Consider the following 110,869-nt stretch of genomic DNA (forward strand, 5'->3'; position numbering starts at 1 on the left):
GCGGCCGCGGCTACAAAGAGCGCTGGATGCGCCCGGCGCTGGTGCTGGAGCCCACTGGCCGGCCCTGCTGCTCCATGGCTTTGAAATACTGCAGCATCGCGTCGAGGTCGCTGAGCCCGAGGTCGCTGCGGTTGCGGCCGCTCTTGAACAGGCTGAAGCGGTCGCCGCCATCGGCCAGGAAGCCGTTCATCACCAGCCGGTAGTTGCCGTCGGCCTGCAGCGGTTTGCCATTGAGGCGCACGCTGCCGGGCACTACGCGGCTGTCCAGCGGGCGCGTGGCGTCCCAGCGGTAGCTGAAGCCCTCGGACACTTGCAGGATGTTGGCATCGTCCGCGCCCTTCCATTGCTGGTTGAGCACCTGCTCGATCTGCCGACCGCTCAGGTCGAAGGCGATCAGGTTGTTGTTGAACGGCTGCAGGGTTGCCAGTTGCCCGTAGTTCACCTGGGTTTGCCCGGGCTCCAGGGCCAGGTCGCTGCGAATGCCACCGGTGTTCATGAAGGCGATCTGTGCACCGTTGGCCCGGCCGCCGGCCAGATGCGCGTCGGCGATCAGGTCGCCGATGGGCATTTCCCCGGCGACATCGGCGCGCCGGGCAATCGGCGAGGCGGCCATCGCGCCCACCGGTTTGAGCAGCACCTGGTTGCTGCGCGCTTCAACCTGTTGTTGCAGCTGCGCCAGGGCCGGGTCCTGTGGATAACGGGTCGGATCGGCCAGCAGGTTGGCCGCCTGGATGCTCGCCACCCGGTGCTGGCCCGGGGTCACTTGCAGGGTCAGGTGGGTCAGCAGGTGGCCATATGAATTGCCCTGGGTCACCAGCAGCGGCCCGACCTTGCACAGGTAGCCCTGGTGCGAGTGGGCGCTGATCAGCACGTCCACCGCAGGGTCCAGGCGCTTGGCCACCTCGACGATGTCGCCGCCCAGTTGCGAGCAGTCCGGCTTGTCGAACGGCTCCGGGGTCGAGCCGCCCTGGTGCACCACCGCGACGATGGCGTTGACCCCCTTGGCGTTGAGCTCGGGAATCAGCCGGTTGATGGCGTCGGCCTCATCGGCCACCTGCAGGCCACGCATGCCCTTGGCGCTGACCACCGAGGCCACGTCCCGCAGCACCGCGCCGACGAAGGCCACCTTGACCCCGCGCACCTCCTCGATGCGGTAGGCCGGCAACAGCGGCTGGCCGGTGTCGCTGTCCAGCAGGTTGGCCGCCAGGTAGGGGAAACCGCTGCCCGGGTAGTTCGGGCGGAACTGGCAGGCCTTGTCCGGACGCGACGACTGGCAGCCGCCGTTGAGCTGGCGCAGGAACTCGGCCTTGCCGTTGTCCAGTTCGTGGTTGCCGATGGCGCTGAGTTTCATGTCCATGTGGCGCAGGGCTTCCAGGGTCGGCTCATCGGCCCACATGGCCGACAGCGGCGGGCTGCCGCCCACCAGGTCGCCGGCGCCGATGAACAGCAGCTGCGGGTCCTGCTGGCGCAACTGGGTGAGCATGCCGCCCAGGGTGGCGATGCCGCCGGCCTGCAATTTGCGCACCCCGCCCGGGGCCTGCGGGTCCTTGTAGCTGAAGGGGTTGGCTTGCAGGTAGCCGTGCAAATCGTTGATGGCGACGATGTTCACCGCCACCGGTTGCGGCTCGCGCGGCAGCGAGCTGCAACCGGCCAGGGTGACCAGGGCCAGGGTCAGTGCACTCAGCAGCCGGGGCATGGGACGAAGACGGGACATGAAAGAAATCCTTGGAAAGTCGACGAAAAAAAAGCCGCTGGCGAAAGCTGTGAGCGGTCGACGCAGGGGGCTGGACAACAGCACCGGCCTGGTCGTCGATCACAGCCTGCGCCAGCGGCTACAGGCTAGGCCATCAGGCCGGTTGCAGGCTGCCGTGGAGCACTTGCGGTGCGGGCGGCGCCTTCAGCGCGGTGCCCATGCCGGCGCGCAGCAGCAGGATCTTCAGGTGGTCGGTGATGCGCTCGACCCGGTCCTGGAAGTGGTTGTGGAAGATCATGCTGCCCAGGGCGATGGCGATCCCCAGGGCGGTGGCGTACAGCGCGGTGCCGATGCCCTTGGACACTTCGCCCGGGTCGCTGACGCCGGTCTCGGCCAGGGCCTTGAAGGTGTCGATGATCCCCAGGATGGTCCCCAGAAGCCCCAGCAAGGGTGCGGCGGTGACCACGGTTTCCAGCAGCCACAGACCATGCATCAGCTTGCTGCGGGTGGCGATGTAGATCGACTCGCTGAGGTCTTCCAGGTCCTTGTGGCTGGCCAGCCCCTGCTTGTGGGCAAACAGCTCGGCGACCATCTCCAGGGGCAGGCTGTTGCGCTGGCGCAGCTCGGCGGGCAAGTCGTCGACGCTGTGCATTTTCGGGTTGAGCACGCTCTCCAGTTTCTTCGCCTGGCGCAGGCTGAAACTGAAGTAGATGCCCCGCTCCACGGCGATAAAGGCGGCAATCGCGGCGGCGCCGTACATGGTGTAGAAGGTGATGTCGTGCAGCAGATTCATGTCCATCGTCATTTCCTCTTGGGCCCGAAGGGCATCAGAACCCGGCTTCCAGGGAGACCATCGCGGTGCGTTCTTCACCCACGTTGTAATAGGCGGTGCTTGGCGCCAGGCCATTGGTCTTCACCGAGTTGAAGGACACGGTGCGGGTCGAGGCCAGGTATTCCTTGTCGAACACGTTGAGCATGGAGAAGCGCAGGGTCGCGGACTTCAGCACCTTCTTGTCCACCGGCAGGTGGATACCGGCGTTGAGGTCGACCACGGTGCGGCCGGCGATCTTCTCGTCGTTGGTCAGGTCGCCGTAGAAGGCGCCGACGTACTTGCCGACGACGTTGCCGTAGTAGCGCGAGTCGTCGTAGCCCAGGCTCAGGTTGAACATGTTTTCCGGCACGTTGGCCAGTTGCTTGCCGGAGGTCGGCAGCAGCACGTTCTTGTTGGTCAGGTCGTCCATCTGCTCGGACTTGGTGTAGGTGTACGAGGCGTAGTAGTTGAAGTCGTGGGGCAGCTTGCCGCTCCACTCCAGCTCCAGGCCGCGGTTCTTCACTTCGCCGACGTTGGCCACGACATAGTCGCCGTTGATGTCGGTGGTGGAAATCTGCCGGTCCTTGAAGCTGATGTAGAACAGGGTCGCGCTCAGGGCCATGTTCTCTTCGCTGTAGCGCCAGCCCAGTTCCTGGTTCCAGCTCAGCTCGGGTTTCAGGCTGATCGAGTCGCCCTTGTTGTAAAGCACGTAGTTGGGCGGCGTGCGCATGTTGCGGGTGACGTTGTAGAACGCCTGGTTGTTCGGGTCCACCTGGTACTTGGCGTTGAAGCTGGGCAGGAACTGGTGGTACTTGGCGTCGCGTTTTTCCGGCTTGTCGGTGAGGCTGCCGAGGTTGTTGCCGTCGCGTTCCACGTACTGGTAGGCCAGGGCCCCGGTCAGGGTCAGGTCTTGAGTGGCCTGCCAGGTGTCCTGGATCCACAGCTTCTGCGCCGGGGTCACGGTGTACTGATGGCGGCCCTGCACCGTGGCGCCATTGCGGTCCACCAACTGGTCGGAACCGTTGTAGTCGCCCCAGACGTTTTCCGGTGCGCCATTGCCCTTGATGCCGATGAAGGGCTGGGTCTGGCGGTTGCGGGCGCGCTCGTACCAGTAGCCGACGTCCAGGCTGTGGGCTTCGTTGAGGTCCCACTTGAGCTTGGTGGTCATGCCGGGGCGCCAGGTTTCGGTCCACGACGGCCGGTAGTAGGTGCCGCTGGGCAGCCCGGAAAGGTCATAGTTGCCGGCCTTGTTCGACGAGGCAGACAGGCTGGTGGCGGTCTGGCCGCTGAAGCTGCCACCGTTGGACCACACGTAGTACGGGTTGAAGGTCAGGCTCAGGTCGTCACGCAGCTGGAAGCGCTGGGTCACCGAAGCGGTCACGCTTTCGAAGGGGTTGCGGTTGAGCTTGTAGGACTGGGATACGCTGCCGTTCTTGAACACGGTGCTTTCCGAGTAGTCCAGGCGCCGGCCCTGGTTCTGGAACTGGGCCTTGCTCAGGCTGTTGTAGTTGTAGTTTTCCTGTTTGTTGTACTTGACGATGGCGTTGGTGGAGTTGCCGTTGCCGTCTTCGAACAGGGTGCTCCACTCGATCTTGTCGGCGCGCAGGGTGCCCTTGCCGCGCCATTTGTCACCCTCGGTATGGGAGGCCGAAACCCAGGTCTTGAAGCCGCCCAGGTCGCCGGTGTTCAAGCGGGCGAAGGTCTTGCGCACATTGTTCGAGCCGACGGACTGCTTGGCGAACACGCCGAAATCCTTGGTCGGGCGGATGGTCACCAGGCCGATATTGCCGCCGCTGGAGCCGATGTGCGGGCCATCGGCCTCGGAGGAACCCTGGGTGACGAAGACTTCGCTGAAGTTCTCCGGGTCGCCCATCAGGTTCGGATAGATGGCGTAGTCACCGGAGTCGTTGATTGGGAAACCGTCGGCGGACAGCCCGACCTGGTCGGAGTTCATCCCGCGCATGGTGAAGTTGGTGCCGCTCAGGCCCGTGGCGTCGGTGCTGGAGACGTTGATCCCCGGGGTGTACTTGAGCTTGTCCACGGCGTTGGCGGTGGGGGCCATCTGGTCCATGGCTTCCTTGGTCACGGTGGAGCGCCCCTTGGCGCTTTCTTCCTTGATCATGTGGCCGTTGCCCAGGGTCTGTTTACCGGCAACGTTCACCGCACCGACGTCAACTGTATCGTCGGCCAGAACCAATGGCGCAAAACTGCCCAGGCCCGATGCCAGAAGCAGGGCATAAAGTTTATTGATCTTCACGGGTCAATCCCTTGCTTACAACTTTCGTTAATAGGTGATGGGTTTATTCCACGTTGTAACTAAAGGTCGCAGTAAAACGTTGCTTGTTCTTGCCGGAGAAGGCGTCCGAGGGAAACGGTGAAACTTTCTCCACACGGCGCAAACTGGTTTGCGCGGCGCGATTGAGCAACATGTTCGGCGCCTTGTTTTCGATGCCACTGTCGAGCACGTTGCCGGCCCGATCGACTTCCAGCCAGATCACTACATCGCCCTGGGGACGTTGCAGCGAGGCCTCGCGGCCGCTGGGGTATTGCTTGTGCTTTTCCAGTTCCTTGCGCAAAGCGGCGGTGTACAGGCTTTCCTTGATGGCACTGCTGGGCGCCGCGGGTGCGGAGGCCGGAGCAGGTACGGCGGCCGGTGGCGCCACCGGTTTGGGGGCGGCGGCCACCGCGGGCTGCGGCGCCACCGGAGTGCTCTGGGCCACGGCGGCCGGGGCCGGCTTGGGTGGCTGCGGCTTGGCCACCAGAGGCTTGGGCGCCGCCGGTTTGGGCTTGACCACCGGCTTGGGCTTGGGTGGCTCGATCACCAGCGGTTCTTCCTCCGGGACCACCTGCGGCGGCTCGGGCTCGACCGGCAGCGGCTCGGGTTCCGGCGGCGGTGGCTCGGCGACCGCCAGCAGTTCGGCGGCATCGACCAGGGCAATTTCCACCGTGCTTTCGTCGTACACCGGCTTGATCTGCAACTGTTGCAACTGGCTGGTATAGATCACCAGCAGCAACAGGCCAGCCGGCAGCAGGCACGCCAGCCATTTGCGAGTTCTATATAAACTGAACATGGCGTCAGGACTTGCGTGTAGCAATGGAGACGGAAGAGAAGCCATTGCCCTTGAGCAAGTCCATCACCGACACCAGGCGCTTAACTTCCACGCCTTGATCGCTATTGATAATGATCACCAACTTTTCACTGCCGTTGTTCAGCACTTTAAGTTGAGCCAACAGCGCCCCTTCATCCAGGTCCTGGCCGTCAAGTTGCAGGCGCTCTTGCAGGCCCAGGGTAATCACTGCCTTGTTTTGCGGTTTCAACTGTTGCGCGGTACTGGCGACCGGCAACTGTGTCTTGATCCCTACGGCCGGGATCACGTTGAGGCTGATGAGTACGAAGAACACCAGCAAAAACATCATCACGTCGATCATCGGAATGATCTCGATGTGTGCTTTTTTCTTTTTGGCTACATCCCAGCTGCGCATCGTCTTGCTCCCGCTTCAGCTTTCCCTCCCTTGTGAGAGCTGAATCACAACCCTCGCCGATCCTGACCATGTGCTCAGGAATGCGCAGATCATCTCCGCCTCATGTAACGTTTTGGTGACAGAACGGGGTGATATCGATGAATGTTCGGGAGCTCTGGGACGCGCTTCTCAGCGCAGGACGATGAATCTTCCAAGCACCTGGTGCTGCTGGAAACCGAGCACCGCCTGCAGCGAGTCGAGGACCGCTTGCGGGTCCTGGCTGGAGAAACTGCCGCTGATCCGGCGTGCCGCCAGCTGGTCGTTGAGCAGCAGGATGCGCCCGGGGAAATAGCGCCGCAGGTCGGCCACCACCTCGCCCAGCGGCGCCTGGTAGTAGTTCAGCCAACCTTGGCGCCAGGCCAGTTGCGCCTCGCTGTCGACGCCATGCAGCGGGGTCGCCGCGCCGTGCCCGTAGCCCACTTGCTGGCCCGCGCCGAGTACCTGCTGCGCCGCGCCCTGGGCCGCCGTGACCCCGACCCGCCCGGACAGCACCGTGACCTGGGCCCCTTGCGGTTGCAGGCGCACTTCGAACTGGGTGCCCAGGACCCGCGCCTCGCCCTCCCCGGCCGCCACTACAAAAGGCGCGTCGGTATGGCTGACGCTGAAGAATCCGGCGCCGCGGCGCAGTTGCACATGCCGCTCGCCGCCACTGAAATCCACGGCAATCGCGCTGTCGGCATCCAGGGTCACCTGGCTCTGGTCGGCCAGGGTCACGGTGCGCACCTGGCCCGGCGCGGAAACGTAGTCGGCCCCCAGGTCATCGACCCAACGCCCGGGCTGCCAACCGGCGCCCAGGGCCACCGCCAGCAACAGGCTGGCGGCCATGGCCAGGCCCGCCGACCAGCGTCGCCGAGCCCGGCCCTGGGCGGCCTCCATGGAGCGCAGCAGGCCTTGCAGGGCAAAGGCGTCTTCATCGGCCAGGGTGCGCGCCGGCTGTTCGCTCAACTCCCACAGCACCTGGGCCTGGGCATAGGCCTCGATGTGCGCGGGGTCGGCCTGCAGCCACTGGCTGAAGGTCGCCTGGTCACCGCTGCTGGGCTGATCGTGGAGCAGGCTCAGCCAGGCCAGCGCGGCCTGTTCCTGGGCGGGCGTCGGGCTGACACGGGGGCGGTGGTTCACGGTGCATTCCTTGGCGTGCGCGGGGTCACGGGTTCCCGCAGGCTGGCCTTGCAGGCTTCGAGGGCGCGCATCATATGTTTTTCCACGGCGCTTTGGGACAGGCCCATGGCCTTGGCGATCTCGGCGTACTTGCGCCCGTGGATGCGGTTGAGCAGGAAGATCTGCCGGGTGCGCTGCGGCAGGCTGCGCAGGGCGGCCTCGACGTGGCGCAGGTCGTTGCCGGCTTCCAGCGCCGCCTGGGGCTCGCTGCCCTGGTTGTCCTGCTGCTCCGGCAGCCAGCCTTCGCTGACCCGCACCCGCGCGCCTTCACTGCGCAGATGATCGATGGCGATGTTGCCGGCGCAGCGCAGCAGGTAGGTGCTGAGTTCCTCGACCTGCACCAGCGGCCGGCGCCAGAAGCGCAGGAACAGGTCCTGCACCAGGTCGGCGGCGGTGGCCCGGCAACCGACCCGGCGGCTGACCAGGGCTTCCATCTGCGAACGCTGGGACAGGAACACCTGAAGGAAATGCGCGCGGCCGCCCTGTGGGTCGGCGTGATCCCGATCAGAAGGCTCCGGTGGCAGGGTGCTCATCATCGTCCGCTCGCTCAGCAACGGGCCAGGGCGACGAGCGGGCTGGCCAGCAGGCTGGCCCCTGCCATCGACAGCACCCAACGCGGTCGATACGGCAACAGCAGCACCAGCAGCAAGGCGCTGCACATCAGCAACGCGCACCACTGCACCAGCCCCAGGCTCCAGCCGGTATCGAGCACCGCCGCCGCCAGCGACAGGCCCAGCAGCAACCAGCCGCCCAGGCGCAGGCCGTGACGGCGCACGGTCGAAGGCTTGTGCCCGAGCAGTTCCGCATGATGCCGGTCCAGTGACAGGCACAAGCCGGTGAAACCGGCATAACACAGCAGCAGCGCCAGGAGCATTCAATTCACCTCGTTTTCAGCGGCCAACGGGCGTTGCCGGGGCGTACGCGGCTTGGCGCCGGCCGGCACAGCCGCGGCACGCTGCAGCTTGCGCGCCGCCCAGGCGAGGAACAGGCCGCTGCACAGGCACGCCAGATCGAAGCCGGCCATGCTCCAGTCGCCGCGGACCATGAAGCCATCCGTCAAGCTCGGGCTGGTGAGGACACTCAGCACCGGCACACCGGCGAACAGCACGGCCGCCAGGCCCAGCTGTTCGATCCAGGCGCGACGGCCGGGGCGGATGCAGGCGTGCAACAGGCTCAAGCCCCAGGCCCAGAAGAAGCTGTTGACCTCCCAGTCGGCGCGCTCGGCGAAAGCCGCCGGCAACAAGCGGTTGCTCCAGAAGAATGCCGCCACTGCCAGCACCAGCCCGGCCATGCTGGCGATGTTCAAGACTTCCACCAGGCGCAGCTCGAAGGGCTGCACGGCAGATTTGGCATGCTTGAGCTGGCGCTTGCCGAGCCAGATCACCAGCCCGGTGCCAATCATCGCGGTGCTCGCCAGCCCGCAGATGAAGTACAGCCAGCGCAGCACCGGACCGGCGAACAGCCCCATGTGCAAACCATAGAAACTGCCGCTGATGGCCATCGGCAGGGATTGCTCCGGGCTGGCCTGCAACAGCTGGCCGCTGACCCCGTTGAACGACAGCGTGCTGCCCGCATCGCGCGCCACCCGGTCAGCGCTGTGGCGCATGACGTGCACCGAGGCATTGGCATCCCCCGGGTGGTTGACCACCAGCCGCTGCACCCGGCCGCCCGGCCACTGCTCCAGGGCCTGTTTGAGCAGCGGGTCGAGGGCGGTCAGCGGCGCCGCCTGACCGGCCGCCGGGGTGCTGTTGCTGGCCGGTCGCAGGTCCTTGAAGTAGGCGTTGCTGTCACCCTTGTAGGCCACCTGGATGCTCGCCGGCATGACCATGGACATGAAGATCACCAGGCTGCTGTAGGTGATCATCAAGTGGAACGGCAGCACCAGCACGCCCACCGCGTTGTGCCCGTCGAGCCAGGTACGCTGGCCCTTGCGCGGGCGGAAGGTGAAGAAGTCCTTGAAGATTTTCTTGTGGGTGATGATGCCGCTGATCAGCGCCACGAACATCACCATGGCCGCCATCGTCGACAGCCAGCGGCCCCAGGGATAGGGCATTTGCAGTTGGAAGTGGAAGCGGTAGAAGAACTCGCCGCCGCGAGTGTCGCGCACCTGCAGTTCGCTGCCGGTGGTCGGGTCCAGCAGCTTCTCGGTGAAGGCGCCGCGCTCACCGGGCTTGCCCGGCACCTGCCAGCCCACCGACAGCAGCGGCTGGCGGGCATCGGGCAGGTTGATGAACCAGCGTTGCGCGCCCTGGGCATGGCGTTCCAGGTAGCGCTGGGCCAAGCCCAGGCTGGCATCGGTGTCCAAGGCCCGGGCCGGCGCTTCCGGTTGCATCCAGTGGCTGATCTCATCCTTGAAGTAGGACAGGGTTCCGGTGAGGAAAATCGCAAACAGCAACCAGCCGAACAGTAGCCCGCTCCAGGTATGCAGCCAGGCCATGGACTGACGCAAGCCCTCCTTCATGGCTGGGCCGCCCAATAGGCGCCACCGGCCAGCAGCGCCAGCCCCAGGCTCGGCAGCAAAAGGCCCAACCAGGCCCGCCAGGCGCTGCGACAAGCGAAGCACCAGAGCACCGCCAGCAGATAGAACAGGAACGAGGCCATCATCCCGCTGACCACCGCATCGGCCTTGGGCAAGGGCAGCAGCAAGGTCAGGCAGACACTGGCCAGTGCCGCCAGCAGATAGCCCCCCAGCACTGCGGCGAGAGCCCGCGACGCCACCGCCAGACGATAGGAAGCGGGAAGCCCGCCGACCTTGCTTTTCATGTTTCGACCTTGCCGCGAGGGGGAAGCCCGGCACCGCCCACAGGCGCCCGGAGGAAATAGGCGGCAAGTCTAATGATAAATATTCTCATATGCAAAAAGACTGCGACAACAAGGGCAAGTACGTGGGCGAACCACGCACGCTCTACGTGCAGACCTGCGTGGCGTTCTGATTCTTTTTCGCCACAAAACAAAACGGGCCTGCAATGCAGGCCCGTCCGTTTGGGGGTGAAACTCAGCCGTCAGCTATTGAGCGCGGCTTGTTGGTTCTCCAGGAATTCTTCTTCGAGCAGGGCATCCGCCTCACTGCCGTCGGTACTGGGAACGGCCGTCGCACGTTTGCCGCGCAGTTTGCCGAACATGTGTTCCAGGGCACTTTCCAGCTTGATGGTGGCACCGTCGAGGGCTTGCTCCAGCGTATCGGCCTTGTGGGTCACGGAAATTGGCTGGTGACCTTTCGGACGGGCTTCCAGCTGGCAGCGCATATCGTCCGGACCCGACTTGCCACCGTTCTCGTCCCGCAGGTGGACCACGACCCGGGTCAAATCTTCTTCGTAGCGTTCGAGCGTGCTTTCAACGGTGCTGCGCACCCACTCCTCCATCCGAAGGCTGCTTTGAATATGGTTATCGCTATGGACTTGGATTTGCATAGTTCTTCCCTTATTTCAGCTTGCTCGTAAGAGGGTCAAGGCAGGGTGTTTGGACCTGCATTTCGTGACCTCTTGGTTACACAATTAGGCACGACGACGAACATTTCAACCCCTTAAAAAAGATAAATATTCATACGCAAATAAACCCGGACAAACTGCAAAAGCGCTGTTAATGTCGGGAGTTACCCCGGTTCGCGCCTCAGCCACAACCGCTCACAATTGCCCCTCGCCCAGAGGGTGCAGGCCGCGAAAAATCTCCGCTTCTTCCACCAGCCAGTCATGCACCGCGCGTACGCCCGGATGGCTCAGCGCGCCCGGTGCATAAAGCAGCACGTAGCGCTTGTGATTGGGCACCGCCAGGCCGAAAGGCACGATCAGGGTGCCGCGCTCCAGTTCATCGTTGAGCAAAGTACGCCGGGCAATCGCCACGCCCATGCCGGCAATCGCCGCCTCGATGGTCAGGTGGTTACGGTTGAACGTGTGGCCTCGGCGCACGTCCGCGCCCTCAAAACCGATGGCATTCAGGTAGAACTCCCACTCGGCGTATTCGTAGCTGCCGCGCCACGCGGTGATGTCGTGCAACAGCGGAAAATGCGCCAGGTCCGCCGGGCCGTGCAGCGGCGGGCGGCCGCGCAAGAGGCTCGGGGCACACACAGGAAAGATCTGCTCATCCAGCAGCGCGGTGGATTGCAAACCGGGGTAGCTGCCGTCGTTCAGGTCGATGGCCAGGTCGAAGTCACCTTCGTGCAGGGCCACGCTGCTGTCTTCGGCCACCAGGCGCAACTGGATTTCCGGGTAACGCTGTTGCAAGCGTGGCAGGCGCGGAGTCAGCCACTTGCCGAGGAACGACGGGATCGAGCGCAGGCGCAAGGTGCCGCCGATCATTCCCGCATCCAGGCGCCGCAGTTCGGCATCGATGCTGCCGTAAGCCTCACTCACCGTCAGGGCCAGCCGCTGGCCTTCGGCACTCAGCTCGACGCCCCGGGGCCGGCGGTGAAACAGGCGAAAGCCCAGGCGTTCTTCCAACTGGCGAATCTGTTGGCTGACCGCCCCCGGCGTGATGTGCAGTTCTTCGGCGCACCGGGTGAAGGACAGGTGCCGCGCAGCACAGGAAAACACATGCAGCCAGACATAAGTCTGGGCATGAAATTGTCGGCTCATCGTTTAGTCCTGCTAAAGGATCTCTTAGGAAGTTTCGTTGGTCAGCACTGACCGAGGCGGGCAGTATCGCCGACATTGCGCTCGGCCTACAAAAAATGGCAGCGATCCACCTTCCATTGCTTGTAAGGCTTTAGCATGGCTATCAGTGTTTTCGATCTTTTCAAAGTCGGTATCGGCCCTTCCAGCTCCCACACCGTGGGCCCGATGCGCGCCGCCGCGACCTTCGCCCAGGCGCTGTTCGAGCAAGGCCTGCAGGAGCAGGTGCAGCGGGTACGAATCCGCCTGTACGGCTCGCTGTCGGCCACCGGCGTCGGCCATGCCACCGACCGCGCCAGCGTCATGGGCCTGATGGGCGAATGGCCAGACAGCATCGACCCCAGCAGCATCAACCCTCGCATCCAGCAACTGCGCGAAAGCGGCCAGTTGCTGCTGGGCGGACGCACGCCCATCGCCTTTGACTGGCAGCAGGATTTGCTGCTGCTGGACGAAAGCCTGCCCTACCATCCCAACGCCATGTCGCTGACCGCCTTCGGCGAGCAGGGCACGCTGCTGGAACAGACCTACTACTCGGTCGGCGGCGGCTTCATCATCGAGGCGGCCCAGGTCGAGGCCGGCGCCGAAACCACGGCCGGCGTGCAACTGCCCTACGACTTCAACAGCGCCGCCGAACTGCTGGCCCTGTGCAAGACCCACAAGCTGCGGGTCGGCGAGCTGATGCTGGCCAACGAACGGGCCTGGCGCAGCGACGCCGAGATTCGCAGCGGCCTGCTGCACATCTGGTCGGTGATGCGCGAGTGCGTGGCACAGGGCTTGCGTCACGAAGGCATCCTGCCTGGCGGCCTCGACGTCCCACGGCGCGCCGCCAAGCTGCACCACAGCCTGCTGGAGATCGGCAAGCCGAATGTCATCACCTCGACCCTCTCGGCCATGGAGTGGGTCAACCTCTACGCCCTGGCGGTGAACGAGGAAAACGCCGCCGGCGGACGCATGGTCACCGCGCCCACCAACGGTGCGGCGGGGATCATCCCGGCGGTGCTGCACTACTACATGAAGTTCAACCCCCAGGCCTGTGACGACGACGTGCTGAACTTTTTCCTCGGTGCCGCGGCCGTGGGCATCCTGTGCAAGAAGAACGCGTCCATTTCCGGTGCCGAAGTGGGCTGCCAGGGCGAAGTGGGCTCGGCCTGCGCCATGGCGGCGGCCGGGCTGGCGGAAATTCTCGGGGCGACCCCGGAACAACTGTGCAACGCCGCGGAAATCGGCCTGGAACACAACCTCGGCCTGACCTGCGACCCCGTGGGCGGGCTGGTGCAGGTGCCCTGCATCGAACGCAACGCGATTGCCGCGGTGAAGGCGATCAACGCCACCCAGATGGCCCTGCGCGGCGACGGCCAGCACTTCATTTCCCTGGACCGGGTGATCCGCACCATGCGCGATACCGGCGCCGACATGCACGACAAATACAAAGAGACTTCACGGGGCGGCCTGGCGGTGAGCTGGGTGGAATGCTGAGGAGCCTTCCCTGACCGTCCGTAACACGTGAGCCCGAGCAAGAATAATAACGAGGCGATAACGATGACCGATGTACCGACACCTGCTGCCGAAAACCCTGCTGTAGAAACACTCCGCGACACCGCCAGCGCCCACCAGGGCTGGAGCAAGCACGACACCACCTGGATGCTCGGCCTGTATGGCACCGCCATCGGCGCCGGCACCCTGTTCCTGCCGATCAACGCCGGGGTCGGGGGCTTCTGGCCGCTGATCGTGCTGGCGCTGCTGGCCTTCCCCATGACCTTCTTCGCCCACCGCGGCCTGACCCGCTTCGTCCTTTCCGGACGCTCCGGAGACATCACCGAAGTAGTGGAAGAACATTTCGGGGTCGGCGCCGGCAAGCTGATCACCCTGCTCTACTTCTTCGCCATTTTCCCGATCCTGCTGGTGTACAGCGTGGCCCTGACCAACACCCTGGGCAGCTTCATGGAGCACCAGTTGCACATGACGCCGCCGCCTCGGGCGCTGCTGTCGCTGCTGCTGATCCTCGGCCTGATGGCCATCGTGCGTTGCGGCCAGGGCGTGATCGTGCGGGCCATGAGCCTGCTGGTCTATCCGTTCGTCGCCGCCTTGCTGCTACTGGCCCTGAGCCTGATCCCCAACTGGAACGGCGCGTTCTTCGCTTCGGCCAGCGAGGGCATGCCCCTGCCGCTGTTCTTCAAGACCCTGTGGCTGGCGATTCCGGTGATGGTGTTTTCCTTCAACCACTCGCCGATCATCTCGGCCTTTGCCCTGGACCAGAAGCGCCAGTACGGTGCCCAGGCCGAGGCCAAGAGCAGCGGCATCCTGGCCACCGCCCACGGCATGATGGTGCTGACGGTGATGTTCTTCTGCTTCAGCTGTGTGCTGGCCCTGTCGCCGGCGGACCTGGTGGCGGCCAAGGAACAGAACATCTCGATCCTGTCCTACCTGGCCAACCACTTCCAGACCCCGGTGATTGCCTACGCCGCGCCGCTGATTGCCCTGGTGGCCATTACCAAGTCGTTCCTGGGCCACTACATCGGCGCCAGCGAAGGCTTCCAGGGGCTGATCGTGAAAAGCCTGCGTGGCCGCGGTCGCGCGCTGTCGGCCGGCAAGCTGGAGAAGCTCACCGCGCTGTTCATGGTCCTCAGCTGCTGGGCCGTGGCCACTTTCAACCCGAGCATTCTCGGCATGATCGAGACCCTAGGCGGCCCGGTAATCGCCTGCCTGCTGTTCCTGATGCCGATGTACGCGATCCAGCGGGTGCCTTCACTGCGCCAGTATTCGGGCCAGCTGTCGAACCTGTTCGTAGTGCTGATCGGCCTGATCGCACTGTCTGCGATCATTTACTCGTTCCTGCCCTGAAACGGGCCGGGATAAAAAAAGCGGACCTGATGGTCCGCTTTTTTGTCCCCGTATTCATTGCCCGGCGCGTTTCCCGGCATGTCCCTTGCTTTGTCCCGCAGGAGCAATACGGACGTTGGCCCCCTCGGCGAACGGCTGGCCAGTGGTCTGGAATCGCGAACTCATTCCGCGCCCTGCCGGTCAATGACTGCACGATCCAATCAGGCGGTGACACATCATGGACAACCCATTTCAACTGATTACCGACACCTTCACCCCGCAATACCAGGTCAACCTGAGCATTCAGGGGCTGGACGGCAGCATCATGCTGACCCTGTCCGAAGGTGGCCGGGTGGTGGCCAAGCGCATGATCAGCGCGACCCAGCGCAATGACCCGCAGCGCATCAAGCGCCTGGTGCAAAGCATTCAGTTCGGAATCGCCATCGAGCAAGGCCACAGTGCCATGGCCATCCTCGAAGCCATGACCAACGGCGACAGCCTGGCGCTGCCGCCGCCCCCGGGCCAGACGCTCGCGCCTCCGGCCCTGCGCTTCTAGAGCTCGCCCTTCTCCACTTCCGGGTGTTCGCCGGAACCGGCGCCGAGCTTGCGCTGCGGATGCTCGATCTTCACCGAAGGAAACTGCGACGAGGCGTAACGCACCACGAGGATGGCGAAGGCCAGCAGCAGGATGCCGCCGCACAGGTAGATGATGCCCAGGTCTGGCGGGTTGTGATGCGAGACGTTGGAGATCAGCAGCCGGGTCAACGCGGTGATCGCCACGTAGATCAGGAAGCGCACCGGCATGTGGTTGGTCTTGAAGTAGATGCCGACCATCGCCCCCAATTCCAGGTAGATGAACAGCAGCAGGATGTCATCGATCTTGATGTGGCCCGCCTCGATCATCTGCAGGAACTCCATCACCGCCGCCCAGGCGGTCACCGCACCGATGGCAAACAGCGCCAGGTAATGGAATGTCTCGACGAACAGGTTGCCCAGGGACTCGGCCAGCTGGTGAACGTTCTGCCGCAGGTTCTCGGCCCAATTGATTTTCACGATGGTTCTTCCTTAGGTCGGTTCGACCGGATGATGCGGATTGGACGTGACGGTTGTTCTGCATGCAGAAAAAAGGCCAGGAGCCGTCAATGAGATGGTGGCCGCCCGCAACGAGGCACGGCCCCGTCACAATCGGCCCGGGAAAAAAATTGCGTCTACATTAAAAAGCCACTATCCAAGGGAAAAGGATTCGCCTATTCTCTCGACCTGTATATAGATACAGTATTTATACAGACCCATTATCGTGAAGGCATGTGAGGTGGTGAATGGCCGTCGAAGTGGTATACCGCAGCAGCCGAGATCTGGAGCGCTTGTTCATGGATAAAGCCGAAGCTGACCGTCATGACAAAATGCTCGAACTGGCTGAATTGCTGGCTGAAGTGTTGCAGAAAGCCGTGCCGTCCTTGAGCGAGCAGCAAGTGGAAGAAGCCGGGATCTACATGGCGAAAAATCGCGATGTGTTCGCCAAGGCATTCAAGAGCCAGCCGGACGCATTGTCCGAGTTGCTCAGCGCCCCCGCTCCCGTGGTGGAGGCCGTCGAAGCGCAGCAACCTGCCGAAGCCGAGGCGCCAGCCAAACCGGCGAAAGCGGCCAAGACGGCGAAATAGGTTTCACCTGAATTGAATAAGCCCTGGCTCCATGACCCAGGGCTTTTTTCATGCCTGTGGATAACCAAAAGCGGCTTGCACAACGGCCGGTCAAATGGCCCTTGGTCCCGGCAACTCGGGCAGATCGAGAGACTGGCCACGCAGTATGGAAATGATCTTGCGCACAAAGATCACCGGCAAATCAGTCGATTCGCCAAACAGGTCGACAAGGCCAACCTCCACCGCGCTGTCGACGAGGCTGGAGAACACCTCGGTCTCCGAGGGCGGTATCAGTGCGACAAGGTCCTGTGGCCAGTCATCCCCGCGACCATTCAACGCCAGCAAGGCCCCGGCCCTCTCCCAGGCCAGTACAGAGCCCCTGTCCGGATAACCCTTGAGGTGCCGGATCAGCTCATCGACAGCGGGATGGCGAATGCCCTTCCCCTGGCAGTACGCCTCCAGGCAGGCCGCAGCGTATCGCTGCAAATCCCTGACCGAACACCCGGCAAACGTTTTGTCCGCATCTGCCACGGTCATTGCCCAACGCCCCATACCCTGCAACCTGCCGAGCAATGGCCGGACGCGATATCCAGGGCTTCCAGGGCTCGGTCCTCGACCGCATCGGATGCATCCAGCCTGAGCAATGCCAGGTAGTTGTACACGGCCGCCGCCGAAAAGCCCCGGTCCCGGTACAGCACAAGCATCTTGCGCACCGACGCTATATCCGCCCCTGCCCGCAACAGGCAAGACAGCTGCTCATCCAGCCCACTATCCAGTGCTTCACGCATCGTCGAATACATTCCTTGTCCATTGGGCCTGTCAGGGGGCGGGCTCACTACCGCCTTCTCGGGGCCAGATACTACAGAGGGCATGGGCAAGGATGAAGACATGCGCCTAGCGATACAGCACCCGCTCCGCCAGTTCATCGGCCACCCGCGCCGGGGAACGTTTTTCCGCCTGGGCATGGGCGAAGATTTCCGTCAGGCGCTGGCTGATCTTCGACAGGTGCGCGGTGATGACCGGCAGCTCGGTGTTGCGATGCTTGAGGGAGACATAGATCAGGCCGCCCGAATTGATCACGTAGTCCGGCGCATAGAGAATTCCGCGCCGTTCCAGTTGGTCGGCGACCTGCAGGTTGGTCAGTTGATTGTTGGCCGAACCGGCCACCGCCGAACAGCGCAGTTGCGCCACGCTGAGGCTGTTGAGCACCGCCCCCAGGCCACAGGGGGCTAGGATGTCGCAGGGGGTGCTGAGCAGTGCATCGTTGGCGATCGGATGCGCGCCCAGTTGCTCCATGGCCAGCTGCACCTTGCCGGCATCGATGTCGCTGACCAGCAATTCGGCACCCGCGGCGTGCAACTGCTCGGCCAGGGCATAACCGACATTGCCCAGGCCCTGGATCGCCACCCGCAGGCCCTCCAGATTATCGCTGCCCAGGCGCGCCATGGCGGTGCTGCGGATGCCGGCGAACACCCCCATGGCCGCGTGCGGGGCCGGGTCCCCGGCGGCGGTGGTACTGGTGACGAAGCGGGTCTGCTGGGCGATGCAGTCCATGTCGGCCACCGAGGTGCCGCTGTCGATGGCAGTGATGTAGCGTCCGTCCAGTTGCTCGACGCAACGGCCAAAGGCTTCGAACAGCGCAGCACGGCTTTCCACATGGGGCGGGCGAATGATCACTGCGGTGCCGCCGCCCTGGGGCAGGCCGGCCAGGGCGGCCTTGTAGCTCATGCCCTGGGCCAGGCGCGCGGCATCCGCCACGGCGCTGGTGTCGTCGGGGTAGGCGAGATAGCGACAACCGCCGAGGGCGGGCCCGAGGCGGCTGTCGTGGATGGCGATCACTGCCTTCAACCCGGTGCTCGGGTCGACGCTGAGGTGCAGCGATTCAAGGCGGGTGCTGTGCATGAGAGCGAACATCGACGGGCTCCCGAATCACTTCTTGTAGTCGCCAGTATAGGCTTGCGCCTGGAATTTGCTGCGCCACGCAGGAATAAGCCCCAGGGATTAGCAGGCTTTGGGAAATAACCTGCTACCACAGGTTTCAACACTGGACGAAGCTTCGTCACGAGGCTAAAACGAGGCATCAGTCGGAGATCGTGATGAACCCGCGCCAAGCTTTTTTCGCCTGCCTGCATCGCTCGCCGCCCGCCCTGCTGGAAGCCGCTCTGTGGATTGCCGCCGAGCATGATCCACGGGTGGTGCCCGGGCACTGGCTGGAAGAGTTCAAGCAACTGCAGCAGCAGGTCGGCAGCAGCCTGCCGACCCTGCCGGTGAACGAACTCGGCCAACCGCTGTTGCGCAAGCTCAACGACCTGGGTTTCCAGCAAGACGAACACCTGCCCCTGCGGCCCCAGGCGGCGCTGCTGGACAAGGTCCTGGAGTCCCGGCGCGGCCAGCCCCTGGCCCTGGCCCTGATTGCCCTGGAGCTGGCGCAACGGCTGCAGATCCCTCTGGTGGGGGTGAATTTCCCTGGGCACTTCCTGTTGCGGGTGCCCGGTGCCGACCACCTGCTGGACCCCTGCGGCGGGCGCCGCCTGTACCCCAACGACTGCCGGGAACTGCTGCAACGCCAGTACGGCGCGCACATCAAGCTCAGCGCCGAGCACCTGGCCAGCGCTGAACCGACGCAGATGTTCCAGCGTCTGTCGCGCAACCTGCGCCAGTTGCACCTGTCCTACGACGACCACCTGGGCGCCCTGATCAACGCCGAACGGGTACTGGAAATGGGCAATGGCAGCGCCGCCGACTACCTGGCCCGAGCCAGCCTGTATCAGCGCCTGGAATGCCCGAACGCCGAGCGCTTCGACCTGGAGCACGCCCTGCTGCTCAGCGACGACCCGATCCAGCGCCTGCGCCTGACCGAACGCCTGGGGCACCTGCCGCCCAACACCATCGTGCACTGAATCGCCCACTGCTCCCGAGCCTGCCGTGCAACAATCCCTGCCGCTTCCTCTCTGCTGCAAGGATGAAAAAGCATGAACAGCGCCGAACGCTTTCTCCAGGATTTCCACCAGCGGCGCCCCGGCACCACTCCGCCAGCCTTTGCCAAACTGAGCCTGACGGGGCGCGGTTCCTCCTACGACATGCTGGCAGCCACCCTGACTGCCCAGCGCCCCGAGGCGCGGCTACTGGACCTGGGTTGTGGCGATGGCTTCCTGCTCGACCTGCTGGCCGGGCACTGCCCCACGGCCCGGTTGCTCGGGGTCGACATGAGCGCGACCGAGCTTGAGGCCGCACACACCCGGCTGGCGGGCCGTGCTCTGCTGCTCAACGAGCGGGCGCAGTCCCTGTCCCTCACCAGCGCCAGCGTCGACGCGGTGCTTTCGCACCTGGCGCTGATGCTCATGAGCGATATCGAGCAGGTGCTGCAGGAGATTCATCGGGTGCTCGTTCCCGGCGGCCAATTGTCAGCAGTGGTCGGGCGGCAATTTCTCCTCGGCGAACTGGGCCCGCATTACCTGCAAGCGTTCCGCGCCGCCGCCCGCCGCGACCAGCTTGCGCCCCTGGCGCTGGTGGACCAGCGGACGCAGTCAGAGGATGGCTGGCGACAACTGCTGGGGCGGCACTTCAGGTCGCTGCACTTCGAACCGCTGGACCTGCCCTGGACACCGACCTTCGAGGAACTCTGGGATGCCCTGGGCGACACCTATGACCTGGATCGCCTGACGCCGGCCAACCAGGCCCTGATGAAAAACCAACTGCACGACAGCACCCGGCACCTGCAACGCGCCGACGGCACCTTGCCAACCGGCTGGGGGCTGTGGCTGATCCAGGCCAGGGCCGCATGACAGCCGCGCCGACGCTCTGGCAGGATGGGCGGCTCACGCCAAGGAACGGAAACAGCATGCTCATCAGAAAAGCTCACAGCGGCGACGCTCAGCGGGTCTTCGACATTCGCAATCAGGCCATCAACCACCAGTGCGCCGGCCACTATCCCGAAGCGGACCTAGCGGTCTGGACCAGCGGCGAACTGTCGGACTACTTCATCGAGGTGGTGGCGAACACCGGCCATGTCGCCGTCGTCGACAACCAGGTGACCGCCAGCGGCCTGCTCGACCTGGAAACCGGACAGGTCGACGCGGTGTTCGTCGACCCGGCCTACATGGGGCGCGGCATCGGCCGCCAGATGATGGACTACCTCGAAGAACGGGCGCTGCAGGCCGAGTTGCCCCACCTGATCCTGGACTCGACCCTCAACGCCGCCGACTTCTATCGCCGCTGTGGCTTTGTCGGCGAGCGCATCGCCCAGTACCAGTCACCCCGGGGCCTGACCCTGGCTTGCGTGCCGATGATCAAGCACCTGGCACGCTGAGCGGCTTCAGGACTTGAACGGCTTCAGGACTTGAGTGGTGCAGACCGTTGCGCGGCAGGCGCCATCTCGCCGGAGGCCGCCGCCAGCGGCGAACGCACCTGAATGATCAGCAACGCCGCGAGCAGGGCCGGAATCGCACAGAAGAAGAAAATCTGCTGCACCGGAACATGCATCGCCAGCAGCATGCTGCCAAACAGCGGACCGAGGATCGAACCGAAACGCCCGACGCCCAAGGCCCAGCCAGTGCCGGTAGCGCGCACCTGGGCCGGGTAGAAGTTGCTGGCGAAGGCGTTCAGGGTCAGCTGGCCACCGATGATGCAAAAGCCCGCGGCAAACACGAACAGCACCAGGTAGCGCGGGTTGTCGTGGTTCAGTCCCAGCAGCACGGTGCACAGCGCAGCCGCCGCGAGCACCACTGCCAGCAGGCGCACCTTGCGTTTCAGGCGGTCGGCGAACCAGGCCATGCAGATCGCGCCGAGGGTGCCGGCGAAGAGGAACATCGAGGTCACCAGGTTGGCCTGCTTCAGCGCCAGGCCACTCTCCAGCAGCAGCGTCGGCAGCCAGCTGATCATGAAATACAGCAGGATCAGGCTGACGAAAAAGGTCGACCAGATCAGCAGGGTCGGCCGTGCATAACCGTGGCGAAACAGTTCCAGCACCGTGAGCTTGCTGTCCGCCTGCGCTTCATCGCGGCCCAACTCGGCAGCCGGCGGCTGCCAACCCGGAAGCATCTGTGCGGTGAGCTTGCGCAGCCGCGCATAGGGCGGCGCGTCCCGCAGCAGCCGCGGCAGGGACTCGGGCAGGCGCCAGAGCAAAAACGGGAACAGCAGCAACGGCGTGATGCCACCGGCGAGGAACACCGCCTCCCAACCAAAGCGATCGATAAACCCGGCGGCCACAAAACCACCGGCCGCACCGCCAAAAGAGAAACCACAGGCCGCCAGGGTCACCATCAAGGTACGCAGGCGCGGCGGCGAGTATTCGGACATCAGCGCCATGGCGCTGGGCATGGCCCCGCCCATGCCGATGCCGCAGATAAAACGCGCCACCATCAGGCTTTCCAGGGAATGGGCGAACACCATCAGCACCGTCAGGCTGGCGTAGATCAGCACACAGCAGAGCAGGATACGGCGCACGCCAAAACGGTCCGCCAGGGGCGTCACCGCCAGGGAGCCGAGGGTCAGGCCCAGCAGGTTGGCGCTGAACACCGGGCCGAAAGCGGCCTTTTCCAGGCCCCAGTCCTGAGCCAGGGCCGGCACCACATACCCCAGGACCTGGGCATCGTAGCCATCGGTGACCAACAGCAAGGCGAGAAGCAACAGGAGCAACCACTGGTAGCGGGACACCGGGCGGGCGTCGAGCGCAGCACGAAAGCTGGCAATCTGATTTTGCATCGCAAGGTACCTGTTCGGTTTTTTATGGTTATGGGCAGCGGTGTTGCACAGGTCACCGACGGTGACCGCTCGGGCCCCCTTGCGGGGCCCGGGTGATGCGGATGCCGCGCGGCCCCGAATGCCGGGGCCGCGCGCAGGCTCAGGCCGGGGTGTCCGGCTGGTTGGCCGGGTGCGCGGCCTGGAACGCCGGGTGTTCGGCCGCCAGGGCCGCGACCCGGAGAATCCGCGGGTAGTCTTCCAGGGACACCTTGAAACGCTCGGCCGCGTACAGCTGGGGAATCAGGAACACATCGGCCAGCCCCGGCTCGGCGCCGAAACAGAACCCCTGATCACCGATCAACTGTTCCAGGGCCGCCAGGCCCTGGCTGATCCAGTGGTCGATCCACACCAGCAACTGCTCTTCCTCATGCCCCCACTCGCGCAGCAGGTTGAGGGTGCTGGAGTTGTGCAGCGGATGGACGTCGCAACCGATGATCGCCGCCACGGCCCGTTCCCGGGCACGGCTGGCCAGGTCCTCGGACAGCAGCGGCACCTGTGGATAACGTTCCTCCAGGTACTCGATGATCGCCAGCGACTGGATCAGCAGGTCGCCGTCATCGGTGCGCAGCGCCGGCACCCGCCCCTGGGGGTTAATCTCCAGGTATTCCGGCTGGCGGTTGGCGCCGCCCTTGGGCACCAGCAGGTTGACCGGGATGGCCTGGAACTCCAGGCCCTTGAGGGCCAGGGCAATCCGCACCCGATAGGACGCGGTGGAACGGTAATAGGTATAGAGCTGCATGGGGCTCTCCCTTAACGCGCCGGTTGGACCGTGCCACGGCATTCGCCGAAGCCGATGGAGGCGAAGCCTTCGCGGCGGCAACGCCCACGCAGGATGATTTCATCGCCGTCTTCAAGGAACTTGCGCACCTCGCCGGAGGCCAGCTCGATGGGTTTCTTGCCGCCTTCGGTGATCTCCAGCAGGCTGCCGAACTGGCCACTTTGCGGACCGGACAGAGTGCCCGAACCAAACAGGTCGCCCGCCTGCAACTGGCAGCCGTTGACGCTGTGGTGCGCCACCATCTGGGCCACGGTCCAGTACATGTACTGGGTGTTGCTCAGGGTCAGGCGGTGCGCCGACAGCCCCTGCTCGCGCATGGCCTGGGTGATCAGCAGCACTTCCAGTTCGATGTCGAAGCCGCCAGCGGCCTGGTCGCGCGGGTCCAGCAGGTACGGCAGCGGTTGCGGATCGCCTTCGGGGCGCTGCGCCTGGGCCTGGCGGAACGGCTCCAGGGCTTCGGCGGTCACCACCCAGGGCGAAATGCTGGTGATGAAGCTCTTCGACAGGAACGGGCCCAGCGGCTGGTATTCCCAGGCCTGGATATCCCGCGCCGACCAGTCGTTGAGCAGGCAGAAGCCGGCGATGTGCTCGGCGGCGTCGCCAATCGCGATCGGCTCGCCCATCTCGTTGCCCTGGCCGATCCAGATTCCCAGCTCCAGCTCGTAGTCCAGCCGCGCGCAGGGGCCGAAGGTCGGCTCGGTCTGCCCGGCCGGCAGGGTCTGGCCCTTGGGCCGGCGCACGTCGGCGCCGGAAGCACGGATGGTCGAGGCACGGCCGTGGTAGCCGATCGGCACGTACTTGTAGTTGGGCAGCAACGGATTGTCGGGGCGGAACAGCTTGCCGACGTTCTGCGCGTGCTCGATGCCCACATAGAAGTCGGTGTAGTCATTGATCTTGGCCGGCAGGTGCATCTGGCAATCGGCGGCCAGGGGCAGCAGTTTCGCGCCCAGGGCCTCGACCTTGCCGCGCAGGCTGCTGCCTTCGCCGAGCAGTTCCAGCAGGCGCTCACGCAGGGCGACCCGGGCCGGGCGGCCGAGCTCGAAGAACGCGTTCAACTGACCACCGCGGGTGGCTTGCGCCGCGGCCTTGGCCGGGCCCTCGAACAGCCCGGCCTCCAGCGCCGCTTCCAGGTCGAAAATCTGTTCGCCGATGGCGACCCCGCTGCGGGGTGCCGAACCCTGGGTGCTGAAGACGCCCAGGGGCAGGTTCTGCAACGGGAAGTCGGGGTGACCGTTGGCGGACTCGACCCAGCTACGGGTGATGGTGGGCAAGGTCATGGGTTATCTCCGATTCGGGTTGAAGGTGACGGGCAGCGAGGCCCAGCAAGCATCGTAGTCGTTCTGCAGCTCCGGGCACTCCAGGGCGAACTGGCTCGGGCGCAGCACCTGGCTGGTTTCGAACATGAAGGCCATGGTGTTATCGATCTTGGCCGGCTGCAGCTCGACGTTGATCGCCTTGGTGCAGGTCTCGCCGTCCGGGCCGTGGGCGCTCATGCAGCTGTGCAGCGACGCCCCGCCGGGCAGGAAGCCTTCGGCCTTGGCATCGTAGGCGCCCTGGATCAGGCCCATGAACTCGTTCATCAGGTTGCGGTGGAACCACGGTGGCCGGAAGGTGTTCTCGGCCACCATCCAGCGTGGCGGGAAGATCACGAAATCCAGGTTGGCCAGGCCCGGCACGCTGGTGGGCGAGGTCAATACGGTGAAGATCGACGGGTCCGGGTGGTCGAAGCTGACGGTGCCGATGGTGTTGAAACGGCGCAGGTCGTATTTGTACGGCACGTTGTTGCCGTGCCAGGCGACGACGTTCAGCGGCGAGTGGTCGAGCTCGCAGCCCCAGAGTTCGCCGAGGTACTTCTGGATGAGCGTGGTGGGCTGGCGCAGGTCTTCGTAATGAGCCACCGGCGCCAGGAAGTCGCGGGGGTTGGCCAGGCCGTTGCTGCCAATGGGCCCGAGGTCCGGCAGGCGCAGTGGCGCACCGTGGTTCTCGGCGACATAGCCACGGGCTTGCGGGTCCAGCAGCTCGACGCGGAATTTCAGGCCGCGAGGCAGCACGGCGATTTCCAGCGGCTCCAGCTCCAGCACGCCCAACTCGGTGACGATGCGCAGACGGCCCAGTTCCGGCACCAGCAGCAGCTCGCCGTCGGCGTTGAAGAACACCCGCTCCATCGAGCGGTTGGCCCGGTAGTGATAGACGCTGATGCCGGCCGGATGCTGCGCCGCCGAGTTAGCCACCATGGCCACCAGGCCGTCGACGAAGTCGGTGGGCTCGCCTGGAATCTGCAGGGGGCTCCAGCGCAGGCGGTTGGGGGTGACCTCACCCAACGGGCCGCCTGCCAGTTGCCGCGCCAGCTTGGCGAAAGCCGGGTGCTTGGCCGAAGGCTGGATGCGGTACATCCAGGTGCGCCGGGCTTCGCTGCGGGTCATGGTGAAGGCGGTGCCGGAAAACAGCTCGGCGTACAGGCCGTAAGGGGCTTTTTGCGGGGAGTTCTGGCCAACGGGCAGTGCGCCCGGCAGGGCTTCGCTGGCGAATTCATTGCCGAAGCCCGATTGGTAGCTGAGGGCCGACGCCGAAGAATCGAGGTTCATGGAGCCTCCTGGAAGTTGCAATAGGCAGGGGCCCACCACTCCTTCACAAGAGTTATCGGCACGCCTGGGTTATTTTTATCGTAATCCAATTACGCATAACGTAATTTGATTGCCCATGAGCGTCAAGCTATAAAGACCGCCACTTGTCACGGGACCCCGACACCTCCATGGAAAAGCCGCGCAGCACCAGCGACAGCACCAGCGACAGCACCGGTAAACAGAAAGTCCGCTCGGCCGAAGTCGGTACCGACATCCTCAAGGCCCTGGCCGAACTGTCGCCAGCCACTTCCCTTTCGCGCCTGGCCGAACATGTGCAGATGCCCGCGAGCAAAGTGCACCGCTACCTGCAAGCGCTGATTGCCAGCGGCTTCGCCGAACAGAACAGCGCCACCAATCACTACGGCCTGGGCCGCGAAGCCCTGCGCGTGGGCCTGGCCGCCCTGGGCAGCATGGATGTATTGAAAGTCGGCGCCCTGCCCCTGGCGGAGCTGCGCGACGAATTGAACGAAACCTGCTTTCTCGCGGTGTGGGGCAACCAGGGCGCGACGGTGGTGCATATCGAGCCGGCGGTGCGCGCGGTGACCGTGGTCACCCAACTGGGCTCGGTGCTGCCGTTGCTCAGCTCATCCACCGGGCTGGTGTTCAACGCCTACCTGCCGCAGCGGGAAACCCTCGACCTGCGCCAGCAGGAACTGGCGGCCGGCAGCCCCCACGCCCTGGCCGACGAGCAGGTGCACGATGCCCTGGCCGAGCAGATTCGCCAGCGCGGCCTGCACCACGTCCACGGCTTGCTGATGCCCGGGGTCGACGCCCTGTCGGCACCGGTGTTCGATGCCACCGGCAAGATCGCGGCCGTGCTGACGGTGGTCGGTCCGACCTCGCTGTTCCATGCCGACGAACACGGCCCGGCGGCACGGCGTCTGCTGGCGGCCAGCAGCGCCGTGAGCTGGCGCATGGGCTATCAGCCGCACTAGCCGGCGCAGCTCAGCTCATCAGGCCCAGGGCCTGGGCCTTGGCCACAGCCTGGGTACGCCGCTCCACCCCCAGCTTGCTGTGAATCCGACGCCCGTGGGTCTTCACGGTATGCAGGGAAATGAACAGCTGCTCGGCGATCTGCTGATTCGAATAGCCCTGAGCGATCAGTTGCAGCACTTGCAGCTCCCGCAGGCTGAGCAGGTTTTCGCGGTTATCCACCGCTTCTGCCGCTGGCGACGCCTCTACCGGCTCGCCAGCCGCCAACCATTGCGGTTGCCGCAAGCGCAACTCATGCACGGCCTGGGGCAGGTTGCAGCGCAGCGCCAGCGCCTGCCCAGCGTGCAACGCCTGTTCTGCCAGCACCTGGCTGCCTTGCAGATAAGCCACCTCGGCCAGGGCCAGTTGCACCTCGACCTCCAGCCCCTGCATGCCGTGGCGCTGAGCCCGGGTGAGCAACCCCTGCAAGCTGGCGATCGGCGCCTGGGCCCGCCCCAGTTGCACTTCGGCCAGCACCAGCAGGTATTCGATGCCCGGGATCAGTTCCAGCGAGGCCGGTGGCGCCTGCAGCGCCTGGGGCCCGCGAAAGTGCCGGAGCAAACGGCTCAGGGCTTCATGGGCCAGTTCCGGGCGGCGCTGCTGCAACCAGAGCTGGCTGCTCACCTGCAACAGCACTCCCCGGTACACCGTTTCGGGAATCTGCCGCTGCTGCATCAGCCGTTCCGCATCCCGCAGGCGCACAAAGGCCTGGGCATAGTCGCCCTGGTTGGCCGCCAACTGGGCCTGGCCGAGAAAGCCATACAGGGCACGCTTGTCATGGCTCAGCAGGCAATCTTCAAGGCCGCTGCGAAAGTACTCGGCCGCTTGCTCTGCCTGCCCCTGGCGCAGCGCCAGGCGCCCCAGCCGCAAGGCGATGCGCCCCAGCAACGGGGTCGCCCGCAGTGCCTGCGCCGACAAGCGCCCGCCAACCTGCTCCAGCAGGCTCTGGGCTCGATGCGGCGCGCCCCGCTGCTCCAGCAACTGCGCATGGTCGAGCTCCAGCAGCCCTTCGAACAGCAACGCATCCTGGGCCCGGGCCAGGCACAGGGCCTCGCGATTGAGGGCCTGGGCCACGTCCAGCTCCGCGCACAGCAGCGCTTGCTGGGTCAGCCCTGACAGGCACAGCAGGCGCGTGGCACAGGCGCTGTCCGCCAGCTCGCCCAGGGCCTCGAGAAAATGTTGCCGCGCCTCCTCCATCCGCCCGCTCAGGTGCAGCAACCACCCCTGCTGCGCCTGCCAGCGGGCGAGCAACTGGCGCTGCTGCGCTGCCGAGGGTTGCGGCGCGAACCGGGCCATCTGCGCCATGCATTGCCCGGCCTGCTCGAAACGCCCGGCAAAGAGCATGGCCGCGGCCAGCAACCCCACCAGTTGCGGCGTCCCCCACAACAGCTCGCCGCCGTGCCGCTCATGCAATTGCAGCAACAGCAGTGCATTGTCCTGCTGGAACAGGAACTCGACACTGAAATGCTCCAGCAGGCTGACCGCAACTTCATACTCTTCAGCCCGCAGCGCCTGTTCAAAGGCCGACTGCCAATCCTCCTGGGCAATGAACCACTGGCAAGCGCGGCGATGCCAGGAGCGCCCGCAGGGCCAGGCTTCGTCACGCATCAGCCGCGCCAGCGGTGGAAACACCTGCAACCAATCGCCGCCGCCGTCCCAGGGTTCGATGAAGCAGGCCATGTCCTGCAAGGTCCGCAGGTACTGGGCGCCCTCGCCGGCGCCAAACAGGTGCTCGCACAGCTCGGGGTTGAAACGCGGCAGGTGCGCCAGCACTTGCCAGACTTCCGCCAGTTCCGCCGGCAACACGCTGAACAGCTCGTGCTCCAGGTACTCCAGCAAGGTATTGGGCCGCCCTGGCTTGCACGGCTGGGCCGCCAGTTCGCTGCCGTCGAGCAAGGCGATCCGCACCCCGGCGCACCAGCCGCCACTGCGTTGCAGGATGCGGTTGGCGGTCTGCGCGCACAACGGTTGCGGCAGGCGTTGCAACAGTTGCTCGATCTCACTCTGGCTGAATGCCAGGGCCGGGCCGTCCAGCTCGTAAAGCTGGTCGTCCAGCAGCAGCCGTGGCCAGTTGCACGAAGGCCGGCGGCGGCACCCCAGCCACCAGCTCAACTGCGGGTTGTCGATGCTCAGCAGGCGGTCCAGCAGCAGGTCCAGGTCCGCGGCCGCAACCCGGCAGTAATCGTCGACGAACACCCAGACGGGGGTCTCCAGGTGCGCCAGCTGTTCCAGCACCGAAGCTTCATCGTCGCGCTCCAGTTCCAGGGCCCGGGCCAGGATGCGGCACAGTGCCTGCGGCGCATGCCGCACGCCCGACAGCGGCAGCCAGGCAACCCGGCACGCTGCCGGCGCCTGCTGCAGGCACTCGGCAAGCAGCGCGCTCTTGCCGCTGCCGGCGGGCGCGCAGAGCAACTTGACCCGCGCGCCCGAGGCCAGCAACGGCAGGCTCAGACGGCTTCGGGAAAAATGATGGGAGGACAAGCGGGGCATGAACCCGGGACGCTCTGGACAACGAGTCATGGCGGTCATTGCAGCGTGCCTTTTTAGAGTTTTAGCCTGCGTGGCCCCACCCTAGCCCCGACCTCACAGGCAGTTGAAGAAGTATTCAGCAGGCTGATCGCCCCCCATAAAAAAAGCGACCCGCCAGTCGAAAAACTGTCAGCCCAGAGCAACCTGGTATTACCGCGAATGTGGCGAGGGAGCTTGCTCCCGTTCGGCTACGCAGTAGCCGTAAAGCCTGCCAACGCAGTCTTTGCGGTAAACCGCGCGCTGCTGATCCGAGGGCGGCTGCGCCACCCAGCGGGAGCAAGCTCCCTCGCCACAACCGGCGTCCCTAAAAAAGCCGCACGCCCTGCAAGGGCGTGCGGCATTGCCTCGGGTCCGCGAGGCACCTAGCGCACCCCGCCGGCACGCAGCGCGGCCGGGGTATAGTCGGCAGCCTTGGCCGCGAAGCCGAATTCCAGGCTGTGCTTCTCTTCGTTTTTCATGCCCAGTGCCAGGTAGCGACCGGCGTTCAGGTCATACAGGGCTTCCAGGGTATAGGCCGGAACCTGGTGATCGTAGTAGTACTGCGCATGGCCTTCGGCGACCCGCCACAGCTGGCCACGGCCGTCATAGTGGTCCACCAGCGCCACCTGCCAGCTGTCCTCGTCGATGTACATGTGCCGGGTGGCATAGATATGCCGCTGGTTCGGCTTGACCGTGCCCACCACTTCCCAGACCCGGTGCAGCTCGTAACGGGTCAGGTCCTGGTTGATATGCCCAGCCTTGACGATGTCGTCGTACTTGAGGCTCGGGGAGTCCAGCTTGTAGCTGTTGTAGGGGATGTACATCTCCTTCTTGCCCACCAGCTTCCAGTCGTAACGGTCGGGAGCGCCGGAGAACATGTCGAAGTTGTCCGAGGTGCGCATCCCATCGGAGGCGGTGCCCGGACCGTCGTAGGCGACTTGCGGGGCCCGGCGCACGCGTCGCTGGCCGGCGTTATAGATCCACGCCGAACGCGGTTCCTTGACCTGGTCCAAAGTCTCGTGGACCAGCAGCACGTTGCCCGCCAGCCGCGCCGGGGCGGTCACCGACTGCTTGAAGAAGTTCAGCACGTTGGCCGCTTTGGCCGGATCCAGATCGGGGATCATCGGCGGCGCCGCTATCTCCTCTTCGAAACGGATCGAGGTGTAGCTGCCGTTGGTCTGCGGGGTGACCTGAGTGATGATGCGTTTCTGGTTACCGCCGTGATAACGGGTCAGGTGGTTCCACAGCACCTCGATGCCGTTCTTCGGAATCGGGAAGGCGTAGTAACGGTTGCCGGTGAAGTTGGCCAGGCCGTTACCGTCGTTGGTGGTGGTCACGTTCAGCGCACTGCGCTTGGCCGACTCGTAGATCTCGGGCGGCAGGCCGACGCTGCGATGGGTCGGATAGACCGGGATCCGATAGCTGTCCGGGTAGCGCTTGAACATTGCTATCTGGCCGTCCGAAAGCTTGTCCTTGTATTTATCCAGCGTCGCCGCGGTGATGATGAACAGCGGCTTTTCATTGGCGAACGGGTCGGCGAGAAAGCCCTTGCTGTCCACCGCGCCGGCATTCTTTGGAATGCCGCCGGTCCAGGCCGGGATCGAGCCGCTGGCATTGCCGGCCTTTTCCGCCCCCAGGGGCGTCAGGCTGGTGCCCAGCTTGGCGGCTTCTTCCGGGCTTACCGCGGCCATCAGGTTGGCCGCCCACAGGCCCAGTGCCAGGGCGCTGCATTGCAGAATCATGTTGCGCATTCAAGTGCTCCTTCTTGTGCCGGTTCAGAAGTTCACGCCAAAGCTCAACGCGAGGAAATCCCGGTCGGTCAGGGTGTTGTAGCGCCCGCCAAAGAAGTCGGTGTAGCTGAGGCTGGCGGTGTAGGTGTTGCGGTAATCGGCATCGACCCCGACGCTCAGGGCCTTGGCGCCCTGGTTGAACAGGCCGTTGGGACCGTAGCCGTTGACGTCATGGGACCAGGACAGGTTGGGCTTGAAGTTGATGCCGGCGATCACGTTGCTGTAGTCGAGGATCGCCCGGGCCCGATAGCCCCAGGAGGTGGCGGTGACAAAACCGCCGGTATCGCCGCCATAACCGTACTGGCCATACACCGAGTCACGGCCGTAGCGCAGCTTGCTCTTGTCTTCCAGGCCGCCGACGTGGACGAGCGCTGCCTCGCCCACCAGGGTCAGGCGGTCGGCCCCCAGCACCTGATCGAAGAACTGGGTCATGGAACTCTGGATCTGGGTGATTTCCTTGCGCCGGTAGCCGGTGTTGTCGGCGCCCATGGCGGTCTTGATCGGCGAAGCCGCGCCCCCGGAAATAGGGTTGAGCAGGGCCAGGGTCAGGTCATTGGTGTTGACCTGCACCGGGGCGTTGGGGCGGTAGCTGATCTCGCCGGTCCAGGCGGTGCCGGTGGGCAGCGTGGTGGAGAAGCTGGCGCCATACAGGCGGATGTCTTCGGGGTATTCCAGGTAGTACTGGCCACGGCCGAGCATCACGCTTTGCACCAGGCTGGCCCCCGCGCCGGGAACCGTGGGTGCGGCCGCGGCTCCCGCGGCACCAATAGCCCCCAGGGTGGCCGGGCTGATGTTGGCCGTGGTGGTACTCACCACCGGGCTGCGCGCGTGGTAGTTCATGAAGTACAGGCCGTACTCGGTGTCGTCGCCGAGCCAGCGCAGGGCCGCGCCCCACTGCCCGGAGTCGCGGGCATCGCGGTCACCACCACGGGGCAGGATCACCCCCTCGCGGGTCACCTGAAAGCCCTGGCCGAAGGCCGCCGCCACCGGTTGCAACGGTGCGATGGCCGGACTGCCGACGGTGTAGCCGCTGGTGCAGCCATCGGCCACCACATCGTTGCCGAAGAAGGTGCCGCAGTTGTCCACCACGGTCTGGTCCCACTCCAGCTGATAGAAACCCTCGACGGTCAGCTGGTTGGTCAGGCCCTGGGAAGCAAACAGCATGTTCACCGGCACCAGGCCTTCCTTGATTTCGGCTCCCGGGCGGCGAAAGGCCGAGACATCCACCGGGTTGATGCTGTTGATGGAGTTGCCGATGAAGGTGCTCTCGCCCCAGCTGACCACCTGCTTGCCGGCGCGCACGGTGCCCGGCAGATCGGCGATGGAGTAGTTGTGGTAGACGAAGGCGTCGAGAATCTGCGCCCCCGAGGACTTGGCGCCTTCCTTGCGGTTGTGGTCGCTGATGGGCTTGAACTCGCGGTCCTCGTCCTTGAGCTCGAAGTCGTACCAGTACTTGCCCCGCACGAAGACGCCGGTGTCGCCGTACTTGAGCTCCAGGTCATGCAGGCCCTTGAAGATCTTCGAGAAGGTCTCGCCCTTCTTGAAGTTCAGGCGGCCATCGTCGCCGGTGGAAGACTGCGCGGTACCGCCGTTGATCGTACCGACGAACGCCCGGTCGGCATCGCGCATGCCCCAGCTGGCACCAACCGATAACGACGAGTCGAACTGCCCTTCGATTTCTCCGATGTTGAACGAGACCGCTTGAGCCTGGGTACTGCAGCCCAGCGCCACCGCGACGGCCAGCGCCTGCGGTTTGAAGATGGCGCGCATTGTTATTCTTGTCATGCGTCTTCCCCGGTGAGTGACAGGAGGCCTCACCCTACTGCCGGGGTAGCACGCTCGATAAGCGCACCAAGGAGGTATTCGAGTTGTCGCTCGAAAGGATTAGTGCCCTTGCCATGGCGGCCGTTCAGGGCGCTATCCAGCGGCTGGATACAGGTTCATCAGGGGCATCGATGCACGCTGCAGGGCGCTGGCGGATAGCGCCAGGCACTGTTGCTCAAGCTGTAACAGTCCTTGTCCTGAATCGCTATTTTTCCGGACCCGGCCAAGGCTTATTCTTCACTCGCAGTCACGGCAGACCACAGGTCGCCACTGCTGCCGAACGTGCCGGGCACGAGGGTTTCCCGGAAAGGTTTTCCAGCCGTTTGAAGTGGTGCAATTCAAGCGGCGATCCCAGGTTCACCGACGTTGATTTTGTAGCTCCTTGATCTAACGTCTTACTTTGGCCGCTGCTTTTGCAGCGGCCTTTTTTATGCCTGGAATACAAGAGGAAAGTTCCAGTTACGCGGCGTCGTCTTCACTCTCGTCGTAATGGAACTTGTGCAACAGGCGGTGCGCAACCGGTGACAGGATCAGGCCCAGGGTCGCGGCGAACACCAGGTTGGTATAAAGCCCGTACGTGGCAAAAAACAGTTTGCCGCCAGGGGTTTGCGGCATGTTGATGGGGCCGATGCCCCCCAGGATCATCGCTGCGTCATACAGCGCATCGTGAAAGGAAATGTCCTGTTCGAAGTACAGCAGGCCGCTGATACCGAACAGTACCGAAAACAGGATCAGCGCCAGAACTACCAGCCCATGCACACATAAACGACGGATAAACAACAACCGCGACAATACCGGTTGGTCCTTTGACTCGTACATGCAGAGCACTCCCTGTTGGTTCGCGGACCGTCGAGCATAGTGACGAACGCTACAGGAGTAAAACCGCCGGGACCAAAGGCCTGGCGCAGTATCGAGGCACGCGCTGCGACCTCCCCTGGAGGCCGCCCGGAATCAGCCAGGTACCGGCTCACGTTGCCGGAATCAAAGACGGCTCAGAGCGCGTACTTTTGCAGATTCTGCATCATCTCCTTCAGCGCCTCGATATTGTCCTTGGGGTGCGCCGCCCCCTCGAAATCGCAAATCTGCTGCCAGTGCGCCGCCACGTCTTCCGGGGAAAAGCCCTGGCGCGGGTCGAAACCGGCGCCCAGGCTGCGCTCCCAGCGCACCTTGCCGATCCAGCCGCCGCCGACCTCGAACAGCCCGGAGGTTTCCTGGCATTGCTCGCTGCCCAGGTACACCACCAGCGGGCTCACCAGTTCGGGTTTCAACTGCTCGAACACCTGGGGCGGAATCAGGCCCTCGGTCATCCGCGTACCACCGGTAGGCGCGATGGCGTTGACCAGGATGTTGTTCTTGCGCCCTTCGATGGCCAGGGTCCGGGTCAGGCCGTACAGGCCCAGCTTGGCCATGCCGTAGTTGGACTGGCCGAAGTTGCCATAGATGCCCGAAGTGGAAGCGGTGAAGATCACCCGGCCATAGCCCTGTTCACGCAGGTGAGGCCAGGCGGCGCGAGTGACCTTGTAGGCCCCCTCGACGTGCACCCGGTACACCAGGTCCCAATCGGCGTCCTCCATCTTGTGGAAGGTCTTGTCCCGCAGGATCCCGGCGTTGTTGACCACGACATCGACCCGGCCAAACACATCCAGGGCGTTCTGCACGATCTTTTCGCCATCGGTGACCGAGTCATGGTTGGCCTCGGCGATACCGCCGGCCTCGCGGATCTGCGCCACCACGCGGTCGGCTGCCGAAGCACTGGCGCCTTCACCCTGGGCCGAACCTCCGAGGTCGTTGACCAGCACCTTGGCGCCGTGCCTGGCGAACAGCAGTGCGTGGGCCCGGCCCAGGCCACCACCGGCTCCGGTGACGATCACGACTTTATCTTCCAAGCGCACAGACTCACTCATACCGAACTCCAGCAGGGCCAATGGACAATGCGTGGAGTGTCAGGCAGCCGGCCTGCGGTCACAATAAAAACGTCCAAGCCTGAATAGTGCGCGATAAGGCAGCGGGATAGTCACTTGCCCGCTCAAGACCGCGGCCCGGCCGCGGCTTTCAGGAACACGCCAGCCGCGGCGATGGCGACAATAGATTGTCGCGAAACTCCAGGTAATGCTGGAGCACCGCCTGGGGCGCCTCGATCTGCGGGTAATGCCCGATGGCCGGCAGCAGCACGGTGTCGGCCTGGACAATCAGCTGCCGGTACCGCTCCACCATGTGCGCGCCGGAAATCGGGTCCTGGGCACCATCGATTACCCGCAGCGGCACCTCGCCACGCTGCATGGCTGCGACCCAGCGTTCGCGCTGGACCCGGCGCTCAGGGATGTAGCCGATCAGCTTGTGCAGGATGCGCGGCCCGTTGTTGCTCTCCACCAGGCTCCAGAAATCATCCAGCACCGATTCGCTGGGGCTGCTCTGCGGGCCGAATATCTGCCGGAAGCTCCTGGCCAGGCCCTGGCGGCTGAACGTGCGCCCGAGCATCCAGCCCAGGGGGCTGAGCAGCAGTTTCTGGGTCAGCACCGGGCGATGGGTTTCCGGAAATAGGCCACCGTTGAGGAACACGCAACTGGCCAGATCGATCCGTTCCTCGTAATGCCGGGCGAGCAGTTCCTGGGCGACGCTGTCACCGTAGTCGTGGGCCAGCAGATGCACAGGTTCTTCGATCCCCAGGTGGGCCAACAGCGCCTGCTGCAGGTCCGCCTGTTGCAGCAGGCTGTAGTCATGTTCCAGGGGCTTGGCCGAATCGCCGAAACCGAGCATGTCGCACGCGATCACCTGATACCGCCGGGCCAGGGGTTGCCACAGGTAATGCCAATCCCAGCTGGCCGTGGGAAAGCCATGGATCAGCAGCAGTGGCTCGCCCTGCCCCGCCACCCAGTAACGAATGCGCTGGCCACGGAAGACCAGGTCATGTCCGCGTTTACGCCATACGCAAAGGGGAATCTCGGCAATAGGCATCAGAGTGTATAACCCGGGTCGAGTTGATCGAGCTTGCGCAGCAGCGCCGGCCAGGCCAGGGCGCCGCCCATGCCTTGAGTGCTGCGGGTGACCCCGGCGATCATCGCCTTGGCCCCGGCCAGGATCGGCGCAGGGATGGCGATCAGTTCGGCGCCACCATTTTGCGCCAGCACCTGGATTTCGCAGGCGCGCTGGAAGGTGAACATCATCAGAAAGGTATCGGCGATGGTCGCGCCGCACGTCAGCAAGCCGTGGTTGTGCAGCATCAGGAAGCTGTTGTCCCCCAGGTCGGCCTGCAGCCGGACTTTCTCCTCGGGGTTGAGCGCCACGCCTTCATAGGGGTGATAACCCAGGCTCGACAACACGAACAGCGACTGCTGGCTGATGGGCAATACGCCTTGTTTCTGCGCCGCGACCGCAACCCCGGCCGCCGTGTGGGTATGCAGCACACAGGCCACATCGTGGCGCACCGCATGCACCGCGCTGTGAATGGTGTAGCCCGCCGGGTTGATCTCGTAGGGGCTGTCCATCAGCTTATTGCCGGCCTGGTCGACCTTCACCAGGCTGGACGCGGTGATTTCGTGGAACATCAGGCCGAACGGGTTGATCAGGAAATCTTCGGTGCCCGGCACCTTGGCGGAAATGTGCGTGAAGATCAGGTCGTCCCAGCCATGCATCGCCACCAGGCGATAGCAGGCGGCGAGGTCTACACGGGTTTGCCACTCGATGGCGCTGACCTGATTTTTTACACTCGGTGTCGATTGAACAGGGGCTAGGCTCACGGCAAGGACCTCGGTGATGGTTCTTATTGGTTGAGAGGACCTCCAGAGTCTAGTCAGCTCACGCCAGCGGCGGAGTTGCATTAGCAGCCAGCTTGATGGCCGAGCGGGTCAGCCGGGAATCAGGCTCTGGCCCGCGGGTTGCGCGTCAAAGCAGCGACGCCAGCAACGGCGCGGCGAACAGGTTCAGCAGCCCGGTCAGGACCATCACCAGGCCCGCCACCGAACCTTCCTCACCGCCCACTTCATGGGCCCGGCTGACCCCGGCGCCATGGGCCCCGACGCCAAACAGCGCACCGCGAGCCAGGGCGCTGCGCAGCGGCAGCCAGCGCAGCAACACGCCGCCGAGCATGGCGCCAAACACCCCGGTGAACATCACGAAGACCGCGGTCAGTTCGGGGACGCCGCCCAGGTCATGGGCCAGCGGCATGGCGAACGGCGTAGTGATCGAGCGCGGCACCAGCGACAGGGTCACCGAGCTGTCCAGGGCCAGGGCCTTGGCCAGGCCGAACGAACTGCCAATCGACGCCGCGCTGCCTGCCAGCATGCCCAGGAGCAAGGCCGACCAGTGGCGCATCAGCAGCTGCCGCTGCTGCCAGATCGGAATCGCGAAGGCCACGGTCACCGGCCCCAGCACCAGCATCAGCCAATGGGTGTTGGCGGCGTATTCGGCATAGGCGGTGTGCAGCGGCACCGCGATCGCCAGCAGCAAGGCCGGCACCAGAATCAGTGGCGACAACAGGTAGCGCCCGGTGCGCCGGTAGATCCAGCGGCTGAACAGGTAGGCGCCCAGGGTCAGGGCCAGCCAGAACAGCGGCATTGCTTCAAGCTTCATGGCGCATCCTCCAGCGGCAGACCAGCTCCACGGTCAATGCGGTCACCAGCATCACCAGCAGCGTGCTGACGCCGATCACCAGCAGGATCCGCCAGCCGTCCTGGCGCAACAGGCCGCCGTAGTCCAGCAGGCTCATCAGCGCCGGAATGAAGAACAGCAGCATCTCGGCCATCAACAACCCCGCCCCCAGTTGCAACGCTGCCGGTTTGACCCAGCCCAGGGCGAAGGCCAGCAGCAACAGCGCCAGGCCAATGACCCCGCCGGGAATCGGCCAGGGCAGCCAGGTGGCCACTTGGCAACCGAGAAAATAGATGGCCAGCAGCACCGCCAGTTCAAGAATCAGGCGGCCCAGGCGTTTGCAGGTGGAAATGTTCATGGTGGTTCGGTCCTCTCAGGGGCTCATTTTATGAAAAGGCCCTGCATTACCGAAGCGAATTGTTAGACTGGAAGCCATTCCAAACTGGAATCATGACCATGGATTTCAAACAACTGCGCAGCTTTGTCGAGGTGATCCGCCAGGGCGGCTTCACCCAGGCGGCAAAGACCCTGCACATCAGCCAGTCGGCGGTCAGCAAACAGATTGCCCAGCTGGAACAGAGCCTGGGCACGCCGTTGCTGGAGCGCCAGGGTTCGCACATTCATCTCACCGCGGCCGGCAATGTGGTGCTGCAACGGGCCGAAGGCATGCTGCGCCTGCGCCACGAACTGCTCAGCGAGCTGGACGACCTGAGCCAGCTGGCCCGCGGCGAACTGCGCCTGGGCCTGCCATTACTGGGCAGCGACGCGCTGTTCGCCAGCCGCTTTGCCGAATACCGGCGGCGCTATCCGAATATCCAGGTGCAGTTGCTCGAAGGCGGCAGCCTGAATGTCGAGCAGGCGGTACGCAACGGCGAACTGGAACTGGGCGGCAGCCTGACCCCCAAGGACCCGGCGTTCGCCTATCAGCCCTTTTGCGATGAACCGCTGGATGCCTTGCTGCCCGCCGACCACCCCCTGGCGATGAACGCCCAGGTGCGCCTGGAAGAACTGGCGGATACGCCATTCCTCTTGTATCAGCGCAGTTTCGTGCTCAACGACCGGCTGCTGCAGGCCTGCCAGCAGGTAGGCTTCACGCCCAGGGAAGGCGGACGCAGCGGCCAGGCGGACTTTCTTGCCGCGTTGGTGGCCGCCGGCCAGGGCGTGGTGCTGCTGCCCAGTGTGGTGGCCCGAGGCCTGGTACGGCCTGGGGTGGTGCGCCTGACGCTGAAGGCGCCGGACTACCTGCGTTGGGATATCGCCTTCATCTGGCGCCAGGGCGCTTATCTGTCCAAGGCCGCGCAAGCCTGGCTGGCGCTGCTAAGGGAACAGCCGGTCAGCCCCGCAGGGCGCTGATCAGCTCGGCCAGCCAGGGTTCGGCGTCGGTTTCCGGGGTCACGCTCTCGCTGGCGTCCAGGCGCAGCATCGGCAGCACTTCGCGCACACCCAGTTCGGCGAACAACTCGCGCATCTGCTCACCGCCACCGCAAAAGGTATCGCCATAGCTGGAGTCGCCGAGGCCGATCACCGCCCCGGGCAGCCCGCGCCAGGCGGCCGGCAACTGATCGCGGATGCTCGAATACAGCGGCAGCAGGTTATCCGGCAGCTCACCCATGCCGGTGGTCGAAGTCACCGCCAGAAACGCCTGCGGGGCGAAGGCCTGGACCTCGGCCAAGGTCGCGCGCGGGTTGTGCCAGGCCTCGAAACCTGCGGCGTTGAGGAGTTTGGCGGCGTGCCGGGCGACTTCTTCAGCCGTGCCGTAGACCGAGCCGGAAAGGATGGCGACTTTCATCAATCTGTTCCTGAAGCTGACTAAAAGGCTGGGATATTACCAGCTACGGAGTAAAATCCCCCTCTTGGCGCGCCACACCCCTGGGTAGCCCCGGTGGACAGGGTGCCAGCATGTCTTAGAATCCAGCACTTGCTGATTGATAGCGGAACTTCGGGATGATCAACGCGCATCTGTTGCAACGGATGATCGACGCCTCCAACGACGGAATTGTGGTCGCGGAACAGGAAGGCGAAGACAACATCGTGATTTACGTGAACCCGGCTTTCGAGCGGCTGACCGGCTACAGCGCCGACGAAGTGCTGTACCAGGACTGCCGCTTCCTGCAATCCGGGGACCGTGACCAACCGGGGCTGGAACGGATTCGCCAGGCACTGGGCAAGGGCCAGCCGTGCCGCGAGGTGCTGCGCAACTACCGCAAGGACGGCAGCCACTTCTGGAACGAGCTGTCGATCACCCCGGTGTTCAACGACAACGATCAACTGACCTATTTCATCGGTGTGCAGAAAGACGTCAGCGTCCAGGTCAAGGCCCAGCAGCGCCTGCTCCAGCTGGAGCAGCAACTGGCCGAAGTGCAAGCTGAACTGGCCGCCCTCAAGGCGACCAACGGCCACTAATAAATCACCGAATGCGTGGTCTGTAGGGATACTCCCCGCCGATTTGTCCTCCACCCTCCGAGCAACATCATGCAGCGTGACGCCCTCCTCACTCAGGATGAACTGGACTTCATCCGGACCATGCAGCACAACCCGCAACTCAATGTGCGCGATGCCACATCGAGCCTGATGGTCAATGGCGGCTCGCAGATCCGTGATCTGCTGACGCGCCTGGCGGCCAATGAGAAGGTCACCATCCAGGCCTGCTTCGACAATCAGCAGATGACCTTCCCGCTGCACCTGGTGGAAGACGAGTTCCATGCCTTGCACCTGCGTCTTGGCGTGCCGAGCATTTTCGAGGACGGACCGATGATCCGTCCCTGGCGCCTGGCCCTGGAAGAACCGGTGGCCCTGGAGAATGCCAAGGGCCAGCCTGGCCGTCTGTGGGTCAGGGAAATATCGTTCAAAGGGCTGTTAGTGGAGATCCGCAACGCTACCCGGCCACCCAAGCAGTTCGCCCAGTGGTTCAGCCCCTCGGGCTACGAACGGATTGCCCTGCACGGGCGCTTCGAGCGCCAGACTGAAGCCGGCTTCTACGCCTATCGCCTGGATCAGAGTGACCAGGAAGAAACCGAGCGCCTGCGCCAGTTCATCCTCCAGCAGCACCGCCACAGCCACCCGGCACTGCACGCCTGAAAGCAGGCCGCGGTCAGCGCGTCAAAGCAGCCCGCGCAGGCGCTGCTGCATCAGGCGCCCCTCGCTACCCAGGCAGGCCACCGGCGAGCCGGCAAGGCTGTCCTGGGCCAGGTCCGCAGCGTCGCCGGCCAACAGCAACGGACAATCCAGGGTCAGCGCCAGGCGCTTGAGGCGCTTGGGCAACTCCGCCGTTGGCGCATGATTGGAAAACACCACCAGGGCCACCGGCGCGAGCTTTTCACAAACCAGGGTCAGCTCATCCAGCGGTACACCCGGGCCAAGCACGCGCACGCCGATCGGGTCCTGTCCGAGCATCAGCGCCGCCACCAACAGCTCCAGTTCGCGGCATTGCTGGTTAAGCGCGGTCAGCAGCAGGTAACGGCTCTGGGTGGCGCGCTGCAAGAGCAGGCGCTGGGTGATCCGCGCGCGCAGGAACCCGTCCAGGAACAACCATTCGCTGGTCTGGCCAAAGGCCTCGCGAGCCTGCAGCAGGTGCTTCCAGAACGGCAGGAAGATGTCCTGGAACACCACTGGCAGGGCATAGCTGGCGAATATCTGCCCGTAGAGACGCTCCAGTTGCACCTCGTCGAAGGCGCTGACCGCCAGCTTCAACTGTTCGCGCCACTGGCCGTACTCGCCCTGCAGGCCATCTTCCACCGGGGCCTTGAGCTGAACCTGGGCAGCCCGGTTCTTGGCCATGATCTTGCCGACCTTGCTCACCGCCACGCCGCGTTCGATCCAACCGAGGATCTCGCGCACCGCCTCAACATCGTGCATGGAATACAGGCGATGCCCACTTTCGGTGCGCGTCGGCTGAATCAGACCGTAGCGCCGTTCCCAGGCCCGCAGGGTCACCGGGTTGATCCCGGTCAGGCGTGCCACTTCACGGATCGGAAACAGCTCGTCCTGACGGACGGCGTCAGGAGTGTGAGGGGCAGGGGCAAGTTCAGTCGTGGCGGGCATCTGGGGAGAAAACACCGATAAACAAAGTGGCGGTCATTCTACTCCCCCCGGGCGCAAATGCTTCAAGCACGAGAAAAACCGACCGGCGCCGTTGGTCCAGCCGAGCCAATCAGGAATAATCCTTGCTTGTTTCAGGCGCGGCCCACTACCCCGGTGCCGCGTCCGGCGACTGCCTTACCCAGGCAGCGCATTGGTTTTACGGAGATACATAATGTCTACCCCACCCGTCACCCTGATGGTTGCCCGGCGCGTTGCCGACGGCCGTTACCAGGACCTGATCGCCTGGCTGCGCGAAGGCGAGCAACTGGCCACCGACTTTCCCGGCTACCTGGGTTCCGGCGTTCTCGCACCGCCCCCCGAGGATGATGAGTTCCAGATCATCTTCCGCTTCGCCGACGAACACACCCTGCACACCTGGGAACACTCGGCCTCGCGTACTGCCTGGCTGGCCCGGGGCAGTGACCTGTTCGCCCACCCTTCGGAACACCGGGTCAGCGGCATCGACGGCTGGTTCGGCGGCGCAGGCCAGCGGCCGCCACGCTGGAAGCAGGCCGTGGCCATCTGGCTGGCGTTCTTCCCGGTGTCGCTGCTGTTCAACTTCGTCCTCGGCCCGCTGCTCAGCGACCTGAGCCTGCTGCCCCGGGTGTTCGTCAGCACCCTGGCGCTGACGCCATTGATGGTCTATTTCTTCATTCCGCTGTCCACCCGCCTGCTGGCCAACTGGCTCAACAGCACACCGGCGCGCGTATTGCCGAGCGCGCCCTCGACGCAGCATCCGTGACTCGCCGGCAAGCCGGCTCCTAGCGCACCTCGCGCGACACTCGCGCCGACCGCAGGAGCTGGCTTGCCAGCGAAGAGGCCCGCAAGGTCACTTTCGCCGGCAAGCCCGTTGCCTGCCGGCACAGGCCCTCCCCTCACTGGTATAGTTTTCCCACTACCCGCGACGCGAGCCCTCCATGAACACCTCCCCCGCCCCGATCCTGATCACTGGCGCCAGCCAGCGTGTCGGCCTGCATTGCGCCCTGCGCTTGCTCGAAGACGGACAGCCGGTGATCGTCACTTACCGCAGCCTGCGCCCGGGCCTTGAAACCCTGCGCGAAAAAGGCGCGGTGCTGCTGTTCGCCGACCTGTCCAGCGAAGCCGGCATACTGGCCTTGATCAGCGAGCTGAAAACCCAAACCGACCGCCTGCGGGCCATTGTCCACAACGCCTCGGAATGGCTGGAGGAAAGCCCCGGCGAGGAAAGCGCCGCCTTTGCCCGGATGTTCAGCGTGCACATGCTCGCGCCCTACCTGATCAACCTGCACTGCGCAGCGTTGCTGCGGCGCTCGAACCCGGCGGACATCATCCACATCAGCGACGACGTGACCCGCAAAGGCAGCAGCAAGCACATTGCCTATTGCGCCAGCAAGGCCGGCCTGGACAGCCTGACCCTGTCCTTTGCGGCGAAATACGCACCGACAATCAAGGTCAACGGCATTGCCCCGGCCCTGCTATTGTTCAATCCCGACGACGACGCGGCGTACCGCACCAAGGCCCTGGCCAAATCCGCACTGGGCATCGAACCCGGCAGCGAAGTGATCTACCAGAGCCTGCGCTATCTGCTGGACAACCCCTATGTCACCGGCACCACCCTGACCGTTAACGGCGGGCGGCACCTCAAGTAAGCCGGCCCCCGTGAGGACCTTGCATGACTCTTTCCCTGCCCCAGCACTACCGCGAAATCCTCAAGGACCTGGGCGAAGACCCCGAGCGCGAAGGCCTGCTCGACACCCCCAAGCGCGCGGCCAAGGCCATGCAGTACCTGTGTCACGGCTACAGCCAGTCGCTGGAGGACATCGTCAATGGCGCACTGTTTGCCTCCGAAAGCGATGAAATGGTCATCGTCGCCGACATCGAGCTGTATTCCCTGTGCGAACATCACCTGCTGCCCTTCATCGGCAAGGCCCATGTGGCTTATATTCCTACCGGCAAGGTGCTGGGGCTGTCGAAGATCGCCCGCATCGTCGATATGTTCGCCAGGCGCCTGCAGATCCAGGAAAATCTCACTCGGGAAATCGCCGACGCGGTACAGAGCGTGACTCAGGCCGCCGGCGTCGCGGTGGTGATCGAAGCCAAGCACATGTGCATGATGATGCGCGGCATCGAGAAACAGAATTCCACCATGCACACCTCAGTGATGCTCGGCGCCTTCCGCGATTCGAGCACCACGCGCCAGGAATTCCTGCAATTGATTGGACGGAGCAAGTAGCAATGCCACAACTTCAGCCAGGAATGGCTCGTATCCGAGTCAAGGACCTGCTCCTGCGGACCTACATCGGAATCAACGAGGAAGAAATCCTCAACAAGCAGGATGTGCTGATCAACCTGACCATCCTCTACGCCGCTCAGGAGGCGGTGCGTGACAACGATATCGACCACGCGTTGAACTACCGCACCATCACCAAGGCGATCATTGCCCACGTCGAAGGCAACCGCTTCGCCCTGCTGGAGCGCCTGACCCAGGAGCTGCTGGACCTGGTGATGAGCAACGGCTCGGTGCAATACGCCGAGGTCGAAGTCGACAAGCCCCACGCCCTGCGCTTCGCCGAGTCGGTATCGATCACGTTAGCGGCAAGTCGCTAGCGCCAAGCGGCCAGTCAAGGCGATTCGGCTTTTACTGGCCGCTGGCAGCTTGTAGCTTGCCGCTGTTCCCATCCTTCTATGTGCAGTGAGTCTTATGTCCCCTCAACAACGCCTGGAACTGGAAGCCGCGGCCTTTCGCCGCCTGGTGGCCCACCTGGACAGCCGCAAGGATGTACAGAACATCGACCTGATGAACCTCGCCGGGTTCTGCCGCAACTGCCTGTCCAAGTGGTACAAGGCCGAGGCCGATGAACGCCAGATCGAAGTCAGCCTCGATGAGGCCCGTGAAGTGGTGTACGGCATGCCCTACGCCGAATGGAAAAATCTCTACCAGAAAGAAGCCAGCGCCGAGCAACAAGCGGCGTTCGCCAAAGGAAAACCCCATGACTGACCTGAACACCCTGCGCGCCAGCCTGAACAGCGGTGAACACGCCTTTGCCGATACCCTGGCCTTTGTTGCCGCCAGCTACCACTACCAGCCCCAGGCGTTCAACAACGGTGGCGTGGAGAACGCCGCCGGGCAGAACGAAGGTTCGTGCAAGACCCTGGGCCTGGCCCTGCTGGAAGGCCTGAGCGACAAAGAGGCCCTGCTGGCCTTTGGCGAACACTACCGCTCGGTACTGGCCACCCCTGAAGGCAGTGATCACGGCAATATCCGCGCCCTGATCGCCCACGGCCTGGCCGGGGTGAAGTTCGCCGCCCAGCCGCTGACCCGCCGCTGATCCGGATCCGGCAGTGCAACACCCATAAAAAAACCGGCTTGCGCCGGTTTTTTTATGCTCGCAGCATCACGCGTTCTGCAGACCGTCCAGGTAACGCTCGGTGTCCAGTGCCGCCATGCAGCCAGCGCCGGCCGAGGTGATGGCCTGACGGTACACGTGGTCAGCCACGTCACCGGCGGCAAAGATGCCTTCGACGCTGGTAGCGGTAGCGTTGCCATCACGGCCGCCCTGCACCACCAGGTAACCGTCCTTGAGGGTCAGTTGGCCTTCGAACAGCGAAGTGTTCGGGGTGTGGCCGATGGCGATGAACACGCCGTCGACTTTCAGTTCGTCGAAGCTGCCGTCGTTGTTTTTCAGACGAGCACCGGTCACGCCCATGTTGTCGCCCAGGACTTCGTCCAGGTTGGCATTGAGCTTGAGGATGATCTTGCCTTCAGCCACACGAGCGTTGAGCTTGTCGATCAGGATCTTCTCGGCGCGGAAGGTTTCGCGACGGTGGATCAGGGTCACGGTGCTGGCGATGTTGGCCAGGTACAGGGCTTCTTCCACGGCAGTGTTGCCGCCGCCAACCACGGCCACCGGCTTGTTGCGATAGAAGAAACCGTCACAGGTGGCGCAAGCGGAAACACCCTTGCCCATGAACGCTTCTTCCGAAGGCAGGCCCAGGTAACGGGCGCTGGCGCCGGTGGCGATGATCAGGGCGTCGCAGGTGTAGGTCGCGCTGTCGCCGGTCAGGGTGTAAGGCTTGGCAGCAAAGTCCACGGCATTGATGTGGTCGAAAACGATCTCGGTTTCGAAACGCTCGGCGTGCTCGCGCATCCGCTCCATCAGCGCCGGGCCGGTCAGGCCGTGCACGTCGCCAGGCCAGTTGTCGACTTCAGTGGTGGTGGTCAGCTGGCCGCCGGCCTGCATGCCGGTGATCAGCAGCGGCTTCAGGTTGGCCCGAGCGGCATAGACGGCGGCGCTGTAACCGGCAGGGCCGGAACCGAGAATAATCACACGCGAATGACGTACTTCAGACATGACTCACTCCTATCGACCGGGCCGGGTAACCTGGCACGGAACGCCGGATTGCCGGCTGGAATAAAAAAGGACGGCGATACCTTGGGGAAGGCTTGAACTCGTCCGTCCAAAAAATAATGGGTGAAGCGTATAGAGGGGGCGAAGATTAAGGAAATACGGTTTAACAATCCAGCTCATAGGCGGTCTCTATCCTCGGAAGGCCTATTTGAAAGGGTCTTTGTTACCGTTGATGTCGACCGCTTCGCCGCTCTTTCGCCCCCTGGGCAAAGCCGGTAAGGTCGGCGCGTTTTCATTCTGCTCGGAGCGCTCTATGCCCGCCCCCGTACTGTCCGGCCCACAATACTTGCGTGAAGGCCTGAAGCTGGTCCTCAGCCCGGGCCTGCGCCTGTTCGTGCTGCTGCCCCTGGTGATCAACCTGGTGCTGTTCGTCGGATTGATCTATTTCGCCGGCCACCAGTTCAGCCTGTGGATCGACAGCCTGATGCCGACCCTGCCCGACTGGCTGAGCTTTCTCAGCTACATCCTCTGGCCACTGTTCATGGTGCTGGTGGCGTTGATGGTGTTTTTCACCTTCACCATGCTGGCCAACATCATCGCCGCGCCCTTCAACGGTTTTCTATCGGAAAAAGTCGAAACCGTGGTGCGGGGCACCGATGATTTCCCGGCCTTCAGCTGGGGCGAACTGATCGCCATGATCCCCCGCACCCTGTCCCGGGAAATGCGCAAGCTCGGCTACTTCCTGCCCCGGGCCATCGGCCTGTTCATCCTCTCGCTGATTCCGGTGGTCAACCTGGTGGCCGCGCCGCTGTGGCTGCTGTTCGGCATCTGGATGATGGCCATCCAGTACATCGACTACCCGGCGGACAACCACAAGATGAGCTGGCAGGACATGCTCGCCTGGCTGCGGCAGAAGCGCTGGCAGAGCCTGGGCTTTGGCGGCATCGTCTACCTGGCGCTGATGATCCCCTTCGTCAACATCCTGATGATGCCCGCCGCCGTGGCCGGGGCCACGCTGTTCTGGGTGCGCGAGCGCGGGGTGGAGAACCTGCCGGCCAAGTAAGGCCGGAGCGTCATAAATCCATCATCCGCACGTCACAATGGCGACATGGCCCCAGCCGACACTGAGGCCATGACGACCGCTCTGCATATCACCCTCATCACTGAAACCTTCCCACCGGAAATCAATGGCGTGGCCAATACCCTTGGCCGCCTGTGCGATGGCCTGCGTGCCCGTGGCCATCAGGTGGAGCTGGTGCGCCCGCGCCAGGGCTGCGATCAGAGCCGGCCCAGCGACGACGCGCTGCTGCTGTGCCGCGGCTGGCCACTGCCGGGATACCCGGGGCTGCAATGGGGCCAGTCGTCGATGCACAAACTGCTGCGACGCTGGAAACGCCAGCGCCCGGACGTTCTCTACATTGCCACTGAAGGACCGTTGGGACTGTCTGCTCTGCGGGCTGCCAAGCGCCTGGGGATCTCGGTGGTCAGCGGCTTTCACACCAACTTCCAGCAGTATTCCAGCCAATACGGCATGGGGTTGCTGACCCGCCTGCTGACCCACTACCTGCGTTGGTTTCACAACCGCTCGCAGCTGACCCTGGTGCCCAGCATCAGCCAGCACCTGGAGCTGGAGCGCCGGCACTTCGAGCGCCTGGCCCTGCTGTCCCGCGGCGTCGACAGCCAGCTGTTCCACCCGGCCAAGCGGGTCGATGCAGTGCGTGCCGCCTGGGGCCTGGGCAACGACGACCTGGCGGTGATCCATGTCGGACGCCTGGCGCAGGAAAAGAACCTCGGCCTGCTCAAGCGCTGCTTCGAACGCCTGCAGGCGACTTATCCACAGCGCAAGATGAAGTTGATCGTGGTGGGTGATGGTCCGCAGCGAGCAGCCCTGGAAAAAAGCCTGCCCGAGGCACTGTTCTGCGGCAGCCAACGGGGCGAGGCACTGGCCACCCATTACGCCTGCGGGGATCTGTTCCTGTTTCCCAGCCTCACCGAAACCTTCGGCAACGTCGTGCTCGAAGCCCTGGCCTCGGGGCTGGCGGTGGTGGCCTATGACCAGGCAGCGGCGGCCCAGCATATCCGTCATGGCTACAACGGCGTGCTGGCCATGCCTGGCGATGAGGGTGCCTTTGGCGACGCCGCCAGCTGGCTGCTGGAAGAACCGGAAACCTTGCGCCGGGTGCGCCTCAATGCCCGCCAGCACGCCAGTCGCCAAGGCTGGGCGGCGGTTATCGAGCAGTTTGAAGAGCGCTTGCGCAGTGCCTGTGCGCACGCGCCAACAGAGGGGTACGCGGGGCTTATCGAAGCCGCCGTCAAGCCACACGGCGCCGTGGAGACGCTCGGCACGGCAAGGGGGCTGCCCCCCTCACCGCCCGGAGCCGGGAGTTAAACCAGGGTCATCAGCGCTTCACGGCTGAACGGCAGAATGTCCTGCTCACGGCCTTCACGGACTTTCTGCGCCCAATCCGGATCCACCAGCAGTGCACGGCCCACGGCCACCAGATCGAACTCGTCGTTGTTCAGCCGCTGCAGCAAGTTTTCCAGGCTGGCCGGTTGCGCCACCTTGTCGGTGTTGACCATGAACTGCAGGAACTCGCCATCCAGGCCAACGCTGCCCACGGTGATCGTCGGCTTGCCGGTAAGCTGGCGGGTCCAGCCGGCCAGGTTCAGCTCCGAACCTTCGAACTCCGGTTCCCAGAAGCGGCGGGTCGAGCAGTGGAAGATATCCACACCGGCATCGGCCAGCGGCTTGAGGAACGCGCCCAGGGCCTCTGGGGTCTGTACCAGGCGAGCGCTGTAGTCCTGCTGCTTCCACTGGGAAAACCGCAGGATGATCGGGAAGTCCGGGCCAACGGCCGCGCGTACGGCCTGGATCAGCTCGATGGCAAAACGCGAGCGCTGGGCCAGATCGCCGCCATATTCATCGGTGCGCTGGTTGCTGCCCTCCCAGAAGAACTGATCCACCAAGTAGCCGTGGGCACCATGGATTTCCACGCCGTCCATGCCGATGCTCTGGGCATCCTTGGCGGCCTGGGCGAAGGCGGCGATCACCTCCCGGATGTCCTCGTGGGTCATGCCATGCACCACCACCTTGCCGTCCATGAGCTTTTCGGTCGGGCCATAGCCCGGCACGCTGGCATCCGGCTCGGTGCCCAGGCGCCGCACATTGCCCACATGCCACAGCTGCGGGACGATCTTGCCGCCCTCGGCATGAACCGCATCCACCACCTTCTTCCAGCCGGCCAGGGCCGCCTCACCATAAAACTGCGGCACGTTGGGATAACCGTTGGCGGCCTTGTGTCCGACCGTGGTGCCTTCGGTGATGATCAGGCCGACGCCGGCAGCGGCGCGGCGACGGTAGTACTCGATGACCTTGGAGTTGGGCACGCCGCCCGGGGAAAACGAGCGGGTCATGGGCGCCATCACCACGCGGGTCGGCAGCTCCAGCGCGCCGAGTTGAAAAGGTTTGAACAAGGCTTGAACAGGCATGCGGCACTCCGACAAAAGGCTTGAGTCGATATTCGACACACAAGACTGCGCCGGGTACCGGCCCCGGCGCACTTATGATGAGGATAATATTCATCACCCGAAGCGCTGCACAGCATTATTGATTTGAGTGATTTAGATGCAAAAACGCCGCATTACAGCGGCGTAGAACAGGTGCCTGGCGGTGATCAGCTCAGGGCCTTTTCGATGGCCTGGACCACGGTCGGATCATCCGGCGCGGTACGCGGCGAAAAGCGCGCCAGTACCCGACCGTCCTTGCCCAGCAGGAATTTCTCGAAATTCCAGGTGATGTCCCCGGGAAACTCGGCGCCCTCGCCCGCCAGCAAGCGGTACAGCTGATGGCGTTCAGGACCGTTCACCTCAAGCTTGCTGCTCAAGGGAAAGGTCACCCCGTAGTTGAGACTGCAGAATTCCTGAATTTCCTGTTCGGTACCCGGTTCCTGCCCGGCGAACTGGTTGCAGGGCAGCCCCAGTACGCTGAATCCCTGGCCCTTGTATTGCTGATAGAGATTTTCCAACGCCGCATATTGTGGTGTCAGACCACATTTGGAGGCGACGTTGACCACCAGCACGACGTGCCCCTTGAAGGGCGCGAGCGGCAGCTCCTGACCATCCAGGGCTTTCAATTTAAGGTCGTGAAAAGCACTCATGACGAACTCCAAATTCCTGTGTTCTTACAGAAAACAGCCTCTCGACAGTACAGCCAAAAGCCACGGACTAAAAAGGCGCCCTCGGGCGCCTCTCCAGTAAGATTGAGCTTAGCGCAGAAAATCAGTGGTGATGGCCACCTTCGCCATGGACGTGACCATGAGCGATTTCTTCCTGGCTGGCCTCACGGATAGCCACGATCTTGACCTGGAAATTCAGGCGTTGGCCGGCCAGCGGGTGGTTGCCGTCAACGGTCACGTCGTCGCCGTCCAGATCACGGATGGTCACGATCTGCATCTGGCCGTCCGGAGCGGAAGCGTGGAACTGCATGCCCACTTCCAGTTCGTCGACGCCTTCGAACATGCTGCGGCTCAGGGTGCTGACCAGTTCGGCAGCGTACTCGCCGTAGGCATCTTCAGGTTCTACGGAAACGTTCAGCTCGTCACCGACTTGCTTGCCTTCCAGGGCCTTTTCCAGACCAGGAATGATGTTACCTGCGCCTTGCAGGTAAACCAGCGGGGCGCCGCCGGCAGAGCTGTCGATGACCTCACCAGCGTCGTTGGTGAGGGTATAGTCGATGGAGACAGCCTTATTGGCGGCGATCAGCATGGGGCGGGACCTTTTGCATAAGAATGAAGAACGTCCAAGTTTAGCGAAGCAATCGCTCGAAAGCGAACGGAACCCGGACCAACGGGACGTGAAAAATCACTCGACAATCCGCGGTTTTCATCAGGACGAAGAGGGCCATTGGGTGGCCGAACTGTCCTGCGGGCATACTCAGCACCTGCGTCATCTACCGCCCTGGCAATCGCGGGCCTGGGTCCTCGACCCACAGCAGCGGGCAGAAAAAATAGGCCAGCCCTTTGCCTGCGGCTGGTGTGCTCAGGCCCCGGGAAGCGATAACCTTAGCGCCTGACGATTCGGCAGACGGCCTTAGACCGTCGCCCTTGCCATGCACCTTCTGAGAATTCGCATGCAAACTTTTTTTATCGCGCCCACCGATTTTGGTGTGGGTCTGACCTCCATCAGCCTCGGGCTGGTGCGTACCCTGGAACGGGCCGGCCTCAAGGTCGGTTTCTTCAAGCCCATCGCCCAACCGCACCCGGGGGATACCGGCCCCGAGCGCTCCACCGAACTGGTGGCGCGCACCCACGGCCTGAAACCGCCGCAACCCCTGGGCCTGGCCCATGTCGAGCGGATGCTCGGCGACGGCCAGCTGGATGAATTGCTGGAAGAAATCATCACCCTCTACCAGCAGGCGGCCATCGGCAAGGACGTGCTGATCGTCGAAGGCATGGTGCCGACCCGCAGCGCCAGCTACGCCGCCCGGGTCAACCTGCACCTGGCGAAAAGCCTGGATGCCGAGGTGATCCTGGTCTCCGCCCCGGAAAACGAAGTGCTCACCGAGCTGTCCGGCCGGGTCGAGTTGCAAGCCCAGTTGTTCGGCGGCCCGCGAGACCCGAAAGTGCTGGGGGTGATCCTCAACAAGGTGCGCACCGACGAAAGCATGGAGGCGTTTTCCGCGCGCTTGAAGGAGCATTCGCCGTTGCTGCGCAGCGGCGATTTCCGCCTGCTGGGGTGCATTCCCTTCCAGCCGGAACTCAACGCCCCGCGCACCCGCGATGTGGCCGACCTGATGGGCGCCCAGGTGCTCAACGCCGGCGACTACGAAAGCCGGCGCATGACCAAGATCATCATTTGCGCCCGCACCATGCGCAACACCGTGGAGCTGCTCAAGCCCGGCGTGTTGGTGGTGACCCCCGGCGACCGCGACGACATCATCCTCGCCGTGAGCCTGGCAGCCATCAACGGCGTGCCCCTGGCCGGCCTGCTGCTGACCAGCGACACCCTGCCCGACCCGCGAATCATGGAGCTCTGCCGTGGCGCCCTGAACGCCGGCCTGCCGGTGCTGTCGGTCAGCACCGGCTCCTACGACACCGCCAACCAGCTCAACGGCCTGAACAAGGAAATCCCCATTGATGACCGCGAGCGCGCGGAAATCATCACCGACTTCGTCGCCAGCCACCTGGACGCCAACTGGCTGCACCAACGTTGCGGCACGCCACGGGAAATGCGCCTGTCGCCGGCGGTGTTCCGCTATCAGCTGATCCAGCGTGCGCAACAGGCCAACAAACGCATCGTCCTGCCCGAAGGCAGAGAGCCGCTGACCGTGCAGGCAGCCGCCATCTGCCAGGCCCGAGGCATCGCTCGCTGCGTGCTGCTGGCCAAGCCCGAGGACGTGCACGCGGTGGCCCGGGCCCAGGGCATCGAACTGCCCGAAGGCCTGGAAATTCTCGACCCGGACCTGATTCGCGAACGCTACGTGGAGCCCATGGTGGCCCTGCGCAAGAGCAAGAGCCTGAACGCGCCCATGGCCGAACAGCAACTGGAGGACCCGGTGGTGATCGGTACGGTGATGCTGGCGCTGGATGAAGTCGATGGCCTGGTATCCGGGGTCATCCACTCCACCGCCAACACCATTCGCCCGGCCCTGCAACTGATCAAGACCGCGCCAGGCTGCACCCTGGTGTCCTCGGTGTTCTTCATGCTGTTTCCCGAGGAAGTGCTGGTCTATGGCGACTGCGTGATGAACCCGCACCCCAGCGCCAGCGAGCTGGCGGAAATCGCCCTGCAGAGCGCCGACTCGGCAGCAGCCTTCGGCATCACCCCACGGGTGGCGATGATCAGCTACTCCAGCGGCGACTCGGCCAGCGGCGAGGAAGTCGAGAAGGTCCGCGAAGCCACGCTGCTGGCCCACGAAGCCCAGCGTTCGCTGCTGATCGATGGCCCGCTGCAATACGACGCCGCAGCCAACGAAAACGTGGCCCGGCAACTGGCGCCCAACAGCCAGGTCGCGGGCAAGGCCACGGTGTTCGTGTTCCCCGACCTGAACACCGGCAACACCACCCACAAGGCGGTGCAGCGCAGCGCCGATTGCGTGAGCCTGGGGCCGATGCTGCAAGGCCTGCGCAAGCCGGTGAACGACCTGCCCCGGGGCGCCCAGGTGGACGACATCGTCTACACCATCGCGCTGACCGCGATTCAAGCCGCCAACCGACCGATGGATGTCTAAATGCTGGAATTTCTACCTGCTGTAGCACGCGGAATCATCGCCTCGATCCTGTTGGCGCTGAACACCATCCTGCTGTGCTCGTTCCTGTTCTGCGTGGCGCTGTTCAAGGCCCTGCCGTTCGCCCTCACCCAACGTTTCAGCCACTGGCTGATGAACCACACCCACGAGGCCTGGATCAGCAACAACAAGGCCTGGATGCGCTTGGTGTGCCGTACCCGCTGGCATGTGCAGGGCCTGGAAGGCCTGGACTACCAGCATTCCTACCTGGTCACCAGCAACCACCAGAGCTGGGTCGACATCATGGTCTTGCAGTACGTGCTCAACCGGCGCATCCGCCCGCTGAAGTTCTTCCTCAAGCAGGAGCTGATCTGGGTGCCGGTGATTGGCCTGGCCTGGTGGGCCCTGGGCTTTCCATTCATGAAGCGCTACTCCAAGGCCTACTTGGAGAAGCACCCGGAAAAGAAAGGCAAGGACCAGGAAACCACGCGCAAGACCTGTGCGAAGTTTCGCAACAACCCGGTGGGCATCTTCAACTTCGTCGAAGGCACCCGCTTTACCGAAGCCAAGCACGCCCAGCAGCAATCGCCGTTCCGCTACCTGCTCAAGCCCAAGGCCGGCGGCATCGCCTTTGTCCTGGATGCCATGGGCGAGCAACTGCAATCGATCATCGATGTGACCATCCACTACCCGGCCGGCCGCCCCGGTTTCTCGGACCTGCTGTGCGGCAGGGTCAAGGATGTGGTGGTGCGTTTCGAGGAAGTGCAGATCCCGCCGCAATTCATTGGCAAGAACTACGAGCAGGACGGCGCTTATCGCCTGGAATTCCAGGGCTGGATCAACCAGCAATGGCTGGACAAGGATGCGCTGCTGGAAAAGCTGCATCGCGAGTATCCGGCCAAACCCTGAGGGCCTCTTCGCTGGCCACAAAGATCCGCGCGAACGCCATCTGAAGCGCACAAAAAAGCCCGCAGCCGATCACTCGACTGCGGGCTTTTTGGCTACGGCTTAGATCGCGCCGCGGCTGCGCAACAGGTCCAGCACCTGCTTGACGCTCTCTTCCACGGACAGCGCCTGGGTGTCGATCACCAGATCGGCATTCAGCGGCACGTCATACGGGAAGGATTCGCCCGGGATGTTGTCCCCGCCCGCCGCGTACAGGCCTTGCGGATCACGCTCGGCGCACACCGCAGGCGATGCCTGGACGTAAACCGTCAGCAGACGCTCCTTGCCGATCAGGTCCTTGGCCTGCTCGCGCCCTTCGGCACTCGGGGCCACGAACGCGGCCAGGGTCAGCAGGCCGGCTTCGTTGAACTGACGGGCCACGTGGGCCGCACGGCGCCAGTTCTCGGTCCGCCCGGCGCGGTCCTGAGGCAGGCCCTTGTTCAGGTCATGACGCAGGTTCTGGCCATCGAGCACATACACCGCACGGCCCATGTCGAACAGCTTGCGCTCCACCGCGTAGGCCAGAGTGCTCTTGCCCGCGCCCGACAGGCCGCTGAACAGCACGGTGGCCGGCTGCTGGCCGAAGCGCTGGGCACGCTCCTCAGTGGCGACGTGAGCCAGCTTGCCATGGTGGGTGGCGCTGCCATGGGCCACCGGCTGGGCGATGATCATGCCGGCGCCGACGGTGCCGTTGGTCAAGCGGTCGATGACGATGAAAGCGCCGGTGGTGCGGTTGCTTTCGTAGCCATCCAGGGCGATCGGTGCGTCGAGGCTGATCTTGACCTTGCCGATCTCGTTCAGTTGCAGCGCGCTGGCCGCGCCCTCTTCCAGGGTGTTCACATCAACTTTGTGATTGATGCTGGCAATCGAGCCCGGCACGTAGCTGGTAGCACGCTTGATGTCGTATTTCTTGCCCGGCAGCATCGGCTCTTCAGCCATCCAGACCAGCATGGCCTCGAAGCTGTCGGTGACCGGCGGCACGTTGTCGGCATGCACCAGCAGGTCGCCGCGGGAGATGTCGATCTCGTCTTCCATGGTCAGGGTCACGGCCTGGCCCGGGCCGGCCTGCTCCAGCTCGCCCTCGAAGGTGACGATGGACTTGACCCGGCTGCTCTTGCCCGACGGCAGCACCACGACTTCGTCACCCTTGTGCACGATGCCGCTGGCCAGGGTGCCGGCAAAACCACGGAAGTTCAGGTTCGGACGGTTGACGTACTGCACCGGGAAACGCAGGTCGGTGAAGTTGCGGTCACCGGCCACTTCCACGGTTTCGAGGATCTCCATCAGCGACTGCCCGGTGTACCAGGGCGAACGCTCGCTCTTGTTCACCACGTTGTCGCCCTTGAGCGCCGACATCGGCACGAAGTGCAGGCTGGTGGGCTGCAGCTTCAGGCCCTGGGCAAACTTCAGGTAGTCGGCCTTGATCGACTCGAACACGCCTTCATCGAAGTCCTTGAGGTCCATCTTGTTGATGGCGACGACGATGTGCTTGATGCCCAGCAGCGAGGCGATGAAGCTGTGGCGACGGGTCTGGGTCTGCACGCCGTAGCGGGCATCCACCAGGATGATCGCCAGGTCACAGGTGGAAGCACCGGTGGCCATGTTGCGGGTGTACTGCTCATGGCCGGGGGTGTCGGCGATGATGAACTTGCGCTTGGCGGTGGAGAAATAGCGGTAGGCGACATCGATGGTGATGCCCTGCTCGCGCTCGGCCTGCAGGCCATCGACCAGCAACGCCAGGTCGATGTCGTCACCGGTGGTGCCGACCTTCTTCGAATCCCGGGTGATGGCTTCCAGGTGGTCTTCGTAGATCATCTTCGAGTCGTGCAGCAGGCGCCCGATCAGGGTGCTCTTGCCGTCGTCGACGTTGCCGCAGGTGAGAAAGCGCAGCAGCTCTTTACGTTCGTGCTGGCCCAGGTACGCGAGGATGTCCTCGCTGATCAAATCAGATTGATGGCTCATAGCGTTCAAGCTCCAAGCTGTAAGCTTCAAGCGGCAAGCTTGTCGGCGTACAGCTAGTCAGAAATTTTTTTGATCAAGCCGCAGAGCATTTTGGAAAGCTCGCGAGTTTCTTTAATCCAATTTTCAGCCAGCGGCTTTGCTATGTAGGCAATCTCACTGCCGACGATGATCTGCGTGCGCAACTCCCCGTTGGAAGCTTTTGCAATCCAGAGAAACCAGCTTTTCTCCCTGGCACTACGTCGCTCCATACCTTCAGCGATATTGGAGGGCACCGAGAGTGCCGAGCGAGTGATTTGATTCTTGAAACCAAAGTCCTCGCATCGTGCCATCTCTCTATAGATATCTACCGCCAGAGCCTTGCTTCTCTGCCAAACAACCAGTTTCTCGAAGTCCATGACGAGTCACTCGATGCTGGCTCACAGCAACCCGCTGTAAGCATCAAGCTGCAAGCTACGCATCACGCTTCTAACTTGCAGCTTGCCGCTTGTAACTTGAAGCTTAAAAGTATCCTTGACGTTTCTTGTCTTCCATCGAGCCGGCGCCATCGTGGTCGATGACCCGGCCCTGGCGCTCGGAAGTTCGTGTCAGGAGCATTTCCTGGATGATGTCCGTCAGGCTCTCGGCCTCGGACTCCACCGCGCCCGTCAACGGGTAGCAGCCAAGGGTACGGAAACGCACTTTCTTCTTGACGATGCGGGCTTTCTCTTCATCGGACAGATGCTCAAGGATGCGTTCGTCATCGATCATGATCAGGGTGCCGTTCTTCTCGATCACTTCACGCTCGGCGGCGAAGTACAGCGGCACGATCGGGATGCCTTCCAGGTAGATGTACTGCCAGATATCCAGCTCGGTCCAGTTGGACAGCGGGAACACGCGGATCGACTCGCCCTTGTTGACCTTGCCGTTGTAGACGTTCCACAGCTCGGGGCGCTGGTTCTTCGGGTCCCAGCGGTGCTTGCTGTCGCGGAACGAGTAGACGCGCTCCTTGGCGCGGGACTTCTCTTCATCGCGGCGGGCACCGCCGAACGCGGCGTCGAAACCGTGCTTGTCCAGGGCCTGCTTGAGGCCCTCGGTCTTCATGATGTCGGTGTGCTTGGCACTGCCGTGGGTGAACGGGTTGATGCCCTGGGCCACGCCATCCGGGTTGACGTGGGTGATCAGGTCCAGGCCCAGTTCTTCGACCATGCGGTCGCGGAACTTGTACATTTCCTGGAATTTCCACTGGGTATCGACGTGCATCACCGGGAACGGCAGCTTGCCGGGGAAGAACGCCTTGCGGGCCAGATGCAACATCACGGCGGAGTCTTTACCGATGGAGTACAGCATCACCGGGTTGTCGAACTCGGCGGCCACCTCGCGGATGATGTGGATGCTTTCCGCCTCCAGCTGTTTCAGATGCGTCAGTTTGTCGACCATGGCTACTCACGAAAGCTTTCTTATGGACGGCCATCGGGCCGTGTTCGAGCGGGGCATGCTAGCACAGCGACCTGCTTCTAATCAGGGAGCTAACTAGAACGAAACGGTATATGAATATGCCGCCCGGTTAGGCAGCTAAATCGCCTGCCCGGGCGGCCCATGCACGGGTTAGATCGGGTTGGGGCAGTCGATGAACAGGTGCTCCAGGGCAAAGCGCCGGGCCAGATAGTCACCCAGGGCCTGGACGCCGTAACGCTCGGTGGCGTGATGACCGGCAGCGATGAAGCTGATGTCGTTTTCCCGGGCACTGTGGAAGGTCTGCTCCGAGGCCTCGCCACTCAAGTACAGGTCGACACCCGCCTGCACCGCCTGGTCGATGTAGCCCTGGCCGCCACCGGTGCACCAGCCAACCCGGCGGATCATCTCGCTGCCTTCGATCAGCAGCGGTTCACGGCCCATTGCCTCTTGCACACGACGGGCAAAATCGCGCGGGGTCATCGGCTCGCTGAGGGAACCCACCAGGCCGACGACCTTGGGGTTCTCCGGGTCCAGCGGGCCTTCCACGGTGATCTCCAGCTGGCGGGCCAGTTGCACGTTGTTGCCGACCTCCGGGTGCAGGTCCAGCGGCAGGTGATAGGCCAACAGGCTGATGTCGTGCTTGAGCAGGGTTTTCAGCCTACGCTGCTTCATGCCAGTGATGCAGGGGTTCTCGCCTTTCCAGAAATAGCCGTGATGCACCAACACCAGGTCGGCCTTGGCCTCCACCGCGGCGTCCAGTAGCGCCTGGCTGGCGGTCACGCCGCTGACGATACGCATCACCTGCGGGCGCCCTTCGACCTGCAGGCCATTGGGGCAGTAATCGGCGATACGTGAACTGCTCAGGTAGCGGTCCGCTTCTTCCACCAGGGTGCTCAGGGCAACGGCCATAAAAGACTCCTAAATATCCCGTTCAGAGGCACGCGCGGCCTCGTATAATGCGCGACATTATGGGCCGTGCGCAGCCCTTCGTAACCACCCAGGACTTGCTCAATGCTCAAGGCTCTGCGTTTTTTTGGCTGGCCGCTTCTGGCCGGTGTGCTTATCGCGTTGTTGATTATTCAGCGTTACCCGCAATGGGTGGGCCTGCCCAGCCTGGACGTCAACCTGCAGCAAGCTCCGCAAACCACCAGCACTCAACAGGGGCCGGTGTCCTATGCCGACGCCGTGGTGATTGCCGCGCCCGCGGTGGTCAACCTGTACACCACCAAGGTCATCAATAAACCGGCTCACCCGCTGTTTGAAGACCCGCAGTTCCGACGTTTCTTCGGCGACAACCTGCCCAAGCAGCAGCGCATGGAGTCGAGCCTGGGCTCGGGGGTGATCATGAGCCCCGAAGGCTACCTGCTGACCAACAACCACGTGACTTCCGGCGCCGAGCAGATCGTGGTGGCGCTCAAGGACGGCCGCGAGACCCTGGCCCGAGTGATCGGCAGCGATCCGGAAACCGACCTGGCGGTGCTCAAGATCGACCTGAAAAACCTGCCGTCGATCACCGTCGGCCGCTCGGAAAACGTCCGCGTCGGCGACGTCGCCCTGGCCATCGGCAACCCGTTCGGGGTCGGCCAGACCGTGACCATGGGCATCATCAGCGCCACCGGGCGCAACCAGCTGGGCCTGAACAACTACGAAGACTTCATCCAGACCGATGCCGCGATCAACCCTGGCAATTCCGGCGGCGCCCTGGTGGACGCCAACGGCAACCTGACCGGGATCAACACCGCGATCTTCTCCAAGTCCGGCGGCTCTCAGGGCATCGGTTTCGCCATCCCGATCAAGCTGGCCATGGAAGTGATGAAGTCGATCATCGAACACGGCCAAGTGATTCGCGGCTGGCTGGGGATCGAAGTGCAACCGCTGACCCAGGAACTGGCAGAGTCCTTCGGCCTGGCCGGACGCCCCGGGATCGTGGTGGCGGGGATCTTCCGCGATGGCCCGGCACAGAAAGCCGGCATGCAACTGGGTGACGTGATCCTCAGCATCGACGGCGAACCCGCCGGTGACGGCCGCCGCTCGATGAACCAGGTGGCGCGGATCAAGCCGACGGACAAAGTCGCGATCCAGGTGATGCGCAACGGCAAAGAACTCAAGCTGACCGCGGAAATCGGCCTGCGACCGCCGCCCGCGCCGGTCAAAGAAGAAGAGTGAAGCTGGGCCCGGCCATGCCGGGCTAACAGCATATATTCTCATTGGTCATGTTATATTGTTTCAATACTGCTATTGGAACAGCCCCATGACGTCCCGAAAAATCCTCCCTCTGGCCGGCCTGGCCCTGGGCCTGCTGGCCGATCCCCTGCTCGCCGAAGAACCGCAAACCCTGGAGCTTGAAACCACCCGTATCAGCACCGAATACGAATCCGCAACGGGGCCGGTCAAGGGCTACCGGGCCACTCGCTCGGCCAGCGCCACCAAGACCGATACGGCAATCAGCGATATCCCGCAGTCCATCAGCGTGATTCCCGCCAGCGTGCTCAAGGACCTGGGCAGCAACAATGTCGAACGCGCCCTGGAGTTTGCCGGCGGAGTCTCCAAGCAGAACAACTTCGGCGGCCTGACGCTGTATGAATACAGCGTGCGCGGCTTCACCACCTCGGAGTTCTACAAGGACGGCTTCAGCGCCAACCGCGGCTACCCCAGCACCCCGGACGCCGCCAACATCGAGCGCATCGAAGTGCTCAAGGGCCCGGCGGCCAGCCTCTACGGCCGTGGTGACCCCGGCGGCACGGTCAACATCGTCACCAAGAAACCCCAGCCTGAAGCCTTCACCACCCTGCAGACCAGCGCCGGCAGTTGGGACCGCTACCGCACCGCCCTGGACCTCAACACCCCGCTGGATGCTCAGGGCGACCTGCTGTCCCGGGTCAATCTGGCGGTGGAGGACAACCACAGCTTCCGCGACCATGTGGACAGTCGCCGGGTGTTCGTTGCCCCTTCTTTCAGCTGGCAGTTGAACCCGGACACCAGCCTGCTGGTGGAAAGCGAATTCGTGCGCCACAGCTCGACCTTCGACCGCGGCATCGTTGCTCCGAACAATCGCCGGAGCGGCGTTTCGCGTTCGACCTTCCTCGGTGAACCCAACGACGGCAACATCGACAACCACAACAACATGCTCCAGGCAGCCCTGGAACATCACCTCAGTGACCGCTGGAAGCTGCGCCTGGCCAGCCACTACAAGGAAGGCAAGTTGTGGGGCTTCGCCTCGGAAACCCGCCCGCTGAATGCCGACCAGCACACGGTCAACCGGCGCTACCGTGAGCGCGACAATAACTGGCACGACAGCATCACCCAGCTGGAACTGCGCGGCCTGTTCGACATCGGCAGCTGGCAGCACGAGCTGCTGATCGGCAGCGAATACGAGAACTACCGCAAGAACGAACGGGTGACCACCCTCGCCGGCGGTGCCTATGCCATCGATATCTACGACCCGATCTACGGCCAGGCCAAGCCCAGCGGCAAACGGTCGGGCACTGACTTCTTCGAGCATGTCCAAAGCCAGGCCCTCAACCTGCAGGACCAGATCATCTTCACCGACCGCCTGCGGGGCATGCTCGGCGCCCGCCTTGAACACTTCGAGCAACGGATCGACGACCACACCACCGGCAAGCGCAGCCGCCAGAGCCACGACGCCCTGACCCAGCGCGCCGGCCTGCTCTACCAGCTGACGCCGCACGTGGGCCTGTTCGCCAATGCCTCCACCTCGTTCAAGCCCAACAACGGGCTGGATGCGGCCGGCAAGACCTTCAAGCCCGAGGAAGGTGTCGGTTATGAAGTGGGGATCAAGAGCGAGCTGTTCGACGAGCGCCTGAGCGCCACCCTCGCCGCCTTCCATATCGACAAGGAAAACGTCCTGGCCCTGGACCCCGGCAGCGACTTCAGCCGCGCGGTGGGCAAGGCCCGCAGCCAGGGCCTGGATGTGCAAGTGAGCGGCCAGTTGACCGATGCGGTACGGGTGATCGGTGCCTATGCGCTGATCGATGCCGAAGTGACCAAAGGCGACCAGGCGATCCCGGCCGGCAGCCGCATCCTCGGCGTAGCCAAGCACAGTGGCAGCCTGTTGGGCGTCTATGAATTCCAGAACGGCCGGTTCAAGGGCTCGGACGTCGGTGCCGCCCTGACCTATGTCGGCGATCGCTCGGGTGAGGCCGGAGGCAGCTTCGAGCTACCCGCCTATCGCACCCTGGATCTGCTGGCCCACTACAAGGCCAGTGAACACCTGACCCTGGGCCTGAACCTGAGCAACCTGTTCGACGAGAAGTACTACGAACGCTCCTACAGCAACTACTGGGTCAACCCCGGCGAGCCGCGCAACTTCGCCGTCAGCCTGACACTCAACCTGTAGCAGGAAATCGCCATGCCCAACCACCAGTCAGCCACACGCTAAAAAGCTTGCGGCTGACTGGCGGCTTAGCGCTTAGAGATCGCCCAGCCCATCGATCAGGGCCTGGTTCTGCTCCGGGGTGCCGATGCTGATCCGCAGGAACTGGGCGATCCGCTGCTGCTTGAAGTGACGCACGATCACCCCCTGCTCCCGCAGCTTGGCCGCCAGCCCTGCCGCGTCGTGCTGCGGGTGGCGGGCAAAAATGAAGTTGGCCGCCGACGGCAACACTTCAAAGCCCTTGGCCCGCAACTGCGCCACCACCCACTCGCGGCTCTCGATCACCCGCTGACAGGTCTTGGCGAAGTACTCGCGGTCCTCGAAGGCCGCCGCCGCGCCGACGATCGCCAGGCGATCCAGCGGGTAGGAGTTGAAGCTGTTCTTGATCCGCTCCAGAGCCTCGATCAGGTCCGGGTGGCCCACCGCCAAGCCCACGCGCAAGCCGGCCAGGGAGCGCGACTTGGACAGGGTCTGGGTCACCAGCAGGTTGGGGTAGCGGTCCACCAGGCTGATGGCGGTCTGACCACCAAAGTCGATATAGGCTTCGTCCACGACCACCACCGAATCCGGGCTGGCCTGGAGGATCTGCTCCACCGCCTCCAGCGCCAGCAGGCAGCCAGTGGGCGCATTCGGGTTGGGGAAGATGATTCCGCCGTTGGGTTGGGCGTAGTCGGCCACGCGGATCTGGAACTGTTCGTCCAGGGGCACCGCCTGGTAATCGATGCCGTACAGGCCGCAGTACACCGGGTAGAAGCTGTAGCTGATGTCCGGGAACAGCAGCGGCTTATCCTGCTGCAACAGGCCGTGAAAAATGTGCGCCAGGACCTCGTCGGAACCGTTGCCGAGGAAGACCTGATTGCCCTGCACCCCGTAATAGCGGGCCACCGCCTGCTTGAGCAGGTCGCTGTTGGGGTCGGGATACAGGCGCAGGTTGTCGTTGAGCTCGGCCTGCATCGCCGCCAGGGCCTTGGGCGACGGGCCATAGGGGTTTTCATTGGTGTTGAGCTTGACCAGCTTGGTCAGCTTGGGTTGTTCACCCGGCACGTAGGGCACCAGGTTCTTGACGAACGGACTCCAGAATTTGCTCATGTTCATTGCCCCTGATCTTGATCGTCGACGATGCGGTACTCGGCGCTGCGGGCATGGGCGATCAGCGACTCGCCACGGGCCAGCACCGAGGCGGTCCGGCCCAGCTCGGACGCCCCCTGCTCGGAGCAGAAGATGATCGACGAGCGTTTCTGGAAGTCATACACCCCCAGTGGCGAAGAGAAACGCGCGGTGCCGGACGTCGGCAGCACGTGGTTCGGCCCGGCGCAGTAATCGCCCAGCGCCTCGGAAGTGTGACGGCCCATGAAGATCGCCCCGGCGTGGCGGATCTGCGGCAGCCAGGCTTGCGGGTCGGCCACCGACAACTCCAGGTGTTCGGGGGCAATGCGGTTGGCCACGTCCATGGCTTGCTGCATGTCGCGAACCTGGATCAGGGCGCCACGGCCATTGATCGAGGTGTTGATGATTTCCGCGCGCTCCATGGTCGGCAGCAGCTTGGCGATGCTCGCCGCCACCTGGTCGAGGAACTCGGCGTCCGGGCTGACCAGGATCGCCTGGGCGTCTTCGTCGTGCTCGGCCTGGGAGAACAGGTCCATGGCGATCCAGTCCGGATCGGTCTGGCCGTCGCAGACCACGAGGATCTCCGACGGGCCGGCGATCATGTCGATGCCGACCTGGCCGAACACATGGCGCTTGGCGGTGGCCACATAGATGTTGCCCGGGCCGACCACCTTGTCCACCTGGGGCACGCTTTCGGTGCCGTAGGCCAGCGCGGCCACGGCCTGGGCGCCGCCGATGGTGAACACTCGGTCGACCCCGGCAATGCAGGCCGCCGCCAGCACCAGCTCATTGACCTCGCCACGCGGGGTCGGCACCACCATCACCACCTCGGTCACGCCCGCCACCTTGGCCGGGATCGCGTTCATCAGCACCGATGACGGGTAAGACGCCTTGCCCCCCGGTACATACAGGCCGGCGCGGTCCAGCGGCGTGACCTTCTGGCCCAGCACCGTGCCGTCGGCCTCGGTGTAGCTCCAGGAGTCCTGCTTCTGTTTCTCGTGATAGCTGCGCACCCGCGCCGCGGCCTTTTCCAGGGCTTCGCGCTGGGCCACGGTGATTCGGGTCAGGGCCAGCTCCAGGCGCTCGCGCGGCAAGATCAGGTCGGCCATGGAAGCCACTTGCAGGCCGTCGAAACGCTGGGTGAACTCCACCAGCGCCGCATCACCGCGCTCACGCACGGCCTTGATGATGTCCAGCACCCGCTGATTGACCGAATCGTCAGAAACACTTTCCCAGCTCAGCAGATGATCCAGATGACGGGCGAAATCCGGGTCGGCAGCGTTGAGTCGGCGAATTGCAGTCGGAGCGGTCATAGCGAAGGCCTCAATGATTGGCGAATGCACAAAAGGGCAAGCTTGGATTTGCAAAGCTCAGGCGCCGCAAGACTACCAAGCCATCCGCGTGGGCACCTGAGCATTCTGGCTATGACGCGGATAGATGGGCGTGGCTCAAGGCCACGCATGTGAATCAGCCGCGGTGTCGCGATTCCACTGCCTTGCGCAGGGTGTCGATCAACGCCTGGATACGGGCGTGCTGCATCTTCATCGATGCCTTGTTGACCACCAGCCGCGAGCTGATGGTGGCGATCAATTCCTGGGGCTCCAGGCCGTTGGCCCGCAGGGTGTTGCCGGTGTCGACCACGTCGATGATCTTGTCCGCCAGGCCGATCAGCGGCGCCAGCTCCATCGAACCGTACAGCTTGATGATGTCCACCTGGCGGCCCTGCTCGGCGTAGTAACGCTTGGCCACGTTGACGAACTTGGTGGCCACGCGCAGGCGCCCCTTGGGTTCGACGGCGCCAATGGCACCGGCGGTCATCAGCTTGCACTGGGCAATCTGCAGGTCCAGTGGTTCGTACAGGCCCTGGCCGGAGTACTCCATCAGGACGTCCTTGCCGGCCACCCCGAGGTCGGCAGCGCCATGTTCGACATAGGTCGGCACATCGGTGGCGCGCACGATCAGCAGGCGAACATCGTCCTGGGTCGTGGGGATGATCAGTTTGCGGCTCTTGTCCGGATTCTCGGTTGGCACGATGCCCGCTTCAGCCAGAAGCGGCAGCGTGTCGTCGAGGATACGGCCCTTGGACAGTGCGATGGTCAACATGAGTAACGTAAGTCCTTATGCGGCGACTGATGCCCGGACGCAAACGGCGCCAGACATGCGTCGAGCCTGAAGACAGGCTCGACGTGGAACAGATTCGGCGGTGGGCACCTCCCTGTGCCCGTCATGCTACTAGCCCGGTACGCGGCGGATCTTGGCGCCGAGCATCTGCAGCTTCTCTTCGATGCACTCGTAACCACGGTCGATGTGGTAGATGCGATCGATCAGGGTATCGCCTTCGGCCATCAGGGCCGAGATCACCAGGCTGGCCGAGGCCCGCAGGTCGGTGGCCATGACCGGCGCACCCTTGAGGATTTCGGTACCGGTCACGATCGCCGTGTTGCCTTCGACCTGGATCTTGGCGCCCATGCGATGCAGTTCGTACACGTGCATGAAGCGGTTTTCGAAGATGGTCTCGATCACCGCGCCGGTGCCTTCGGCAATCGCGTTCAGGGAAATGAACTGCGCCTGCATGTCAGTCGGGAACGCCGGGTACGGAGCGGTACGCACGTTGACCGCCTTGGGGCGCTTGCCGTGCATGTTCAGCTCGATCCAGTCGCTGCCGGTGGTGACTTCAGCGCCAGCTTCCTTGAGTTTTTCCAGAACGGCTTCAAGGATGGTCGGATCGGTGTCCTTGACCTTGACCCGGCCGCCGGTGACCGCAGCGGCCACCAGGTAGGTGCCGGTTTCGATACGGTCAGGCATGACCTTGTAGATCGCCGAATGCAGACGCTCGACGCCATCGATGGTGATGGTGTCGGTGCCAGCGCCGGAAATCTTCGCGCCCATGGCGATCAGGAAGTTTGCCAGGTCGACGACTTCGGGTTCGCGGGCGGCGTTCTGCAGCACGCTGCGGCCCCGGGCGAGGGCCGCGGCCATCATGATGTTCTCGGTACCGGTCACACTCACGGTATCGAAGAAGAAGTTCGCGCCACGCAGGCCGCCTTCAGGCGCCTTGGCCTTGATGTAGCCGCCTTCGACGTCAATCACCGCACCCATGGCTTCCAGGCCGCGGATGTGCAGGTCAACCGGGCGCGAGCCAATGGCGCAACCGCCAGGCAGGGCCACTTCAGCCTCACCGAAGCGGGCAACCATCGGGCCCAGTACCAGGATCGAGGCGCGCATGGTTTTCACCAGCTCGTACGGCGCGACCAGGGTCTTGATGGTGCGCGGGTCGATTTCGACGCTGAGTTTCTCGTCGATCACCGGCTCGATGCCCATGCGACCGAACAGTTCGATCATGGTAGTGATGTCGTGCAGGTGCGGAAGGTTGGCCACGGTGACCGGGCCATCGCACAGCAGGGTTGCCGCCAGAATCGGCAGCGCGGAGTTCTTGGCCCCGGAAATGCGGATCTCGCCATCAAGGCGAACGCCGCCGGTAATAATCAATTTATCCATAACAGTCTCGACGCCCTTGGGCTCAGGTGCGCTCGGCCCAGGCCGCGCGGCTGAAAAATTTCATAGTGATCGCGTGGATGCTGCCATCGGCAATCCATGGATTCAAATGGGCATAGATGCTCTGCTGACGCTTGACCGGGCTCAAGGCCACCAGTTCGTCGCTAATCACGTTCAGCTGAAAGTTGCAGCCTTCGCCCTCAACTTCTACCTGAGCTCCGGGCAGCTTTCCCTCAAGAAAGCTCTTCACTTCGTTGGCCTGCATGCTCAACCTCAATCGGCGCCCTGTGCGCGCGGGTCGGACATCATACAAAAAAGCCCCGCGCCTGCGAACCCCGCATAGCAGGACTCTGACGGGGGGCTTCTATAGAGATGTGGGTTACTGGGGATGACTGAAGATTTCTGTGACCCCGGACACCTCGGCGATTTCGCGCATATCCTCGGGCAGCGCACGAATGCTCACGGCCTTGCCCTGTGCCTGACCATCGCGCATGAAGGCCAGCAACAGCGCGAGGCCGACACTGGAGGACTTCTCTACCGCCGAGCAATCGAGCACCAGCGCTGGCGCCTGGCTCGACTTGATCAGCGCCTGGCCCTGCTTGCGCAGGCCCGGGCCACTGCGGTAGTCCAGCACGCCGCTGATCAACAGTTCCCCGGCATCACCGAGGCGTACGGCCGACTCACTCATTGCGCAGCCTTTTGCGCGGCGCTTTCGGTGACTTCCTTGGCCTTGGCCACTTCGCCGGCCCAGCCGTCGATGGTCTTGTCCAGGTTGTTGCCGTTGCGCTGCATGGCGTCGGCGAACTGATCACGGAACAGCTTGCCGATATTGATGCCGTTGATGATCACGTTACGCACTTTCCACTCGCCGTTGAGCTTTTCCAGGGTGTACGACACTGGGTAGATCGCGCCGTTGTTGCCCTTGACCTGCATATCGACGCTGGTACGGGTGCCGCTTTCGTCCTTGGCCGGCGAAACGGTGATGCCCTGGTTGTTGTACTCCAGCAAGGCGTTGCCATAGAACTGCATCAGGCTGCGCTTGAAGTTTTCCTGGAAGCGGGTCATCTGCTCCGGGGTAGCCTTGCGCGAATACTTCACGGTCATGATGCTGCGGGAAATGCCATCAGCGTCCACCACGGGACCGACAATGCCGTTCAAGGCGTTGTAGAAGTCGTTCGGGCTCTGCTTGTACTTCTCTTTGTTAGCCGCCAGGTCAGCCAGCAAACGCGTGGTGGTGTCCTGCACGATATCGTGTGCGGAAGGCGTACCTGCCGCGCTGGCCAGCAACGGCAGGGCCGCCAACAGCACCAACAGGCCACGTCGCAAGATAGAGATCATCGAAAAACTCCTCATTTGGCGTCTTTGCTAACGGTATTGAGCAGGAATTTACCGATCAGGTCCTCCAGCACCAGCGACGACTGGGTGTCGTGGATGGTTCCACCATCCTTGAGCAAGGCTTCTTCCCCGCCCACGCTGATACCGATGTATTTCTCACCCAACAGGCCAGCAGTCAGGATAGATGCAGTGGAGTCGGTCGGCAGATTATCCACACGCTTTTCCAGTTGCATCGTCACCCGGCCGGTGAAGCTGTCGCGGTCCAGATCGATTGCAGTGACCTTGCCGATGGTCACGCCGGCCATGGTCACCTTAGCTCTGACCGTCAAACCGGCGATATTGTCGAAGTAGGCATACAGTTTATAGGTATCGGTGCTCGCAGTCGGAGACAAGCCACTGACCCGCAGGGCAAGCAACAGCAAAGCCAGGATGCCGGCCAGCAGGAAAAGGCCGACACCGATTTCCAGGGTGCGGTTTTGCATCAGAAATCTCCAAACATCAAGGCGGTCAGAATAAAGTCCAAGCCGAGTACGGCCAACGAGGCATACACCACGGTCTTGGTAGTGGCACGGCTGATCCCCTCTGAAGTGGGCTCACAGTCGTAGCCTTGGAATACGGCGATCCAGGTCACTACAAACGCAAAAACAATACTTTTGATCACACCGTTGAGCACGTCACCACTGAAGGTCACGCTGTTCTGCATGTTCGCCCAGTAGGAGCCTTCATAGACGCCCAGCCAGTCGACAGCGACCCACGAACCGCCCCAGATCCCCACCACGCTGAAAATCATCGCCAGCAATGGCAGGGAAATGAAACCGGCCCACAAGCGCGGCGCAATGATGTACTTGAGCGGATCGACACCGATCATCTCCAGGCTGGAGAGCTGTTCGGTGGATTTCATGTTGCCGATTTCCGCGGTCAAGGCCGACCCGGCACGCCCGGCGAACAACAGCGCGGTGACCACCGGCCCCAACTCCCGCAACAGGGTCAGAGCAACCATCTGCCCGACCGCCTGCTCAGAACCATAGCTGGAAAGAATGTTGAAGCCCTGCAGCGCCAGCACCATGCCGATAAAAATCCCCGACACGACAATGATCACCAGGGACATTACGCCCACGGAGTGCAGCTGCTTGATAAGCAGGCCAAAGCTGCCGCCAATGCCGCCACGGCCCAACAGGGCATGAAACAGGAACAGCGTGGAACGCCCCAGTACCGCCAGGACATCAATGCCTGAGCGACCGAAGAGGCGAACCCTCTCGATTAGCGATATCTTGCGCATCAGCGCTTCCCCAGAAGATCTGCGCGGTAATCCGTCGCTGGAAAGTGAAACGGCACCGGGCCATCGGGATCGCCCTTCATGAATTGACGGATACGCGGATTATCCGAGTCCATCAGCTCTTCGGGAGTTCCCTGGCCCAGCACCTGGCCATCACCCACTACGTAGAGGTAGTCGGCAATGCTCGCGGTTTCCGCCAGGTCATGGGAAACCAGAATGCTGGTGATGCCCAGGGCATCGTTGAGCAGCCGGATCAGGCGCACCAGAACCCCCATGGCAATCGGGTCCTGGCCCACGAACGGCTCGTCGTACATGAGGATCTGCGGATCCAGGGCAATGGCCCGGGCCAGGGCGACCCGGCGCTTCATGCCACCGGACAGCTCGTCGGGCATCAAGTCGACGGCGCCGCGCAAACCCACGGCCTGCAGCTTGAGCAGCACTATGTCGCGAATCATTTCGTCCGGCAGCTGGGTGTGCACCCGCAGCGGAAAGGCCACGTTCTCGAACACGTCCAGGTCGGTGAACAGCGCCCCGCTCTGGAACAGCACGCCCATTTGCTTGCGCGCGTCGAACAGGTCGCTGCGCGAAAGGCTCGGCAGATTCTGGCCATTGACCCACACTTCGCCGCTGCTGGGCCGCAACTGCATGCCCATCAAGCGCAACAGGGTGGTCTTCCCGCAGCCCGAAGGCCCCATGATGCCGGTGACCTTGCCACGCGGAATACGAATATCCACGTTATTGAAAATGCTGCGCGTACCGCGCTTGAAGGACAGTCCCTTCAGCTCGACCGCGTAGGCGTTATCGGCACTCATCTAAACTCCTTGCGATGCAGCCTATCACTCGGACGCTTGGCTCCCTGCCGGGAGTACATGCCCCTGGGCAGGCCGAACTGGCGGCGAACTATATCACTGCTGATACGGAGCCCCCAAGGCCGACGCCAACCCCGTTCAGGTCGACGACAGGCAAAAACCAGGCTTTCCTTGTACCCAGTAGACAAAGGCTGACGAACTTGCGTGAGGGATTTGTTCATTGCCGCTATAATCGCCGCCTTTTCATCGGGCTATACGATTTCAGACATGAGCCAATCCAGCGACCTGATTCAATCAGCACAACGCACCATCCGCCTCGAACTACAGGCAGTAGAAGGCTTGCTGCCCCATATCGACGCAGATTTCGTACGCGCTTGCGAGATGATTCTGGCCAGCAAGGGCCGCGTAGTGGTGGTCGGCATGGGCAAGTCCGGGCACGTCGGCAACAAGATCGCAGCCACCCTGGCCAGTACCGGGACCACCGCGTTCTTTGTCCACCCCGCCGAAGCCAGCCATGGCGACATGGGCATGATCACCCGCGAAGACGTGATCCTGGCCCTCTCCAACTCTGGCTCGACCAACGAAATTGTCACCCTGCTGCCGCTGATCAAGCGCCTGGGCATCCAGTTGATCAGCCTCACCGGCAACCCCGAGTCGCCGCTGGCCAAGGCTGCCGACGTCAACCTCAACGTCCACGTCGAGCACGAAGCCTGCCCGCTGAACCTGGCACCGACCTCCTCGACCACCGCAGCACTGGTCATGGGCGATGCCCTGGCCGTGGCCCTGCTGGAAGCCCGCGGGTTCACCGCCGAAGATTTCGCCTTCTCCCATCCTGGAGGTGCCCTGGGCCGGCGCCTGCTGCTCAAGGTCGAGAACGTGATGCATGAAGGCAGCGACCTGCCACAAGTGCAACGGGGCACCCTGCTCAAGGACGCGCTCATGGAAATGACCCGCAAGGGCCTGGGCATGACCGTGATCCTAGAGGCCGATGGCCGCCTGGCAGGCATTTTCACGGACGGCGACCTGCGTCGCACCCTGGATCGCGCCATTGATATCCACCACGCCACCATCGATTCGGTGATGACCCCTCATGGCAAGACCGCCCGCGCCGACATGCTGGCCGCCGAAGCCCTGAAGATCATGGAAGACCATAAAATCAGCGCCCTGGTGGTGGTGGACAAGGAAGACCGCCCAATCGGCGCCTTGAACATGCACGACTTGCTGCGCGCGGGAGTGATGTAATGAGTGCCGAGCTGCTGCAACGCGGTAAACACATCAAGCTGGCGGTATTCGACGTCGACGGCGTGCTGACCGACGGTCGCCTGTACTTCCTCGAAGACGGCAGCGAATTCAAGACCTTCAACACCCTCGACGGCCAGGGCATCAAGATGCTCATGGCCGCCGGCGTGCAGACGGCGATCATCAGCGGGCGCAAGACCCCGGTGGTGGAGCGTCGGGCCAAGAACCTGGGGATTCCCCACCTGTACCAGGGCCGCGAAGACAAGCTGGTGGTGCTGGACGAACTTCTTGGCCAGCTGGGCCTAAGCTATGAACAGGTCGCCTACCTGGGTGACGACCTGCCCGACCTGCCGGTGATCCGTCGCGTCGGCCTGGGCATGGCAGTGGCCAACGCCGCCAGCTTTGTCCGCGAACACGCCCACGGCATCACCGTGGCCCGCGGCGGCGAAGGTGCCGCCCGGGAGTTCTGCGAGCTGATACTGCGCGCCCAGGATCGCCTTGAAGCAGCCAATGCCGCTTACTTATAGAGCCCTCCCATGCTGAGCAAAAAGATTCGCAACATCCTGATCTTCGGGACCATCGCCCTGCTGTTCGCGGCGGTCGGTTACTGGAACATCAGCCCGGAACGCTTCCTCGACAAGCCAGTGGCGCAGGTCGACGAAAATGCCATCGACTATTACGTGATCAACGCGCGCAGCGTGCAGTACCTGCCCGACGGCAAGCTGCAGTACGAAATGACCTCGGACAAGGTCGAACACATCAAGGCCAGCGAAGTGACCCTGCTGACCAAGCCAGACCTGCAGATGTACCGCGGCACCACGTTCCCCTGGCACGTCCAGAGCGAACGCGGCGAGGTCAATCCGGACGGCACCGAGGTCGAGCTGATTGATTCGGTGCGGGTTTCCCGCACCGACGAACGAAATCGCAACCTGCTGATCACCACCAGCCGCATGACAGTATTCCCGCAGAAGCAATATGCGCAGACCGAGCAAGCCGTTAGAATCGACGGCGCCGGCGGCGTGACTACGGCCAAGGGAATGAAAGCGTATTTGAAAGACGGCAGGATGAACCTGCTATCGAACGTAAGAGGACAGTATGAGGCTCGTTAAAACCCTCCCTATTTTGCTCAGTCTGGGCGCAGCACTGGGAAGCGTGAGCGCCTGGGCTCTGCCGAACGATAGCCAACAGCCCATCCGCATCCAGGCCGACGACGCGCAACTGGACGACAAGAACGGCGTGGCCACCTACAAGGGCGATGTGATCATCACCCAGGGTTCGATGAAGATCACCGGCAACACCGTGACCATCACCCGGTCCAAGACCGGCGAAATCGACGTGGTGACCTCGGTAGGCAACCTGGCCTACTTCGAGCAGTTGCAGAAGCAGACTGACCCGAAACCGGTCCAGGCCTACGCCGTGACCATCCAGTACCATGCCCAGCAGAACCGTATCGTACTGATCGACAAAGCCAAGGTAATCAACGACGGCAACACCACCGAAGGCGAGAAAATCGTCTACGACACCGTCAAGCAGGTTGCCAACGCCGGTCGCGCCAATGGCAGCTCGGTTACCGCGCCACGTCCGCGGATCGACATGGTCATCCAGCCGAAAAAGAAAACCGACGAGCAAAAGGCCCAGTAATGGCAACTCTGAAAGCTCAGCACCTGGCCAAGAGCTACAAGAGCCGCCAGGTCGTGCGTGACGTCAGCCTGTCCATCGACAGCGGCCAGATCGTCGGCCTGCTCGGCCCCAACGGCGCCGGCAAGACCACCTGCTTCTACATGATCGTCGGCCTGGTCCAGGCCGATCAGGGCCGCGTTCTGATCGACGACCTGGATGTCAGCCACCAACCGATGCACGGCCGCGCGCGCGCCGGTATCGGCTACCTACCCCAGGAAGCCTCGATCTTTCGCAAGCTGTCGGTGGCCGACAACATCATGGCCATCCTCGAGACCCGCAAGGAGCTCGACAAGGCCGGGCGTCGCCAGGAACTGGAAAGCCTGCTGCAGGAATTCCACATCAACCACATCCGCGACAACCTCGGCATGAGCCTGTCCGGTGGTGAACGCCGCCGCGTGGAAATCGCCCGGGCCCTGGCCACGGCCCCCAAGTTCATCCTGCTGGACGAACCCTTCGCGGGTGTCGACCCGATCTCGGTTGGCGATATCAAGCAGATCATCCACCACCTCAAGGCCAAGGGCATCGGGGTGCTGATCACCGACCACAACGTCCGGGAAACCCTGGACATCTGTGAGACCGCCTATATCGTCAACGATGGGCAACTGATCGCCGAAGGCGATTCCGCGACCATCCTGGCCAACGAACTGGTCAAGGAAGTCTATCTGGGCCATGAGTTCCGCCTGTAAGGGCTGATGTGTTGGGCTGGACGCCAGGGCGCCGGGAACAATAAACCCCTACAAACTTTATTGTTACAGCGCTCTAGGCAAACACTTCAGTTTCAGGCATATAATTTGCTTATGTTTGGCGCTCCGGCGCCCTGTAGTGGATGGCGCATGTGCGCCGGCAAATAAGGTGTTAAGCCCCTGCCATGAAACCATCGCTAGTCCTTAGAATGGGCCAGCAGCTGACGATGACACCGCAGCTGCAACAGGCCATCCGCCTGCTCCAATTGTCGACCCTGGACCTGCAACAGGAAATCCAGGAAGCCCTGGAGTCCAATCCGATGCTCGAACGCCAGGAAGATGGCGAAGACTTCGACAACAGCGACCCCCTGGCCGACAACACCGAATCCAAACCCAACACCGAGATCCAGGAACCCTCCTACCAGGAAACCGCCCCCACGGTGGATAACCTTGAGGATGGCGAATGGAGCGAACGCATTCCCAATGAATTGCCGGTCGACACCGCCTGGGAAGACGTCTACCAGACCAGCGCCAGCAGCCTGCCCAGCAGCGATGACGATGAGTGGGACTTCACCACCCGGACCTCGGCTGGCGAGAGCCTGCAGAGCCACCTGCTCTGGCAACTGAACCTGGCACCGATGTCGGACACCGACCGCCTGATCGCCGTAACCCTGATCGACTGCATCAACAATCAGGGCTACCTGGACGAAACCCTTGAGGAAATCCTCGAGGCCTTCGATCCTGAACTGGACATCGAGCTCGACGAGATCGAAGCCGTCCTGCACCGCATCCAGCAATTCGAGCCAGCCGGCATCGGCGCGCGCAACCTGGGCGAATGCCTGCTGCTGCAACTGCGCCAACTGCCAGCGAAAACGCCCTGGCTGAGCGAGGCCCAGCGCCTGGTCAGTGACTACATCGACCTCCTGGGCAGCCGCGACTACAGCCAGCTGATGCGCCGCATGAAGCTCAAGGAAGACGAACTGCGCCAGGTCATCGAGCTGGTACAGAGCCTCAACCCTCGTCCTGGATCGCAAATCGAATCCAGCGAAGCCGAGTACGTGGTCCCGGACGTCATCGTGCGCAAGGACAACGAACGCTGGCTGGTGGAACTGAACCAGGAATCGGTTCCACGCCTGCGGGTCAACGCACAGTACGCAGGCTTTGTCCGCCGCGCCGACACCAGCGCCGACAACACCTTCATGCGCAACCAGTTGCAGGAAGCCCGCTGGTTCATCAAGAGCCTGCAGAGCCGCAACGAAACCCTGATGAAGGTTGCCACCCAGATCGTCGAGCACCAGCGCGGCTTTCTCGAATATGGCGACGAAGCCATGAAGCCGCTGGTTCTGCACGACATCGCCGAGGCGGTGGGCATGCACGAATCGACGATTTCCCGAGTGACCACGCAAAAATTCATGCATACCCCACGGGGCATATATGAACTGAAATACTTTTTCTCCAGCCATGTCAGCACCTCGGAAGGCGGTGAATGCTCGTCCACGGCCATCCGCGCGATCATCAAAAAACTGGTGGCCGCGGAAAATCAGAAAAAGCCGTTGAGTGACAGCAAGATCGCTGGTTTACTGGAGGCACAAGGCATTCAGGTAGCCCGTCGTACCGTCGCCAAGTACCGCGAATCCCTTGGGATCGCGCCTTCCAGCGAACGTAAGCGGTTGATGTAACCGCAGGGCTGGCCACAGCGTTCAGAGTGCGTTTGAAACAGGCCGGAAGTCGGCTTCAAACGCGGTCTAGGTGGCAGGCAACCCAGCCTGCCGCGTTATGCACTGGCAACGAAGGAGAAGCTGTATGCAAGTCAACATCAGTGGACACCAACTCGAAGTGACTGAACCTCTGCGTGCTTACATCGGCGAGAAACTCGACCGACTGGAGCGGCACTTCGACAAGATTACCAATGTGCAGGTCACCATGGCTGTCGAGAAGCTGAAGCAGAAAATCGAAGCCACCCTGCACATCCACGGTGGGGAGGTCGTCGCCAATGCAGAACATGACGATATGTATGCCGCAATTGACCTGCTCACGGACAAGCTTGACCGCCAACTGAAAAAGCATAAGGAAAAGCAACTCCACCTTCTCCAAGGCACGGGTCGCTAACACTCCCCTCCCATGATCCGACTTGAAAGTATCCTGACCCCCGGCCGTTCCTTGGTGAACGTGCCGGGCGGCAGTAAAAAACGCGCCCTCGAACAAATTGCCAACCTGATCAGCCGTGAAGTGCCTGATCTGGAGATGCAGGATGTCTTCGAGAGCCTGATTGCCCGTGAAAAACTCGGTTCCACCGGTTTTGGCAACGGCATCGCCATTCCCCACTGCCGCCTCAAAGGCTGCGAGTCGCCCATCAGTGCGCTGATGCACCTGGACGCTCCGATCGATTTCGACGCCATCGACGGCGCTCCGGTCGACTTGCTGTTCGTCCTGCTGGTTCCGGAAGCCGCGACCGATGCACACCTGGAACTGCTTCGGCAGATCGCCAGCATGCTTGATCGCAAGGAAGTCCGTGACCGGCTGCGCAGCGCCACCAGCAACGAAGCCTTGTATCAGGTCGTTCTGGACGAGCAAAACGGTCAGTAATCATGCGTTTGATCATCGTCAGCGGCCGCTCCGGCTCAGGTAAAAGCACCGCCCTCGATGTACTTGAGGACCATGGCTACTACTGCATCGACAACCTGCCAGCCGGCTTGCTGCCGGAACTGGCAGAACGTGCATTGATTCACACCGAATTGGCGCAACCGCTGGTGGCGGTGTCCATCGACGCCCGAAACCTGCCCAGCCACCTGTCGCGCTTCCCCGAATTGCTGGAGGAAGTGCGCAGCCGGCATATCCAGTGCGACGTGCTGTATCTGGATGCCGACGAGGAAACCCTGCTCAAGCGCTTCTCGGAGACTCGCCGCCGCCATCCGCTGAGCAGCGCCAATCGCTCCCTGGCCGAAGCCATCCACGATGAAACCCAGTTGTTGGGGCCAATCGTCGATCTGGCCGACCTCAAGGTCAACACCACCAACCTGAACCTCTATCAACTGCGCGACACCATCAAGCTACGCCTGTTGAACCAGCCGGAACCCGGTACCGCGTTCCTGGTGGAATCCTTCGGCTTCAAGCGTGGCATGCCGGTGGACGCCGACCTGGTGTTCGATGTTCGCTGCCTGCCCAACCCGTACTGGAAGCCCGAGTTGCGCGCCCAATCCGGATTGGACGCCCCTGTGGCCGAATACCTGGCAGCACAACCCGATGTCGAAGAGATGTTCCAGGACATCGAAAGCTATCTGCTCAAGTGGCTGCCGCGCTTCGCCGCCAGCAACCGCGCCTACGTGACCATTGCCATTGGCTGCACCGGCGGGCACCACCGCTCCGTGTATCTGACCGAGCGCCTGGGCAAGGTGTTGCAAAAAACCCTGAAGAACGTCCAGGTTCGCCACCGCGACCTTAGCTGAAAGGATCTACCCCGCGATGCCAGCTCTGGAAATCGAGATCATCAACAAACTGGGCCTGCATGCCCGTGCCTCGGCCAAGTTCGTCGGGGTGGCCGGGCAGTTTCCCTGCCAGATCCGCGCCGGCAGAACCCCGGAATCCATGGTCGACGGCAAAAGCATCATGGCCATGATGATGCTGGCCGCCGGCAAGGGCACCAAGATCCATCTGAAGACTGAAGGCGAGCAGGAACAGGAAGCGCTGGATGCGCTGGTGGCGCTGATCAACAATTTCTTCGACGAAGGCGAGTAAGCCCCAGCGAGCCGCTCGCCAAGCGGCACTCAGGCGAGTGCCGTGTCCATGACCATCATCAAGCAAAAACCGATACACAGGCCGAGGCTGGCAAGCTTGTCATGGCCATTGCGACGCGACTCCGGAATCACTTCATGAGTGACCACCAACAGCATCGCCCCCGCCGCCAGGGCCAGCCCCAGGGGCAGCAGCACCTGCGCCAGGCTCACCAGCCAGGCACAGAGCAAGGCAAAGACCGGCTCCACCAGACCTGAAGCCGCGCCGATCAGGAATGCCTTGACCCGCGACATTCCCGCCCCCGCCAACACCAGGGCTATCACCAGGCCTTCCGGTACATCCTGCAAGGCAATGCCCATGGCCAGGCTGTCCGCATCCGGCATGCCGCCTCCGGCCGACACCCCCACCGCCATCCCTTCAGGAATGTTGTGGGCAATGATCGCGAAGACGAACAACCAGATACGCGGGGCAATCACGGGATGCTCCGGCGTGCCCACCAGCTGCTCCGGGCTGGCGCCGGAAATCTTGCGATCCACCAGGAACAGACCAAAGGCCCCCAGCATGATGCCGGCACAAATCAGGCCACTGGAGCCCCAGGCAGACAAACCCAGATCCTGGGCCGCGGCGATGCCGGGGACGATCAGCGAAAACGCCGTCGCCGCCAGCATCACTCCGGCACCAAAGCCCAGCAGGGTGTCGCTCACTGCCAGCGGCATTTGCCGGATCACCAGCACCGGGACCGCCCCCAGCGCCGTGCCCAGCGCGCAAATGGAACCGCCCTGCAAGGCACGCAGCAGGCGCGGTTCCAGGTTCAGCCAGTTCAGCCCTTGAGCCACCAGCAAAGCGGTCCCCGCCAACAGCAACAGCGAACCGAAGGCATAGCGAAACATTCGTCCACTGCTGATCGCCAGTGTTTCAGTGCCCATAATCGGCCTTAGATCTTGTTCTGAGGGGAAGGGATCAAGCCATCGCGGCCTGGTAGCGCTGAGCAACTTCCGGCCAGTTGATGACGTTGTAAAAGGCGTTGATGTATTCCGGCCGGCGGTTCTGATAACGCAGGTAGTAGGCGTGCTCCCAGACATCGAGGCCGAGGATCGGCGTATTGCCGTTCATCAGCGGGCTGTCCTGGTTGCCACTGCTTTCCACCAGCAGCTTTTTCTCCGGCGTCACACTGAGCCAGGCCCAGCCACTGCCGAATCGAGTCAGTGCAGCTTTGGTAAAGGCTTCCTTGAAGCGCTCGAAACCACCCAATTGTTGCTCGATCGCCTGCCCCAGGGCGCCCTGGGGGCTGCCCCCGCCAGCCGGCGTCATCACCGCCCAGAACAACGAATGGTTGGCATGCCCGCCCCCCTGGTTGATCACCGCCGCGCGGAGTTTTTCCGGCAGTTGCTGAACACTGGCCACCAGTTTCTCCACCTCCCAGCCGGCCCATTCTGTCCCCTCGACGGCAGCATTGAGGTTGTTGATATAGGTCTGGTGGTGCTTGGTGTAGTGAATTTCCATGGTCTGCGCATCGATGTGCGGTTCCAGGGCGTCATAGGCGTAAGGCAGTGCAGGCAAGGTAAAGGACATATCAATGGGCTCCGTAAGAGGGGCTGTCTGGTTGCGGACTGTCGGCTGACAGGCCCGCGACGTTGCTGTCCAGCAAACGATGAGTACGCGGGTATTCGCCGTGATCACCGATGAAATTCAACAGCTCGACGTAGGTCTTGCTGCTTTGGCGCAGGGCCGCTTCTCTCAGGGCCGTGGGCAAGCGGCTGTCCTGCATGGCCTGCAACAGCCGCTGGTGGATGGCGCACAGGTACTCCGCGCTCTCTTCCGGCTGGTTCAGACGCAGGTGCAGGTCCGCCAGGTTGTGATGGGAAATCACGCAGGCCGCCACCGCTTCGTCGGCATCCGACCAGCGCTCGAACAGCACCTGGGCCAGGGCCAGCGCCTGCAGATAGCCCTCGCGGGCATCCACCAATTCGCCCTGCATAAAGAGACGATTGGCCCTTTCGATCGTGCGTTTCCAGTGCTCCATGGAGAACCTCCAAAGCGGTGTCGAGACGTTACACGCCGCCGGCAGTCAGCTTTTCCGGGTCCAGCAGGACCTCCAGCTGGCTGCGCGGCAGATCGGTATGTTCAAGCGCCACGTCGATCACCGGGCGCCCTTGCTTGTAGGCGGTCTTGGCGATTTCCGCGGCCTTCTGGTAGCCGATGATCGGGTTCAGGGCCGTGACCAGGATCGGATTGCGCGACAGGGCCTCCTTGAGCTTGGGTTCGTTGACCTTGAAGCTGGCAATGGCCTTGTCCGCCAGTAGACGGCTGGAGTTGGCCAGCAGCTCGATGCTGCTCAGCAGGTTCTGGGCAATGACCGGCAACATCACGTTGAGTTCGAAGTTGCCGGATTGGCCGGCCACGGTAATGGTGCTGTCGTTGCCGATGACTTGCGCCGCGACCATCGCGGTGGCTTCCGGGATCACCGGGTTGACCTTGCCGGGCATGATCGACGAGCCGGGCTGCAGGCCTTCCAGCTCGATCTCGCCCAACCCGGCCAATGGCCCGGAGTTCATCCAGCGCAGGTCGTTGGCGATCTTCATCAACGACACCGCGGTGGCCTTGAGCTGGCCGGATACCGTGACCGCGGTGTCCTGGGAGCCGATCAGGGCGAACAGGTTCTTGCCCGGAGTGAACTGCACCTGGGTCAGCGTGCTCAACTGCTGGCTGAAACGTGCAGCGAACTCGGGATGGGCATTGATCCCTGTGCCCACGGCGGTGCCGCCCTGGGCCAGGGACTGCAGGCTCGGCAGCAGATCCTGCACATGGCTGATGTTGGCCTTGAGCTGCTGCGCCCAGCCCTCCAGCACCTGGCTCATGCGCACCGGCATCGCGTCCATCAGGTGAGTACGACCGGTCTTGATGAAGGGGTGCACTTGCAGCGCCTTGCGCTCGATGACATCCACCAGATGCACCAGCGCCGGCAACAGCTGTTCATGCAGGGTCAGCGCGGCGCTGACATGAATGGTGGTAGGGATGATGTCGTTGCTGCTCTGGCCGCAGTTGACATGGTCATTGGGGTTGACCGGCTCGCCCAGCAGGCGGCTGGCCAAGGTCGCCAGTACTTCGTTGGCGTTCATGTTGGAACTGGTGCCGGAGCCGGTCTGGAAGATGTCCACCGGGAAGTGCTGCATGAAATCGCCTTCCAGCAAACCCTGGGCGGCGTCGACAATGGCCTTGCCCTGGGCGGCACTGATCTGCCCCAGCTCGACGTTGGCCCTGGCCGCGGCCGCCTTGGCCAGGATCAGGGCACGGATGAAGGCCGCCGGCATGCGTTGGCCGCTGATGGGAAAGTTGTCCACCGCACGCTGGGTCTGCGCACCGTACAGGGCCAGCTCCGGTACCTGCAGTTCGCCCATGCTGTCGCGTTCGATACGGGTATTACTCATCGGGAAATCCTTGCACCAGTTCAATTAGAGGAATGGAAGGCAGCAGCGAGCAGGTCGCCAGTTGCCAGGCGTGGCTTTGCCAGCGCTTGAGCCGGCAATTGCACAAAGACAATCGCTCCATATCGCGCAACGGCCGCCAAGCCTGGTCCAGGCACTGGCTGCGCCAATGCCAGGGCAACGCGGTATCGGTGGCGGTATCGATCAATAAACGGAAGGAGGTTTCAGCGACGGTCCAGGCCGACATCGCGGTGCAGCAGGCCAGGTAGCGGCCCTCGGCGAGGTAATGCTCGATCAGACGCGGTTCGTCCGGTTCCAGTGCGCAACGGATCTGGCGGCTCATCCAACGCCAGCTTTCGAGGTAGGGCTGCTCGTGCAAGGCAGAACTCATGACCTGGGCTCATCGAATAATGATTTTCATTATTAAATGATATTGAGAATCAAATCAATCTAGCTTGTACGATTTTTGCCCAACTCTTGTAGGAGCCGGTTTGCTGGCGAATGGGCTCTAGCGCCTGATGCCGGACGTCAACACGCCTTCGCTGAGGCATAAAAAAACGCGCCACCCGTAGAGGTGGCGCGTCTGGGTGACTCAGGAAGGCGATCAGCTGCCAGCGACGGTCATGCGTTCGATCAGCACCGAACCGGTGCGGATGTTGCTGCGCAGTTCCAGGTCGCTGCCCACGGCAACGATCTGCTTGAACATGTCGCGTAAATTACCGGCGATGGTCACTTCCTGTACCGCGAACTGGATCTCGCCGTTCTCGACCCAGAAACCCGCGGCACCACGAGAGTAATCCCCAGTGACCATGTTCAGGCCATGGCCCATCAATTCGGTCACCAACAGGCCACGCCCCATGCGCCGCAGCAGCGCGGCCTGGTCTTCGTCGCCATGGGTGACGAACAGGTTATGCACGCCACCGGCGTTGGCGGTGCTCGGCATGCCCAGCTTGCGCCCGGAATAGGTGCCCAGCACATAGGACACCAACTCCCCGTCCTTGACGAAAGGCTTGGCGTAAGTGGCCAGGCCATCACCGTCGAACGCCGAACTGCCCATGGCGCGCATCAGGTGCGGGCGCTCATCGATGGTCAGCCATGTGGGGAACAATTGCTGGCCCAGGGCACCTTCCAGGAACGATGACTTGCGGTACAGGTTGCCACCGGAAATCGCGCCGAGAAAACTGCCGAACAGACCACCGGCCAGCTCAGCGGAAAACAGCACCGGCACTTCGCAAGTCGGCACCGGACGGGCACCCAGCCGGCTGGCCGCACGCTGGGCGGCACGCTGACCGATGCTCGCCGGGTCGGCCAGCAACGGGCCCTGACGGTTGACGTCATACCAGTAGTCGCGCTGCATCTGGCCATCGGCCTCGGCGATCATCACGCAGCTCAGGCTGTGACGGGTCGATGCGTAGCCACCGATGAAGCCGTGGCTGTTGCCGTACACCCGGCAACCCTGGTGGGTGCTGAGGGTGGTGCCGTCGGCATTCTTGATCCGGCTGTCGGCGGCAAAGGCCGCCGCCTCACAGGCCAGAGCCTGCTCGATGGCTTGCTCGGGCGTGATGTCCCAGGCATGGAACAGATCGAAGTCCTGCAGGTCCTTGGCCATCAGGGACGCATCGGCCAGGCCCGAAGCTTCATCTTCCGAAGTGTGCTTGGCAATCGCCAGAGCTGCGGCCACCGTTTCACGAATGGCCTCCGGACCGCTGGCAGAAGTGCTGGCCGAACCTTTGCGCTGCCCCACATAAAGAGTGATGCCAAAGCCCTGGTCGCGGTTGAACTCCACGGTTTCCACTTCCCGCTGGCGCACCGACGTCGACAGGCCCTGCTCCAGGGACACGGCCACTTCGCAGGCACTGGCCCCCTGGCGCTTGGCCTCGGCGACAATCTGCTCGACTTGCTCCTGCAGGGCCGGCAAAGCCTGTGGGCCGACGCTTTGTGCTGCACTCATGCTGTTCTCCACTCAAATTCTGCTTTCGATTAAGGCCGGCGAGCGACCGAGCCGGACAAGCGGCCCTCGACTGGTTATCATGGCGGCGTTTCTTTGCGGACTGCCACCATGGTTGATTCTTACGACGACTCCCTCGATGGGGAGAAAAGCAAATCCCAGGTCAAACGCGAGCTGCATGCTCTGGTTGATCTCGGCGAGCGCCTTACCACTCTCAAACCCGACTTGCTGAACAAACTGCCGTTGACCGACGCCTTGCGCCGGGCCCTGGCGGATGCGCCCAAGCACGTCGCCCATATCGCCCGCAAGCGTCACCTGCAATTCATCGGCAAGCTGATGCGCGACCAGGACACCGACGCGATTCTGCAACTGCTCGACCAACTCGATGCCTCCACCCGGCAGTACAACGAACGCTTCCATAACCTGGAGCGTTGGCGTGACCGCCTGATCGGCGGTGGCGATGACGTCCTGGAAAAGTTCGTCAACGAGTATCCGGATGCCGATCGTCAACAGCTGCGTTCCCTGATCCGTCAGGCCCAGCACGAGGTGGCCCATAACAAGGCGCCGGCCTCCAGCCGCAAAATCTTCAAGTACATTCGCGAACTGGACGAAACTCAACGCGGCCTGCGTTGAGCCCTCCACGGGTGAGCTGCCCAGCAGCTCACCCGACGCCCACCTTCCTTACGCTCCAGTGCCGCCCACGGTGATCGCATCGATCTTCAGGGTCGGCTGGCCGACGCCCACCGGCACCGATTGCCCATCCTTGCCACAGGTGCCGACGCCGCTGTCCAGGGACAGATCGTTGCCGACCATCGACACCCGGCTCATGGCTTCAGGACCGTTGCCGATCAGGGTCGCGCCCTTGACCGGTGCGGTGATCTTGCCGTCTTCGATCAGGTAGGCCTCGCTGGTGGAGAACACGAACTTGCCGCTGGTGATGTCCACCTGGCCACCGCCGAGGTTGGCGCAGTAGATGCCCTTCTTCACCGAGGCGATGATTTCCGCCGGATCGCTTTCGCCCGCCAGCATGTAGGTGTTGGTCATGCGGGGCATCGGCAGGTGCGCATAGGACTCGCGACGACCATTGCCGGTGCGGGCCACGCCCATCAGGCGGGCGTTGAGCTTGTCCTGCATGTAGCCCTTGAGCACGCCGTTCTCGATCAGCGTGGTGCATTCGGTCGGGGTGCCTTCATCGTCCACGCTCAGGGAACCGCGGCGCCCGGCCAGGGTGCCGTCGTCGACGATGGTGCACAGCTTGGAAGCCACCCTCTCGCCCATGCGGCCGCTGTAGGCTGAACTGCCCTTGCGGTTGAAGTCCCCCTCCAGGCCATGGCCCACGGCTTCGTGCAGCAGCACCCCGGACCAGCCGGAACCCAGCACCACCGGCAGAGTGCCAGCCGGTGCCGGAATCGCTTCCAGGTTGACCAGAGCCTGGCGCAGGGCTTCACGGGCATAGCCCATGGCCCGGTCCTCGCTGAGGAAATAACGGTAGTCGGTACGCCCGCCACCGCCGTGACCACCGCGCTCGCGGCGACCGTTCTGCTCGACGATGACACTGACGTTGAAGCGCACCAGCGGCCGCACATCCGCTGCCAGACCACCGTCGGTGGAGGCCACCAGGATGCGCTCCCAAACTCCGGCCATGCTTACGCTGACCTGCTGGATACGCGGATCCAGGGCGCGGGTTGCGGCGTCAACGCGCTTGAGCAACTCGACCTTCTCGGCCCGGCTGATGACTTCCAGGGGGTTGTCCGGCGCATACAACTGCGCCACGTCCTGGGTCGAGAACGCCTGCACGGTGCCGTTCTGCCCGGCCCGGGATATCGAACGTGCCGCTCGGGCGGCGAGGCCCAAGGCTTCCAGGGTGATGGCATTGCTGTAGGCAAAGCCGGTCTTCTCACCGGATTGCGCGCGCACCCCAACCCCTTGGTCAAGGTTGAAACTGCCTTCCTTGACGATCCCGTCTTCCAGGGACCAGGACTCGGAAATCTGCCCCTGGAAATACAGGTCGGCGGCATCGATGCCCGGGCCGGCCAGGTCTCCCAGCACACCCTGCAAGCTTTCGATGGTGACGCCGCCCGGGGCTAGTAGATGTTCACTGACTGAGGACAACAACCCGCTCATATGCTTTGGCCTTAAATTCGTCGTACTTATGCAAGCCGTTGAACGCCTTGCGAGAAAATGCGCCGGTGACTGAACACCGGCATCCGCGCCCGGATGGACGCCTGTTCGCTGCTGTCGCGCTCGGCCAGCAGCACGCCCTCACCTTGATCCTGTTCCGCCAGCACCCGCCCCCAGGGGTCGACGATCGCTGCATGGCCGTAGGTTTCCCGCGGGCCTGGGTGCACCCCGCCCTGGGCCGCCGCCAGCACGTAGCACTGGGTCTCGATGGCTCGGGCGCGAATCAGCACCTCCCAATGGGCCGCACCGGTGACTGCGGTAAACGCCGAAGGCGCGGTAATCAACTCGGCACCGGCAGCGCGCAGCTCGCTGTACAACTCGGGAAAGCGCAGGTCATAACAGACCGTCAGCCCTACCCGTCCTACTGGCGTATCCGCCACCACCACGCGGTTTCCATGAGCATAGTCATCGGATTCGCGGTAGCGCCCGCGATTGTCGGCCACATCGACATCGAACAGATGCAGCTTGTCGTAGCGCGCCACATACTGGCCCTGGTCGTCCACCAGCAAGGAACAGGCATTGGACTTGGCCTCGGGCTGATCGATGGGCGGCAACGGCAGGGTACCGGCGACAATCCATAACCTGAGGTCGCGGGCGGCCTGTTTCAACCATGGCAGGATCGGACCTTCGCCAAGCGCTTCGGCGCGACCGATGGCGGCCATGTCGCGACGCCCCATGGCGGCGAAGTTTTCCGGCAGGACAGCCAGCTTGGCACCGCCGGCGGCGGCTTGCTCGAGCAGCCGGCGAGCCTGCTGCAGATTGGCCAGAACGTCGCTCTGGCTGACCATTTGAATCACCGCAAGAGACATGGCGGACTCCGTGTTGGGTAGGCCGCCATGCTACTCCATAGGCGCCAATCGAGGATTCTCAAAACGGCTTGTCGAAGGTGATTTTCGGTTCTTTCCACGGACCTTTGACGTTGTATTTGACGCTGGCAAAACGCGCCACGCGGTCACCGATCAGCTTGTCGATCAGGAACAGCGCCCCACCCACCGCTGGCGCCCCGACGATCAGCGCGGCGATCGGCAGGTTGTTGGTCACCGGCAGGGTCACCAGCAGCTTGGCGTCCACCTGGTCGGCCACCATGTCCAGGGTGCCATTGAGCTCCAGGTTGCTCGACGGCCCGGTCAGGGTGATCGGCTCGCGAGTGACGTACACGCCATTGCTCGCCGCCAGCACGCCCTTGACCCGGTCATAGCTCAGGCCCTTGCCGAACAGGTCGGAAAAATCCAGGCGCAGGCGGCGACCAATGGAGTTGAAGTTGAGCAAGCCAAACACTCGCAACGCCTGGGCTCCGCCTTCAACTTCGACGAACTGACCCTTGCGCAGGGTGGCGTCGAGGCTGCCGGAGTAACGTTTCAGACCGACCCAGGCCGGCGAGCCCGGCCAGCGGCCATCGACGTCCAGGTGAAAATCTTCACTGGTCACGGTCGGGGCGAACCCCCAGCCCTTGAGCACGTCCGCCAGGTTTTTGCCGCCGATGCGGCCACGGTACCAACTGCTGCTGGCGCCGGCCTGGCCTTCCCAGCCGCCCTCGCCTTGCAACTGCATGCCCTTGAGGCCCAGGTCCAGGCCGTTGAAGACCATGCCCTTGGCCGTCGGCCGGACCTTGAGCGCCCAGCGGCCGATCAGATCCTGCCCCTGGAACAGCTGGGCAATCGAGATATCCAATGGCGGAACGTTCTTCGGGTCCACCGAGGCCAGGGGGTCGGGCGCATTGTCATCGGCCTGCGCCGCCGGGTCGGCGGCCGGCAGACGCACGTACGCCATGTCGATGGCCATCGGCGCCGCCTTGGCATCGGGAATCCCGACATTGCCCTTGGCCTGCTGGCTGTCGATCTGCAACTCCCAGGCCGCAGGCTTGCGCGTCAGCAGCAGGTTGACCTGATCCAGCGTGGTGCCAAAGGCGCTGAGCTTGCCGACCTTGAAATCCGCACTGCTGAGCAACTGCTTGGCGCTGCCTCCCGGATCCTGCCCGGCATAGCGATCCACCAGGGCCTTCCACGGCTCGACATCCAACTCGGAAAGAACACCCCGTACCCGCAACCCTTTGCCGGGTGGCAGCAACGCCGCGCCATCGCCCAGGAACAACTCACCCCGGCCCTCGGCGAGCTTGCCGCTGGGCGCCGCGAAGGTGAAGTCCGCCAGCTCGCCGTAATTGAACCAGTAACGCCGCTCGGCTCCTTGCAGGGTCATGCGGAGCACGCTGTTGCGTCCGGTGCTGGCCGCCATGCCAAACGGCGCCGGCAGGTCCACCGCCACGCCCTTGAGGTTGGAGCTGACCATCAATTGGCTGTCGGCTCCGTCGAGGTTCAGTTGCAGCTGATACGGCACGTCGCCCGATACCGGCAACGGCTGGCTGACTTTCAGCCACTCGGTGAGTTTCTTGACCGTCACCTGGCCCTTGGCGACCACCCGGGTATTCGGCTTGCCCGGCTTGCCATCGGCGAAGATCTGCGCCGTGACCGGCCGATCGAAGGCCTGGGCGCTGATGCCCTCGCCACTCAGCCCCTTGGCACTGTCGAAGCGGAAGTCGCCCTTGAGCTGGGTCAGCTCCAGCTCCGGCTCACTGAGCTTGAGGCGCGCCTTGTCGGTCTTGAAATCCACCACGATCTTCGGCTGCTGGCCTTTGACCAGGGGGATATCCAGGTCCAGCTTGCCTTGCAGATCGCCCTCGCCTTGCCAGCCGGCAAAGGTCGAACCGGTGCCGATCGGCGCTTCCTGCAGAATCTTCACCCCATCGCCCAGGCCGCCGGCAAAACTGCCGTCGATGAACATGTGGCTGCCCTGCCCACTGGCCGCATGGGGAATGTTGACGAACACATCGCGCACCTTGGTGTCCAGCAACTGCCCCTGGCTGGCAACAATGCGCACGCCGCTGTCTTCAATGAAGACATCGCCGCTGACCTTGGTCAGGTGTGGCCAGCCCGGCTGGAACGCCAGCTCAGTGTCATGCACCTTGAAGAACAGGCTGATGCTGCGAGCGGCTTCGATGGCGTCGTGGTTCAGTGAGCCCTGGTACTGGAAGAAGCCCTCGTCGACCGCGCCCTTGAGGATCGCCGTGCGCAGCCATTCATCCACTCCCGCGTTGAGCACCTGGGGCAGGTACTTGGCGGTGTAGCGCCCATCCCCCTCCACCAGGCCGACCCGCAGGTCCATGTAGTCTTCCTGGCTATGGTCGAAATGCAGGCGGATCAGGAAGTCACCGGCGATCTTGCCCTCTTCGCCCAGCACCTTCAGGTAGGGCGCAATCAGGGTGAAACCTTCCTTGTCGAGGTTCCAGGTCAGGGTGGCGTTGGCCTGGATGTACTGCCAAGGCTTGGCAAAGATCGGGTACAGGTGCAGGGAGAAATCCTTGCTGTCCATGCGCAGCTCGCCCTTGCCCAGGTCGCCGCTGATGCTGCCGCTGACGTTACGTGCCGCCGGAGCGCCGTGATAGGCATCGAAACCGACCCGATCAAGGTTGGCGGCAAAACTCAGCCGCTGGTCACCGGTGTTCTGCGGGCGATAATCGAGCAGCACATTGCGCAGCCCGCCAGTGACCTTGAGACGGTCGACAGCGGTGGCCAGGCCTTCCGGCAAAGGCGCCAACGCATCAAGCAGCGGCGTGATCGGTGCCAGGTCCAGGCGATCGACTTGCACTCGCCAGATTTCCTCTTGCTGCTCGGTGGCGTTGCGCTGCTGCAACTGCATACGCGATTCCCAGCGCGTCGCGCCGAGGTTCAGCGCCAGGGAATCAAGCTGCACCTGCAGGCCCTGCTCGTCGCGCTGGAAGTAGGCATTCAATGCCAGATTGCTCAGGGTCACCGGCTTGCGCTCCGCGTAGGCGGCCGTCACCTGCGGCGCATTCAGGCGCAGCGTGGCGTTTTGCACGCCGCCCTTGGCCCAGTTCAGCCACAGCTCGCCACCGGCCTTGAGCTCGGAGAGTTTCCATTGCCGGGTCAGCCGCTCCGGCACCCAGCGCGACCAATCGCTTTGCGGCAGGCTCAGGTACAGATCAGCCTGGGCATCGCGCCAGGCCTCGGCACGCATCCAGGTCCGCACGTTCAGCGCCAGGGGCTGGCCGTCCGGCAGGGTCAGGCGCAGGTCAAGGCGCTGCCGGCTGGGGCCGGTGCGCAGGTTGAGCCCGACGTAGGTCAGGGCCAGCGGCTGGTGATCGAGGGGTTGCAAGGTGATCTGGCTGTCCAGCAGCGACAGCTCGGCGATCTGTTGCAGGCGGCTCAGCAACTGCTCAGGATCCATCGGCTGGTCCTGCTGCACCGGCAGGCCTTCAAGCTGCCACCGGCCATCCGCGCTCTCTTTCAGGCTCAGGCTCAAGCCACTGAGCTCCAGGCGGCCGATCCGCAGATCGCGGGCCAGCAGGCTGGCGACCATATCCGGCGCCACACTGACCTGATCCAGGTGCAAGGCATTGGCGCCCTCGCCCACCAGCACATCGTGAGCCAGCAGGACCGGCGACAAGCCGCTCCAACGCCCCTCCAGGCTACCGATGTGCACCGGCAAGCCCACGGCCTGCTGTACCTTGGCCTCAACCTCGGGCTGGTATTCGGCCACCAGCGGGGTCAGCTCCCGCCCCAGGCTGACGTACAAGGCAGTCGTCACCAGCGCCAGCGCACAAAGGCCAAGCCCCCAGCGAATCAGCGTGGTGAACAGGCGCATCAGCCGCTCCATTTCAGTTGGCTCCCAGGGCAAAAGTCATGCAAAAAGCTGAAGCCAGCCATTTCCACAGAGGTAGATCACGCGGAATCAGAGCAGCACCACGTCGTATTGTTCCTGGGAATACATGGTTTCGACCTGGAACCTGATGGTCCGGCCGATAAAACCTTCCAACTCCGCGACGTTGCCCGACTCTTCGTCCAGTAGCCGATCGACCACTTTCTGATTGGCCAGCACGCGATACCCTTCTGCCTGATAAGCCCGGGCCTCGCGGAGGATTTCACGGAATATTTCGTAACAGATGGTTTCCGGAGTCTTCAACTTGCCCCGCCCCTGGCAACTGCTGCAGGGCTCGCACAGCACTTGTTCCAGGCTTTCGCGCGTGCGCTTGCGGGTCATCTGCACCAGGCCCAGCTCGGTGATGCCAATGATGTTGGTCTTGGCGTGATCGCGTTCCAGCTGTTTCTCCAGGGTCCGCAGCACCTGACGCTGATGCTCTTCATCTTCCATGTCGATGAAGTCGATGATGATGATCCCGCCCAGGTTGCGCAGGCGCAGTTGCCGGGCAATGGCGGTGGCGGCTTCGAGATTGGTCTTGAAGATGGTTTCCTCAAGATTGCGATGGCCGACGAAGGCCCCGGTGTTGACGTCGATGGTGGTCATGGCTTCTGCCGGGTCCACCACCAGATAGCCCCCAGACTTGAGCGGCACCTTGCGCTCCAGGGCCTTCTGGATTTCGTCCTCGACGCCATACAGGTCGAAGATCGGCCGCTCGCCCGGGTAGTGCTCCAGGCGATCGGCGATTTCCGGCATCAGCTCGGCCACGAACAGGGTGGTCTTCTGGAAGGTTTCCCGGGAGTCGATGCGGATCTTCTCGATCTTCGGGCTCACCAGGTCACGCAGGGTACGCAGCGCCAGGCCGAGGTCCTCGTAGATCACGTTGGGCGCGCCGATGGTCTTGATCTGCGTGCCGATCTGATCCCAGAGCCGGCGCAGATAGCGGATGTCCATCATGATCTCGTCAGCCCCGGCGCCTTCAGCGGCCGTGCGCAGGATAAAGCCGCCGGCCTCCTTGATGCCTTCCTGGGCCACGCAATCGCTGACCACCTGCTTCAGGCGCTCACGCTCGGCTTCGTCCTCGATCTTCAGCGAGATACCGACATGGGCGGTACGCGGCATGTACACCAGGTAACGCGACGGAATCGACAGTTGAGTGGTCAGGCGCGCGCCCTTGGAACCGATGGGGTCCTTGGTGACCTGCACCACCAGGCTCTGCCCTTCATGCACCAGGGCGCTGATGCTTTCGACCGCGGTGCCTTCGCGGGTGGAGATCTCCGAGGCGTGGATGAACGCCGCCCGGTCCAGGCCGATGTCGACGAAGGCCGCCTGCATGCCCGGCAGCACCCGTACCACCTTGCCCTTGTAGATGTTGCCAACGATGCCGCGGCGCTGGGTACGCTCGACGTGAACCTCTTGCAGCACTCCGTTTTCGACCACCGCCACGCGTGATTCCATCGGCGTGATGTTGATCAGAATCTCTTCACTCATGGCAATGTCTCGTTCAGGCGTGTTCATAGAGGGCCGCATCAATCGGGTACGGCGCTTTAGCGCACTGTAAGGTTTTGCCAACAGGGTATGCCGAAATGCCCGAGCAGTTCTGCGGTTTCGCACACCGGCAAGCCGACCACGGCGGAATAACTGCCATTGAGCCCGGCGACAAATACCGCTGCAAGCCCTTGGATAGCATAGCCACCCGCTTTGTCGCAGGGCTCGCCGCTGGCCCAATAGAGCGCTGCCTCTTCAGGCGAAATCGGGCGAAACCGGACCAGGCTGCGCACCACTCGCGACTCGCAGCGCTCACCGTCAAGCACGGCAATGGCTGTCAGCACTTCATGCTCGCGCCCCGAGAGCGCCATGAGCATCGCCAGGGCATCGGCCTGATCCAGTGGCTTGCCGAGAATGCGCCCATCGAGCACTACCGCGGTGTCGGCACCCAGCACGCAGGCTGGTGCCTGGGATTCGCTGCTGGTGATCAACCCGCGCCCCGCTGCCGCCTTGCCTCGGGCCAGGCGCTCGACGTAGGCGGCAGGGGATTCATCGGCCAGAGGAGTTTCATCGATGTCCGCGCTGATGGCGGTGAAGGGCACACCGATCTGTGTCAGCAACTCACGCCGACGAGGCGAACCGGAAGCGAGGTAAAGCGGATTCATCAAGACATCTCCCTGTCGAGGTGCGGGCCAATGCCTGACCGAATTAATTGATTTTGAAACGTCGACGCAAGCCGCGCAGGCCGAAGCTGACCCAAGGCCACAACAAGGCGCTGACCAGGGCCGGCAGCACCAGCGCCAGGGTCGGCTGGCGGTTGCCGGTCAGGGCGCTGAGCCAGAGTTGCACCAACTGCGCCAGGCCGAAGATCACCAGGATCACCAGGCTCTGCTGCCACATCGGGAACATCCGCAGGCGTTGCTGCAGGGACAGTACGAGGAAGGTAATCAGGGTCAGGATCAAGGCGTTCTGCCCCAGCAGGGTGCCGTAGAGCACATCCTCCGCCAACCCCAGGCACCAGGCGGTGACCATGCCGACCTTGTGCGGCAGGGCCAGGGCCCAGAACGCCAGCAGCAGCGCCAGCCACAGCGGACGCAAGATCTCCATGAACTGTGGCAGTGGCGAGACGCTGAGCAGCAAGCCAATAAGGAACGTCAGCCAGACGATCCAACCGTTTCGCGAATAGGTACTGCCCGCCATTATTCTCTTCCTCCGGTGGTGGCCGGTGTTGCTGCCGCAGGCCTGGTCGCCGCCGGTTTCACCACAGGTTTATGGACCGGCTTGGCCGGTGCGTGGGCCGCGGGCTTGGCTGGAGTCGCTGGCGCAGCGGGAGCCGCGCTGGCGGGTGCAGCAGCATTTGCCGCCGGCTTGGGCACCGTGGCCGGCACCACCGGCGCCGCGTTGCCACCTTGCTGATCCTGGGCTTCCTGGGCCTGGGCGGCATCGTTGGCACGCTCCTCGGCGGTACGCGGATCGCTGAACACCAGCAGCAGGTAGCGGCTGCGGTTCAACGCGGCGGTGGGCACCGCCCGCACAATAGCGAACGGCTGGCCGGAATCGTGGATCACTTCCTTGACCGTGGCCACCGGATAACCGGCGGGAAAACGCTGGCCGAGGCCGGAGCTGACCAGCAGGTCGCCTTCCTTTATATCCGCCGTGTCGGCCACATGGCGCAACTCCAGGCGCTCCGGATTGCCGGTGCCGCTGGCGATCGCGCGCAAGCCGTTGCGGTTGACCTGCACCGGAATGCTATGGGTGGTGTCGGTGAGCAACAGGACGCGAGAGGTGTAAGGCATCAACTCCACCACCTGGCCCATCAGGCCACGGGCATCGAGCACCGGCTGGCCGAGGAACACCCCATCGCGCTCACCTTTATTGATGATGATGCGGTGGGTGAAGGGGTTCGGGTCCATGCCGATCAACTCGGCCACTTCGACCTTCTCGTTGACCAGTGCCGAGGAGTTGAGCAACTCGCGCAGGCGCACGTTCTGCTCGGTGAGGGCGGCAAGCTTTTGCATGCGTCCCTGCAACAGCAGGTTCTCGGTCTTGAGTTTTTCGTTTTCAGCGACCAGCTCGGTACGACTGCCGAACTGACTGGCCACGCCTTGCCACAGCCGTTGCGGCAGGTCGGTGATCCAGTAGGACTGCATCAACACCAGCGACATCTGGCTACGCACTGGCTTGAGCAGTGTGAAGCGGGCATCGACCACCATCAGTGCGACCGAGAGGACGACCAGCACCAGGAGGCGCACGCCTAATGAGGGGCCTTTGGCGAAAAGCGGTTTAATAAGCCGCTCCTCCCAGGCAAATGTTGTGTTTATTCATACGGCATCAAACCGGCCTGGATGCAGATTGACAGAAGATAAACGCCACAGGCAGCACTGCAAAGTGCTGCCTGTGAGCGCAACAGCATAGATGCCCGCCGCGAAGTTATTCGCTGGAGAGCAGGTCCATGGTGTGTTTGTCCATCATTTCCAATGCACGGCCACCGCCGCGAGCGACACAGGTCAGCGGGTCTTCGGCAACGATCACCGGCAGGCCGGTTTCCTGGGCCAGCAGCTTGTCCAGGTCGCGCAGCAGAGCGCCACCACCGGTCAGCACCAGGCCACGCTCGGCGATGTCGGAGGCCAGCTCCGGCGGCGATTGCTCCAGGGCGCTTTTCACTGCCTGAACGATGGTGGCCAGGGACTCTTGCAGAGCTTCCAGCACTTCATTGGAGTTCAGGGTGAAGGCACGTGGCACGCCTTCGGCCAGGTTACGGCCGCGCACGTCGACTTCACGTACTTCGCCACCTGGGTAGGCGGTGCCGATTTCCTGCTTGATGCGCTCGGCGGTGGATTCACCGATCAGGCTGCCGTAGTTGCGACGCACGTAGGTGATGATCGCTTCGTCGAAACGGTCGCCGCCAACCCGCACGGATTCGGCGTAGACCACACCGTTCAAGGAGATCAGGGCGATTTCAGTGGTACCGCCACCAATGTCCACAACCATCGAACCGCGGGCTTCTTCAACCGGCAGGCCGGCACCGATCGCAGCGGCCATTGGCTCTTCGATCAGGAACACTTCACGGGCACCGGCACCAAGGGCCGACTCACGGATGGCACGACGCTCAACCTGGGTGGACTTGCATGGAACACAGATCAGCACACGAGGGCTGGGCTGCAGAAAACTGTTTTCGTGAACCTTGTTGATGAAGTACTGCAGCATCTTTTCGCAGACACTGAAGTCGGCGATCACGCCGTCTTTCATCGGACGAATGGCTGCAATGTTACCCGGGGTACGACCGAGCATGCGCTTGGCTTCGGTACCAACCGCCACAACACTTTTCTGATTACCGTGGGTCCGAATGGCCACAACCGATGGTTCATTCAGGACAATACCGCGCTCGCGCACGTAAATAAGGGTGTTGGCAGTGCCCAGGTCAATGGAAAGATCGCTGGAAAACATGCCACGCAGTTTCTTGAACATGGGAAAGGGACCCTAGGCAACGCGTGGGTAAAAAAGTGCGGCAAACTCTAACAACGACAGGGATTTTGGGCAAGGCGCCAATATGTTAAATTGGCCGCTTTTCTGTGCACCAAACCCCACAATCGCGGCCATAAGACCGTAGAAATGCGGTAGTGTTCCGACAATCTAACACACGGACGAGATCCGTTCTGTTTTCCACTGGAGAATCCCATGGCGCTTGAACGCTCCGACGTGGAAAAAATCGCTCATTTGGCCAGTATCAAGCTCAATGAAGGCGATCTTCCACATATCACCTCCGCCCTGAACAGCATTCTCGGGCTGGTGGATGAAATGCAGGCAGTCGATACCGACGGTATCGAGCCCCTGGCCCACCCTCTGGAAGCCAGCCAGCGCCTGCGCGCAGACGTTGTGACCGAGTCCAATCATCGCGAGGCCTATCAGTCCATCGCACCAGCGGTCGAAAGCGGCCTGTATCTGGTTCCGAAAGTCATCGACTAAAGGGAAAGAGCCTGCAATGCATCACATGACTCTGGCCGAGATCGCCCGCGGCCTCGCCGACAAGAAATTCTCCTCTGTAGAACTGACCCAGACCCTGCTGGCGCGCATCGCCCAGCTGGATCCGCAGATCAACAGCTTCATCAGCCTCACCGAAGACCTGGCCCTGAGCCAGGCCCAGGCCGCCGACGCCCGTCGCGCCAACGGTGAGAACGGTGCCCTGCTGGGCGCACCGATCGCCCACAAGGATCTGTTCTGCACCCAGGGCATCCGCACCAGCTGCGGTTCGAAGATGCTCGACAACTTCAAGGCGCCCTACGACGCCACCGTGGTCGCCAAGCTGGCCGCTGCCGGGGCCGTGACCCTGGGCAAGACCAACATGGACGAATTCGCCATGGGCTCGGCCAACGAGTCGAGCTGGTACGGCGCGGTGAAAAACCCGTGGAACCTGGAACACGTGCCGGGCGGTTCGTCCGGCGGTTCCGCCGCGGCCGTTGCCGCGCGCCTGCTGCCAGCCGCCACCGCCACCGACACCGGCGGCTCGATCCGCCAACCGGCCGCCTTCACCAACCTCACCGGCCTGAAGCCGACCTACGGTCGCGTTTCCCGCTGGGGCATGATCGCCTACGCTTCCAGCCTCGATCAGGGTGGCCCGCTGGCCCGCACCGCCGAAGACTGCGCGATCCTGCTGCAAGGCATGGCCGGCTTCGACCCGAACGATTCCACCAGCATCGATGAGCCGGTGCCGGACTACAGCGCTGGCCTCAATGGCTCGCTGCAGGGCCTGCGCATCGGCGTGCCGAAGGAATACTTCAGCGCCGGTCTCGACCCGCGCATCGCCGAGCTGATCCACAACAGCATCAAGGCGCTGGAAAAGCTCGGCGCGGTGATCAAGGAAATCAGCCTGCCGAACATGCAGCACGCGATTCCTGCGTACTACGTGATCGCCCCGGCGGAAGCCTCCTCCAACCTGTCGCGTTTCGACGGCGTGCGCTTCGGCTACCGCTGCGAAAACCCGGCCAATCTTGAAGACCTGTACAAGCGCTCCCGTGGCGAAGGCTTCGGCAGCGAAGTGCAGCGCCGGATCATGGTCGGTGCCTATGCCCTGTCCGCCGGCTACTACGATGCCTACTACCTCAAGGCGCAGAAAATCCGTCGCCTGGTGAAGAACGACTTCATGGCCGCCTTCAACGAAGTCGACATCATCCTCGGCCCGACCACGCCCAACCCGGCCTGGAAGCTCGGCGCCAAGAGCAGCGACCCGGTTGCTGCGTACCTGGAAGACGTCTACACCATCACCGCCAACCTCGCTGGCCTGCCGGGCCTGTCGATGCCGGCCGGTTTCGTCGACGGCTTGCCGGTCGGCGTGCAACTGCTCGCCCCGTATTTCCAGGAAGGCCGCTTGCTCAACGTTGCGCACCAGTATCAGTTGAACACTGACTGGCACACCCGCACCCCAACCGGCTTCTGAGGAGACACACATGCAATGGGAAGTCGTGATCGGGCTGGAGATTCATACCCAGCTCACCACTCAATCGAAGATTTTCTCCGGTAGCTCCACCGCCTTCGGTGCCGAGCCCAACACTCAGGCCAGCCTGATCGACCTGGGCATGCCCGGCGTGCTGCCGGTGCTGAACCAGGAAGCGGTGCGCATGGCGGTGATGTTCGGCCTGGCAGTAGACGCCGAGATCGGCCAGCACAACGTGTTCGCCCGCAAGAACTACTTCTACCCGGACCTGCCCAAGGGCTACCAGATCAGCCAGATGGAACTGCCGATCGTCGGCAAGGGCCACCTGGACATCCCCCTGGAAGACGGCACCATGAAACGCGTCGGCATCACCCGCGCGCACCTGGAAGAAGACGCCGGCAAGAGCCTGCACGAAGAGTTCAACGGTGCTACCGGCATCGACCTGAACCGTGCCGGCACACCGCTGCTGGAAATCGTGTCCGAGCCTGACATGCGCAGCGCCAAGGAAGCCGTGGCCTACGTCAAGGCGATCCACGCCCTGGTGCGCTACCTGGGCATCTGCGACGGCAACATGGCCGAAGGCTCGCTGCGTTGCGACTGCAACGTCTCGGTCCGCCCCAAGGGCCAGGTCGAGTTCGGCACCCGCTGCGAGATCAAGAACGTCAACTCGTTCCGCTTCATTGAAAAGGCCATCAACACCGAGATCCGTCGCCAGATCGAGCTGATCGAGGACGGCGGCAAGGTGATCCAGCAAACCCGCCTGTACGACCCGAACAAGGACGAGACCCGTCCGATGCGCAGCAAGGAGGAAGCCAACGACTACCGTTACTTCCCCGATCCGGACCTGCTGCCGGTGGTCATCGAGAACGCCTTCCTCGACCAGGTACGCGCCACCCTGCCCGAGCTGCCACCGCAGAAACGCGAGCGTTTCCAGGAGCAGTTCGGCCTGTCGGTCTACGACGCCAGCGTCCTGGCCACCAGCCGCGAGCAGGCGGACTACTTCGAGAAAGTCGCCAGCATCGCCGGTGACGCCAAGCTCGCCGCCAACTGGGTCATGGTCGAACTGGGCAGCCTGCTGAACAAGCAAGGCCTGGAAATCGACGAAGCCCCGGTGTCGGCCGAACAACTGGGCGGCATGCTGCAGCGGATCAAGGACAACACCATCTCCGGCAAGATCGCCAAGACCGTGTTCGAAGCCATGGCCAATGGCGAGGGCAGCGCCGACGAAATCATCGACAAGCGCGGCCTCAAGCAAGTCACCGACACTGGCGCGATCTCCGCCGTGCTGGACGAGATGCTCGCGGCCAACGCCGAACAGGTTGAACAGTACCGTGCCGCCGATGAAGCCAAGCGCGGCAAGATGTTCGGCTTCTTCGTCGGCCAGGCGATGAAGGCGTCCAAAGGCAAGGCCAACCCGCAACAGGTCAACGAACTGCTGAAAAGCAAGCTCGAGGGCTGATCGCGGTTTAACCGCAAGCGGCCCGGCCGCTTGCGTGTGACGAGGGAGCTGGCTCCCGCTGGGTCGCACAGCGACTGCAAACCGGCCACCGCCGTCCCTGCAAGGAACGTCGGCGTCGGCTTGCGGTCTGCCAGACAGACCAGCGGGAGCCTGCTCCCTCGCCACATCAACCATCGGAGCTCACGAATGAAGCGTCTGGTTGCCACTAGCGCCCTGCTCGCTCTGCTCACCGGCTGCGCCACCAGCCACGTCATCGACCCACGGGGTTATGACGAAACCGGCACCGCCTCTTATTACGGCGCTCGGCACCACGGCAAACGCACCGCCAGTGGCGAGCCCTTCGACCAGAACGGCCTGAGTGCCGCCCACCGCGAACTGCCCTTCGGCACCCGGGTGCAAGTCACCAACCTGGGCAACGACAAAAGCGTCGTGGTACGCATCAATGACCGAGGCCCACACACCCGCGGCCGCCTGATCGACCTCTCACGCGCCGCCGCCCAACAACTGGACATGCTGCGCAGCGGCACCGCCAAAGTCCGCATCCAAGCCCTCAGCGACTGACCTTCGGAGCCCGAGCCATTACCGCCTTCGCCGAACTGCCCCTGCTCAGCCTGATCCAGCTCATCAGCGGCCTGGTCATGCTGATCGCCGGCGCCGAACTGCTGGTGCGCGCTGCCATCCGCCTGGCCGCGCGCCTGCACATGCGCCCACTGATCATCGGCCTGAGCATCGTCGCCTTCAGCAGCAGCGCGCCACAAATGGCCATCAGCCTGCAGGCAACCCTGGCCGGCAACACCGACATTGCCGTGGGCAGCGTGATCGGCAGCAGCATCTTCAACATCCTGGTGACCCTCGGCCTGTCGGCACTGATCATTCCACTGCGGGTCTCGCGGCAACTGGTGCGCCTGGACATCCCGCTGATGATCGGCGCCAGCCTGCTGGTGTTCGTGCTGGCCTACAACGAACACCTGACCCCCACCGATGGCCTGATCCTGCTGGCCGCCCTGGCGCTGTACCTGGGCCTGCTGTTGCGCCAGTCCCGACACTCGCAACGCCTTCACCCACCCGGGCCAGCCAGCCCACGCATTTGGGCCCCGCGGATCAGCAGCCTGTTGATGGTGCTGCTCGGCCTGAGCCTGCTGGTGTTCGCCGGGCACCTGCTGCTGGGCGCCGCCGTTACCGTGGCCGACGACCTGGGGCTGTCGGAACGGGTCATGGGCCTGACGGTGATTGCCGTCAGCACTTCCCTGCCCCAGCTCGCCACGTCGCTGTTGGCGGCCCTGCGCGGCCAGCGCGAGATTGCCGTGGGCAACATCATCGGCAGCAATCTGTTCAACCTGCTGGGCGTGCTGGGCTTCACCGCTTTGGTGGCACCGAGCCCTCTTTCGGTCTCGCCCAACGCGCTGGATTTCGACCTGCCGGTGATGCTTGGCGTCGCCGTGCTGTGCCTGCCGGTGTTCTATTCCGGCTACCGCGTGACCCGAGCCGAAGGCCTGCTGTTTCTGGGCTTGTACCTGGCTTACGGGCTGCACGTGGTGTCCTTCACCACCGGCATGCCCCTGGCCGGCAAGCTGGAACACCTGATGCTGTTTTTCATCCTGCCGGCGCTGGTGGCGTTCCTGCTGTTCAGTTCGCTACGGGCCTGGCGCCGCCAACACAAGAAGGAAGCACCATGAGCGAGAACAAGAAAAGCGGGTTGCAGATGCGTCGCCAGGTGATGGGCGATGCGTTCGTCGATCGCGCTCTGGGCAACGCCACGGAGTTCACCCAGCCCTTGCAGGACTTCGTCAACGAACATGCCTGGGGCGGCGTGTGGAACCGTGACGGCCTGCCGCTGAAGACCCGCAGCCTGATCACCCTGGCGACCCTGACCGCACTCAAGTGCCCGCAGGAATTGAAGGGCCACGTGCGCGGCGCGCTGAACAACGGCTGCAGCGTCGAGGAAATTCGTGAAGCGCTGCTGCATTGCGCGGTGTATGCCGGGGTGCCGGCGGCCATCGATGCGTTTCGCGCGGCTCAGGAAGTGATTGACGCCTATCAACCACCGCAGTGAACCCGCTATTTTCCGGTCCCTACGCAAAGCGCGCGCAGGGGCCGGCTTGCTCGGCGAGGCCTAGATCCACCCACCCCACTGCAACAGGAAAATCCCGATATTGGTGGTCACCGCCGCCATTACCGTGGTGATGACGATGATCGCCGCGGCCAGTTCGTGATTGCCATTGGCCGCCCGGGCCATGACAAAACTCGCCGCCGCCGTGGGGCTGCCGAAGTACAGGAACAGAATCCCCAACTCCGCCCCGCGGAACCCGCACAGCCAGGCCCCCAGGGTCGCCAATGCCGGCAGGCTGACCATCTTCAGCAGGCTCGAACTGATCGCCAGCTCGCCACTGTTGCGCAAGGCCGCCAGGGACAAGGTGCCGCCAATGCAGATCAACGCCAGAGGCAGAGTCATCTGTGCCAGGTAGCGCCCCGAGGTTTCCAGCCAACCGGGAAGACCGTTCTGCCAGTAGGCAAACGGCGCGGCCACCAGCACGCTGACAATCAGTGGATTGCTGATCACGCTCTTGAAGATGCTCCAGGGATCGGACTTGATCACCGGGCTGTAGACCGCCAGGACGATGGTCGACAGGGTGTTGTAGAAAAGAATCACCAGCGCCGCGAGCACCGCGCCCAGGGAGATGCCGTAATCGCCGTACATGCTGGCCGCCAGGGCCAGGCCGATGATCGCGTTATTGCCGCGGAACGCGCCCTGGGTATAGATCCCGCGGTCAGCCTTCGGGCAACGCCAGATCGCCCAGCCCCAGGCCAGGGCAAAGCACGCCAGGGTAGCCACGGAAAAATAGATCAGCACCCCGGGCCTCAATGACGAACGCAGGTCGGCGTGGACGATGCCGAGGAACAGCAACGCCGGCATGGTGACGTTGAACACCAGGGCCGAGGCCGTATGGATGAAGTTGTCGTTGATCCACCCCACCCGCTTGAGCAACAGGCCCAGCAGCAGCATGGCAAAGACCGGGGCCGTGATCGTCAGGGTTTCGAGAAAAATAGCCAGCATGGACGGGTGGACCTTGAGCCTGTCGTTAGGGCGCTAATGATAATTCAATCCACACATTGCCGCCTGTCGCCTCTCCCCAGCTTGCACGCCTGCCCCACGAAAAACACCGCCCGACGCACGCCATCCCGGGCCAGGAAGAAAATCCCCGCAACAGGCCATTCATTTCTTGACGAGGAAACGTTTTCCTCTATGCTCAAATTAACTGTATATACATACAGTTAAACCAAGCATAACCATGACATATCAAGGAGCTAGAAATGTCAGGACTCTCTGCACAGACGCAGCCACAACCACAACAGGCCAGCAAGATCATTGCCGACCTGGACCGCTTGTTCACTGAACAAGGCATCGCTATTTCCGGCGATGGCGACACCTTGATGCTGGTCGCCGACGGCCACCACACCATCAAGTACCACCGCCCGGAAGACCTTCCCCGCACGCTGCAAAAAGCAATCAAAGGCCAGCCCCAGCTGCGTTTCGAGGGGGGCGAACACACCGCCATCGGCGACAGCACCCTGCTGCGCTTCGTCAAGGACGCACCGGCCATCCCGGCCTGGCAAGTCGAACTGCACCTGCCCAACGGCCTGGCCCTGACCTACGGCCAAGTAGTGGCCCTGGGCGGTGATTTCTACGGCATCCCCGAGCAGCCGATCTGCGAAGGCGCGACCCCCAGCGATCGGGTGCAGCGTTTTACCGCAGCGTTCAACTCGCTCGCCGTGTTGCCGGCGGCAAAGGACGAAGCCCGGCAGATCCTCGCGGTGATGCAGAAGGAAATCGTCGCCGCCAACCAGGCGATCCGTGACGGCAAACAACCCCATGAAGCCTATGACGCCTTGGGCGATACCTTGTCCGAGGAGTGGAACAAGATCACCGGTGGCGGCAGCCTGGTTTCCGCGCTGTTCCCGCTGGGTCGCTACCTGAAACTGGCCGCCAACAACGCCGACCACTTTGGCGAATGGGCTCTGGCGGCTTACATCGCCGGGCACACGGCAGCCCTGCAACAAGCGGTACTGGCCGGTAAATCGGCAGACGACGGGCAACTGCAACTGGCTTACGCAATGAACGCCTTCGCCGATCACTTCCTCACGGACCTGTTTTCCGCCGGCCATGTGCGCGTGCCGCGCAAACAGCTGGCGGCCGTGGTCACCCCCAGTGACCTGGGCTCGCTGATCACCCGCTTCATGCACGACGAGGACAGCAAGTTCGGCCTGAATGTCAGCAACGCCCAGGGCGATCGTTGGCACGCCTATGGCGACAAGCGCTACTTCGACAGCGTCGACCACCGCAACCGCCAGCAGGTAAAGCAGGCGGTGCAGAGTTCGGCGGACGAGGTCTTCGCCAGCTACCTCAGCGGCAACCTGCCGGCTCCCGGCAGTTACGCGGCGCTCAAAGCCCTGCCGGACCTGAACGCCGCCAGGAGCGGCAACTTCTCCCCGCTGTTCGTGATGAGCGGCGACAAAGTGCTGCGCCGCAGCGACGTCAACAACCTCAACGACAGCAAGACCATCGACAACTGGTGGGGCTGGAGCACCTACCTGTTGCTGAAGAACTACAACCCGAACAAGCCGGCCGGCTACCTGGAAACCCCCAGCGCGGTTCCAACAATCCTTGCCGACGGCTGGCAAAGCCACAGCCCCAGCGAACCCAACTGGCTCCCCGGGCAGGCGGTACGCTACGCCATCAGCGAAACCAACGGCTTGAGCGAGTCGTACATCGGCCCCTGGTCGGCCTATGTGGAACTGAGCGACAGCTTCCAGCCGACCTTGAGCATCCCCGCCGGCACCAGCAACAGCAGCGCTACGGGGCGCAATGTGTTCCGCCAGTTCCGTGGCGGCTCACCGGAGCTGATCGGTTCCATCGACAAGAACGCCAGCCGCTTCATCGACCGCAACGCCTGATAAGGAGATCACCATGGCTATCAACCTGAAACTGCAACTGGCCTCCGGCCAATCCCTCAAGGGTGCGCCGCTGGAGCTGCTGCTCAACGGCGCCCCGATCGCCCGGGCCAATGTGGACGAACACGGCAACGTGACCTTCAACGCCAAGCCGGGAAGTGGCCAACTGGCCGTGCGCGTGGACCGCTCCATCCTGCACGCAGCCTGATCGCCGGTTGCAGGAGCGGGCTTGGCGGCACCGCACGAATGCCGTCAAGCGGTGACAGCCTGCTCCAGCAGACGCCCTTGCTCGATACGAATGTGCCGTGGATGGAAGCGCTTGAGACTGCTGCGATGGCCCACGCTGACAATGCTCAAGCCCGGCAACTGGTCGATCAGAGCCTGATACAGCGAGGCCTCATCTTCTTCGTCCATGGCCGACGTGGCCTCGTCCATATACAGCCACTGCGGCGCGTAAAGCAGGGCTCGAGCAAATGCCAGCCGCTGCTGCTCACCCGGCGACAACATGCGCTGCCAGTGATTGCTCTCGTCCAGGCGCGCCACCAGATGGGGCAGGCGGCAGGTTTCCAGGACCTGTGCATAACGCTCCTGCGGGTAGCTGTCGCCCGGTTGTGGATAACTCAGGGCTTCGCGCAGGCTGCCAATCGGCAAATAAGGTTTTTGCGGCAGGAACAGGTAACGCTGGTTCGGCAGCAGAATGCTCCCGTGCCCTGCCGGCCACAGCCGGCCCATGGCGCGTAGCAGGGTGCTCTTGCCACTGCCGGAGCGACCACTGAGCATCAACCGCTCGCCGGGCTTCACGGTCATCTGGGCACCGGCCAGCAAATGCCGGCCGTCAGCCAGGTCCAGGCCAAGATCGCGCACCTGCAACTGGGCGCCCTGATGTTGCACATCGATGGCCGGCGGGCGCTCTTCGTTGTCGCTCATGGCCTGGCGGAAGCTCAACAGACGGTCACACGTGGCACGCCAGGCGGCCAGGTCCGAATACGCGGTAATGAACCAGCTGAAGTTCTCCTGGACGTTGCCGAAAGCCGAGTTGATCTGCATCAGCTCGCCCAGCTCGATCTTGCCCGAGAAGTACCGCGGGGCTGCGACGATAAACGGGAAGATGATCGCGATCTGGCCATAGCCGGCGGTGAAGAAGGTCAGGCGCTTGGACACTTTCATGATGTCCCAGAAGTTGTGCCAGACCTTGCCGAAGCGGCTGCTCAAGCGCTGGTTTTCGTTGTTCTCGCCGTTGTACAGGGCAATGCTCTCGGCGTTCTCGCGCACTCGCACCATAGAGAAACGCAAGTCGGCTTCGAAGCGTTGTTGTTGATTGTTCAGGCCGATCAGGCGACGCCCGATCAGGTGGGTCAACCAACTGCCAACCAGGGCATAGACCAGCGCACACCAGAACATGTAGCCGGGGATGGTGTAGCCGAACACTTCGATGCTGCCAGACACACCCCACAAGATGATCGAGAAGGACACCAGGCTGACAATGTTGCGGATCAGCCCCAGGCCCAGGCTCAGGGTATTGCTGGTGAAACTGTTGAGGTCCTCGGAGATCCGCTGGTCCGGGTTATCGGTGTAGCCGCCCTGCTCCAGCTGGTAGTAGTTCTTGTTGCCCAGCCAGCGGGCGAAGTGCTTCTCGGTGAGCCAGGCCCGCCAGCGGATCGTCAGCATCTGGGTCAGGTACAGACGGTACACCGCCCCCAGGATCGCTACCGCGGCAATCCCGCAGAAATACAGGATCAAGTGCCAGAACGCCGCCTCGTCCTTCTTCTGCAAGGCGTTGTAGAAATCCTTGTACCAGCTGTTGATCCACACCGAGATGGCCACGCTGAACAGCGACAGGCCAATGACCGCGATCAGCAGCAACCAGGCCTTGCCCTTCTCCTCACTGCGCCAGTAGGGCGTGGTCATGGCCCAGACCCGGCGAAAGAATTGCCCGCGCACAGCATCGTTGACCGCGGAGTATTCAGCGTTCTGATTCATCGTTGAGGCTCGATAGGAAGAGGGACAAGCGTTGAGCCGATCATAGTAGATCGGCTCGCTTTTTCACGACGCCCGGCGGACATTCGTTCAGTCGCGGTTCAGCGACGGACGGGGCGCTTCTGCAGTTTGCGCTGCAAGGTGCGGCGGTGCATGCCCAGGGCCCGGGCAGTGGCGGAGATGTTGCCTTCGTGTTCGGTCAGCACGCGCTGGATGTGTTCCCACTGCAGACGATCCACCGACATCGGATTTTCCGGCACCAGGGTATCGAGATCGGCGTGCTCGGAGAGCAGCGCGGCCAACACGTCATCGGCATCCGCCGGCTTGCACAGGTAGTTGCAGGCACCGCGCTTGATCGCCTCCACGGCGGTGGCAATGCTGGAATAGCCGGTGAGGATCAGCACGCGCATCTCCGGGTCCAGCTCCAGCAGCTTGGGCAGCAGCACCAGCCCGGAGTCGCCGTCCATCTTCAGGTCCAACGCCGCGTAATCCGGCAGATCCTGCTGGGCAATGGCCAGGCCTTCTTCGGCGGAACCGGCGGTGCTCACGCGAAAGCCCCGGCGGCTCATGGCGCGCGCCATCACGCGGGTAAAGGTGGCGTCATCATCCACCAGCAACAGGTGCGGCAGTTCCTCGCCTTCGACTTGGATCTCTTCACTCATGGTCGTCTCCTCGGGCGGCACGGGGCAGGCGTAGCTCGGTGAGCGTTCCGCCTTCCTCATGACTGTAGAGTTTCACTGAGCCGCCAGCACGGGTCACGCTGGCCTTGCTCAAAAACAGGCCCAGGCCGAAGCCTTTGCCCTTGGTGGTAAAAAACGGCTTGCCGATCTGCTCGGCGATGGCCAAGGGTACTCCGGCGCCGTGGTCGCGAATACTGATGGTGAGGTTTTCCGCATCCCAGTCCAGGCGTACTTCCAGGCCTTCCGGGCACGCATCGGCGGCATTGTTCAGCAGGTTGAGCAGGGCCTGGGTCAGGTCCGGCGGCGGCGCCAGGCGCGGTACCGGCCCTTGGCCGAGCAGGTGGAAACGGTAGCTGGCTTCCGGGCGCATCAGGTGCCAGCGGTTCAGCGCTTCGTCCAGCCACTGGGTGACTTCCTGCATTTCCACCGCCAGGCGGCGGTTGGCCTCGGCGGCACGTACCAGCTGCTGCAAGGTTTCCTTGCACAGCTTGACCTGGTCCTGAAGCACGCTGAGGTCATCCTGCAACAGTGGGTCGGGATGGTCCTGGCGCATTTCCTTGAGCAGCACGCTCATGGTCGCCAGGGGCGTGCCCAACTCGTGGGCAGCGCCGGCGGCCTGGGTTGCCACCGCCAGCAACTGCTGGTCGCGCAGGCCCTCTTCACGACGAATCGCTCGCAGTTCTTCCTGGCGACGCAGTTCTTCGGCCATGCGCGCGGCGAAGAACGTAATCACCGCCGCAGCCAGAGCAAAACTCAGCCACATGCCGTAGACCTGCAGGTTTTCCCGGGCGATGGGGAAGGTCTGCAAGGGATAGAAGCGCGCCAGCAGCAGGGTATAGAGCGTCAGGGCGATACCCGACAGCACCACCGAGTAGCGCCAGGGCAAGGTCACCGCGGCGATGGTCAGGGGCACCAGGTAATAGGACACGAAGGGGTTGGTGGATCCGCCGGAGAAATACAGCAGGACACTGTGGATAAACAGGTCACAGGCCAGTTGCAGGGCGTATTCCAGCTCCGTCACCGGCCAGGAGGTCCGCAGGCGGATGGCGGTGAAGGCGCACAGCACCATGGAAAACATCAGGGTCACGCCCAGTTGCAACCAGGGCAGCGGTAGCAGGTCCAGCCAGTAGGCGAGCCCCACCGAACCGGCCTGAGCGGCCAGCACCAGGGTGCGGATAAAGGTCAGGCGCCAGAGGTTCTGACGGGTGGCGGACAACAATTTTACGGGGGCGAGCATGAGCTCTCCTGATGAGCGCTCCAGGGCAATCGCCGGGAGTATAACCAAGCCACCCCCGGCGCAGGCAAAACTGCGGCAAAGCGCCACACAAAAACAGCGGCAAACCGCGAGTTTTGAGCTACAAGCTACAAGCGCATCGGCTTTTCTTGCAGCTTGTCGCTTGAAACTTGCCGCTGCCTCATATGTCTGAAGGTTTCACCCAGGCTCTGACCTTATCCTGCGGACCGCACTCAAGGAGTTTTCATGCAGCATTTCAGTCGCAGCGTCGCCCTTCTCGCCCTCAGCGCCGGCGCCCTCACCAGCCTGCCCGCCCTGGCCGCCGATGAACTGCACTACAACCAGATATCCCTGCGTGCCGAAGTCAGCCAGGAAGTGGCCCGCGACCTGATGATCGTGACTCTCTACAGCGAATCGCAGAACACCGACCCGGCCAAGCTCGCCGCAGAAATCACCACCACCATGAACAAGGCCCTGGGCCAGGCACGCCAGGTCAAGGACGTGACCCTGCGCCAGGGCAGCCGCAACAGCTACCCGATCTACGACGGCAAGGGCCAGAAGATCACCGGCTGGCGTGAGCGCGCCGAGCTGCGCCTGGAAAGCGCCGACTTCGCCGCACTGTCCAAGCTCACCGGGGAACTGCTGGGCGACCTGAAGATGGGCGGAATGGACTTCGCCATCGCCGATCCAACCCGCAAGGCCAGCGAAGACGCGTTGCTCAAGGACGCGGTCAAGGCCTTCAAGGCCCGTGCGCAACTGGCCACCGAGGCCCTGGGCGGCAAGGGTTACAAGATCGTCAACCTGAACCTCAACAGCAACGGTTATCCACAGCCTTACATGCGTGCGCCGATGATGATGAAGGCCGCCAGCATGGATTCGGCCCCAGTGACGCCGGAAGTCGAGGCCGGCACCAGCCAGGTCAGCATGACCGCCGACGGCGCCATCGAAGTACTGATGCCCTAAGCTTCTGCCCGTCACTTCCAGCGGCGATAACCTTCTGCCGGCAGGTTATCGCCGTTTTTCGTTACCAACTATTTCAACCCCGGCCCCGGGGAACTCAGCTCGGTGATGTTAGAGTTATGGCCCTCGGTACGGAGCAGGTCAGATGTTATTGACGTCCGCCGGGTATACTGCGCCTTTCCTATAAGAGTCTCTTCAATGACCGCAGATCGCATCGGCGAACGCCTGCGCCGCTATCGCCGCGCCGCCAAGAAAACCCTGCGCCAGATTGCCAGCGAGTCCGGCCTGACGGCCAGCTTCCTCTCCCAAGCAGAACGCAACCTCACCGGGGTCTCCATCTCGTCCCTGGTCAACATTGCCAAGTCTCTGAACGTTCCGCTGAACGCCCTGTTCGACCAGCCGATTCAGGCACAGCCCGACTCCCACGACGGCAAGCGAGTGCGCTACACCATCGAAGGCCAGCCACTGGCCTACGAACGCCTGTCCAGCTCGTTTCCGGGCAACCTGATCAACGCGGTGAAGATGAACATACCGGTGGGCTATCAGTCGGAGCTGATTTCCCATGACGGCTCGGAGTTTTCCTACGTGCTTTCTGGGCAGATCGCCTACACCATCGAAGGTCAGCAATACCCGCTCAGCGCCGGAGACTCGGTGCACTTCGACGCGACCAAGACACATTGCCTGGCCAATGTTGGCAATGGCCCGGCGGAAGTGCTGACCGTCACCACCATGGGCCTGTTCGACGACCATTCAGCGGCCTGAACCCAACGCCTGGCTGCCACGCCGCCCCTCACCGACAAACGTGCGCACAAGGAGAAATGTTAGTCACGCTTAATTTTCGTTGACCGCGATTTCAGCATGACTTAATTTCGGCATCGGCGAATCGACAATCAACAACACCAATAACGATCGCCGTCGCCGCACAGGGTCCACGGGGCTGCATCCACGCCCCATAAACAGGCGAGTTTCCATGGCCCACAAGGCCAATCCTCAGACATGCCCTAGAAAAAGAAAAATGAGGTTTGCATGGATAAGACCTTTGCGCTTCAGGTTTGGCACACAGCTGGGATGACCCGCGGCATTGCACCGTCAACCGCCACCAGCCACCTCCACAGTGACAACTTCACTGCGAGCCCCGATTTCAACACCGCCGACGATGTGCTGCTCACTCGCCATCGCCTGCACGATCACGGGCATCCGTTCTCCACGGCCTCCCTTACCCAGCCGCCCCGCACCAGCCGGTCAGCCGAATGCAACGAACCTATGCAGCAGACCATCAAGGCCAGGCGTCCCTACCGCGCGTCGGCCGGCGCTCGCCCCTGCAACGCACCGACAGGGCGCGCGACACGCACCGCCTGCCCCGAAAAAAGGCAGCACATGCACCACAAAACACCAGCGCAAACGATCAAATGCGTCAAGTTTTATACAAATGCGTCATTCCTGTACGTTCGTTCCACTCTTTGAGACTTGTGGCAGCCCTGCATCTTGCATTGGGTATGAGGGCTGCATAAGTATCGGCGGGTCGACTCACAAGGTCGCCCTCTACACCAAAAATGACAACAAATCATGAGGCCACCATGTTCAAGAAAGCAGTCCTTCCGTTTTTAGTCAGCGCCGGCTTGCTTGCCAGCGCCCCCTTCGCCCAGGCGGCGACTAACCTGGTGTTCTGCTCTGAAGGGAGCCCGGCCGGTTTCGACCCTGGCCAGTACACCACCGGAACCGACTTCGACGCCTCAGCCGAAACCCTGTACAACCGCCTCAGCCAGTTTGAACGGGGCGGCACCGCCGTCATCCCGGGCCTGGCCACCAGCTGGGACATCTCGGACGACGGTCTGACTTACACCTTCCACCTGCGCGAAGGCGTCAAGTTCCATACCACGCCGTACTTCACCCCGACCCGCACCTTCAACGCCGATGACGTGCTGTTCACCTTCAACCGCATGATCGACAAGGACATGCCGTTCCGTAAGGCCTACCCCACCGAATTCCCGTACTTCACCGACATGGGGATGGACACCAACATCACCAAGGTCGAGAAAGTCGACGACAAGACCGTCAAGTTCACCCTCAAGACCGTGGACGCCGCGTTCATCCAGAACCTGGCCATGAGCTTCGCCTCGATCCAGTCCGCCGAGTACGCCGACAAGCTGCTCAAGGAAGGCAAGGCCAGCGACATCAACCAGAAGCCGATCGGCACCGGCCCGTTCGTGTTCAAGAGCTACCAGAAAGACTCGAACATCCGCTACACCGGCAACAAGGACTACTGGAAACCTGAAGACGTGAAGATCGACAACCTGATCTTCGCCATTACCACCGACCCGTCGGTGCGCATTCAGAAGCTGAAGAAGAACGAATGCCAGGTCACCCTGTTCCCGCGTCCGGCCGACCTCAAGGCGCTCAAGGAAGACAAGACCCTGAAGATGCCTGAACAGGCAGGCTTCAACCTCGGCTACATCGCCTACAACGTGATGCCGGTTCTCAAGGGCCGCACCGACGCCAACCCGCTGGCCGACCTCAAGGTGCGCCAGGCCCTGGACATGGCGGTGAACAAGCCGCAGATCATCGACTCGGTGTATCAGGGCGCCGGCCAGCTGGCGGTCAACGCCATGCCGCCGACCCAGTGGTCCTACGACACCACCATCAAGGATGCCAAGTACGACCCTGAGAAAGCCAAGGAGCTGCTCAAGGAAGCCGGCATCAAGGAAGGCACCCAGATCACCCTGTGGGCCATGCCGGTACAACGCCCGTACAACCCCAACGCCAAGCTGATGGCCGAAATGCTGCAGTCCGACTGGGCCAAGATCGGCCTGAAAGTGAACATCGTCAGCTACGAGTGGGGCGAGTACATCAAGCGCTCCAAGGGCGGTGAAAACCAGGCGATGATCATCGGCTGGAGCGGCGACAATGGTGACCCCGACAACTGGCTGGGCACCCTGTTCGGCTGTGATGCAATGAACGGCAACAACTTCTCGAAATGGTGCGACAAGCCTTACGACGCCCTGATCAAGCAAGCCAAGGCCACCTCGGATGTCGCCAAACGCACCGAGCTGTACAAGCAGGCGCAACACATCCTCAAGGACGCTGTACCGATGACACCGATCGCACACTCGACGGTGTTCCAACCCATGCGCGCCAACGTGCAGGATTTCAAAATCAGCCCATTCGGCTTGAACTCCTTCTATGGCGTCAGCATCGGCAAATAAGGTTCTGCAACGGCGACGTCCCTGACGTCGCCGTTGTTTTACCGGCCCACACTGGAAGAATCCGCCCGACGTGACGAGATACCGCCCTGACACAGAGCGGTCCGACGAATTCAGAGCTGATTCCTACAGCGTTTTCAGGCACTGCGGATATACGCCCCTGCCCTCGCCCCCTAACGTCGAGGCAAGGCAAAACCGCGTCTGCCAATGGGCATTTGCTAGCGCCATGGTTTGGCATCAATGACCTGTACAGGCTCCAGGAAGGAGCCATGGTTCATTGATCTTCACCACAAAAAATGGAGATGGACCGTCATGCGTCATTCCCTGATTTTCTCGGCCCTGCTGGGCACTGGCCTGCTGGCCGCCAGCGCCATCAGCGGCGCCGCCGAACGCAGCCTGGTGTTCTGTTCCGAAGGCAGCCCGG

The 110,869-nt window shown here is 63.0% G+C and carries 114 protein-coding genes and 1 pseudogene (1 of these 115 cut by a window edge); 48 read left to right on the forward strand and 67 right to left on the reverse strand.

The window, feature by feature from the left end:
• Positions 1-10: 10 nt before the first annotated feature.
• The 12 genes from LXM55_RS07435 to LXM55_RS07490 form a co-directional block, all read right to left on the reverse strand.
• Positions 11-1,714, reverse strand: a complete 1,704-nt coding sequence (locus LXM55_RS07435) for a bifunctional metallophosphatase/5'-nucleotidase (RefSeq protein ID WP_233319794.1) — start codon at positions 1,712-1,714, stop codon at positions 11-13.
• A 133-nt stretch (positions 1,715-1,847) separates the two neighbouring features.
• Entirely contained in the window at positions 1,848-2,492 is a 645-nt protein-coding gene (locus LXM55_RS07440; protein ID WP_233319795.1) for a MotA/TolQ/ExbB proton channel family protein, read from the reverse strand.
• 28 nt (positions 2,493-2,520) lie between these two features.
• Positions 2,521-4,761 (reverse strand): TonB-dependent receptor family protein, encoded by a 2,241-nt coding sequence (locus tag LXM55_RS07445; protein ID WP_233319796.1) that lies wholly within the window; start codon positions 4,759-4,761, stop codon positions 2,521-2,523.
• 43 nt (positions 4,762-4,804) lie between these two features.
• The gene (locus LXM55_RS07450) at positions 4,805-5,575 is read right to left on the reverse strand and encodes an energy transducer TonB family protein (RefSeq protein ID WP_233319797.1); all 771 of its coding nucleotides are present in this window, start codon (positions 5,573-5,575) and stop codon (positions 4,805-4,807) included.
• A 4-nt stretch (positions 5,576-5,579) separates the two neighbouring features.
• The gene (locus LXM55_RS07455) at positions 5,580-5,987 is read right to left on the reverse strand and encodes an ExbD/TolR family protein (protein WP_060837609.1); all 408 of its coding nucleotides are present in this window, start codon (positions 5,985-5,987) and stop codon (positions 5,580-5,582) included.
• Between the two features lie 168 nt (positions 5,988-6,155).
• Positions 6,156-7,145, reverse strand: coding sequence for a FecR family protein (locus tag LXM55_RS07460; RefSeq protein ID WP_233319798.1), 990 nt, complete (start codon positions 7,143-7,145; stop codon positions 6,156-6,158).
• A complete protein-coding gene (locus tag LXM55_RS07465; protein WP_233319799.1) occupies positions 7,142-7,720 on the reverse strand; it encodes an RNA polymerase sigma factor in 579 nt (192 codons plus the stop codon). The genes LXM55_RS07460 and LXM55_RS07465 overlap by 4 nt, the downstream gene beginning before the upstream one ends.
• A gap of 11 nt (positions 7,721-7,731) precedes the next feature.
• A complete protein-coding gene (locus tag LXM55_RS07470; RefSeq protein ID WP_233319800.1) occupies positions 7,732-8,058 on the reverse strand; it encodes a DUF3325 domain-containing protein in 327 nt (108 codons plus the stop codon).
• Positions 8,059-9,645, reverse strand: coding sequence for a PepSY-associated TM helix domain-containing protein (locus LXM55_RS07475; RefSeq protein WP_233319801.1), 1,587 nt, complete (start codon positions 9,643-9,645; stop codon positions 8,059-8,061). It abuts the gene before it with no gap.
• A complete protein-coding gene (locus LXM55_RS07480) occupies positions 9,642-9,947 on the reverse strand; it encodes a DUF3649 domain-containing protein (RefSeq protein ID WP_233319802.1) in 306 nt (101 codons plus the stop codon). The genes LXM55_RS07475 and LXM55_RS07480 overlap by 4 nt, the downstream gene beginning before the upstream one ends.
• A 239-nt stretch (positions 9,948-10,186) precedes the next feature.
• A complete protein-coding gene (locus LXM55_RS07485; protein ID WP_233319803.1) occupies positions 10,187-10,594 on the reverse strand; it encodes an HPF/RaiA family ribosome-associated protein in 408 nt (135 codons plus the stop codon).
• A gap of 213 nt (positions 10,595-10,807) precedes the next feature.
• Positions 10,808-11,755, reverse strand: a complete 948-nt coding sequence (locus tag LXM55_RS07490) for a LysR substrate-binding domain-containing protein (protein ID WP_015634207.1) — start codon at positions 11,753-11,755, stop codon at positions 10,808-10,810.
• Positions 11,756-11,890: 135 nt separating this feature from the next.
• On the opposite strand from LXM55_RS07490, the gene LXM55_RS07495 reads away from it, so the two are divergent.
• The 3 genes from LXM55_RS07495 (at position 11,891) to LXM55_RS07505 (ending at position 15,167) form a co-directional block, all read left to right on the forward strand.
• On the forward strand, positions 11,891-13,267 hold the full coding sequence (locus tag LXM55_RS07495; RefSeq protein ID WP_233319804.1) for an L-serine ammonia-lyase: 1,377 nt from the start codon (positions 11,891-11,893) through the stop codon (positions 13,265-13,267).
• 63 nt (positions 13,268-13,330) lie between these two features.
• Positions 13,331-14,632, forward strand: a complete 1,302-nt coding sequence (locus LXM55_RS07500) for a serine/threonine transporter (protein WP_233319805.1) — start codon at positions 13,331-13,333, stop codon at positions 14,630-14,632.
• Positions 14,633-14,849: 217 nt separating this feature from the next.
• Positions 14,850-15,167 carry a DUF3509 domain-containing protein gene (locus tag LXM55_RS07505; protein WP_233319806.1) on the forward strand — a complete coding sequence of 106 codons (318 nt, stop codon included), beginning with the start codon at positions 14,850-14,852 and terminating at the stop codon, positions 15,165-15,167.
• Here LXM55_RS07505 and LXM55_RS07510 read toward each other — a convergent pair.
• Positions 15,164-15,664: a phosphate-starvation-inducible protein PsiE gene (locus LXM55_RS07510; RefSeq protein ID WP_016968029.1), complete on the reverse strand. Its 501-nt coding sequence runs from the start codon at positions 15,662-15,664 to the stop codon at positions 15,164-15,166. The genes LXM55_RS07505 and LXM55_RS07510 overlap by 4 nt on opposite strands.
• Positions 15,665-15,930: 266 nt before the next feature.
• On the opposite strand from LXM55_RS07510, the pseudogene LXM55_RS07515 reads away from it, so the two are divergent.
• Positions 15,931-16,185, forward strand: a pseudogene (locus tag LXM55_RS07515) (YebG family protein); the annotation flags it as partial.
• A 177-nt stretch (positions 16,186-16,362) separates the two neighbouring features.
• On the opposite strand, the gene LXM55_RS07520 reads toward LXM55_RS07515, so the two are convergent.
• From LXM55_RS07520 to LXM55_RS07530, 3 genes are all read right to left on the reverse strand, one after another.
• Positions 16,363-16,788 carry a hypothetical protein gene (locus LXM55_RS07520; protein ID WP_233319807.1) on the reverse strand — a complete coding sequence of 142 codons (426 nt, stop codon included), beginning with the start codon at positions 16,786-16,788 and terminating at the stop codon, positions 16,363-16,365.
• Positions 16,785-17,039 carry a hypothetical protein gene (locus LXM55_RS07525; RefSeq protein WP_233319808.1) on the reverse strand — a complete coding sequence of 85 codons (255 nt, stop codon included), beginning with the start codon at positions 17,037-17,039 and terminating at the stop codon, positions 16,785-16,787. The genes LXM55_RS07520 and LXM55_RS07525 overlap by 4 nt, the downstream gene beginning before the upstream one ends.
• 106 nt (positions 17,040-17,145) lie before the next feature.
• On the reverse strand, positions 17,146-18,165 hold the full coding sequence (locus LXM55_RS07530) for a Leu/Phe/Val dehydrogenase (RefSeq protein ID WP_233319809.1): 1,020 nt from the start codon (positions 18,163-18,165) through the stop codon (positions 17,146-17,148).
• A gap of 182 nt (positions 18,166-18,347) precedes the next feature.
• Between LXM55_RS07530 and LXM55_RS07535 the strand changes: the two genes are divergently transcribed.
• From LXM55_RS07535 to LXM55_RS07545, 3 genes are all read left to right on the forward strand, one after another.
• Positions 18,348-19,151, forward strand: a complete 804-nt coding sequence (locus tag LXM55_RS07535) for a SirB1 family protein (protein ID WP_233319810.1) — start codon at positions 18,348-18,350, stop codon at positions 19,149-19,151.
• 72 nt (positions 19,152-19,223) lie between these two features.
• Positions 19,224-20,036 (forward strand): class I SAM-dependent methyltransferase, encoded by an 813-nt coding sequence (locus LXM55_RS07540; RefSeq protein WP_233319811.1) that lies wholly within the window; start codon positions 19,224-19,226, stop codon positions 20,034-20,036.
• Positions 20,037-20,092: 56 nt separating this feature from the next.
• Positions 20,093-20,560 carry a GNAT family N-acetyltransferase gene (locus LXM55_RS07545; RefSeq protein ID WP_233319812.1) on the forward strand — a complete coding sequence of 156 codons (468 nt, stop codon included), beginning with the start codon at positions 20,093-20,095 and terminating at the stop codon, positions 20,558-20,560.
• Between the two features lie 23 nt (positions 20,561-20,583).
• On the opposite strand, the gene LXM55_RS07550 is transcribed toward LXM55_RS07545, so the two are convergent.
• The 4 genes from LXM55_RS07550 to hmgA form a co-directional block, all read right to left on the reverse strand.
• On the reverse strand, positions 20,584-21,954 hold the full coding sequence (locus tag LXM55_RS07550; RefSeq protein WP_233319813.1) for an MFS transporter: 1,371 nt from the start codon (positions 21,952-21,954) through the stop codon (positions 20,584-20,586).
• Between the two features lie 139 nt (positions 21,955-22,093).
• Positions 22,094-22,732 carry a maleylacetoacetate isomerase gene (gene maiA, locus LXM55_RS07555; RefSeq protein ID WP_233319814.1) on the reverse strand — a complete coding sequence of 213 codons (639 nt, stop codon included), beginning with the start codon at positions 22,730-22,732 and terminating at the stop codon, positions 22,094-22,096.
• Positions 22,733-22,743: 11 nt separating this feature from the next.
• The gene (fahA, locus tag LXM55_RS07560; protein ID WP_233319815.1) at positions 22,744-24,048 is read right to left on the reverse strand and encodes a fumarylacetoacetase; all 1,305 of its coding nucleotides are present in this window, start codon (positions 24,046-24,048) and stop codon (positions 22,744-22,746) included.
• 3 nt (positions 24,049-24,051) lie between these two features.
• A complete protein-coding gene (hmgA, locus tag LXM55_RS07565; protein ID WP_233319816.1) occupies positions 24,052-25,356 on the reverse strand; it encodes a homogentisate 1,2-dioxygenase in 1,305 nt (434 codons plus the stop codon).
• A 167-nt stretch (positions 25,357-25,523) separates the two neighbouring features.
• Between hmgA and LXM55_RS07570 the strand changes: the two genes are divergently transcribed.
• Complete coding sequence (locus tag LXM55_RS07570) at positions 25,524-26,330, forward strand: IclR family transcriptional regulator (protein ID WP_233319959.1); 807 nt, start codon at positions 25,524-25,526, stop codon at positions 26,328-26,330.
• A 10-nt stretch (positions 26,331-26,340) separates the two neighbouring features.
• Here LXM55_RS07570 and LXM55_RS07575 read toward each other — a convergent pair whose 3' ends face one another.
• The 9 genes from LXM55_RS07575 to LXM55_RS07615 form a co-directional block, all read right to left on the reverse strand.
• A complete protein-coding gene (locus LXM55_RS07575) occupies positions 26,341-28,896 on the reverse strand; it encodes a LuxR C-terminal-related transcriptional regulator (protein ID WP_233319817.1) in 2,556 nt (851 codons plus the stop codon).
• Positions 28,897-29,258: 362 nt separating this feature from the next.
• A complete protein-coding gene (locus tag LXM55_RS07580; protein WP_233319818.1) occupies positions 29,259-30,626 on the reverse strand; it encodes a DUF1329 domain-containing protein in 1,368 nt (455 codons plus the stop codon).
• 24 nt (positions 30,627-30,650) lie between these two features.
• Positions 30,651-32,450 (reverse strand): DUF1302 domain-containing protein, encoded by a 1,800-nt coding sequence (locus LXM55_RS07585; protein ID WP_233319819.1) that lies wholly within the window; start codon positions 32,448-32,450, stop codon positions 30,651-30,653.
• Positions 32,451-32,948: 498 nt separating this feature from the next.
• Positions 32,949-33,308, reverse strand: a complete 360-nt coding sequence (locus tag LXM55_RS07590; RefSeq protein ID WP_233319820.1) for a hypothetical protein — start codon at positions 33,306-33,308, stop codon at positions 32,949-32,951.
• A gap of 173 nt (positions 33,309-33,481) precedes the next feature.
• Positions 33,482-34,393, reverse strand: a complete 912-nt coding sequence (locus LXM55_RS07595; RefSeq protein WP_233319821.1) for an SDR family oxidoreductase — start codon at positions 34,391-34,393, stop codon at positions 33,482-33,484.
• Between the two features lie 148 nt (positions 34,394-34,541).
• A complete protein-coding gene (locus LXM55_RS07600) occupies positions 34,542-35,444 on the reverse strand; it encodes an alpha/beta fold hydrolase (protein WP_233319822.1) in 903 nt (300 codons plus the stop codon).
• Positions 35,444-36,226 carry a class II aldolase/adducin family protein gene (locus LXM55_RS07605; protein WP_233319823.1) on the reverse strand — a complete coding sequence of 261 codons (783 nt, stop codon included), beginning with the start codon at positions 36,224-36,226 and terminating at the stop codon, positions 35,444-35,446. Before LXM55_RS07605 ends, LXM55_RS07600 begins: the two co-directional genes overlap by 1 nt.
• Positions 36,227-36,371: 145 nt before the next feature.
• Positions 36,372-37,058 carry an LrgB family protein gene (locus LXM55_RS07610; protein WP_233319824.1) on the reverse strand — a complete coding sequence of 229 codons (687 nt, stop codon included), beginning with the start codon at positions 37,056-37,058 and terminating at the stop codon, positions 36,372-36,374.
• Positions 37,048-37,434: a CidA/LrgA family protein gene (locus tag LXM55_RS07615; RefSeq protein WP_233319825.1), complete on the reverse strand. Its 387-nt coding sequence runs from the start codon at positions 37,432-37,434 to the stop codon at positions 37,048-37,050. Before LXM55_RS07615 ends, LXM55_RS07610 begins: the two co-directional genes overlap by 11 nt.
• Positions 37,435-37,532: 98 nt before the next feature.
• Here LXM55_RS07615 and LXM55_RS07620 point away from each other — a divergent pair, with 98 nt between their 5' ends.
• Positions 37,533-38,429 carry a LysR family transcriptional regulator gene (locus LXM55_RS07620; RefSeq protein ID WP_072451261.1) on the forward strand — a complete coding sequence of 299 codons (897 nt, stop codon included), beginning with the start codon at positions 37,533-37,535 and terminating at the stop codon, positions 38,427-38,429.
• Here the strand turns inward: LXM55_RS07620 and LXM55_RS07625 are convergent.
• On the reverse strand, positions 38,410-38,865 hold the full coding sequence (locus tag LXM55_RS07625) for a flavodoxin (protein ID WP_233319826.1): 456 nt from the start codon (positions 38,863-38,865) through the stop codon (positions 38,410-38,412). The genes LXM55_RS07620 and LXM55_RS07625 overlap by 20 nt on opposite strands.
• 155 nt (positions 38,866-39,020) lie before the next feature.
• Here LXM55_RS07625 and LXM55_RS07630 point away from each other — a divergent pair, with 155 nt between their 5' ends.
• Together LXM55_RS07630 and LXM55_RS07635 are read left to right on the forward strand one after the other, a co-directional pair.
• Positions 39,021-39,479 carry a PAS domain-containing protein gene (locus LXM55_RS07630; protein ID WP_233319827.1) on the forward strand — a complete coding sequence of 153 codons (459 nt, stop codon included), beginning with the start codon at positions 39,021-39,023 and terminating at the stop codon, positions 39,477-39,479.
• Between the two features lie 69 nt (positions 39,480-39,548).
• The gene (locus LXM55_RS07635) at positions 39,549-40,154 is read left to right on the forward strand and encodes a hypothetical protein (RefSeq protein ID WP_233319828.1); all 606 of its coding nucleotides are present in this window, start codon (positions 39,549-39,551) and stop codon (positions 40,152-40,154) included.
• 21 nt (positions 40,155-40,175) lie between these two features.
• Here the strand turns inward: LXM55_RS07635 and LXM55_RS07640 are convergent, their stop codons facing one another.
• Entirely contained in the window at positions 40,176-41,117 is a 942-nt protein-coding gene (locus LXM55_RS07640; RefSeq protein WP_233319829.1) for a MerR family transcriptional regulator, read from the reverse strand.
• Between the two features lie 211 nt (positions 41,118-41,328).
• On the opposite strand from LXM55_RS07640, the gene LXM55_RS07645 reads away from it, so the two are divergent.
• The 6 genes from LXM55_RS07645 (at position 41,329) to LXM55_RS07670 (ending at position 44,464) form a co-directional block, all read left to right on the forward strand.
• Positions 41,329-41,898 carry an antibiotic biosynthesis monooxygenase gene (locus LXM55_RS07645; protein ID WP_233319830.1) on the forward strand — a complete coding sequence of 190 codons (570 nt, stop codon included), beginning with the start codon at positions 41,329-41,331 and terminating at the stop codon, positions 41,896-41,898.
• A gap of 175 nt (positions 41,899-42,073) precedes the next feature.
• On the forward strand, positions 42,074-42,784 hold the full coding sequence (folM, locus tag LXM55_RS07650; protein WP_233319831.1) for a dihydromonapterin reductase: 711 nt from the start codon (positions 42,074-42,076) through the stop codon (positions 42,782-42,784).
• Positions 42,785-42,807: 23 nt separating this feature from the next.
• Positions 42,808-43,368: a GTP cyclohydrolase I FolE gene (gene folE / locus LXM55_RS07655; RefSeq protein WP_233319832.1), complete on the forward strand. Its 561-nt coding sequence runs from the start codon at positions 42,808-42,810 to the stop codon at positions 43,366-43,368.
• 2 nt (positions 43,369-43,370) lie between these two features.
• Complete coding sequence (folX, locus tag LXM55_RS07660; protein ID WP_233319833.1) at positions 43,371-43,742, forward strand: dihydroneopterin triphosphate 2'-epimerase; 372 nt, start codon at positions 43,371-43,373, stop codon at positions 43,740-43,742.
• 94 nt (positions 43,743-43,836) lie between these two features.
• A complete protein-coding gene (locus LXM55_RS07665) occupies positions 43,837-44,133 on the forward strand; it encodes a DUF1244 domain-containing protein (RefSeq protein WP_016964750.1) in 297 nt (98 codons plus the stop codon).
• Entirely contained in the window at positions 44,126-44,464 is a 339-nt protein-coding gene (locus tag LXM55_RS07670; protein WP_233319834.1) for a HopJ type III effector protein, read from the forward strand. Before LXM55_RS07665 ends, LXM55_RS07670 begins: the two co-directional genes overlap by 8 nt.
• 66 nt (positions 44,465-44,530) lie before the next feature.
• Here LXM55_RS07670 and trxB read toward each other — a convergent pair whose 3' ends face one another.
• Positions 44,531-45,487, reverse strand: a complete 957-nt coding sequence (trxB, locus tag LXM55_RS07675; RefSeq protein WP_233319835.1) for a thioredoxin-disulfide reductase — start codon at positions 45,485-45,487, stop codon at positions 44,531-44,533.
• A 310-nt stretch (positions 45,488-45,797) separates the two neighbouring features.
• On the opposite strand from trxB, the gene cysZ reads away from it, so the two are divergent.
• Positions 45,798-46,547 (forward strand): sulfate transporter CysZ, encoded by a 750-nt coding sequence (gene cysZ, locus LXM55_RS07680; RefSeq protein WP_233319836.1) that lies wholly within the window; start codon positions 45,798-45,800, stop codon positions 46,545-46,547.
• A 45-nt stretch (positions 46,548-46,592) separates the two neighbouring features.
• Positions 46,593-47,873: a glycosyltransferase family 4 protein gene (locus LXM55_RS07685; RefSeq protein WP_233319837.1), complete on the forward strand. Its 1,281-nt coding sequence runs from the start codon at positions 46,593-46,595 to the stop codon at positions 47,871-47,873.
• Here LXM55_RS07685 and LXM55_RS07690 read toward each other — a convergent pair.
• The 3 genes from LXM55_RS07690 to LXM55_RS07700 all read right to left on the reverse strand — a co-directional run bounded on the left by LXM55_RS07690 (position 47,870) and on the right by LXM55_RS07700 (position 50,248).
• Positions 47,870-48,973 carry an NADH:flavin oxidoreductase gene (locus tag LXM55_RS07690; protein ID WP_233319838.1) on the reverse strand — a complete coding sequence of 368 codons (1,104 nt, stop codon included), beginning with the start codon at positions 48,971-48,973 and terminating at the stop codon, positions 47,870-47,872. The genes LXM55_RS07685 and LXM55_RS07690 overlap by 4 nt on opposite strands.
• 185 nt (positions 48,974-49,158) lie before the next feature.
• Positions 49,159-49,641: a glutathione peroxidase gene (locus LXM55_RS07695; protein ID WP_233319839.1), complete on the reverse strand. Its 483-nt coding sequence runs from the start codon at positions 49,639-49,641 to the stop codon at positions 49,159-49,161.
• Positions 49,642-49,762: 121 nt separating this feature from the next.
• Positions 49,763-50,248, reverse strand: a complete 486-nt coding sequence (locus tag LXM55_RS07700; protein ID WP_233319840.1) for an FKBP-type peptidyl-prolyl cis-trans isomerase — start codon at positions 50,246-50,248, stop codon at positions 49,763-49,765.
• Between LXM55_RS07700 and LXM55_RS07705 the strand changes: the two genes are divergently transcribed.
• From LXM55_RS07705 to LXM55_RS07715, 3 genes are read left to right on the forward strand one after another with little or no spacing between them, the layout of a single operon-like run.
• The gene (locus tag LXM55_RS07705) at positions 50,217-50,555 is read left to right on the forward strand and encodes a DUF3565 domain-containing protein (protein WP_233319841.1); all 339 of its coding nucleotides are present in this window, start codon (positions 50,217-50,219) and stop codon (positions 50,553-50,555) included. The genes LXM55_RS07700 and LXM55_RS07705 overlap by 32 nt on opposite strands.
• Positions 50,556-50,612: 57 nt before the next feature.
• A complete protein-coding gene (pta, locus tag LXM55_RS07710; protein ID WP_233319842.1) occupies positions 50,613-52,712 on the forward strand; it encodes a phosphate acetyltransferase in 2,100 nt (699 codons plus the stop codon).
• Positions 52,713-53,618 carry an acyltransferase gene (locus LXM55_RS07715; protein ID WP_233319843.1) on the forward strand — a complete coding sequence of 302 codons (906 nt, stop codon included), beginning with the start codon at positions 52,713-52,715 and terminating at the stop codon, positions 53,616-53,618. It abuts the gene before it with no gap.
• A gap of 99 nt (positions 53,619-53,717) precedes the next feature.
• Here LXM55_RS07715 and cysN read toward each other — a convergent pair whose 3' ends face one another.
• From cysN to LXM55_RS07735, 4 genes are all read right to left on the reverse strand, one after another.
• A complete protein-coding gene (gene cysN / locus LXM55_RS07720) occupies positions 53,718-55,616 on the reverse strand; it encodes a sulfate adenylyltransferase subunit CysN (protein WP_233319844.1) in 1,899 nt (632 codons plus the stop codon).
• 53 nt (positions 55,617-55,669) lie between these two features.
• Positions 55,670-56,011 (reverse strand): four helix bundle protein, encoded by a 342-nt coding sequence (locus LXM55_RS07725; RefSeq protein WP_233319845.1) that lies wholly within the window; start codon positions 56,009-56,011, stop codon positions 55,670-55,672.
• A 103-nt stretch (positions 56,012-56,114) separates the two neighbouring features.
• A complete protein-coding gene (gene cysD, locus LXM55_RS07730) occupies positions 56,115-57,032 on the reverse strand; it encodes a sulfate adenylyltransferase subunit CysD (protein ID WP_011059289.1) in 918 nt (305 codons plus the stop codon).
• A gap of 168 nt (positions 57,033-57,200) precedes the next feature.
• Positions 57,201-57,959 (reverse strand): Nif3-like dinuclear metal center hexameric protein, encoded by a 759-nt coding sequence (locus LXM55_RS07735; protein WP_233319846.1) that lies wholly within the window; start codon positions 57,957-57,959, stop codon positions 57,201-57,203.
• A 102-nt stretch (positions 57,960-58,061) separates the two neighbouring features.
• Between LXM55_RS07735 and algW the strand changes: the two genes are divergently transcribed.
• Both algW and LXM55_RS07745 read left to right on the forward strand, forming a co-directional pair.
• The gene (algW, locus tag LXM55_RS07740) at positions 58,062-59,216 is read left to right on the forward strand and encodes a Do family serine endopeptidase AlgW (RefSeq protein WP_233319847.1); all 1,155 of its coding nucleotides are present in this window, start codon (positions 58,062-58,064) and stop codon (positions 59,214-59,216) included.
• Between the two features lie 85 nt (positions 59,217-59,301).
• Positions 59,302-61,407 carry a TonB-dependent siderophore receptor gene (locus LXM55_RS07745; RefSeq protein ID WP_233319848.1) on the forward strand — a complete coding sequence of 702 codons (2,106 nt, stop codon included), beginning with the start codon at positions 59,302-59,304 and terminating at the stop codon, positions 61,405-61,407.
• Between the two features lie 72 nt (positions 61,408-61,479).
• Here the strand turns inward: LXM55_RS07745 and hisC are convergent, their stop codons facing one another.
• The 10 genes from hisC to LXM55_RS07795 form a co-directional block, all read right to left on the reverse strand.
• Entirely contained in the window at positions 61,480-62,532 is a 1,053-nt protein-coding gene (hisC, locus tag LXM55_RS07750) for a histidinol-phosphate transaminase (protein WP_233319849.1), read from the reverse strand.
• 2 nt (positions 62,533-62,534) lie between these two features.
• Entirely contained in the window at positions 62,535-63,863 is a 1,329-nt protein-coding gene (gene hisD, locus LXM55_RS07755; protein WP_233319850.1) for a histidinol dehydrogenase, read from the reverse strand.
• Positions 63,864-64,017: 154 nt separating this feature from the next.
• On the reverse strand, positions 64,018-64,653 hold the full coding sequence (gene hisG / locus LXM55_RS07760) for an ATP phosphoribosyltransferase (protein ID WP_016968619.1): 636 nt from the start codon (positions 64,651-64,653) through the stop codon (positions 64,018-64,020).
• A 129-nt stretch (positions 64,654-64,782) separates the two neighbouring features.
• On the reverse strand, positions 64,783-66,048 hold the full coding sequence (gene murA, locus LXM55_RS07765; protein ID WP_011059281.1) for a UDP-N-acetylglucosamine 1-carboxyvinyltransferase: 1,266 nt from the start codon (positions 66,046-66,048) through the stop codon (positions 64,783-64,785).
• Between the two features lie 22 nt (positions 66,049-66,070).
• Positions 66,071-66,310, reverse strand: coding sequence for a BolA family protein (locus LXM55_RS07770; protein WP_016966651.1), 240 nt, complete (start codon positions 66,308-66,310; stop codon positions 66,071-66,073).
• A gap of 114 nt (positions 66,311-66,424) precedes the next feature.
• Entirely contained in the window at positions 66,425-66,733 is a 309-nt protein-coding gene (locus LXM55_RS07775; RefSeq protein WP_233319851.1) for an STAS domain-containing protein, read from the reverse strand.
• Positions 66,730-67,383 carry an MlaC/ttg2D family ABC transporter substrate-binding protein gene (locus LXM55_RS07780; RefSeq protein WP_233319852.1) on the reverse strand — a complete coding sequence of 218 codons (654 nt, stop codon included), beginning with the start codon at positions 67,381-67,383 and terminating at the stop codon, positions 66,730-66,732. Before LXM55_RS07780 ends, LXM55_RS07775 begins: the two co-directional genes overlap by 4 nt.
• Positions 67,384-67,394: 11 nt before the next feature.
• Entirely contained in the window at positions 67,395-67,862 is a 468-nt protein-coding gene (gene mlaD / locus LXM55_RS07785) for an outer membrane lipid asymmetry maintenance protein MlaD (RefSeq protein ID WP_011059277.1), read from the reverse strand.
• A complete protein-coding gene (gene mlaE / locus LXM55_RS07790) occupies positions 67,862-68,659 on the reverse strand; it encodes a lipid asymmetry maintenance ABC transporter permease subunit MlaE (RefSeq protein ID WP_233319853.1) in 798 nt (265 codons plus the stop codon). Before mlaE ends, mlaD begins: the two co-directional genes overlap by 1 nt.
• Complete coding sequence (locus tag LXM55_RS07795; protein ID WP_011059275.1) at positions 68,659-69,468, reverse strand: ATP-binding cassette domain-containing protein; 810 nt, start codon at positions 69,466-69,468, stop codon at positions 68,659-68,661. The genes mlaE and LXM55_RS07795 overlap by 1 nt, the downstream gene beginning before the upstream one ends.
• A 264-nt stretch (positions 69,469-69,732) precedes the next feature.
• Here LXM55_RS07795 and LXM55_RS07800 point away from each other — a divergent pair, with 264 nt between their 5' ends.
• From LXM55_RS07800 to LXM55_RS07845, 10 genes are all read left to right on the forward strand, one after another.
• Entirely contained in the window at positions 69,733-70,707 is a 975-nt protein-coding gene (locus tag LXM55_RS07800) for a KpsF/GutQ family sugar-phosphate isomerase (RefSeq protein WP_233319854.1), read from the forward strand.
• Positions 70,707-71,231, forward strand: a complete 525-nt coding sequence (locus tag LXM55_RS07805; protein ID WP_233319855.1) for a KdsC family phosphatase — start codon at positions 70,707-70,709, stop codon at positions 71,229-71,231. Before LXM55_RS07800 ends, LXM55_RS07805 begins: the two co-directional genes overlap by 1 nt.
• Before the next feature lie 9 nt (positions 71,232-71,240).
• Entirely contained in the window at positions 71,241-71,813 is a 573-nt protein-coding gene (gene lptC, locus LXM55_RS07810) for an LPS export ABC transporter periplasmic protein LptC (protein ID WP_233319856.1), read from the forward strand.
• Complete coding sequence (gene lptA, locus LXM55_RS07815; RefSeq protein WP_011059271.1) at positions 71,800-72,345, forward strand: lipopolysaccharide transport periplasmic protein LptA; 546 nt, start codon at positions 71,800-71,802, stop codon at positions 72,343-72,345. Before lptC ends, lptA begins: the two co-directional genes overlap by 14 nt.
• Positions 72,345-73,070: an LPS export ABC transporter ATP-binding protein gene (lptB, locus tag LXM55_RS07820; RefSeq protein WP_058436531.1), complete on the forward strand. Its 726-nt coding sequence runs from the start codon at positions 72,345-72,347 to the stop codon at positions 73,068-73,070. Before lptA ends, lptB begins: the two co-directional genes overlap by 1 nt.
• A gap of 182 nt (positions 73,071-73,252) precedes the next feature.
• Positions 73,253-74,746, forward strand: coding sequence for an RNA polymerase factor sigma-54 (locus LXM55_RS07825; RefSeq protein ID WP_233319857.1), 1,494 nt, complete (start codon positions 73,253-73,255; stop codon positions 74,744-74,746).
• A 124-nt stretch (positions 74,747-74,870) separates the two neighbouring features.
• Positions 74,871-75,176: a ribosome hibernation-promoting factor, HPF/YfiA family gene (gene hpf / locus LXM55_RS07830; RefSeq protein ID WP_016966642.1), complete on the forward strand. Its 306-nt coding sequence runs from the start codon at positions 74,871-74,873 to the stop codon at positions 75,174-75,176.
• Positions 75,177-75,188: 12 nt separating this feature from the next.
• A complete protein-coding gene (gene ptsN, locus LXM55_RS07835; RefSeq protein ID WP_011059267.1) occupies positions 75,189-75,653 on the forward strand; it encodes a PTS IIA-like nitrogen regulatory protein PtsN in 465 nt (154 codons plus the stop codon).
• A gap of 2 nt (positions 75,654-75,655) precedes the next feature.
• Positions 75,656-76,513 carry an RNase adapter RapZ gene (gene rapZ, locus LXM55_RS07840; RefSeq protein WP_016966640.1) on the forward strand — a complete coding sequence of 286 codons (858 nt, stop codon included), beginning with the start codon at positions 75,656-75,658 and terminating at the stop codon, positions 76,511-76,513.
• 16 nt (positions 76,514-76,529) lie between these two features.
• Entirely contained in the window at positions 76,530-76,802 is a 273-nt protein-coding gene (locus tag LXM55_RS07845; RefSeq protein ID WP_233319858.1) for an HPr family phosphocarrier protein, read from the forward strand.
• 29 nt (positions 76,803-76,831) lie between these two features.
• Here the strand turns inward: LXM55_RS07845 and LXM55_RS07850 are convergent, their stop codons facing one another.
• The 6 genes from LXM55_RS07850 to pmbA all read right to left on the reverse strand — a co-directional run bounded on the left by LXM55_RS07850 (position 76,832) and on the right by pmbA (position 82,175).
• A complete protein-coding gene (locus tag LXM55_RS07850) occupies positions 76,832-77,725 on the reverse strand; it encodes a ZIP family metal transporter (RefSeq protein WP_233319859.1) in 894 nt (297 codons plus the stop codon).
• 34 nt (positions 77,726-77,759) lie between these two features.
• Positions 77,760-78,371, reverse strand: a complete 612-nt coding sequence (locus tag LXM55_RS07855) for a superoxide dismutase (RefSeq protein ID WP_233319860.1) — start codon at positions 78,369-78,371, stop codon at positions 77,760-77,762.
• 1 nt (position 78,372) lies between these two features.
• On the reverse strand, positions 78,373-78,822 hold the full coding sequence (locus tag LXM55_RS07860; RefSeq protein ID WP_233319861.1) for a hypothetical protein: 450 nt from the start codon (positions 78,820-78,822) through the stop codon (positions 78,373-78,375).
• Positions 78,823-78,850: 28 nt separating this feature from the next.
• On the reverse strand, positions 78,851-80,227 hold the full coding sequence (locus LXM55_RS07865) for a class II fumarate hydratase (protein ID WP_233319862.1): 1,377 nt from the start codon (positions 80,225-80,227) through the stop codon (positions 78,851-78,853).
• The gene (locus tag LXM55_RS07870; protein WP_011059260.1) at positions 80,220-80,615 is read right to left on the reverse strand and encodes a hypothetical protein; all 396 of its coding nucleotides are present in this window, start codon (positions 80,613-80,615) and stop codon (positions 80,220-80,222) included. Before LXM55_RS07870 ends, LXM55_RS07865 begins: the two co-directional genes overlap by 8 nt.
• A gap of 213 nt (positions 80,616-80,828) precedes the next feature.
• Positions 80,829-82,175 carry a metalloprotease PmbA gene (pmbA, locus tag LXM55_RS07875; protein WP_233319863.1) on the reverse strand — a complete coding sequence of 449 codons (1,347 nt, stop codon included), beginning with the start codon at positions 82,173-82,175 and terminating at the stop codon, positions 80,829-80,831.
• A 108-nt stretch (positions 82,176-82,283) separates the two neighbouring features.
• On the opposite strand from pmbA, the gene yjgA reads away from it, so the two are divergent.
• Positions 82,284-82,805, forward strand: a complete 522-nt coding sequence (gene yjgA / locus LXM55_RS07880; RefSeq protein WP_016966626.1) for a ribosome biogenesis factor YjgA — start codon at positions 82,284-82,286, stop codon at positions 82,803-82,805.
• Positions 82,806-82,853: 48 nt separating this feature from the next.
• On the opposite strand, the gene tldD is transcribed toward yjgA, so the two are convergent.
• The 8 genes from tldD to mreB all read right to left on the reverse strand — a co-directional run bounded on the left by tldD (position 82,854) and on the right by mreB (position 94,022).
• Entirely contained in the window at positions 82,854-84,296 is a 1,443-nt protein-coding gene (gene tldD / locus LXM55_RS07885; RefSeq protein ID WP_233319864.1) for a metalloprotease TldD, read from the reverse strand.
• Positions 84,297-84,322: 26 nt separating this feature from the next.
• Complete coding sequence (locus LXM55_RS07890; RefSeq protein ID WP_233319865.1) at positions 84,323-85,162, reverse strand: carbon-nitrogen hydrolase family protein; 840 nt, start codon at positions 85,160-85,162, stop codon at positions 84,323-84,325.
• Between the two features lie 58 nt (positions 85,163-85,220).
• Positions 85,221-89,024, reverse strand: a complete 3,804-nt coding sequence (locus tag LXM55_RS07895) for a YhdP family protein (protein WP_233319866.1) — start codon at positions 89,022-89,024, stop codon at positions 85,221-85,223.
• Between the two features lie 75 nt (positions 89,025-89,099).
• Positions 89,100-90,557 (reverse strand): ribonuclease G, encoded by a 1,458-nt coding sequence (rng, locus tag LXM55_RS07900; protein ID WP_233319867.1) that lies wholly within the window; start codon positions 90,555-90,557, stop codon positions 89,100-89,102.
• Between the two features lie 56 nt (positions 90,558-90,613).
• Positions 90,614-91,219, reverse strand: a complete 606-nt coding sequence (locus tag LXM55_RS07905) for a Maf family protein (protein WP_233319868.1) — start codon at positions 91,217-91,219, stop codon at positions 90,614-90,616.
• A gap of 43 nt (positions 91,220-91,262) precedes the next feature.
• Entirely contained in the window at positions 91,263-91,754 is a 492-nt protein-coding gene (gene mreD / locus LXM55_RS07910) for a rod shape-determining protein MreD (RefSeq protein ID WP_011059252.1), read from the reverse strand.
• Positions 91,754-92,842, reverse strand: a complete 1,089-nt coding sequence (gene mreC, locus LXM55_RS07915; RefSeq protein ID WP_325169893.1) for a rod shape-determining protein MreC — start codon at positions 92,840-92,842, stop codon at positions 91,754-91,756. The genes mreD and mreC overlap by 1 nt, the downstream gene beginning before the upstream one ends.
• Before the next feature lie 142 nt (positions 92,843-92,984).
• The gene (mreB, locus tag LXM55_RS07920; RefSeq protein WP_002555108.1) at positions 92,985-94,022 is read right to left on the reverse strand and encodes a rod shape-determining protein MreB; all 1,038 of its coding nucleotides are present in this window, start codon (positions 94,020-94,022) and stop codon (positions 92,985-92,987) included.
• A gap of 210 nt (positions 94,023-94,232) precedes the next feature.
• On the opposite strand from mreB, the gene gatC reads away from it, so the two are divergent.
• The 6 genes from gatC (at position 94,233) to LXM55_RS07950 (ending at position 99,497) form a co-directional block, all read left to right on the forward strand.
• Complete coding sequence (gene gatC / locus LXM55_RS07925) at positions 94,233-94,520, forward strand: Asp-tRNA(Asn)/Glu-tRNA(Gln) amidotransferase subunit GatC (protein ID WP_011059250.1); 288 nt, start codon at positions 94,233-94,235, stop codon at positions 94,518-94,520.
• Between the two features lie 16 nt (positions 94,521-94,536).
• Positions 94,537-95,988 carry an Asp-tRNA(Asn)/Glu-tRNA(Gln) amidotransferase subunit GatA gene (gene gatA / locus LXM55_RS07930; protein WP_233319870.1) on the forward strand — a complete coding sequence of 484 codons (1,452 nt, stop codon included), beginning with the start codon at positions 94,537-94,539 and terminating at the stop codon, positions 95,986-95,988.
• A gap of 10 nt (positions 95,989-95,998) precedes the next feature.
• Positions 95,999-97,444: an Asp-tRNA(Asn)/Glu-tRNA(Gln) amidotransferase subunit GatB gene (gene gatB / locus LXM55_RS07935; RefSeq protein WP_233319871.1), complete on the forward strand. Its 1,446-nt coding sequence runs from the start codon at positions 95,999-96,001 to the stop codon at positions 97,442-97,444.
• A 186-nt stretch (positions 97,445-97,630) separates the two neighbouring features.
• Positions 97,631-98,005 (forward strand): septal ring lytic transglycosylase RlpA family protein, encoded by a 375-nt coding sequence (locus LXM55_RS07940; protein WP_233319872.1) that lies wholly within the window; start codon positions 97,631-97,633, stop codon positions 98,003-98,005.
• Positions 98,006-98,055: 50 nt separating this feature from the next.
• Positions 98,056-99,120 (forward strand): calcium/sodium antiporter, encoded by a 1,065-nt coding sequence (locus tag LXM55_RS07945; protein ID WP_233319960.1) that lies wholly within the window; start codon positions 98,056-98,058, stop codon positions 99,118-99,120.
• Positions 99,117-99,497 carry a carboxymuconolactone decarboxylase family protein gene (locus LXM55_RS07950; protein WP_233319873.1) on the forward strand — a complete coding sequence of 127 codons (381 nt, stop codon included), beginning with the start codon at positions 99,117-99,119 and terminating at the stop codon, positions 99,495-99,497. Before LXM55_RS07945 ends, LXM55_RS07950 begins: the two co-directional genes overlap by 4 nt.
• Positions 99,498-99,557: 60 nt before the next feature.
• On the opposite strand, the gene LXM55_RS07955 is transcribed toward LXM55_RS07950, so the two are convergent.
• Positions 99,558-100,499: an AEC family transporter gene (locus LXM55_RS07955; RefSeq protein ID WP_233319874.1), complete on the reverse strand. Its 942-nt coding sequence runs from the start codon at positions 100,497-100,499 to the stop codon at positions 99,558-99,560.
• A gap of 257 nt (positions 100,500-100,756) precedes the next feature.
• Here LXM55_RS07955 and LXM55_RS07960 point away from each other — a divergent pair, with 257 nt between their 5' ends.
• Both LXM55_RS07960 and LXM55_RS07965 read left to right on the forward strand, forming a co-directional pair.
• Positions 100,757-102,397: a phospholipase gene (locus LXM55_RS07960; RefSeq protein WP_233319875.1), complete on the forward strand. Its 1,641-nt coding sequence runs from the start codon at positions 100,757-100,759 to the stop codon at positions 102,395-102,397.
• A gap of 13 nt (positions 102,398-102,410) precedes the next feature.
• Positions 102,411-102,602: a hypothetical protein gene (locus LXM55_RS07965; protein WP_233319876.1), complete on the forward strand. Its 192-nt coding sequence runs from the start codon at positions 102,411-102,413 to the stop codon at positions 102,600-102,602.
• A gap of 44 nt (positions 102,603-102,646) precedes the next feature.
• Here LXM55_RS07965 and LXM55_RS07970 read toward each other — a convergent pair whose 3' ends face one another.
• The 3 genes from LXM55_RS07970 to LXM55_RS07980 all read right to left on the reverse strand — a co-directional run bounded on the left by LXM55_RS07970 (position 102,647) and on the right by LXM55_RS07980 (position 106,288).
• Positions 102,647-104,374 (reverse strand): ABC transporter ATP-binding protein/permease, encoded by a 1,728-nt coding sequence (locus LXM55_RS07970; RefSeq protein ID WP_233319877.1) that lies wholly within the window; start codon positions 104,372-104,374, stop codon positions 102,647-102,649.
• Positions 104,375-104,472: 98 nt separating this feature from the next.
• Positions 104,473-105,033 (reverse strand): response regulator transcription factor, encoded by a 561-nt coding sequence (locus LXM55_RS07975; protein WP_233319878.1) that lies wholly within the window; start codon positions 105,031-105,033, stop codon positions 104,473-104,475.
• A complete protein-coding gene (locus LXM55_RS07980; RefSeq protein ID WP_233319879.1) occupies positions 105,026-106,288 on the reverse strand; it encodes an ATP-binding protein in 1,263 nt (420 codons plus the stop codon). Before LXM55_RS07980 ends, LXM55_RS07975 begins: the two co-directional genes overlap by 8 nt.
• A gap of 243 nt (positions 106,289-106,531) precedes the next feature.
• On the opposite strand from LXM55_RS07980, the gene LXM55_RS07985 reads away from it, so the two are divergent.
• The 5 genes from LXM55_RS07985 to LXM55_RS08005 all read left to right on the forward strand — a co-directional run.
• A complete protein-coding gene (locus LXM55_RS07985; RefSeq protein WP_233319880.1) occupies positions 106,532-107,248 on the forward strand; it encodes an SIMPL domain-containing protein in 717 nt (238 codons plus the stop codon).
• A 195-nt stretch (positions 107,249-107,443) separates the two neighbouring features.
• Positions 107,444-108,007: a cupin domain-containing protein gene (locus LXM55_RS07990; RefSeq protein WP_233319881.1), complete on the forward strand. Its 564-nt coding sequence runs from the start codon at positions 107,444-107,446 to the stop codon at positions 108,005-108,007.
• Between the two features lie 264 nt (positions 108,008-108,271).
• Positions 108,272-108,709 carry a hypothetical protein gene (locus tag LXM55_RS07995; RefSeq protein WP_233319882.1) on the forward strand — a complete coding sequence of 146 codons (438 nt, stop codon included), beginning with the start codon at positions 108,272-108,274 and terminating at the stop codon, positions 108,707-108,709.
• A gap of 113 nt (positions 108,710-108,822) precedes the next feature.
• Entirely contained in the window at positions 108,823-110,448 is a 1,626-nt protein-coding gene (locus LXM55_RS08000) for an ABC transporter substrate-binding protein (protein WP_233319883.1), read from the forward strand.
• A 309-nt stretch (positions 110,449-110,757) separates the two neighbouring features.
• Positions 110,758-110,869 carry the beginning of an ABC transporter substrate-binding protein gene (locus tag LXM55_RS08005; protein ID WP_233319884.1) on the forward strand. Its footprint extends 1,490 nt past the window's final position, so 112 of the gene's 1,602 nt are visible here — the first part of the coding sequence; the start codon lies at positions 110,758-110,760; the stop codon falls past the right edge of the window.

Origin of the sequence: Pseudomonas sp. Au-Pse12 (assembly GCF_021341665.1) — a bacterium.
Classification (GTDB): Bacteria; Pseudomonadota; Gammaproteobacteria; order Pseudomonadales; family Pseudomonadaceae; genus Aquipseudomonas.

Bases quoted from the DNA above. Each gene is read 5' to 3' on its own strand.
- hisC (WP_233319849.1), bottom strand. From the start codon at position 62,532: ATGAGCAAATTCTGGAGTCCGTTCGTCAAGAACCTGGTGCCCTACGTG.
- LXM55_RS07530 (WP_233319809.1), bottom strand. From the start codon at position 18,165: ATGTTCGCTCTCATGCACAGCACCCGCCTTGAATCGCTGCACCTCAGC.
- LXM55_RS07590 (WP_233319820.1), bottom strand. From the start codon at position 33,308: ATGTACGAGTCAAAGGACCAACCGGTATTGTCGCGGTTGTTGTTTATC.
- LXM55_RS07640 (WP_233319829.1), bottom strand. From the start codon at position 41,117: ATGCCCGCCACGACTGAACTTGCCCCTGCCCCTCACACTCCTGACGCC.
- LXM55_RS07670 (WP_233319834.1), top strand. From the start codon at position 44,126: ATGACTGACCTGAACACCCTGCGCGCCAGCCTGAACAGCGGTGAACAC.
- LXM55_RS07450 (WP_233319797.1), bottom strand. From the start codon at position 5,575: ATGTTCAGTTTATATAGAACTCGCAAATGGCTGGCGTGCCTGCTGCCG.
- LXM55_RS07470 (WP_233319800.1), bottom strand. From the start codon at position 8,058: ATGCTCCTGGCGCTGCTGCTGTGTTATGCCGGTTTCACCGGCTTGTGC.
- yjgA (WP_016966626.1), top strand. From the start codon at position 82,284: ATGGTTGATTCTTACGACGACTCCCTCGATGGGGAGAAAAGCAAATCC.
- LXM55_RS07725 (WP_233319845.1), bottom strand. From the start codon at position 56,011: ATGGACTTCGAGAAACTGGTTGTTTGGCAGAGAAGCAAGGCTCTGGCG.
- LXM55_RS08000 (WP_233319883.1), top strand. From the start codon at position 108,823: ATGTTCAAGAAAGCAGTCCTTCCGTTTTTAGTCAGCGCCGGCTTGCTT.
- hpf (WP_016966642.1), top strand. From the start codon at position 74,871: ATGCAAGTCAACATCAGTGGACACCAACTCGAAGTGACTGAACCTCTG.
- LXM55_RS07960 (WP_233319875.1), top strand. From the start codon at position 100,757: ATGTCAGGACTCTCTGCACAGACGCAGCCACAACCACAACAGGCCAGC.
- hmgA (WP_233319816.1), bottom strand. From the start codon at position 25,356: ATGAACCTCGATTCTTCGGCGTCGGCCCTCAGCTACCAATCGGGCTTC.
- fahA (WP_233319815.1), bottom strand. From the start codon at position 24,048: ATGACCTTGCCCACCATCACCCGTAGCTGGGTCGAGTCCGCCAACGGT.
- LXM55_RS07600 (WP_233319822.1), bottom strand. From the start codon at position 35,444: ATGCCTATTGCCGAGATTCCCCTTTGCGTATGGCGTAAACGCGGACAT.
- LXM55_RS07825 (WP_233319857.1), top strand. From the start codon at position 73,253: ATGAAACCATCGCTAGTCCTTAGAATGGGCCAGCAGCTGACGATGACA.
- LXM55_RS07845 (WP_233319858.1), top strand. From the start codon at position 76,530: ATGCCAGCTCTGGAAATCGAGATCATCAACAAACTGGGCCTGCATGCC.
- LXM55_RS07970 (WP_233319877.1), bottom strand. From the start codon at position 104,374: ATGAATCAGAACGCTGAATACTCCGCGGTCAACGATGCTGTGCGCGGG.
- gatA (WP_233319870.1), top strand. From the start codon at position 94,537: ATGCATCACATGACTCTGGCCGAGATCGCCCGCGGCCTCGCCGACAAG.
- lptB (WP_058436531.1), top strand. From the start codon at position 72,345: ATGGCAACTCTGAAAGCTCAGCACCTGGCCAAGAGCTACAAGAGCCGC.
- LXM55_RS07700 (WP_233319840.1), bottom strand. From the start codon at position 50,248: ATGCTGATCGCCGCCAATAAGGCTGTCTCCATCGACTATACCCTCACC.
- mlaE (WP_233319853.1), bottom strand. From the start codon at position 68,659: ATGCGCAAGATATCGCTAATCGAGAGGGTTCGCCTCTTCGGTCGCTCA.
- folX (WP_233319833.1), top strand. From the start codon at position 43,371: ATGCCACAACTTCAGCCAGGAATGGCTCGTATCCGAGTCAAGGACCTG.
- LXM55_RS07500 (WP_233319805.1), top strand. From the start codon at position 13,331: ATGACCGATGTACCGACACCTGCTGCCGAAAACCCTGCTGTAGAAACA.
- LXM55_RS07545 (WP_233319812.1), top strand. From the start codon at position 20,093: ATGCTCATCAGAAAAGCTCACAGCGGCGACGCTCAGCGGGTCTTCGAC.
- LXM55_RS07620 (WP_072451261.1), top strand. From the start codon at position 37,533: ATGGATTTCAAACAACTGCGCAGCTTTGTCGAGGTGATCCGCCAGGGC.
- LXM55_RS07860 (WP_233319861.1), bottom strand. From the start codon at position 78,822: ATGGAGCACTGGAAACGCACGATCGAAAGGGCCAATCGTCTCTTTATG.
- folE (WP_233319832.1), top strand. From the start codon at position 42,808: ATGACTCTTTCCCTGCCCCAGCACTACCGCGAAATCCTCAAGGACCTG.
- LXM55_RS07745 (WP_233319848.1), top strand. From the start codon at position 59,302: ATGACGTCCCGAAAAATCCTCCCTCTGGCCGGCCTGGCCCTGGGCCTG.
- LXM55_RS07520 (WP_233319807.1), bottom strand. From the start codon at position 16,788: ATGACCGTGGCAGATGCGGACAAAACGTTTGCCGGGTGTTCGGTCAGG.
- LXM55_RS07705 (WP_233319841.1), top strand. From the start codon at position 50,217: ATGGAGACAGCCTTATTGGCGGCGATCAGCATGGGGCGGGACCTTTTG.
- LXM55_RS07795 (WP_011059275.1), bottom strand. From the start codon at position 69,468: ATGAGTGCCGATAACGCCTACGCGGTCGAGCTGAAGGGACTGTCCTTC.
- LXM55_RS07805 (WP_233319855.1), top strand. From the start codon at position 70,707: ATGAGTGCCGAGCTGCTGCAACGCGGTAAACACATCAAGCTGGCGGTA.
- LXM55_RS07715 (WP_233319843.1), top strand. From the start codon at position 52,713: ATGCTGGAATTTCTACCTGCTGTAGCACGCGGAATCATCGCCTCGATC.
- LXM55_RS07665 (WP_016964750.1), top strand. From the start codon at position 43,837: ATGTCCCCTCAACAACGCCTGGAACTGGAAGCCGCGGCCTTTCGCCGC.
- pmbA (WP_233319863.1), bottom strand. From the start codon at position 82,175: ATGAGTGCAGCACAAAGCGTCGGCCCACAGGCTTTGCCGGCCCTGCAG.
- LXM55_RS07630 (WP_233319827.1), top strand. From the start codon at position 39,021: ATGATCAACGCGCATCTGTTGCAACGGATGATCGACGCCTCCAACGAC.
- LXM55_RS07870 (WP_011059260.1), bottom strand. From the start codon at position 80,615: ATGAGTTCTGCCTTGCACGAGCAGCCCTACCTCGAAAGCTGGCGTTGG.
- LXM55_RS07595 (WP_233319821.1), bottom strand. From the start codon at position 34,393: ATGAGTGAGTCTGTGCGCTTGGAAGATAAAGTCGTGATCGTCACCGGA.
- LXM55_RS07890 (WP_233319865.1), bottom strand. From the start codon at position 85,162: ATGTCTCTTGCGGTGATTCAAATGGTCAGCCAGAGCGACGTTCTGGCC.
- LXM55_RS07985 (WP_233319880.1), top strand. From the start codon at position 106,532: ATGCAGCATTTCAGTCGCAGCGTCGCCCTTCTCGCCCTCAGCGCCGGC.
- LXM55_RS07485 (WP_233319803.1), bottom strand. From the start codon at position 10,594: ATGCAAATCCAAGTCCATAGCGATAACCATATTCAAAGCAGCCTTCGG.
- LXM55_RS07525 (WP_233319808.1), bottom strand. From the start codon at position 17,039: ATGCGTGAAGCACTGGATAGTGGGCTGGATGAGCAGCTGTCTTGCCTG.
- LXM55_RS07980 (WP_233319879.1), bottom strand. From the start codon at position 106,288: ATGCTCGCCCCCGTAAAATTGTTGTCCGCCACCCGTCAGAACCTCTGG.
- LXM55_RS07770 (WP_016966651.1), bottom strand. From the start codon at position 66,310: ATGCAGGCCAACGAAGTGAAGAGCTTTCTTGAGGGAAAGCTGCCCGGA.
- LXM55_RS07570 (WP_233319959.1), top strand. From the start codon at position 25,524: ATGGAAAAGCCGCGCAGCACCAGCGACAGCACCAGCGACAGCACCGGT.
- LXM55_RS07940 (WP_233319872.1), top strand. From the start codon at position 97,631: ATGAAGCGTCTGGTTGCCACTAGCGCCCTGCTCGCTCTGCTCACCGGC.
- LXM55_RS07435 (WP_233319794.1), bottom strand. From the start codon at position 1,714: ATGTCCCGTCTTCGTCCCATGCCCCGGCTGCTGAGTGCACTGACCCTG.
- LXM55_RS07645 (WP_233319830.1), top strand. From the start codon at position 41,329: ATGTCTACCCCACCCGTCACCCTGATGGTTGCCCGGCGCGTTGCCGAC.
- LXM55_RS07575 (WP_233319817.1), bottom strand. From the start codon at position 28,896: ATGACCGCCATGACTCGTTGTCCAGAGCGTCCCGGGTTCATGCCCCGC.
- LXM55_RS07535 (WP_233319810.1), top strand. From the start codon at position 18,348: ATGAACCCGCGCCAAGCTTTTTTCGCCTGCCTGCATCGCTCGCCGCCC.
- trxB (WP_233319835.1), bottom strand. From the start codon at position 45,487: ATGTCTGAAGTACGTCATTCGCGTGTGATTATTCTCGGTTCCGGCCCT.
- LXM55_RS07995 (WP_233319882.1), top strand. From the start codon at position 108,272: ATGGATAAGACCTTTGCGCTTCAGGTTTGGCACACAGCTGGGATGACC.
- LXM55_RS07855 (WP_233319860.1), bottom strand. From the start codon at position 78,371: ATGTCCTTTACCTTGCCTGCACTGCCTTACGCCTATGACGCCCTGGAA.
- LXM55_RS07955 (WP_233319874.1), bottom strand. From the start codon at position 100,499: ATGCTGGCTATTTTTCTCGAAACCCTGACGATCACGGCCCCGGTCTTT.
- lptA (WP_011059271.1), top strand. From the start codon at position 71,800: ATGAGGCTCGTTAAAACCCTCCCTATTTTGCTCAGTCTGGGCGCAGCA.
- LXM55_RS07540 (WP_233319811.1), top strand. From the start codon at position 19,224: ATGAACAGCGCCGAACGCTTTCTCCAGGATTTCCACCAGCGGCGCCCC.
- pta (WP_233319842.1), top strand. From the start codon at position 50,613: ATGCAAACTTTTTTTATCGCGCCCACCGATTTTGGTGTGGGTCTGACC.
- cysN (WP_233319844.1), bottom strand. From the start codon at position 55,616: ATGAGCCATCAATCTGATTTGATCAGCGAGGACATCCTCGCGTACCTG.
- algW (WP_233319847.1), top strand. From the start codon at position 58,062: ATGCTCAAGGCTCTGCGTTTTTTTGGCTGGCCGCTTCTGGCCGGTGTG.
- gatB (WP_233319871.1), top strand. From the start codon at position 95,999: ATGCAATGGGAAGTCGTGATCGGGCTGGAGATTCATACCCAGCTCACC.
- LXM55_RS07480 (WP_233319802.1), bottom strand. From the start codon at position 9,947: ATGAAAAGCAAGGTCGGCGGGCTTCCCGCTTCCTATCGTCTGGCGGTG.
- LXM55_RS07735 (WP_233319846.1), bottom strand. From the start codon at position 57,959: ATGGCCGTTGCCCTGAGCACCCTGGTGGAAGAAGCGGACCGCTACCTG.
- hisD (WP_233319850.1), bottom strand. From the start codon at position 63,863: ATGACCGCTCCGACTGCAATTCGCCGACTCAACGCTGCCGACCCGGAT.
- LXM55_RS07495 (WP_233319804.1), top strand. From the start codon at position 11,891: ATGGCTATCAGTGTTTTCGATCTTTTCAAAGTCGGTATCGGCCCTTCC.
- LXM55_RS07775 (WP_233319851.1), bottom strand. From the start codon at position 66,733: ATGAGTGAGTCGGCCGTACGCCTCGGTGATGCCGGGGAACTGTTGATC.
- LXM55_RS07505 (WP_233319806.1), top strand. From the start codon at position 14,850: ATGGACAACCCATTTCAACTGATTACCGACACCTTCACCCCGCAATAC.
- LXM55_RS07800 (WP_233319854.1), top strand. From the start codon at position 69,733: ATGAGCCAATCCAGCGACCTGATTCAATCAGCACAACGCACCATCCGC.
- LXM55_RS07850 (WP_233319859.1), bottom strand. From the start codon at position 77,725: ATGGGCACTGAAACACTGGCGATCAGCAGTGGACGAATGTTTCGCTAT.
- maiA (WP_233319814.1), bottom strand. From the start codon at position 22,732: ATGCAGCTCTATACCTATTACCGTTCCACCGCGTCCTATCGGGTGCGG.
- cysZ (WP_233319836.1), top strand. From the start codon at position 45,798: ATGCCCGCCCCCGTACTGTCCGGCCCACAATACTTGCGTGAAGGCCTG.
- LXM55_RS07975 (WP_233319878.1), bottom strand. From the start codon at position 105,033: ATGAGTGAAGAGATCCAAGTCGAAGGCGAGGAACTGCCGCACCTGTTG.
- rapZ (WP_016966640.1), top strand. From the start codon at position 75,656: ATGCGTTTGATCATCGTCAGCGGCCGCTCCGGCTCAGGTAAAAGCACC.
- LXM55_RS07465 (WP_233319799.1), bottom strand. From the start codon at position 7,720: ATGATGAGCACCCTGCCACCGGAGCCTTCTGATCGGGATCACGCCGAC.
- LXM55_RS07865 (WP_233319862.1), bottom strand. From the start codon at position 80,227: ATGAGTAATACCCGTATCGAACGCGACAGCATGGGCGAACTGCAGGTA.
- LXM55_RS07965 (WP_233319876.1), top strand. From the start codon at position 102,411: ATGGCTATCAACCTGAAACTGCAACTGGCCTCCGGCCAATCCCTCAAG.
- hisG (WP_016968619.1), bottom strand. From the start codon at position 64,653: ATGTTGACCATCGCACTGTCCAAGGGCCGTATCCTCGACGACACGCTG.
- LXM55_RS07625 (WP_233319826.1), bottom strand. From the start codon at position 38,865: ATGAAAGTCGCCATCCTTTCCGGCTCGGTCTACGGCACGGCTGAAGAA.
- folM (WP_233319831.1), top strand. From the start codon at position 42,074: ATGAACACCTCCCCCGCCCCGATCCTGATCACTGGCGCCAGCCAGCGT.
- mreB (WP_002555108.1), bottom strand. From the start codon at position 94,022: ATGTTCAAGAAACTGCGTGGCATGTTTTCCAGCGATCTTTCCATTGAC.
- rng (WP_233319867.1), bottom strand. From the start codon at position 90,557: ATGAGTGAAGAGATTCTGATCAACATCACGCCGATGGAATCACGCGTG.
- LXM55_RS07610 (WP_233319824.1), bottom strand. From the start codon at position 37,058: ATGAAGCTTGAAGCAATGCCGCTGTTCTGGCTGGCCCTGACCCTGGGC.
- lptC (WP_233319856.1), top strand. From the start codon at position 71,241: ATGCTGAGCAAAAAGATTCGCAACATCCTGATCTTCGGGACCATCGCC.
- LXM55_RS07550 (WP_233319813.1), bottom strand. From the start codon at position 21,954: ATGCAAAATCAGATTGCCAGCTTTCGTGCTGCGCTCGACGCCCGCCCG.
- LXM55_RS07615 (WP_233319825.1), bottom strand. From the start codon at position 37,434: ATGAACATTTCCACCTGCAAACGCCTGGGCCGCCTGATTCTTGAACTG.
- mreD (WP_011059252.1), bottom strand. From the start codon at position 91,754: ATGGCGGGCAGTACCTATTCGCGAAACGGTTGGATCGTCTGGCTGACG.
- LXM55_RS07475 (WP_233319801.1), bottom strand. From the start codon at position 9,645: ATGAAGGAGGGCTTGCGTCAGTCCATGGCCTGGCTGCATACCTGGAGC.
- ptsN (WP_011059267.1), top strand. From the start codon at position 75,189: ATGATCCGACTTGAAAGTATCCTGACCCCCGGCCGTTCCTTGGTGAAC.
- mlaD (WP_011059277.1), bottom strand. From the start codon at position 67,862: ATGCAAAACCGCACCCTGGAAATCGGTGTCGGCCTTTTCCTGCTGGCC.
- LXM55_RS07950 (WP_233319873.1), top strand. From the start codon at position 99,117: ATGAGCGAGAACAAGAAAAGCGGGTTGCAGATGCGTCGCCAGGTGATG.
- LXM55_RS07490 (WP_015634207.1), bottom strand. From the start codon at position 11,755: ATGAGCCGACAATTTCATGCCCAGACTTATGTCTGGCTGCATGTGTTT.
- LXM55_RS07690 (WP_233319838.1), bottom strand. From the start codon at position 48,973: ATGCCTGTTCAAGCCTTGTTCAAACCTTTTCAACTCGGCGCGCTGGAG.
- LXM55_RS07695 (WP_233319839.1), bottom strand. From the start codon at position 49,641: ATGAGTGCTTTTCACGACCTTAAATTGAAAGCCCTGGATGGTCAGGAG.
- LXM55_RS07685 (WP_233319837.1), top strand. From the start codon at position 46,593: ATGGCCCCAGCCGACACTGAGGCCATGACGACCGCTCTGCATATCACC.
- tldD (WP_233319864.1), bottom strand. From the start codon at position 84,296: ATGAGCGGGTTGTTGTCCTCAGTCAGTGAACATCTACTAGCCCCGGGC.
- gatC (WP_011059250.1), top strand. From the start codon at position 94,233: ATGGCGCTTGAACGCTCCGACGTGGAAAAAATCGCTCATTTGGCCAGT.
- cysD (WP_011059289.1), bottom strand. From the start codon at position 57,032: ATGGTCGACAAACTGACGCATCTGAAACAGCTGGAGGCGGAAAGCATC.
- LXM55_RS07990 (WP_233319881.1), top strand. From the start codon at position 107,444: ATGACCGCAGATCGCATCGGCGAACGCCTGCGCCGCTATCGCCGCGCC.
- LXM55_RS07585 (WP_233319819.1), bottom strand. From the start codon at position 32,450: ATGACAAGAATAACAATGCGCGCCATCTTCAAACCGCAGGCGCTGGCC.
- LXM55_RS07455 (WP_060837609.1), bottom strand. From the start codon at position 5,987: ATGCGCAGCTGGGATGTAGCCAAAAAGAAAAAAGCACACATCGAGATC.
- LXM55_RS07905 (WP_233319868.1), bottom strand. From the start codon at position 91,219: ATGAATCCGCTTTACCTCGCTTCCGGTTCGCCTCGTCGGCGTGAGTTG.
- LXM55_RS07580 (WP_233319818.1), bottom strand. From the start codon at position 30,626: ATGCGCAACATGATTCTGCAATGCAGCGCCCTGGCACTGGGCCTGTGG.
- LXM55_RS07780 (WP_233319852.1), bottom strand. From the start codon at position 67,383: ATGATCTCTATCTTGCGACGTGGCCTGTTGGTGCTGTTGGCGGCCCTG.
- LXM55_RS07635 (WP_233319828.1), top strand. From the start codon at position 39,549: ATGCAGCGTGACGCCCTCCTCACTCAGGATGAACTGGACTTCATCCGG.
- murA (WP_011059281.1), bottom strand. From the start codon at position 66,048: ATGGATAAATTGATTATTACCGGCGGCGTTCGCCTTGATGGCGAGATC.
- LXM55_RS07440 (WP_233319795.1), bottom strand. From the start codon at position 2,492: ATGGACATGAATCTGCTGCACGACATCACCTTCTACACCATGTACGGC.
- LXM55_RS07895 (WP_233319866.1), bottom strand. From the start codon at position 89,024: ATGGAGCGGCTGATGCGCCTGTTCACCACGCTGATTCGCTGGGGGCTT.